This is a genomic window from Mesorhizobium sp. (assembly GCF_004962245.1).
In the GTDB taxonomy this organism is placed as follows: Bacteria; Pseudomonadota; Alphaproteobacteria; order Rhizobiales; family Rhizobiaceae; genus Mesorhizobium.
This window is the reverse complement of the sequence record NZ_SUHQ01000009.1, coordinates 1-115,343: the sequence shown is the minus strand read 5'-3', so window position 1 is coordinate 115,343 and position 115,343 is coordinate 1. Positions and strand designations below refer to the sequence as shown.

Annotated in this window: 93 protein-coding genes, 3 pseudogenes and 1 riboswitch (1 of these 97 running past the window's edge); of the genes and pseudogenes, 52 read left to right on the top strand and 44 right to left on the bottom strand. The window is 62.9% G+C overall.

Annotation, left to right across the window (positions count from 1 at the left end):
* The 4 genes from E5X88_RS11895 to E5X88_RS11880 form a co-directional block, all read left to right on the top strand.
* Nucleotides 1-1,006: the end of a sarcosine oxidase subunit alpha gene (locus tag E5X88_RS11895; RefSeq protein WP_292161456.1), read on the top strand. Its footprint begins 1,979 nt before the window's first position; the window shows 1,006 of its 2,985 coding nt (coding positions 1,980-2,985); its start codon lies beyond the left edge, outside the window; the stop codon is at nt 1,004-1,006.
* A complete protein-coding gene (locus E5X88_RS11890; protein WP_292161454.1) occupies nt 999-1,628 on the top strand; it encodes a sarcosine oxidase subunit gamma in 630 nt (209 codons plus the stop codon). The genes E5X88_RS11895 and E5X88_RS11890 overlap by 8 nt, the downstream gene beginning before the upstream one ends.
* 152 nt (nt 1,629-1,780) lie before the next feature.
* On the top strand, nt 1,781-4,150 hold the full coding sequence (locus E5X88_RS11885) for a DUF1989 domain-containing protein (RefSeq protein ID WP_292161452.1): 2,370 nt from the start codon (nt 1,781-1,783) through the stop codon (nt 4,148-4,150).
* A gap of 285 nt (nt 4,151-4,435) precedes the next feature.
* Nucleotides 4,436-6,145 (top strand): APC family permease, encoded by a 1,710-nt coding sequence (locus E5X88_RS11880; protein ID WP_292161450.1) that lies wholly within the window; start codon nt 4,436-4,438, stop codon nt 6,143-6,145.
* Between the two features lie 146 nt (nt 6,146-6,291).
* On the opposite strand, the pseudogene E5X88_RS11875 reads toward E5X88_RS11880, so the two are convergent.
* The 4 genes and pseudogenes from E5X88_RS11875 to E5X88_RS11860 form a co-directional block, all read right to left on the bottom strand.
* A pseudogene (locus E5X88_RS11875) lies at nt 6,292-6,804 on the bottom strand (aldehyde dehydrogenase family protein); the annotation flags it as partial.
* A gap of 41 nt (nt 6,805-6,845) precedes the next feature.
* Complete coding sequence (locus E5X88_RS11870) at nt 6,846-9,992, bottom strand: efflux RND transporter permease subunit (protein ID WP_292161448.1); 3,147 nt, start codon at nt 9,990-9,992, stop codon at nt 6,846-6,848.
* 251 nt (nt 9,993-10,243) lie between these two features.
* Nucleotides 10,244-11,380, bottom strand: a complete 1,137-nt coding sequence (locus E5X88_RS11865) for an efflux RND transporter periplasmic adaptor subunit (protein ID WP_292161562.1) — start codon at nt 11,378-11,380, stop codon at nt 10,244-10,246.
* An 83-nt stretch (nt 11,381-11,463) separates the two neighbouring features.
* The gene (locus tag E5X88_RS11860; protein ID WP_292161446.1) at nt 11,464-12,069 is read right to left on the bottom strand and encodes a TetR family transcriptional regulator; all 606 of its coding nucleotides are present in this window, start codon (nt 12,067-12,069) and stop codon (nt 11,464-11,466) included.
* A 185-nt stretch (nt 12,070-12,254) separates the two neighbouring features.
* Between E5X88_RS11860 and E5X88_RS11855 the strand changes: the two genes are divergently transcribed.
* Both E5X88_RS11855 and E5X88_RS11850 read left to right on the top strand, forming a co-directional pair.
* The gene (locus tag E5X88_RS11855; RefSeq protein ID WP_292161444.1) at nt 12,255-12,608 is read left to right on the top strand and encodes a VOC family protein; all 354 of its coding nucleotides are present in this window, start codon (nt 12,255-12,257) and stop codon (nt 12,606-12,608) included.
* Between the two features lie 90 nt (nt 12,609-12,698).
* Nucleotides 12,699-13,595: a PhzF family phenazine biosynthesis protein gene (locus E5X88_RS11850; protein ID WP_292161442.1), complete on the top strand. Its 897-nt coding sequence runs from the start codon at nt 12,699-12,701 to the stop codon at nt 13,593-13,595.
* A 136-nt stretch (nt 13,596-13,731) separates the two neighbouring features.
* Here the strand turns inward: E5X88_RS11850 and E5X88_RS11845 are convergent, their stop codons facing one another.
* Entirely contained in the window at nt 13,732-14,250 is a 519-nt protein-coding gene (locus tag E5X88_RS11845; RefSeq protein ID WP_292161441.1) for a DUF417 family protein, read from the bottom strand.
* A 130-nt stretch (nt 14,251-14,380) separates the two neighbouring features.
* A complete protein-coding gene (locus E5X88_RS11840) occupies nt 14,381-14,809 on the bottom strand; it encodes a nuclear transport factor 2 family protein (protein ID WP_292161439.1) in 429 nt (142 codons plus the stop codon).
* 214 nt (nt 14,810-15,023) lie between these two features.
* Here E5X88_RS11840 and E5X88_RS11835 point away from each other — a divergent pair.
* Nucleotides 15,024-15,162: pseudogene (locus E5X88_RS11835) on the top strand (IS5/IS1182 family transposase); the annotation flags it as partial.
* A gap of 10 nt (nt 15,163-15,172) precedes the next feature.
* On the opposite strand, the gene E5X88_RS11830 reads toward E5X88_RS11835, so the two are convergent.
* From E5X88_RS11830 to E5X88_RS11820, 3 genes are all read right to left on the bottom strand, one after another.
* Nucleotides 15,173-16,813 (bottom strand): acyl-CoA synthetase, encoded by a 1,641-nt coding sequence (locus E5X88_RS11830; protein WP_292161437.1) that lies wholly within the window; start codon nt 16,811-16,813, stop codon nt 15,173-15,175.
* Nucleotides 16,814-17,018: 205 nt separating this feature from the next.
* Nucleotides 17,019-17,348, bottom strand: a complete 330-nt coding sequence (locus tag E5X88_RS11825) for a type II toxin-antitoxin system RelE/ParE family toxin (RefSeq protein WP_292161435.1) — start codon at nt 17,346-17,348, stop codon at nt 17,019-17,021.
* Between the two features lie 2 nt (nt 17,349-17,350).
* The gene (locus E5X88_RS11820) at nt 17,351-17,596 is read right to left on the bottom strand and encodes a type II toxin-antitoxin system ParD family antitoxin (protein ID WP_292161433.1); all 246 of its coding nucleotides are present in this window, start codon (nt 17,594-17,596) and stop codon (nt 17,351-17,353) included.
* 187 nt (nt 17,597-17,783) lie between these two features.
* On the opposite strand from E5X88_RS11820, the gene E5X88_RS11815 reads away from it, so the two are divergent.
* Nucleotides 17,784-18,749 carry a sugar-binding transcriptional regulator gene (locus tag E5X88_RS11815; protein WP_292161431.1) on the top strand — a complete coding sequence of 322 codons (966 nt, stop codon included), beginning with the start codon at nt 17,784-17,786 and terminating at the stop codon, nt 18,747-18,749.
* A gap of 83 nt (nt 18,750-18,832) precedes the next feature.
* Complete coding sequence (locus E5X88_RS11810) at nt 18,833-20,887, top strand: bifunctional aldolase/short-chain dehydrogenase (protein ID WP_292161429.1); 2,055 nt, start codon at nt 18,833-18,835, stop codon at nt 20,885-20,887.
* Nucleotides 20,888-20,950: 63 nt separating this feature from the next.
* On the opposite strand, the gene E5X88_RS11805 is transcribed toward E5X88_RS11810, so the two are convergent.
* The 3 genes from E5X88_RS11805 to E5X88_RS11795 form a co-directional block, all read right to left on the bottom strand.
* The gene (locus tag E5X88_RS11805; RefSeq protein ID WP_292161427.1) at nt 20,951-22,006 is read right to left on the bottom strand and encodes a substrate-binding domain-containing protein; all 1,056 of its coding nucleotides are present in this window, start codon (nt 22,004-22,006) and stop codon (nt 20,951-20,953) included.
* A 61-nt stretch (nt 22,007-22,067) separates the two neighbouring features.
* Nucleotides 22,068-23,087 carry an ABC transporter permease gene (locus E5X88_RS11800; RefSeq protein ID WP_292161425.1) on the bottom strand — a complete coding sequence of 340 codons (1,020 nt, stop codon included), beginning with the start codon at nt 23,085-23,087 and terminating at the stop codon, nt 22,068-22,070.
* A gap of 37 nt (nt 23,088-23,124) precedes the next feature.
* Nucleotides 23,125-24,651: a sugar ABC transporter ATP-binding protein gene (locus tag E5X88_RS11795; RefSeq protein ID WP_292161424.1), complete on the bottom strand. Its 1,527-nt coding sequence runs from the start codon at nt 24,649-24,651 to the stop codon at nt 23,125-23,127.
* Nucleotides 24,652-24,789: 138 nt separating this feature from the next.
* On the opposite strand from E5X88_RS11795, the gene mtnK reads away from it, so the two are divergent.
* From mtnK to E5X88_RS11780, 3 genes are all read left to right on the top strand, one after another.
* On the top strand, nt 24,790-26,061 hold the full coding sequence (gene mtnK / locus E5X88_RS11790; protein WP_292161423.1) for an S-methyl-5-thioribose kinase: 1,272 nt from the start codon (nt 24,790-24,792) through the stop codon (nt 26,059-26,061).
* Nucleotides 26,058-27,152 (top strand): S-methyl-5-thioribose-1-phosphate isomerase, encoded by a 1,095-nt coding sequence (gene mtnA / locus E5X88_RS11785; protein ID WP_292161422.1) that lies wholly within the window; start codon nt 26,058-26,060, stop codon nt 27,150-27,152. The genes mtnK and mtnA overlap by 4 nt, the downstream gene beginning before the upstream one ends.
* 331 nt (nt 27,153-27,483) lie before the next feature.
* A complete protein-coding gene (locus tag E5X88_RS11780) occupies nt 27,484-28,311 on the top strand; it encodes a phosphogluconate dehydrogenase C-terminal domain-containing protein (protein WP_292161421.1) in 828 nt (275 codons plus the stop codon).
* Nucleotides 28,312-28,394: 83 nt separating this feature from the next.
* Here E5X88_RS11780 and E5X88_RS11775 read toward each other — a convergent pair whose 3' ends face one another.
* Together E5X88_RS11775 and E5X88_RS11770 are read right to left on the bottom strand one after the other, a co-directional pair.
* The gene (locus E5X88_RS11775) at nt 28,395-29,078 is read right to left on the bottom strand and encodes a hypothetical protein (RefSeq protein ID WP_292161420.1); all 684 of its coding nucleotides are present in this window, start codon (nt 29,076-29,078) and stop codon (nt 28,395-28,397) included.
* A 63-nt stretch (nt 29,079-29,141) separates the two neighbouring features.
* Entirely contained in the window at nt 29,142-31,238 is a 2,097-nt protein-coding gene (locus tag E5X88_RS11770) for a polysaccharide biosynthesis/export family protein (RefSeq protein WP_292161418.1), read from the bottom strand.
* Between the two features lie 873 nt (nt 31,239-32,111).
* Between E5X88_RS11770 and E5X88_RS11765 the strand changes: the two genes are divergently transcribed.
* From E5X88_RS11765 to E5X88_RS11740, 6 genes are all read left to right on the top strand, one after another.
* A complete protein-coding gene (locus tag E5X88_RS11765) occupies nt 32,112-33,053 on the top strand; it encodes a D-ribose ABC transporter substrate-binding protein (RefSeq protein ID WP_292161417.1) in 942 nt (313 codons plus the stop codon).
* A gap of 96 nt (nt 33,054-33,149) precedes the next feature.
* On the top strand, nt 33,150-33,809 hold the full coding sequence (locus E5X88_RS11760; RefSeq protein WP_292161416.1) for a DUF2291 family protein: 660 nt from the start codon (nt 33,150-33,152) through the stop codon (nt 33,807-33,809).
* Nucleotides 33,806-35,359 carry a sugar ABC transporter ATP-binding protein gene (locus tag E5X88_RS11755; RefSeq protein WP_292161414.1) on the top strand — a complete coding sequence of 518 codons (1,554 nt, stop codon included), beginning with the start codon at nt 33,806-33,808 and terminating at the stop codon, nt 35,357-35,359. Before E5X88_RS11760 ends, E5X88_RS11755 begins: the two co-directional genes overlap by 4 nt.
* Entirely contained in the window at nt 35,356-36,420 is a 1,065-nt protein-coding gene (locus E5X88_RS11750; protein WP_292161413.1) for an ABC transporter permease, read from the top strand. The genes E5X88_RS11755 and E5X88_RS11750 overlap by 4 nt, the downstream gene beginning before the upstream one ends.
* On the top strand, nt 36,420-37,457 hold the full coding sequence (locus E5X88_RS11745; protein WP_292161411.1) for a Gfo/Idh/MocA family oxidoreductase: 1,038 nt from the start codon (nt 36,420-36,422) through the stop codon (nt 37,455-37,457). Before E5X88_RS11750 ends, E5X88_RS11745 begins: the two co-directional genes overlap by 1 nt.
* The gene (locus E5X88_RS11740) at nt 37,454-39,292 is read left to right on the top strand and encodes a hypothetical protein (RefSeq protein ID WP_292161410.1); all 1,839 of its coding nucleotides are present in this window, start codon (nt 37,454-37,456) and stop codon (nt 39,290-39,292) included. The genes E5X88_RS11745 and E5X88_RS11740 overlap by 4 nt, the downstream gene beginning before the upstream one ends.
* Here the strand turns inward: E5X88_RS11740 and E5X88_RS11735 are convergent, their stop codons facing one another.
* On the bottom strand, nt 39,293-40,006 hold the full coding sequence (locus tag E5X88_RS11735) for a transcriptional regulator NanR (RefSeq protein ID WP_126039242.1): 714 nt from the start codon (nt 40,004-40,006) through the stop codon (nt 39,293-39,295). It abuts the gene before it with no gap.
* 142 nt (nt 40,007-40,148) lie between these two features.
* Between E5X88_RS11735 and oiaX the strand changes: the two genes are divergently transcribed.
* From oiaX to dhaL, 5 genes are all read left to right on the top strand, one after another.
* Nucleotides 40,149-41,399: a 3-oxo-isoapionate-4-phosphate decarboxylase OiaX gene (gene oiaX / locus E5X88_RS11730; RefSeq protein ID WP_292161409.1), complete on the top strand. Its 1,251-nt coding sequence runs from the start codon at nt 40,149-40,151 to the stop codon at nt 41,397-41,399.
* Between the two features lie 13 nt (nt 41,400-41,412).
* Complete coding sequence (locus tag E5X88_RS11725; RefSeq protein ID WP_292161408.1) at nt 41,413-42,747, top strand: four-carbon acid sugar kinase family protein; 1,335 nt, start codon at nt 41,413-41,415, stop codon at nt 42,745-42,747.
* A gap of 33 nt (nt 42,748-42,780) precedes the next feature.
* Nucleotides 42,781-43,029, top strand: a riboswitch (FMN riboswitch).
* A gap of 76 nt (nt 43,030-43,105) precedes the next feature.
* On the top strand, nt 43,106-43,579 hold the full coding sequence (locus E5X88_RS11720) for a 6,7-dimethyl-8-ribityllumazine synthase (RefSeq protein ID WP_292161407.1): 474 nt from the start codon (nt 43,106-43,108) through the stop codon (nt 43,577-43,579).
* 67 nt (nt 43,580-43,646) lie between these two features.
* Nucleotides 43,647-44,654, top strand: coding sequence for a dihydroxyacetone kinase subunit DhaK (locus E5X88_RS11715; RefSeq protein ID WP_292161406.1), 1,008 nt, complete (start codon nt 43,647-43,649; stop codon nt 44,652-44,654).
* Nucleotides 44,655-44,666: 12 nt separating this feature from the next.
* Entirely contained in the window at nt 44,667-45,305 is a 639-nt protein-coding gene (gene dhaL, locus E5X88_RS11710; RefSeq protein WP_292161405.1) for a dihydroxyacetone kinase subunit DhaL, read from the top strand.
* Here the strand turns inward: dhaL and E5X88_RS11705 are convergent.
* Genes E5X88_RS11705 through E5X88_RS11695 form a run of 3 tightly spaced genes read right to left on the bottom strand, consistent with a single transcriptional unit; the run spans nt 45,302 to nt 47,309 of the window.
* Complete coding sequence (locus tag E5X88_RS11705; protein WP_292161404.1) at nt 45,302-45,745, bottom strand: RpiB/LacA/LacB family sugar-phosphate isomerase; 444 nt, start codon at nt 45,743-45,745, stop codon at nt 45,302-45,304. The two genes, dhaL and E5X88_RS11705, sit on opposite strands and share 4 nt — an antisense overlap.
* Before the next feature lie 28 nt (nt 45,746-45,773).
* Nucleotides 45,774-46,532, bottom strand: coding sequence for a triose-phosphate isomerase (locus tag E5X88_RS11700; RefSeq protein ID WP_292161403.1), 759 nt, complete (start codon nt 46,530-46,532; stop codon nt 45,774-45,776).
* 9 nt (nt 46,533-46,541) lie between these two features.
* Nucleotides 46,542-47,309 carry a DeoR/GlpR family DNA-binding transcription regulator gene (locus tag E5X88_RS11695; RefSeq protein WP_292161401.1) on the bottom strand — a complete coding sequence of 256 codons (768 nt, stop codon included), beginning with the start codon at nt 47,307-47,309 and terminating at the stop codon, nt 46,542-46,544.
* A 292-nt stretch (nt 47,310-47,601) separates the two neighbouring features.
* Between E5X88_RS11695 and fba the strand changes: the two genes are divergently transcribed.
* Complete coding sequence (gene fba / locus E5X88_RS11690; protein WP_292161399.1) at nt 47,602-48,666, top strand: class II fructose-bisphosphate aldolase; 1,065 nt, start codon at nt 47,602-47,604, stop codon at nt 48,664-48,666.
* A 43-nt stretch (nt 48,667-48,709) separates the two neighbouring features.
* Here fba and E5X88_RS11685 read toward each other — a convergent pair whose 3' ends face one another.
* The 10 genes from E5X88_RS11685 to E5X88_RS11640 all read right to left on the bottom strand — a co-directional run bounded on the left by E5X88_RS11685 (nt 48,710) and on the right by E5X88_RS11640 (nt 60,530).
* On the bottom strand, nt 48,710-49,651 hold the full coding sequence (locus E5X88_RS11685) for a TIM barrel protein (RefSeq protein WP_292161398.1): 942 nt from the start codon (nt 49,649-49,651) through the stop codon (nt 48,710-48,712).
* The gene (locus E5X88_RS11680) at nt 49,651-51,168 is read right to left on the bottom strand and encodes a glycerol-3-phosphate dehydrogenase (protein WP_292161397.1); all 1,518 of its coding nucleotides are present in this window, start codon (nt 51,166-51,168) and stop codon (nt 49,651-49,653) included. Before E5X88_RS11680 ends, E5X88_RS11685 begins: the two co-directional genes overlap by 1 nt.
* A 49-nt stretch (nt 51,169-51,217) precedes the next feature.
* Nucleotides 51,218-52,258: a 2-hydroxyacid dehydrogenase gene (locus tag E5X88_RS11675; protein ID WP_292161395.1), complete on the bottom strand. Its 1,041-nt coding sequence runs from the start codon at nt 52,256-52,258 to the stop codon at nt 51,218-51,220.
* A gap of 10 nt (nt 52,259-52,268) precedes the next feature.
* Entirely contained in the window at nt 52,269-53,822 is a 1,554-nt protein-coding gene (locus tag E5X88_RS11670) for an FGGY-family carbohydrate kinase (protein ID WP_292161394.1), read from the bottom strand.
* Nucleotides 53,822-54,946, bottom strand: coding sequence for an ABC transporter ATP-binding protein (locus tag E5X88_RS11665; RefSeq protein WP_292161393.1), 1,125 nt, complete (start codon nt 54,944-54,946; stop codon nt 53,822-53,824). The genes E5X88_RS11670 and E5X88_RS11665 overlap by 1 nt, the downstream gene beginning before the upstream one ends.
* On the bottom strand, nt 54,943-56,061 hold the full coding sequence (locus E5X88_RS11660; protein ID WP_292161392.1) for an ABC transporter ATP-binding protein: 1,119 nt from the start codon (nt 56,059-56,061) through the stop codon (nt 54,943-54,945). Before E5X88_RS11660 ends, E5X88_RS11665 begins: the two co-directional genes overlap by 4 nt.
* A 5-nt stretch (nt 56,062-56,066) precedes the next feature.
* A complete protein-coding gene (locus E5X88_RS11655; RefSeq protein ID WP_292161391.1) occupies nt 56,067-56,924 on the bottom strand; it encodes a carbohydrate ABC transporter permease in 858 nt (285 codons plus the stop codon).
* Between the two features lie 9 nt (nt 56,925-56,933).
* Nucleotides 56,934-57,857, bottom strand: coding sequence for a carbohydrate ABC transporter permease (locus E5X88_RS11650; protein ID WP_292161390.1), 924 nt, complete (start codon nt 57,855-57,857; stop codon nt 56,934-56,936).
* Between the two features lie 208 nt (nt 57,858-58,065).
* Complete coding sequence (locus E5X88_RS11645) at nt 58,066-59,511, bottom strand: extracellular solute-binding protein (RefSeq protein ID WP_292161389.1); 1,446 nt, start codon at nt 59,509-59,511, stop codon at nt 58,066-58,068.
* Between the two features lie 44 nt (nt 59,512-59,555).
* Entirely contained in the window at nt 59,556-60,530 is a 975-nt protein-coding gene (locus E5X88_RS11640) for a sugar-binding transcriptional regulator (protein ID WP_292161388.1), read from the bottom strand.
* Nucleotides 60,531-60,748: 218 nt separating this feature from the next.
* On the opposite strand from E5X88_RS11640, the gene E5X88_RS11635 reads away from it, so the two are divergent.
* The 13 genes from E5X88_RS11635 (at nt 60,749) to E5X88_RS11575 (ending at nt 80,028) form a co-directional block, all read left to right on the top strand.
* A complete protein-coding gene (locus E5X88_RS11635) occupies nt 60,749-61,786 on the top strand; it encodes a substrate-binding domain-containing protein (RefSeq protein WP_292161387.1) in 1,038 nt (345 codons plus the stop codon).
* A gap of 57 nt (nt 61,787-61,843) precedes the next feature.
* Nucleotides 61,844-63,109, top strand: a complete 1,266-nt coding sequence (locus E5X88_RS11630; RefSeq protein ID WP_292161386.1) for an ABC transporter substrate-binding protein — start codon at nt 61,844-61,846, stop codon at nt 63,107-63,109.
* 71 nt (nt 63,110-63,180) lie between these two features.
* Nucleotides 63,181-64,026 carry a carbohydrate ABC transporter permease gene (locus tag E5X88_RS11625; protein ID WP_292161385.1) on the top strand — a complete coding sequence of 282 codons (846 nt, stop codon included), beginning with the start codon at nt 63,181-63,183 and terminating at the stop codon, nt 64,024-64,026.
* On the top strand, nt 64,023-64,868 hold the full coding sequence (locus E5X88_RS11620) for a carbohydrate ABC transporter permease (protein WP_292161384.1): 846 nt from the start codon (nt 64,023-64,025) through the stop codon (nt 64,866-64,868). The genes E5X88_RS11625 and E5X88_RS11620 overlap by 4 nt, the downstream gene beginning before the upstream one ends.
* A gap of 21 nt (nt 64,869-64,889) precedes the next feature.
* Entirely contained in the window at nt 64,890-65,930 is a 1,041-nt protein-coding gene (locus tag E5X88_RS11615; protein ID WP_292161383.1) for an ABC transporter ATP-binding protein, read from the top strand.
* 54 nt (nt 65,931-65,984) lie between these two features.
* On the top strand, nt 65,985-67,265 hold the full coding sequence (locus E5X88_RS11610) for a trehalase family glycosidase (protein ID WP_292161382.1): 1,281 nt from the start codon (nt 65,985-65,987) through the stop codon (nt 67,263-67,265).
* Nucleotides 67,266-67,537: 272 nt separating this feature from the next.
* On the top strand, nt 67,538-68,938 hold the full coding sequence (locus tag E5X88_RS11605; protein WP_292161381.1) for an SWIM zinc finger family protein: 1,401 nt from the start codon (nt 67,538-67,540) through the stop codon (nt 68,936-68,938).
* Nucleotides 68,935-70,299, top strand: coding sequence for a DUF5691 domain-containing protein (locus tag E5X88_RS11600; protein WP_292161380.1), 1,365 nt, complete (start codon nt 68,935-68,937; stop codon nt 70,297-70,299). The genes E5X88_RS11605 and E5X88_RS11600 overlap by 4 nt, the downstream gene beginning before the upstream one ends.
* 18 nt (nt 70,300-70,317) lie before the next feature.
* Nucleotides 70,318-71,397, top strand: coding sequence for an AAA family ATPase (locus E5X88_RS11595; RefSeq protein ID WP_292161379.1), 1,080 nt, complete (start codon nt 70,318-70,320; stop codon nt 71,395-71,397).
* 4 nt (nt 71,398-71,401) lie between these two features.
* Nucleotides 71,402-73,639 (top strand): DUF5682 family protein, encoded by a 2,238-nt coding sequence (locus E5X88_RS11590; protein ID WP_292161378.1) that lies wholly within the window; start codon nt 71,402-71,404, stop codon nt 73,637-73,639.
* 2 nt (nt 73,640-73,641) lie between these two features.
* Nucleotides 73,642-74,892 carry a VWA domain-containing protein gene (locus tag E5X88_RS11585; RefSeq protein WP_292161561.1) on the top strand — a complete coding sequence of 417 codons (1,251 nt, stop codon included), beginning with the start codon at nt 73,642-73,644 and terminating at the stop codon, nt 74,890-74,892.
* 192 nt (nt 74,893-75,084) lie between these two features.
* On the top strand, nt 75,085-76,527 hold the full coding sequence (locus tag E5X88_RS11580) for an FAD-binding oxidoreductase (RefSeq protein ID WP_292161377.1): 1,443 nt from the start codon (nt 75,085-75,087) through the stop codon (nt 76,525-76,527).
* A gap of 30 nt (nt 76,528-76,557) precedes the next feature.
* Complete coding sequence (locus E5X88_RS11575; protein ID WP_292161376.1) at nt 76,558-80,028, top strand: indolepyruvate ferredoxin oxidoreductase family protein; 3,471 nt, start codon at nt 76,558-76,560, stop codon at nt 80,026-80,028.
* Between the two features lie 22 nt (nt 80,029-80,050).
* Here E5X88_RS11575 and E5X88_RS11570 read toward each other — a convergent pair whose 3' ends face one another.
* The 5 genes from E5X88_RS11570 to E5X88_RS11550 all read right to left on the bottom strand — a co-directional run bounded on the left by E5X88_RS11570 (nt 80,051) and on the right by E5X88_RS11550 (nt 85,456).
* On the bottom strand, nt 80,051-82,210 hold the full coding sequence (locus E5X88_RS11570) for an acetate--CoA ligase family protein (RefSeq protein ID WP_292161375.1): 2,160 nt from the start codon (nt 82,208-82,210) through the stop codon (nt 80,051-80,053).
* Between the two features lie 3 nt (nt 82,211-82,213).
* The gene (locus tag E5X88_RS11565; protein ID WP_292161374.1) at nt 82,214-83,035 is read right to left on the bottom strand and encodes an enoyl-CoA hydratase/isomerase family protein; all 822 of its coding nucleotides are present in this window, start codon (nt 83,033-83,035) and stop codon (nt 82,214-82,216) included.
* Nucleotides 83,036-83,109: 74 nt separating this feature from the next.
* Entirely contained in the window at nt 83,110-84,042 is a 933-nt protein-coding gene (locus E5X88_RS11560; RefSeq protein ID WP_292161373.1) for a pseudouridine-5'-phosphate glycosidase, read from the bottom strand.
* Nucleotides 84,043-84,069: 27 nt separating this feature from the next.
* Entirely contained in the window at nt 84,070-85,179 is a 1,110-nt protein-coding gene (locus E5X88_RS11555) for a carbohydrate kinase (protein WP_292161372.1), read from the bottom strand.
* A 67-nt stretch (nt 85,180-85,246) separates the two neighbouring features.
* The gene (locus tag E5X88_RS11550; protein ID WP_292161371.1) at nt 85,247-85,456 is read right to left on the bottom strand and encodes a hypothetical protein; all 210 of its coding nucleotides are present in this window, start codon (nt 85,454-85,456) and stop codon (nt 85,247-85,249) included.
* Here E5X88_RS11550 and E5X88_RS11545 point away from each other — a divergent pair.
* From E5X88_RS11545 to E5X88_RS11525, 5 genes are all read left to right on the top strand, one after another.
* On the top strand, nt 85,455-86,420 hold the full coding sequence (locus E5X88_RS11545; protein WP_292161370.1) for a 2OG-Fe(II) oxygenase family protein: 966 nt from the start codon (nt 85,455-85,457) through the stop codon (nt 86,418-86,420). The genes E5X88_RS11550 and E5X88_RS11545 overlap by 2 nt on opposite strands.
* 102 nt (nt 86,421-86,522) lie before the next feature.
* Nucleotides 86,523-87,560, top strand: a complete 1,038-nt coding sequence (locus tag E5X88_RS11540; protein ID WP_292161369.1) for an ABC transporter substrate-binding protein — start codon at nt 86,523-86,525, stop codon at nt 87,558-87,560.
* A 93-nt stretch (nt 87,561-87,653) separates the two neighbouring features.
* Nucleotides 87,654-88,715 carry an ABC transporter ATP-binding protein gene (locus E5X88_RS11535; protein WP_292161368.1) on the top strand — a complete coding sequence of 354 codons (1,062 nt, stop codon included), beginning with the start codon at nt 87,654-87,656 and terminating at the stop codon, nt 88,713-88,715.
* Complete coding sequence (locus E5X88_RS11530) at nt 88,712-89,578, top strand: ABC transporter permease (RefSeq protein WP_292161367.1); 867 nt, start codon at nt 88,712-88,714, stop codon at nt 89,576-89,578. The genes E5X88_RS11535 and E5X88_RS11530 overlap by 4 nt, the downstream gene beginning before the upstream one ends.
* Entirely contained in the window at nt 89,575-90,357 is a 783-nt protein-coding gene (locus E5X88_RS11525; protein ID WP_292161366.1) for an ABC transporter permease, read from the top strand. Before E5X88_RS11530 ends, E5X88_RS11525 begins: the two co-directional genes overlap by 4 nt.
* A gap of 4 nt (nt 90,358-90,361) precedes the next feature.
* On the opposite strand, the gene E5X88_RS11520 is transcribed toward E5X88_RS11525, so the two are convergent.
* From E5X88_RS11520 to E5X88_RS11470, 11 genes are all read right to left on the bottom strand, one after another.
* The gene (locus E5X88_RS11520) at nt 90,362-91,876 is read right to left on the bottom strand and encodes an SRPBCC family protein (protein WP_292161365.1); all 1,515 of its coding nucleotides are present in this window, start codon (nt 91,874-91,876) and stop codon (nt 90,362-90,364) included.
* Nucleotides 91,877-91,886: 10 nt separating this feature from the next.
* Nucleotides 91,887-92,324, bottom strand: a complete 438-nt coding sequence (locus E5X88_RS11515; RefSeq protein ID WP_292161560.1) for an SRPBCC family protein — start codon at nt 92,322-92,324, stop codon at nt 91,887-91,889.
* 77 nt (nt 92,325-92,401) lie between these two features.
* A complete protein-coding gene (locus E5X88_RS11510) occupies nt 92,402-94,588 on the bottom strand; it encodes a flotillin domain-containing protein (RefSeq protein ID WP_292161364.1) in 2,187 nt (728 codons plus the stop codon).
* A 76-nt stretch (nt 94,589-94,664) separates the two neighbouring features.
* Nucleotides 94,665-96,893, bottom strand: a complete 2,229-nt coding sequence (locus tag E5X88_RS11505) for an ABC transporter permease (RefSeq protein WP_292161362.1) — start codon at nt 96,891-96,893, stop codon at nt 94,665-94,667.
* Nucleotides 96,886-97,671, bottom strand: a complete 786-nt coding sequence (locus E5X88_RS11500; RefSeq protein WP_292161361.1) for an ABC transporter ATP-binding protein — start codon at nt 97,669-97,671, stop codon at nt 96,886-96,888. Before E5X88_RS11500 ends, E5X88_RS11505 begins: the two co-directional genes overlap by 8 nt.
* A gap of 26 nt (nt 97,672-97,697) precedes the next feature.
* Nucleotides 97,698-98,945 (bottom strand): ABC transporter substrate-binding protein, encoded by a 1,248-nt coding sequence (locus tag E5X88_RS11495; protein ID WP_292161360.1) that lies wholly within the window; start codon nt 98,943-98,945, stop codon nt 97,698-97,700.
* 52 nt (nt 98,946-98,997) lie between these two features.
* Entirely contained in the window at nt 98,998-100,026 is a 1,029-nt protein-coding gene (locus E5X88_RS11490; protein ID WP_292161359.1) for a branched-chain amino acid ABC transporter permease, read from the bottom strand.
* Nucleotides 100,023-101,024 carry a branched-chain amino acid ABC transporter permease gene (locus E5X88_RS11485; RefSeq protein ID WP_292161559.1) on the bottom strand — a complete coding sequence of 334 codons (1,002 nt, stop codon included), beginning with the start codon at nt 101,022-101,024 and terminating at the stop codon, nt 100,023-100,025. The genes E5X88_RS11490 and E5X88_RS11485 overlap by 4 nt, the downstream gene beginning before the upstream one ends.
* Nucleotides 101,025-101,068: 44 nt before the next feature.
* Complete coding sequence (locus E5X88_RS11480) at nt 101,069-102,409, bottom strand: amidohydrolase family protein (RefSeq protein ID WP_292161357.1); 1,341 nt, start codon at nt 102,407-102,409, stop codon at nt 101,069-101,071.
* A 54-nt stretch (nt 102,410-102,463) separates the two neighbouring features.
* Nucleotides 102,464-103,243 carry an alpha/beta fold hydrolase gene (locus E5X88_RS11475; protein ID WP_292161356.1) on the bottom strand — a complete coding sequence of 260 codons (780 nt, stop codon included), beginning with the start codon at nt 103,241-103,243 and terminating at the stop codon, nt 102,464-102,466.
* A complete protein-coding gene (locus E5X88_RS11470) occupies nt 103,240-104,118 on the bottom strand; it encodes a fumarylacetoacetate hydrolase family protein (RefSeq protein ID WP_292161355.1) in 879 nt (292 codons plus the stop codon). The genes E5X88_RS11475 and E5X88_RS11470 overlap by 4 nt, the downstream gene beginning before the upstream one ends.
* A 204-nt stretch (nt 104,119-104,322) precedes the next feature.
* Between E5X88_RS11470 and E5X88_RS11465 the strand changes: the two genes are divergently transcribed.
* The 10 genes and pseudogenes from E5X88_RS11465 to E5X88_RS11420 all read left to right on the top strand — a co-directional run.
* Nucleotides 104,323-104,994: an FCD domain-containing protein gene (locus E5X88_RS11465; protein ID WP_292161354.1), complete on the top strand. Its 672-nt coding sequence runs from the start codon at nt 104,323-104,325 to the stop codon at nt 104,992-104,994.
* A gap of 236 nt (nt 104,995-105,230) precedes the next feature.
* Nucleotides 105,231-106,154: an N-acetylmuramic acid 6-phosphate etherase gene (murQ, locus tag E5X88_RS11460; protein ID WP_292161353.1), complete on the top strand. Its 924-nt coding sequence runs from the start codon at nt 105,231-105,233 to the stop codon at nt 106,152-106,154.
* Nucleotides 106,155-106,209: 55 nt separating this feature from the next.
* Nucleotides 106,210-106,409: pseudogene (locus E5X88_RS11455) on the top strand (esterase); the annotation flags it as partial.
* Nucleotides 106,410-106,513: 104 nt separating this feature from the next.
* The gene (locus E5X88_RS11450) at nt 106,514-107,629 is read left to right on the top strand and encodes an anhydro-N-acetylmuramic acid kinase (RefSeq protein ID WP_292161352.1); all 1,116 of its coding nucleotides are present in this window, start codon (nt 106,514-106,516) and stop codon (nt 107,627-107,629) included.
* Between the two features lie 525 nt (nt 107,630-108,154).
* On the top strand, nt 108,155-109,099 hold the full coding sequence (locus E5X88_RS11445) for a MurR/RpiR family transcriptional regulator (protein WP_292161351.1): 945 nt from the start codon (nt 108,155-108,157) through the stop codon (nt 109,097-109,099).
* A 252-nt stretch (nt 109,100-109,351) separates the two neighbouring features.
* Entirely contained in the window at nt 109,352-110,656 is a 1,305-nt protein-coding gene (locus E5X88_RS11440; RefSeq protein ID WP_292161350.1) for an ABC transporter substrate-binding protein, read from the top strand.
* Between the two features lie 115 nt (nt 110,657-110,771).
* Nucleotides 110,772-112,667 (top strand): ABC transporter permease subunit, encoded by a 1,896-nt coding sequence (locus E5X88_RS11435; RefSeq protein WP_292161349.1) that lies wholly within the window; start codon nt 110,772-110,774, stop codon nt 112,665-112,667.
* 14 nt (nt 112,668-112,681) lie between these two features.
* The gene (locus tag E5X88_RS11430) at nt 112,682-113,731 is read left to right on the top strand and encodes an ABC transporter ATP-binding protein (protein WP_292161348.1); all 1,050 of its coding nucleotides are present in this window, start codon (nt 112,682-112,684) and stop codon (nt 113,729-113,731) included.
* Nucleotides 113,721-114,878 (top strand): amidohydrolase/deacetylase family metallohydrolase, encoded by a 1,158-nt coding sequence (locus tag E5X88_RS11425; RefSeq protein ID WP_292161347.1) that lies wholly within the window; start codon nt 113,721-113,723, stop codon nt 114,876-114,878. The genes E5X88_RS11430 and E5X88_RS11425 overlap by 11 nt, the downstream gene beginning before the upstream one ends.
* A 13-nt stretch (nt 114,879-114,891) precedes the next feature.
* Nucleotides 114,892-115,343 (top strand): aldehyde dehydrogenase family protein (locus E5X88_RS11420; RefSeq protein ID WP_292161346.1); only part of this gene is annotated, 452 nt, incomplete at its 3' end.

Below are 115,343 nucleotides of genomic sequence, written 5' to 3'. Positions count from 1 at the left end.
ACTCGGCAAGATCGACGTGCACGGCCCCGATGCCGGTGCCTTCCTTGATCGCGTCTACATCAACACCTTCTCAAATCTCGCCGTGGGCAAGGCGCGCTACGGGCTGATGCTGCGCGAGGACGGCATGGTCTATGACGACGGCACCACGTCGCGGCTGGCCGAGGATCATTATTTCCTGACCACCACCACCGCCAAGGCCGGGCCGGTGATGCAGCACCTCGAATTCTGCCGGCAGGTGCTGTTTCCCGAACTCGACGTTCAACTGACGTCGGTCTCCGACCAGTGGGCGCAATTCTCGGTCGCCGGGCCGAAGACCCGTGACCTGCTTCGAAAAATCGTCGATCCGGCCGAGGATTTGTCGAACGAGGGGTTTCCGTTCATGGGCGCGCGGGAAGTATCCCTTCGCGGCGGCATCAAGGCACGGCTGTTCCGCATCTCGTTTTCGGGCGAGATGGCCTTCGAGATCTCCGTTCCGGCCCGCTACGGCGACGCGCTGGTGCGCAACCTGATGCTGGCCGGCAAACGATTCGGTGTGACGCCCTACGGCACCGAAGCGCTCGGCGTCATGCGCATCGAAAAGGGCCATGTCGCTGGACCGGAGCTGAACGGCACGACGACGGCCGCCGATCTCGGCCTGGCCAAGATGATGTCGACCAAGAAGGATTTCATCGGCCGCGCCATGGCCGGACGCGAGGCGCTTGCGGCAGCTGATCGGCAGGTCGTGGTCGGCATCAAGCCGACCGACAAGATGCGCCGCTTGCGCTCGGGCGCGCATGTCATTCCGAAGGGCGAGATACCGGGTCCCGACAACGACCAGGGCTATGTCGCCTCGGTCTGCTTCTCGCCGACGCTCGACCAGTGGATCGGGCTTGCGCTTGTCGAGCGTGGCCGCGAGCGCATCGGCGAGATCGTCCACGCGCACGATCCGCTGCGCGGCGAAGACTATGACGTTGAACTGTGCAATTCCGTCTTCTACGACCCGGATGGAGGGCGCCAGCGTGGCTGAATTTTCCTGGGTTTCGCGCAGTCCGCTGCAGCACGCGCTTGTTGCGGGCGCCTATGGTGCGCGTGACGTCGAGCCTGGCGTTTCGCTCACTGAAGTTCGCAATTTCGAGTTGATCCAGATTATGGCGCGGCGCGGCAGATGGGCTGATTTGGCTAGCGCGGCTAAGACCCGTTTCGGCGTGGCGGCCCCGGACGTGCCAAAGGCGATCCAGTCGCCCGATGCCGCGCTGATCTGGTCGGGACCGGACCAGTTCCTCGTCCTGTCAAAAGGCGGCAAGCACACGTTTGCACCGTTGAGCCAGGCGTTTTCGCAATCGGCCTCGCTGTCCGACCAGTCGCATGCGCGCGCCCTGATCGGCGTCTCGGGCGCGAAGGCGCGCACCATGCTGGCAAAATTGTCGTCGATCGACCTGCATCCGACGGTGTTCCCGATCGGCGCCGCTGCCGCCACCTCGATTGATCACACCAGCGTCAATCTCTGGCGCGGCAATGACCGGCCGGATGGGCAGGCTGTGTTCAACCTTCTGGTGTTCGCGACCTTCGCGGAAAGCCTGTGGCACACGATACTCGACGCAGCCGCCGAATACGGCGTTTCGATCGCGTATGCAGAGGAGTTGGCGTAGCGTTTGTTCCGCGCCACCCCTCCCTTTTCCCACAAAGGGGAGGAGGGAAAGCCGCGCAGCTTCACCTTGCCAAATCCAGCCTTGCTGCCTATTCTTCCCGCTAAAATAATTTCACGTACAGGCAAACTTGTTTCTTCAGACACAGGGTCGAGATGAGCCAGTCGCCCTACCCCGCCGTCGCCGCCGGACCACCCCGGCCGAGCCTGATCCTGCGGCCCGGCCAGATCGCGCTACCGGCCGCGATGGAGCGCTACCATGTGCAAGGCAATGGCGCGGTACTCATCGATGTCGAGGCCGGCGACACGATCAGCGTGCGCAACGTCGAAGGCGGGCAGGCCTGCGAACTCCTGGCATGGGACAAGAGCGGCACGACCGATCCTGGCATTTTCGGTGAGAAATCGAACAGCAACGCCGCCGGTATCAAGGCACTGCTGGCCGATGGCGACGACAGCCTCGCCGCGCTGCGCCATGGGCTGCAGCGCCGCCAGGTGCAGCTCGCCCAGCCTAAGGCGGTGCGCGTCTTCGGCGGCTCCACCCCGGCCGGCACCGAACAGGGTTTTACCGTCGCCCGCGACGGCTCGATGGTCGTTGCCGCTCCGGGCGGTCCGATGCTGGTCGACGGCCACGACACGGCGACGCCGCTCAGCGTCATCGTCCGCCGCGCCACCATCCGCCCTGCGGCGAAGTCGCGGCTGGCCGACCCGCTTGCCGAGCCGGTGCTCGATCTGCGCGTCCGTTCGGCGACCGCTGAATCTTATTTCGTCAGGGCAGGCGACTATCTGCAGATCATCGATGTCGACGGGCGCCAGTGCACCGATTTCCAGTGTTTTTCGGCACGCAAGCTGGACAAGGGACGCGATCATCCGCTCGACGTGACGACGACCCGCACGCTGATGGGTTCGAGCTATCCGATGCCCGGCCTGCATTCGAAATACTACGACCAGGACATGGAGCCGCTGGTCGAGGTGGTGCAGGATACATGCGGCCGGCACGATGCGTTCGCGCTCGCCTGCGCGGCCAAATATTACGACGACATCGGCTATCCCGGCCACCCCAACTGCTCGGAGAATTTCAACCGCGCGCTTGCGGACAAGGGCGTAAATCCCCGCGCCGGCTGGATGGCGATCAACTTCTTCTTCAACACGGCGATCGACGCGCATGGCGTCATGGTTTCCGACGAGCCATGGTCGCGGCCGGGCGACTATGTCCTGCTGCGGGCGCTCACCGACATCGTCTGCGTCTCGTCCGCCTGCCCCGACGACACGACGCCGGCCAATGGCTGGAACCTGACCGACATCCATGTGCGGACCTATTCCGGCCAGCACAAATTCTCGCGAGCGATCGCCAGACGCACAACGCCCGATTCGGAACCGAAAATGACCCGCGAGACCGCCTTTCATTCGAGCTTTGCCAAGCACACCCGAAATTTCGTCGAGTACAGGGGCTATTGGCTGGCCAATGCCTTCGCCAAGGAAGGCGCGATCGACGAATATTGGGCGTGCCGGCGGGATGCCGTGATCATGGATCTGTCGCCGCTGCGCAAGTTCGAGGTCACCGGCCCGGATTCCGAAGCGCTGCTGCAATACACGCTGACCCGCGACGTCAAGAAGCTCGGCATCGGCCAGGTCGTCTATACCGCCATGTGCTACGAGCATGGCGGTATGATCGACGACGGCACGCTGCTCAGGCTCGGCAAGGACAATTTCCGCTGGGTCGGCGGCGACGACCTGTCCGGCGAATGGCTGCGCGAGACGGCAACAAAACTCGGCCTCAACGTGCTGGTGCGCTCGTCCACCGACCAGATGCACAATGTCGCCGTACAAGGACCGAAGAGCCGGGATATCCTTAAGGAGATCATCTGGACCTCGCCGCTGCAGCCGTCGATCGAGGAGCTCGAATGGTTCCGCTTTGCGGTGGCGCGCATCGGCGGCGGCAATGGCATTCCGGTCGTCGTCTCGCGCACCGGCTATACCGGCGAGCTCGGCTACGAGATCTGGTGCCATCCGCGCGACGCCGAAAAGGTGTTCGACGCCATCTGGGAGGCCGGCCAGCCGCACGGTCTGAAGCCGATGGGACTGCAAGCGCTGGACATGGTGCGCATCGAGGCCGGGCTGATCTTTGCTGGCTATGAATTTTCCGACCAGACCGATCCCTTCGAGGCGGGTATCGGCTTCACCGTGCCGCTGAAGACCAAGACTGACGATTTCATCGGCCGCGAGGCCCTGATAAGGCGCAAGGAAAACCCGCAGAAGAAACTGGTCGGCCTCGACATCGACGCCAATGTCGCCGTCGGGCACGGCGATTGCGTCCATGTCGGCCGCGCACAGATCGGCGAGGTCACTTCCGCCATGCGTTCACCGCTGCTGAACAAGAACATCGCATTGGCAAGGCTCGACGTCACCCATGCCGCCATCGGCACCGAGGTAGAGATCGGCAAGCTTGACGGGCACAGCAAGCGGCTGCCGGCACGCGTCGTGCCCTTCGCCCACTACGACCCGCAAAAGACCAGACCGCGCTCCTGACGGCCGATTTCAAGGATCGCGAACGGCGCAGGCCAAGCCGTAAAAGTCGATCCCCTCGCCCTGGAATCAGCTGCGGCGAGTGCTGTTGGCGCGTGCTCCGCACACCGATGTGCACAGCTTCACAAAAAGCTTGACGTGGAAGCGTGTCGAGTCAATCTTCACTGCTAAGAAAAAAAAACAACTGAGCGGAAACACCGACGTCATTCAACGCATGCGTCGGCGACGACGCCTTGCGAGATCGCGGCTGTCGCCGATGGGGAACATCAAAATGGGGAATGCACGCATATGAGCACGATAACCACTGTCCTGGAGCAGCCTGCCGAAGGGCAGTTGCAGCGGAACATCAACTGGCGCGGCGCCTTCTGGGTGGCAAGCGGCGTTCCCGCCCTTGTCCTGTTTTCGATCGGCGGCATTGCCGGCACGACCGGAACGCTGGCCTTCGTGATCTGGACCGCGTCCATGATCATGGGCTTCCTGCAATCCTTCACCTATGCGGAGATCGCCGGCCTGTTCCCGAACAAGTCCGGCGGCGCCTCGGTCTACGGCGCCACCGCATGGCTGCGTTATTCCAAGTTCATCGCGCCGCTCTCGGTCTGGTGCAACTGGTTCGCCTGGTCACCGGTGCTGTCGCTCGGCTGTTCGATCGCCGCCGCCTACATCCTCAACGCACTGGCGCCGGTGCCGCTGTTTAGCGACACCTCGCCGGAAGTCGCCGCCTATATGACGGCCCATGCCGGAACCAGTGCCGCCGACGCGATCACGGCCGTGACCGCGGCCGCCACGCCGGCGATCCGCAACTGGACGCTCTACGGTCACACGCTGGGTCCGGTCTCCTTCACCTTCAACGCAACCTTCTTCATCGGCGCGGCGCTGATGCTGATCATCTTCTCCATCCAGCATCGCGGCATCCTGGGCACGGCGAATGTGCAGAAGTATATCGGCCTGTTCGTCATCATTCCGATGCTGATCGTCGGCGTCGTGCCGATCGTCACCGGCCAGATCAACTGGGCCAACTTTTCGCCGCTGGTGCCGCTGGCAGCCGCCTACGCGCCCGAGCCCGGCGCGTGGAACATCGCCGGCTGGACGCTCGTGCTTGGCGGCATGTTCATCGCCGCCTGGTCGACCTACGGCTTCGAGACCGCCGTTTGCTACACCTCAGAATTCAAGAATCCCGGCACCGACACATTCAAGGCGATCTTCTATTCCGGCCTGCTTTGCATGCTGCTGTTCATCCTGGTGCCGTTCACCTTCCAGGGCGTGCTCGGCTTGAACGGCATGCTGGCCACCCCGATCGTCGACGGTTCCGGTGTTGCCGATGCCTTGGCCGGCATGGTCGGCGGCGGACAGTTGATCCACAGCCTGCTGGTGATGCTGATGATCCTGGCACTGGTGCTGTGCATCATGACGGCGATGGCGGGTTCCTCGCGCACGCTCTATCAGGGCTCCGTCGATGGCTGGCTGCCGCGCTATCTCAGCCACGTCAACGAGCACGGCGCGCCGACGCGGGCCATGTGGACCGACCTGATCTTCAACGTGATCGTGCTGGCCATCGCCTCGGCCGACGCGACGAGCTTCTTCTTCATCCTCGCCGTGTCGAACTGCGGCTACATCATCTTCAACTTCCTCAATCTCAATGCCGGCTGGATCCACCGCATCGACAACGGCCATATCGCGCGGCCGTGGAAAGCGCCGAGCTGGCTGCTCGGCGTCGGCGCGATCTTTGCCTATGTCAACATGATCTTCATGGGCGCCGGCGCCAAGGTCTGGAACCCGATGGCGCTGTGGGCCGGGCTGATCACCGCTGCCCTGATCATCCCGGTGTTCTGCTTCCGGCATTACATCCAGGACGGCGGCAAGTTTCCCGACCATATGATGGCCGATCTCGGCATGAAGTCGACCGATCTTACGGTCCGCAAGGCGGGCATCCTGCCCTACCTGACGCTGATCGCAGGCGTGGTGGTGATGCTGCTGGCCAACTGGCTGTTCGTCATCTGATATCAGCCTCAAGGGGATCGAGCGCGCGATGCGCGCTCGATCCCTACATATTTGTTCTTGCTTTGTGCCGGCAGTTATGCTAGGCGCCCATGACTCGCCGTCGAGGCGGGTTTTTCGTTTCGGGGGCCTATTCGGCAGGCCGCCCAATCGATCTTGATAAACACGCCCTTGGTCTGAGATACTCGTCGAGGTGCTCGGCACCGCCCTCGCGTCCGTAGCCGCTCATCTTGTAGCCGCCGAAGGGCATGGCCGGATCGATGGCGTGATAGGTGTTCACCCAAACCGAGCCGGCGCGGATTTTCCTGGAAAGCTGATGTGCCGTGGCGACATTGCGGGTGAAGACCCTGGCCGCGAGACCATAAGGCGTGTTGTTGGCCCGCTCGACCGCCTCGTCGAGCGTATCGAAGGGCAATGCCGAAATGACCGGCCCGAAGATCTCCTCGCGTGCGATCTTCATGTCGTCCGAAACGCCGGCAAAAGACGGTCGGCGCGACGAAATTGCCGGCGGCCAACGCACCCTCCATCAGGCGTGTACCACCGGTAACGAGGGTCGCGCCCTCCGCAGTGCCGGCTTCGAGATACGGGGTGACCCGTTGCAGCTGCTTCTCCGAGACGAGCGGGCCAATCTCTGTTGCCGGGTCGATGCCATCGCCGATCTGAGACCCTTGGCATAGGCCGGACGTCACATCTGCCAACAACTCTATTCGGCCGCCAGGGGCAGACGCGGCCTGTCGTCGTTATCTGCCAGCTCCGGCTCGACCGCCTGCTCAGCGTCCCCTGCCTTCTTGCGCTCCCTGCCGAAGAACAGGGAATAGCCTGCCGGAAGGACGAGAATGGTGAGGACCGTGGCGACGAGGATGCCGCCCATCATGGCATAGGCGAGCGGACCCCAGAAGACGCCGCGCGAAATCGGGATCAGCGCCAGGACCGCCGTCAGCGCCGTCAGCATGATCGGCCGGAAACGGCGGACCGCCGAGCCGATGATCGCCTCCGAGCGCTCCATGCCGGTCGCGATATCCTGGTCGATCTGGTCGACCAGGATGATCGAGTTGCGCATGATGATGCCGAGCAGCGCGATGACGCCGAGGATGGCGACGAAGCCGAACGGTGCGCCGCTGATCAAAAGTGCCGCCGCCGCGCCGATGATGCCGAGCGGACCGGTCGCCAGCACCAGCATCGCCTTGCCGAAATGCTGCAGCTGGATCATCAGCAGCACGACGATGACGGCCAGCATGATTGGAGCTTTTGCAGCAATGGAGGCCTGGCTTTCGGCCGAATCCTCGGCACCGCCCTGGATCTCAATGTTGTAGCCGGGCGCCAGACCGTCGCGCAGGCCCTGCATCTCGCTGTACATCTTCATGACGACGTCATTCGACTGCACGCCATCCGGCAGCGTGGCGCGCACGCTGATGGTCGGCAGACGGTCGCGTCGCCATTCGACGCCCTGCTCCATCACAGGTACGACCTTAGCGACCTGCGACAGCGGCACGAAGCCGCCGAAATCCGTCGGGATATAGACGGAGTCGACCGCCGACAGCAGGCGACGGCTCGCCTCCGGTTCGCGGGCGACGATCGAAACGGTCTCCTCGCCGTCGCGGAAATCGTCGAGCGGCGCTCCCGACATGGTTGCCTGCAGAATCTGACGGATGCGCTGCGAGGTGACGCCGAGCGCACGGGCGCGATCCTGGTCGATCACCAGCTTCATCTCCGGCACGGGCTCCAGCCAGTCGTCGTGGACGGCGCCGAGCAGCGGATTTGCCTGGAACTTCGCCTTCACCTCGTCGGCGATGCGGCGCACCTCCTGGCGATCCGGGCCCATGACGCGCATCTGCACCGGCCAGCCCGTGGGCGGCCCAAGGAACAGGCGGTCGACCTTGGCGCGGATCGACGGGAAATCCTCGGCCAGAATGGTGCGCAGCTTGACGATCAGCCGCTCGCGGGCTGGTTCGTCATTGGCCATCACCAGAAGCTGGGCGAAGTTCGGATTGCTAAGCTGCTGGTCGAGCGGCAGGAAGAAGCGCGGCGCGCCCTCGCCGATATAGGTGGCGATGAAGCGCTTGTCCTTGTCGTCCATCATCCTGGTTTCGAGCGCCTTGGCCTGCGTCTCGACTTCCTTGATGCTGGTGCCTTCCGGCAGCCAGAGGTCGACGAGGATTTCGGGACGCGACGACTGCGGGAAGAAGTTCTGCGGGATGAACTGGAACGCCCACAGGCTGGTTGCGAAGGTCACCAGCGTCATCACCAGCACGATGATGCGGTGGCGTACGGACCAGCCGACGGTGGCGCGAAGCCGGTGGTAGAAGCGCGTGTCGAAGACATCGTGATGGCTGCCGGCATGTTTTCGCTGCTTGAGGATCATGTGACCGAGCCATGGGGTGAAATAGACCGCCACGAACCAGGACACGACCAGCGCGATGCCGACGACGTAGAACAGCGTGCGCACATATTCACCGGCCGTCGAGGCCGCGAAGCCGACCGGGATGAAGCCGGCGGTGGTGATCAGCGTGCCGGTCAGCATCGGGAAGGCCGTCGAGGTATAAGCGAAGCTCGCCGCCTCGATCTTGACCAGTCCTTCCTCGAGCTTGCGCTCCATCATTTCGACGACGATCATCGCGTCGTCGACGAGCAGGCCGAGCGCAATGATCAGCGCGCCGAGTGAGATGCGCTGCAGATCGATGCCGATCTCGTACATGATGGCGAAGGTGGCGGCCAGAACGAGCGGGATGGTGATCGCGATCACCAGGCCCGAACGCCAGCCGATCGTCAGGAACGAGACGACAAGCACGATCAGCAGCGCCTCGCCAAGCGCTTCCATGAACTCAGTCACCGCATCCCTGACCACTTCCGGCTGGTCGGAAATCTGATCGACCGAAACGCCGTAGGGCAGCGCCTCTTCGAAACGGTGATAGGTCGCCTCGACGTCCTTGCCGACATCGGCGACGTTGAAGCCCTTGGCCATGACGACACCGACCTGGACGCTGTCGTGGCCGTTGAAGCGATATTTGCGCTGATAGGGGTCTTCGAGGCCGGAGGTCACGGTGGCGATATCGCCGAGGCGCGTCACCTGGCTGCCGGCGCGCAGACGAAGCTCGCGAATGTCGGCCACCTTCGTCACGTCGCCTTCGACCGAGATGCGCACCGAACGCTGGCCAGTATCGACCGAGCCCGCCGGATCGACATTGTTCTGACCCCTGATCGCGTTCTGCAGATCGGTGAGCGTCAGTCCGCGCTGGGCAAGCGCCTTGGACGAAACGTCGATATAGATCTTCTCCGGCTGGTCGCCGATGATCACGGCCTTCTCGACGCCGGGCGTCGTCAGCAGCATGTCGCGCGCCTGGATGGCGAATTTCTTCAGCTCGGGATAGCTGTAGCCGTCGCCGCTGATCGAATGCAAGGTGATGAAGGTGTCGCCGAACTCATCGTTGAAATAGGGCCCGAGCAGCCCCTGAGGCAGCTCGTTCGAGATATCACCGACCTTCTTGCGCACCTGGTAGAAGGCATCCGCGACCTCAGCGGGATTGGTGTCGCCTTTCACCTGCAAGGTGATGATAGCGCTGCCGGCGCGCGTGTAGGAACGGACGAAATCGAGATGGGGCGTTTCCTGCAGCTTGCGCTCGATCTTGTTGACGACCTGGTCCTCCATCTCCTGGATCGAGGCCCCCGGCCAGACCGCCTGGACGACCATGACACGGAAGGTGAAATCCGGGTCTTCCTTCTGGCCCATGCGCATCAGGCCGAGCGCACCGGCTATGAGGATCAGGCCGAACAGGAACCGCGCGATGCTCGGGTGCCCGATCGCCCAGCGCGAAAGATTGAAGGGCCGCTTTTCATTGGTTTCGGTGGTCATAGCGCCAGTCCATTTGTCTGATCGTCAGCGCACGCACGTGGCATGCCCACGGAACTTCTAATGCTGGCTTCCGGGCGGCGAGGCTTTCCGAGCGGAGAAACACTCATCGCGGTGGGACGCGAGGATCGATGTGGGGGGTTACATCGACCTGACGTCTCGACAATCGGGCACCTGCCGCCCGGAAACCATGACCTGCTTGACCTCGCGGCTTGCGCCGATGCGATGAAAAGCCGGTTTTATTCGCTTGACCGTCAACGCACGCGCTTGGCGGCGTCGCCATCATCGTCCGCCGATGCGGACTGCACAGCATCGCCGGTCAGCTTGACCTTCAGGTTCTCGGTCATGAATTGCGTGCCGGCGGCAACGACGACGTCGCCGGATTTCAATCCTTCGGCAACATGCACGCCGTCGGCGGTGAACTCAGCAACCTTGATCGGACGCGCATGGACGGTCTCGCCGTTGCGGTCCACGGTCCAGACGATCTGCTGGCCATCCTTTTGCGCCAGCGCACTCAACGGGATCGATACGCTTTGCGGACTGTTGTTGGCCGCCGAAGCTTCAATGGTCGCGGTCATGCCGAGAAGCACGCGCGGATCGTTGGGCAGGCTGACGCGAACGGCAAAGGTACGCGACTGCTGATCGGCGCTGCCGGCGACTTCACGGACTTTGCCGTCGAGCGTCAGCGCATCATCGGACCAGAAGCCTGCCTTGACGTCCTTGCCCGGCTTGAACTGGGCGATATCCGTTTCCGGAACGGCGATCAGCACTTCCTTTTCGCCATCGACGGCAACGGTCACGACCGGCGTGCCGGAGCCGACCACCTGACCGACGTCGGCGGTGACTGATGTGACGATGCCGTTCCTGTCCGCCTTGAGGTCGGTGTAGAGGACCTGGTTCTTCGCCTGGTCCAGCGATGAGCGGGCGGAATTCCGGGTGGCGACGGCCTGATCGTAACTGAGCGTCGCCTGTTCGAGCTGCGATTTCGACGCGAAGTGCTTGGCAAACAACTGTTCGGCGCGACGGCGGGCAAGGTCAGTGGTCTCGACCTGCCGCTCGGCAGCCTCGAGTGCCGCCTCGGCGCTCTTGACCGAAAGGTCGTAGTCGGCCGGATCGATGCGGGCCAGGACATCGCCGGGCTTCACGCGCTCGCCGATGTCGACCAGGCGCTCGGTGATCTTGCCGTTGATGCGGAACCCGAGATTCATCTCAGTGCGGGCGCGCACCGATCCGGAATAGGAAAGCTGACGGGTATCGTTTGCCTTGGCGATCTCGACGACCTTGACTGGCCGGACGATGTCTTTGACTTCCACTTTTTCCTGCGAGCAGCCGGCGAGCCCGAGCGCCGCGACAACGACCAGAGCCGGACCAACGGCCGGCAGCCTGTTCATGATGGATTTGGACAAAGACACTTGCGTACTCCCGAACTGGAGATGAACTGTCGACCTCGACGCCCGGCGGACGCCGCCGGTTATTACTTCAAGGCCCTGATCGCAAATTCGATAAGCTCGTCCGGCATCGCCCGGTTCTGTTTGGCGAGACACTGGGCGACCATCTGCGGGTGACAGAGGGTGATGATGGCGGCGCCGAAACACCGCGAAGCGACTTCCGGATCCTGGTCGGCAAACTCGCCGGTTGCGATCCCCTCGCTGATCACCTCCGCCACCAGGCTGCGGATCCTGTCGATATGCTTCTCGATGACGTGCCAATCGCGTTCGATGGCGACGACGACCATTTCGTGCACCTTCTCCTGGTCGAGCATGGTGTCGCGGGTCCACTGATGATGCGTCTGCACGTAGCGGCGAAGCTTTTCGGTGGCGGTTCCGGGACCATGGCAGGCGTCGTAGGTCAGTTGGTAGCAGGTGGCGAGCATGCGGCCGCAAACGGCCTGGTGGATCTCGACCTTGGACGCGAAGAAACGGTAGATGTTGGCCGTCGACATGCCGAGGTCGCGCGCTATGTCGGCGACATTGGTCTTGCCGTAGCCGTAATGGCGGAACAGACGCTCCGCGCAATCGAGGATGCGCGCTACATTCTCCTGCCGGGCCGAGTCGGCTACCGTATCGAGGACATCATGCATGGCGTTTCATTAGCTCATTACGATTGACGAATTTTGAATTTCGTCAGTCGTAAGTCGAAATCAGCATCCTGTCAACATGTGATATGTCTTCTCGGGCGACTGGTGACATCTGTTGACACCATTTGGCGTGATCGGCGTACGAAGCCGCCTTGCGGCGGGCAGTGCATAGGGAAGGAGATCATGGGATGACCGTACTGCGCATCGTCACGAATATCGCAACAGACAGCATTCCGGATGTTCGGAAGTTCTATTCCGACCTGTTTGGGCTCGATGCCGTCATGGACCACGGGTGGCTCGTCACGCTGGCGTCCGGCGAAACAACAATCCCCCAGATCGGCATCGCAAGCGAGGGCGGCTCAGGCACGCCCGTGCCCGATCTGTCGATCGAAGTCGACGACGTGGACGAGGTTTATCTTCGCGCAAACGAGATCGGTTGCAGAGTGGTCTACGATTTGACCGACGAACCGTGGGGCGTAAGACGTTTCTTCATCGCCGACCCGACCGGCAAGCTGCTCAACGTGCTCTCGCACCTTCGCTAGAAATTGCCTGCGATGCCAGACATTTGCGACCTTCCAAACTTTCAGGCGAACGACTGAAACGGGCCCAAATTGTGGTCATCGGAGGAAACCATGAGCAGAACAATCCCATTTCATTTCGTCGATGTCTTCGCGGTAGAGCCGCTGACGGGCAATTCACTTGCGGTGGTCGACGGCGGTGCCGAGCTGGCGCTCGAGCTCATGCAAAACATTGCACGTGAGTTCAACCAGTCCGAGACCACCTTTGTGCTACCTGCGACCCGGGCGGACGCCGACTGGAAGTTGCGTTCTTTCACGCCGAAAGGCGCAGAGGTTTTCGGTGCAGGCGGCCACAACACGTTAGGGGCTTGGTGGTGGCTCGCTGCTGCGGGACGGCTCGATCTGGGCGATGGCCCAACATGGTTTCACCAACAGATCGGCGATCTGGTATATCCATTGGCCATCTGGCAAAGCCAAGGGCAACTCGAAAAGATCATTATGCAGCAAGAGGCCCCAGTGGCCGGCCGGCAGCTCTCAAACCTGGGCGCTCTTGCCAAGGCACTCGGCCTTGATACCGAAGAAATAGCGGCGGACGTCGTACCTTGCCAGGTGGTCTCGACTGGTGCTGCCCATCTCTTGGTGCCAATCCGCGATCGCGAAGCAGTCGACCGGATTTCGCCTGATGCCAAACAGCTTTTCGACCTGCTCAACGAGGTCGGCGGGGAAGGCTGCTACGTCTTCTCGCTCGATCCACTACAGCCCGGAACCACAGCGTATGCGCGCTTTTTCAACCCGACCGTTGGCATTTCTGAAGATCCGGCAACCGGTACGGCGGCTGGTCCGCTCGCCGCACATCTCGTTGCACACGGTCTTGCACAGCCCGGCGCAATCAAGGTGGAGCAAGGCACGGCTCTCGGACGTACCAGCATCATTGAGGTAGATGTCGATGGCGGCTCAGTGAGCGTTTCTGGGCGCGGCATTGTGGTGGCGAGCGGGGCATTTTCGATCTAGTCGAAGGTTGCAGATCCGGCGGCCGCGCAGGCAGCGAACCTGTGCTCGTCCCACAAGGTCGCAGTAGGTGGAGCCTCGTTATTTGGCGCGGCTATGCCAATAATGTGGTCTGCCGCTCGCGTTCGACTGGATTCGCTCAGGTAGCCGATTTGTTTAACCTGTTCAGGCTTTCGCCCAGTATGACAAGCGCGATGCCGAGCAGCGCAATGTCCTTGATCAGGAACTGACCGGCCGGACCGAGCGCAGGAAAGCCCAGCGTAGGCTCCCAGATCGGCAGGGCAAACATGATCGAACAGGTGACCAGGAAAATCAGGGCGGCCAACGCCCCGCCGGCCACACCGGCGCGCGCCGACCAGGGAGAGGCAATCAGGAGAAGCGCGGTCGCGATCTCGACGACGCCAAGCACATAAGAAGCACCGGCTTCACCAAATACCGGATACATCCAGGCGAGCCAAGGCGTGCCGCCGATCAGCGGCCTCAACGCCTCGATCTCAACAGCCGTGAACTTCATTCCGCCGATCATGAGAAGCGGCAGTATGACCCCGGTCAGGGCGACGATCCGTCCGGCTTTCCTGACCGCGGCGGCGTTTCGCGCCCATGGCCGAGGAAGGGTCTCGTCTTGACCTTCAGGCTCTGATGTTCTGAGAACCGGCATGAGTTTTCTCCTCCATCCGCCAATTGCACTACCCGCGTCGTAAATTGCGCCGATCTTGTCCTTAGCGGCATGATCTTATCCCTTGAACCCTAGCGGCTGGCCAATCGCCGCCGCTGTCACGGCCGTTCGATCACCCCGATGCGCTGCTCAGTCCGGCTTTGTAAGGGTACGAATGATGCTCGTGAGCGATAGTCCAAAGGTCACCTTCCTTGCGTAGCCCGACGGTAAGCCGGAGGCGGGTTGCCGGGTCCTTTTCAAGCTCTTCCCTGGTGCCGCACCGCAGCAATGCAGTTGCAAAAGCAACCCGGTCGCCCGCAGTGACATCCAGCCGCTCGATCGCGAAAACGCCGCCCTGCTTGAAGTGCTCGAAGAACGGACCCCAGCTATCCCGGTAGGCCTCAATTCCAGTGAGTTCGTTCGGAGGTGGAGCATCGAACATCAGAAAGTCCGTCGCATGATCCGCAAGGATTTTCTCCAGGTCTTGCTGCTGCACGGCGTTCGCCCAACGCTCGATTAGCGCCTGGATGTGTGCCTCGGGGTCGCGCTCCGTGTTCTCCACTAGAGTTCTCCTCCCGCTAGATATTCTTCCGTCGAGTTTGGTTCTGTATCGAGGACGATCGGGAGGCGCTCGATCCGACACTGAGTGGTCTTTTTTGCTCCGTTCAGCCGATCCGGCTGCTGCGAGGGCATGTGCTTGGAGTGTCGGCTGGGTGAAGCGTTCAACTTCACGTAGGTCGCGAGATCAAACGGGCGCACGACGAATTCGGCCCTGACCCGAGCGGCTGATTGCAGACACCGGCTACGGCTCCGCAGAGATGCTGAACTGGCTGGTGCATGAGCACGGAGTCGAGCCGCATATTCCGGTGTTCGACAAGTCCAAACGCAAGGGACGGCACCTTCTCGCGCGAGGATTCCGCCTGGGCTAGGCTTCCTTCGCCGTCTCTCTCAGCCTGAATTTCTGGATCTTGCCGGTCGAGGTCTTCGGTATTTCGGCGAAGATCACCGCTTTCGGTACCTTGAATCGGGCGAGCAGCGCGCGGCAGTGGTCGACGATCTCGGCCTCGGTCGCCGTCTTGCCCGGCTTCAGTTCGACATAGGCGACCGGCACTTCGCCCCATTTGTTGTCGGGCCTGGCGACGACGCCGCAGGAGGCGACGGCCGGATGCTTGTAGAGCGCTTCCTCGACCTCGATCGAGGAGATATTCTCGCCGCCGGAAATGATGATGTCCTTGGAGCGGTCCTTGAGCTGGATGTAGCCGTCGGCATGCATGACGCCGAGGTCGCCCGAATGGAACCAGCCGCCGGCGAAGGCCTCGTCGCTCGCCTTGCGGTTCTTCAGATAGCCTTTCATGACGATGTTGCCGCGGAACATGACCTCGCCGAGCGTCTCGCCGTCGGCCGGTGTCTCCTCCATCCTCTCGGGGTCCATCACCGTCAGATCTTCGAGCGCGGCATAGCGCACGCCTTGCCTGGCCTTCCTCGCTGCCCTGAGACCCTTTTCGAGCCCATCCCACTCGCCACGCCATTCGTTGACCACCGCCGGGCCATAGGTCTCAGTCAGGCCATAGAGGTGGGTGACGGCAAAGCCCGCATCGGCCATGCCCGACAGCACGGCTTCTGGCGGCGGCGCCGCGGCCGTGTTGAAGGTGACCGTCTGTGGAAATTGCCTCTTGTCCTCATCCCTGGCGTTGATCAGCACCGACATCACCACAGGTGCGCCGCACAGATGGGTGACGCCGTGGTCGGCGATGGCGTCGTAGATCGGCTTTGGCCGCACCCAGCGCAGGCAGACATGGGTGCCGGCTTGCACGGCCAGCGTCCAGGGAAAGCACCAGCCATTGCAGTGGAACATCGGCAGCGTCCAAAGATAGACCGCGTGCTTGCCCATGCCGGCATGGATGGTGTTGGCGTAGGCCATCAGCGCCGCACCGCGATGGTGATAGACGACGCCCTTGGGGTTGCCGGTGGTGCCGGACGTATAGTTGAGCGAGATGGCGTCCCATTCGTCGTCGGGCATCGACCAGGCGAAATCCTCATCGCCGCCCGCGACAAAGTCCTCGTAGTCGAGGGTGCCGATCCGCTCGCCTTTCGGATAGGGAGCATCGGTGGCGTATTCGGGATCGTCATAGTCGACGACCAGCGGCTTCACCTTGGCCAGCGCCAGCGCCTCGCTGGCGACATTTGCGAATTCGCGATCGACGACAAGCACCTTGGTTTCGGCATGGTCGAGCTGGAAGGCGATGACTGCGGCATCAAGGCGGGTGTTGAGCGAATGCAGCACCGCCTTGGTCATCGGCACGCCGAAATGCGCTTCGAGCATTGGCGGCGTGTTGGACAGCATGACGGTGACCGTGTCGCCCTTGCCGATGCCGCGCCTGGAGAGCGCCGAGGCAAGCTTCAGCGACCGCCGCCAGAAATCGCGATAGGTCGTGCGCTGGCGGCCATGGATGATGGCGACATGATCGGGAAAGGTCTTTGCCGCCCGCTCCAGATAGGTGAGCGGCGTCAGCGGCTGGTGATTAGCCGGATTCCTGTCGAGGTCCTGTTCGTAGGGATTGCCCATCCCGTCCTCCCTAATGTCGTAATCGAGAACTTCTAATCACAGGGTCTTGAGCGCGCCGTGGGATTCATGCACCAAGGTGCTGGTTCGTTGCCACTGTCTTTCGCGGTCAGTCGCGCGCATTGTGCAGCAAATCCCCGAGCATGCCCTCGACGGCAATGTTGCTGAAGGATCTCATCGAGGCCGCCTCAGCTTCCACTGCCGCCCGTTACGCGAGACGCCCCTCCCCACCCTCACCTTCTGGCCATAAAGCATCGATGTCCCGATGCCCTTCGATGATGTTCGCCACCTCGAAGCAATCTCCATTACAGCGAAAGAAGATGACGTATCCCCTGAAAGCGAAACTTCGGACGTCCGGCCGGAGATCGGGACGAGCACGACCGATCGTCGCCAGCAGGCTCGCCAGATCACGGCATTTCTGGCGCAGAGCATCCACAAAACGCCGGCCAAGCACCAGGCTGCCGCTTTCGCGAGTGATGTATTCAAAGATATTGATCAAATCTGTCTGCACCGACGGCAACATGCGCAGCCGTGGCACGCCTAGAAGCCTTCCTTTGCGAGCTGCTCAGCCTTGGCTTCCATGGCCGCCTCGATATCCTGCTCGGTCGCTTCGCCGTCGTCAGCAAACGACTTGTCCAGCATGGCGCGCAGCGCCCTTAGCTTTTCCTCGCGTTCTTCGACCAGCCGCAGGCCCTCGCGCACGACTTCGCTGGCAGAGCCGTAGCGGCCGCGCTTCACAATGTTGGACACAAATATCTCCCAGCGGTCTCCCAATGATACGTTCATTCTCGAACCTCCTGTTTTGTCACATATAATATGGCAATAACAAGAAATGCGCAATTACTGACATTATCAGTGCTCATCGCTCAAATTCCTGCGTCCTATCAACAGGCGCTCCTCGAAAGGCGATCGGACTCCTCCGCCCAATTTGACTTTTGTCGAGAGCCGTGAATAATGTCAGCGAGGAGATGGCATGGCGATCCGACCGGCAGAACAGCTTATTCACAAGGCCGCCTGGCTCTACTATGCCCACGGCCTGCGCCAGGACCAGGTTGCCAGCCAGCTTAAGATTTCCCGAGCCTCGGTCGCCATGTATCTGCGCAAGGCGCGCGAGACCGGTATCGTCAACATCTCGACCTCGACGCAGCTTTTCACCGACGACGTCATGGCGCGCAAGCTCGAAGACGCGTTGAAGCTCGAAACCGTCTGGATCGCGCCGGAAAACGGCCTTGTCGCCGATCCCTCGACAGACATTGCGGTGCTGGCGGCGAGCGTTTTTCTCGAGCTGGTCAAGAAGGGCGACCGCATCGGCGTCGCCTGGGGGCGGACCGTCTACACGATCGCCGACATCATGTCCTATGCCGACCTGCAGGATGTTACCGTGGTGCAGCTCTGCGGCAATCTCGGAGCCCCCTATTCCTACCGGCCCGACCAATGCACCATGGAAATCGCGCGCCGGCTCAACGCCAAGGGGCTCAACTTCTATGCGCCGCTGGTGCTGACGACGGAAGAACTGGCGCGCAGCCTGCGTGCCGAGCCGGTGATCCGCGAGCAGTTGTCGGGCATCAGTGAATGCGACCTGGCGCTGTATTCGGTCGGCACCGTCGACGCCGACAGCCATGTCGTCAAATGCGGCGCGCTGACGACGAGCGAGATGGATGTTCTGCGCCGTGCCGGCGCTGCCGGCGTCATCGCCGGGCAGATCATCGACGCGCAAGGCAAGGCGCTCGACTGCAGCTACAACCGGCGGATCATTTCGGCGGAGCTGTCATCGCTGCGCAAGATCGAAAAGCGTCTCGTGGTGGTGCAGGAGGACAGCAAGTTCGAACCGCTGGTGGCGGCGATCGCAGGTGGGCTGTGCACGCATCTCGTGGTCGGCGCGCGGATGGCGCGGCGGCTGCTCGACCATGCCGGGCCGGCAGCGGAAAAGCTCGCCTAGAGAACACAATTACCGCTGCGCCCTGTCATCAAGGCGTCGCGGCATTCCTGTTTCACAACAAAAGCAAATCGGACGAAACGAACATGAAGAACCTGTGGAATGACGGCGACGCGGAGAAGCTGGTTGCCGACTATGCAAAGAAGGGTGTGGCCCGCGACCTGGCGCTGCGCGTCTATACGACCAGGCTTCTGGGTGGCGAACCGCGGCTTGTCCTGCATGGCGGCGGCAACACATCCTGCAAGACGAAAGCTGTCGACCTCGTCGGCGACGAATGGGACGTGCTCTGCGTCAAGGGCAGTGGCTGGGACATGGGCGTCATCGAGCCGCAAGGCCTGCCGGCGGTCAAGCTCGGCGCCCTGTTGAAGGCGCGGTCGCTGACGAGACTCTCCGATGAGGACATGGTCGCCCTGCAGCGGGTGAACCTCATCGACCCGTCTTCACCCAATCCTTCGGTCGAGACGCTGCTGCACGCCTTCCTGCCGCATAAATTCGTCGACCATACGCACTCGACCGCCATTCTGGCCATTGTCGACCAGGACGACAGCGAGGCGCTGAGCGAGAAGGTCTTCGGCAGCAAGATGGGGTTCGTGCCCTACATCATGCCGGGCTTCGACCTGGCGAAGGCGGCGGCCGATGTCTTCGAGGCCGACCCCACGGTCGAAGGCCTGATCCTCGACAAGCATGGCATCTTCACCTTTGGCGACGATGCCAAACAGGCCTACGATCGGATGATCCATTATGTGAACGTCGCCGAGGATTTCATCGCCAGCCACGGCAAGCCGCGCACCGAGAAAGCAGCCTTGCCGGCCAGACTGGCCAAGCCTGCGGAGATCGCGCCGATGTTGCGCGGCGCGGTGGCAGTGGCGCGCGGCGAAGGCCGCTTCGACCGCATGATCAGCGATTTCCGAACGTCGGACACGATCGTCGATTTCATCAATTCGGCAAAGATTGCCGACTATGCCGGGCGCGGCGTGTCGACGCCCGACCTGTCGATCCGCATCAAGACCGGACCGATGGCGCTGCCGGCGCCCGACGCGGATGAAATCGGCGGCTACAAATCCGTCATCCGCAGCCACGTCGAACAATTCGCCAAGGACTATCGCGCCTATTTCGAAAGCAATGACGCACTTGACGACGTGAAGCGCACGATGCTCGACCAGATGCCGCGGCTGACGCTGGTGCCGGGCCTCGGCATGTTCGGCCATGGCCGAACGCTGAAGGATGCGAAGATCGCCTCCGATGTCGGTGAAATGTGGATCGAGGCGGTGCGCGGCGCCGAGGCAGTCGGCGATTTCCGCCCGCTGTCCAAAGCCGACCTGTTCCCACTCGAATACTGGTCGCTGGAACAGGCCAAGCTCGCCTCCAACAAGCCGAAGCCGCTGACCGGCCAGGTGGTGCTGGTCACCGGCGGCGCCGGTGCGATCGGTACCGCCACGGCAAAGCTGTTCGTCGACAATGGCGCTCATGCCGTCGTCGTCGATCTTGATGCGTCAAGGGCTGCCGAGGCGGCAAAAAAGGCCGGCAACAGTTCGATCGGCATCGGTGCCGACATCACCGATCCAGCGCAGATGCGCGCTGCGTTCGACAAGGCGGTCGCCGTCTACGGCGGCCTCGACATCCTCGTCTCGAATGCCGGTGCGGCCTGGGAAGGCAGGATCGGCGAGCTCGACGACGCCACCTTGCGCAAGAGCTTCGAGCTCAATTTCTTCGCCCACCAGTCGGCGGCGCAGAACGCGGTGCGCATCATGCTCGAACAGGGCACAGGCGGCGTGCTCCTGTTCAACACCTCCAAGCAGGCGATCAATCCGGGGCCGAAGTTCGGCGCCTATGGCATCCCGAAAGCGGCGACGCTGTTCCTGTCCAGGCAATATGCCCTCGACTACGGCGCCCATGGCATCCGTTCGAACGCCGTCAACGCCGACCGCATCCGTTCCGGGCTGTTGACCGACGCCATGATCGCCAGCCGTTCGGGGGCGCGCGGCGTATCGGAGAAGGAATACATGTCCGGCAACCTGCTCGGGCAGGAAGTGACGGCCGAAGACGTCGCCCAGGCCTTCCTGCATCAGGCGCTGGCCGAGCGGACCACCGCCGATGTGACGACGGTGGACGGCGGCAACATCGCGGCGGCGTTGAGGTAAGTACGGTCCAGACGCGAAAAGAGCGGCCCGAAAGCCGCTCTTCCTTGCGCCTGCGAAGGAACCTTACTTCGCGTTCGGGTTCGGCATCCAGGCCCGCATCGCGACATCGGCATGGGCGAACTGTGGCAGCTTGGCCGACAGATCTTCCATATTCTTGATGTCCTTGTCGATGAGGTCCTTCTGGGTGATCAGCGTCGGCGGCACGATGACGTTGTGGCCGGGGTCTTCGCCGGCCAAGAGCTGCGCCAGCGCGCGCACCGAGACCTGGCCGACGACAGCCGGGTTGGTGGCGGCCGTTGCCGCCCAGGCGCTGTCGGGCTCGCGCATCGCGGCGATGTCGGAGGTCGAGATGTCAGCCGAATAGATCTTGATGTCCTTGTTGAATCCCGCCTCGTCGACGGCGATCTTCACCCCTTTGGCGAATTCGTCATAAGGCGCGAACATCACCTTGATGTCGGGGTTTGCCGACAGCACCGAGCGAGCCTGGTTGGCGACGGAATTGGCGATTGGATTGTCGAGCGTGCCGAACATCGCCGCTTCGTTGATGCCGGCATATTTCTTCTTGAAGTCGACCCAGGTCTCGTTGCGGCGGTCGAGCGGCGCGATGCCGGCGACATAGACGTAGCCGGCCTTCCAGCTCTCGCCATTGTCCTTGACCGCCTGTTCGAGCGCGAGGCGTGCAAGGTCGCGGTCGGACTGTTCGATCTGCGGTATTTTGGGGTTTTCGACGTTGACGTCGAAGGCGACGACCTTGATGCCGGCGTCGACCGCGCGCTGGGCGGCTTCCTTCATTGATTCCGTCAATCCGTGCTGGATGATGATGCCCTGGACACCAAGCGCGATGGCCTGGTCGACCATGTCTGCCTGGAGGGCGGCGTCCTGACGGCTGTCGAGAACACGCAGATCGACACCGAGCGCCTTGGCCTGCGCTTCGACGCCGGACAGATAGGCCTGGAAGAAGTCACCGGTCGAGAGATAGCGCACGAGCGCGATCTTGACGGCGCCGGGCTTGTCGAACGGCGCCGGCTTGTCCTGCGCCATCGCCGGGACCTGCATCAGCAGCGCGGCGCCGGCAAGCCCGAGTGCTGCCTTCCCCAAAAGTCTTCTTGTGATCTTCATATTGTTTCCTCCACTTGTTGAACTCAAATTTCAGCCGGTCGAAATCCTATCTGTCGAAATCCTATCTCTGGCCCCTGCCGGAAAGGGCGAAGGTGAAGACAAGGGCAACCACGAGAACCACGCCCTTGATGAAATCCTGCGTGTAGTAGGGCGCGTTCATCATCGTCAGGCCCTGCAGCAGCACGCCGACAAACACCGCGCCGACGGCCGTGCCGAAGGCGTTCGGCTTGGCGGCGCCGAGGACCGCGTAGCCGATGAGCGCCGCAGCCACTGCGTCGAGCAGGAGATTATTACCCGAGGCGATGTCGCCGCGTCCAAGCCGGGCCGCGAGCAAAATGCCGCCGATCGAGGCAAAAACTCCTGAAATAACGTAGGCCCAGATTTTGTATGCCTTGACAGGCGCGCCGGCGAGCTCGGCAGCCCGTTCGTTGCTGCCGACCGCATACATCATGCGTCCGAAACGGGTGTATTCGAGAAAGAACCAGATCAGCACCGCCAGCACGAGCAGGACGACGACCGACACAGGAATGAGATTGGGGACGAAGAAATCGAAGCGGTGACGGCCGAGCGCCAGGAAGGCGGCGCCGAACGTGCCGTTGGCGACCGAGCCGTCGGGCATCGTCATGCCGGTGGCGATCGAGCGGCCTTCGGTCGGAATGCGCTGCAAGCCGACGAGCAGGAACATCATGCCGAGCGTCGCCAGAAGGTCCGGCACGCGCATATAGACGATCAGCCAGCCATTGATGAGGCCGACGACGGCACCGATCAGGAGACAGGCGACGACCGCGACGACGGCGTTCTGCTCCAGCACCACCATGACATAGGCAGCCGCCATCATGGCGCTGGTGGCGACGGAGCCGATCGACAGGTCAAAGCCGCCGACGACCAGGGTGGCGGTGACGCCGAGCGCCAGCACGCCGGTGATGGCAACCGACTGGAAGATGAAAACCGCACTCTGCGGCGAGACGAAGCCGTCGGCGGCGATGGCGAAATAGCCGATCAACCCGAACAGCAGGACGATGAAGCCATAGCGGATGGCATGGTCACGCGGCGCTGCCATCCTTACCCAACCCGAACTCATGCCTGCTCCATTCCACGTCCCATTGTCTGCCCCGCCTTCACGCCGCGCTGTGCAACGGCCCGCCCGCCACCTCGGCCAGCAGGCGCTCGAGATCGATGTCGGCGTTGCGATGTTCGCCGACGATTGTCTGCTCCGACATCACCAGGATGCGGTCGGCCGTCTCCAGCGCCTCGTCCAGTTCGGTGACGAACAGCAGCGTCGCACGGCCGTTCGCGCTCGCCCGCAGCTTGGCCGCGATATCGCGCCTGGCCGAAATGTCGACGCCCTGGAACGGCTCGTCCAGAATGAACAGTTTTGCGGCCTGCGACATCCAGCGGGCGACCATCACCTTCTGCTGATTGCCGCCGGAGAGGGCCGACATTTCGTCCTTCTCCGAGCGGCAGACGATGCCCAGCTCCTGGATCTGCCGGCGGGCGGTGGCGCGCTCGAGGCGACGCTTGAGAACGCCGAGACGCGACATCCGCTTGTGGAACGGCAGGCTGATGTTTTCCTGAATATTGAAGTCGCCGACGATCCCGCTATCAGCCCGGTCCTTGGCGACGAGAAACACGCCGGCGGCGATCGCCTCGCCCGTCGACCCCGGCGCGTAGGGTTTTCCGTTCAGCACCATGGTCCCGGACAGCGGCTTGCGCACACCAAACAGCGTCTCGGCGAGCGCCGTCTTGCCGACGCCGACGAGGCCGGTGACGGCAACGACCTCGCCGTCGCCGAGCATCAGCGAGATCGGCCGGGCGCCTTCTGCAATGCGCAACCCGTCGATCGTCAGGACAGGTTTGGCGGAATTCCTGGCGACGATCCGGTCGAGGTGGATCTTGCGGCCGAGCATGGCGTTGACCGCGCCTTCATAGTCGAGCGGCTTGCGGTCGAAGACGCCTGAGATGACGCCGTCGCGCATCGAGACGATCCGGTCGGCAAGCCTCCTAATGTCGGACATGCGGTGCGAGATGTAGAGGATCGCGACGCCCTGCTCGCGAAGCCTGTCGAGCAGCGCGAAAAGCCGGTCAGCCTCGGCGCTGGACAAAGAGGAGGTCGGCTCGTCGAGGATTAGCACTTTCGGCTGGTGCGCCATGGCGCGGGCTATCGCCACCATCTGGCGGTCGGCCAGCGAGAGATCGCTGATCCGGGCTTTCAGGTCGATGGCCAGCCCCATGCGATCGGCAACCGCCTTTGCCTCGCTGCGGACCCGGCCTGGATTGAACAGCGTCGGCGCGCCCCTGCCGCTCAACCTGTCGAGCGTCAAATTGGTGGCGACGTCGAGGTCGGCCACGACACCGTCATTGATGTTCTGATGGACGGTGACGACGCCGGCGCGGATCGCCTCCGCCGGCGTGTTTGGCGCAAACTCCTGGGGCGCGAAGTCTTGGCCGACAAGCTGCATCGTACCGCCGCCGCGCTCGTAGACGCCGCTGATGATCTTGACGAGGGTGGATTTGCCGGCGCCGTTGGCGCCCATCAGCACGGTTACTTCGCCGGCATGCAAATCGAGCGAGACGCCGCCCAGCACCTCGATATGGCCAAAGGATTTCCTCAGGCCGTCCACGCGGAACACGGCATCATTGCCCATTCGTTCCTCCCTGGCCGTGACGCTATGAGCTACGTCAGCAATTGTCAATACGATTGACAATTGCCAGAGGGCTTCCTAGCTTGGCCCAACCGCCACGGCTCCATTATGATCGGCAGCGTATAAGACGGGAGGGTGAGGATGACTGGGAAATTGCCGTTCGAAGCACTGTCGGTCGAGACGTTGGCGGCACGCCTCGGCGCCAACGAGGCGCTGTGTTCGCGTATCGGCAAGGACACAAGCCGCTGGAAGGTCCGCGAGGTCGGCGACGGCAATCTGAACCTGGTCTTCATCGTCGAGGGCGCCACGGGTACCGCCATCGTCAAGCAGGCCCTGCCCTATGTTCGCCTGGTCGGCGACAGCTGGCCGCTGCCGCTGAAGCGCTCCTTCTTCGAGTATCACGCGCTGATACGTCAGGAGGCACGGGCGCCCGGTTCGGTGCCGGCGATCTATCACTTCGACGAAGGCCAGGCGCTCATCATTATGGAGTATCTGTCGCCGCATATCATCCTGCGGCGCGCGCTGATCGAAGGCCGCCAGCTCCCCAACATCGCCAAAGACATAGGCCTGTTCATGGCTCGCACCCTGTTCCGCGGCTCCGATCTGCATATGGCGACCAAGGACCGCAAGGCCGATCTGGCGCTGTTCGCCGACAATGTCGAGCTTTGCGACATCACCGAGAACCTGGTTTTCTCCGACCCGTATTTCGATGCCAAGATGAACCGGCATACGAGCCCGCAGCTCGATCGCACCGTCGCGGAGTTGCGCGCCGACCGTGACCTCAAGGTCGAGGCGCAGCGGCTGAAGCACATCTTCGCGGCCAATGCGGAGACGCTGCTGCACGGCGACCTGCATTCCGGCTCGATCATGGTCACCGACTCAGAAACGCGGATGATCGATCCCGAATTCGCCTTCTACGGCCCGATCGCCTTCGACGTCGGCATGCTGCTCGCCAATTTCTGGATGGCGTTCTTCTCGCAGCGCGGACATGAGCAGAACGGAATGCGCGACGCCATGCGCGCCTATCTGCTCGATGTGACGGTCGAGACATGGTCGGTGTTCCGCACCGAGTTCTCGCATCTGTGGCGAACCGAGCGCACCGGCATGCTCTACCAGAAGAGCCTGTTCGAGGATCAGGGCGACAGGCTTGGCGCCGAGCAGGCGCTCGACCACATGCTGCATTCGATCTGGACCGACATGTTGGGTTTTGCCGGCGTCGAGGTTCACCGGCGCATTCTGGGCCTCGCCCACAACGCCGATTTCGAGACCATTGCCGACGAGGATTTGCGCGCCACATGTGAGGCAAAGGCGTTGAAATTCGGCCGCCACATCGCCGTCAACCGGCGCCAGATTCACAGCATCGACGAGGTCAACACGCTGGCCGCGCTGATCGAACGGGAGAGCAGCATTTGAACGTCGGCGACCGCCACTATCGCACCATCTGGCTGAGCGACGACGGGCGTTCGGTGGAGATCATCGACCAGCGCTGGCTGCCGCATGATTTCCGCGTGGAAAAGGTCGATACCGTGGCCGGCATCGCAACGGCGATCCGCGACATGTGGGTGCGCGGCGCGCCGCTGATCGGCGTCACCGCCGCTTACGGCGTCGCCATGCAAATGGCCGACGACCCTTCGGATGCAGCGCTCGACGGCGTCTGGGAGATCTTGCACGAAACGCGCCCGACCGCGATCAATCTGCGCTGGGCGCTCGATGAAATGCGAAACGTCCTGCGGCCGCTTCCGCCTGGGCAACGCACTGACGCCGCCTACCGGCGCGCCGGCGAAATCGCCGATGAGGATGTTGGCCTCAACCGCGCCATCGGCGTCAATGGGCTGAAAATCATCAAGGAGATCGCGGCGTGCAAGCAGCCGGGGGAGCCGGTCAACATTCTGACCCACTGCAACGCCGGCTGGCTGGCCACCGTCGACTACGGCACCGCCACCGCGCCGATCTATCTGGCTGTTGAAGCCGGCATTCCCGTTCACGTCTATGTCGACGAAACGCGCCCGCGCAACCAGGGCGCCCAGTTGACCGCATGGGAGATGGCCGGCCACGGCGTGCCGCACACGCTGATCGTCGACAATGCCGGCGGCCATCTGATGCAGCGTGGCCAGATCGACATGGTCATCGTCGGCACCGACCGCACCACCGCCGACGGCGACGTCTGCAACAAGATCGGCACCTATCTGAAGGCTCTGGCCGCCGCCGACAACGACGTGCCGTTCTATGTCGCGCTGCCCTCGCCGACCATCGACTGGACGGTGGGTGACGGTCTGGCCGAAATCCCGATCGAACAGCGCTCCAGCGACGAGGTCTCGCTGGTCTGGGGCAAGACAGCGAATGGCGAGATTGCGCAGGTCCGCATTTCGCCGGAGACGACGCCCGCGGCAAATCCAGCCTTCGACGTAACGCCGGCGCGGCTGGTCACCGGATTGATCACCGAGCGCGGCGTCGCCAAGGCGTCGCGCGACGGCCTGAAAGCGATGTTTCCCGGACGCGGCTGACCCAGCTCCTACGGATACGACTGAAGCGGTGGCAGCAGACAACCGCCTAAACATCAAGACTGCTGTCTCGCCGGTGCCCGGAAAGACCGCTCTCGCGGGCAATGCAGAAGAGCTGCGTCTACAAGACTCGGGCATTCTGACGTCGATCCCCCCTCATGATCCGCCAAGGCCGCTACCAGCTGGTGCGGGCAGCCGCGCGACCGCCAATGGAATTGGCCTTCTTGAACTGGTCCATTCCAATTCGGATTGCCAAGCTATGGTAGTGTGATTATACCAGTTACTAAGGTGACGATCGGCAGAGCCATCGTTCGAGATCAGGAGTGACGACTAGATGACAACGATTGCGCTGTTTGGTGCCGGCGGGAAAATGGGCTACCGGCTGTCAACCAATTTTCGCGGCTCTCCCTACGCGATACGCCATGTCGAGGTCAGCGACGCCGGCCGCGAGCGGCTGAAGACGGGGCTGGGCATCGACGCGGTCAGCGCCGATGAAGCCCTGAATGGCGCCGAAGTGGTGATCCTGGCGGTTCCCGACACGCATATCGGCAAGGTGGCGGCCAGCATAGAGGGCAAGCTTGCTTCCGGCACCATGGTGATCGTGCTCGACGCCGCAGCGCCTTTTGCCGGTCATTTGCCGAAGCGGCCGGACCTGACCTATTTCGTCACGCATCCCTGCCATCCGCCGATCTTCAACGACGAGACCGACATGGCGGCCAAGAAGGATTATTTCGGCGGCGTCAAGGCCAAGCAGCACATGGTCAGCGCGCTGATGCAAGGGCCGGAGGAAGACTTCGCCAAGGGCGAAGCGATCGCCAAGATCATCTGGGCCCCGGTCATGCGGTCGCATCGCGTCACGGTCGAGCAGATGGCGCTGCTCGAGCCGGGCCTTTCGGAGACTGTCTGCGCTTCGCTGCTCGTCGTCATGAAGGAAGCGGTCGACGAAGTCGTCGCGCGCGGGGTTGATCAGCAGGCCGCTCTCGATTTCCTGCTTGGCCACATGAACGTGCTCGGCGCCGTCATCTTCGGTGAAACCAAGGGCGTGTTCTCCGACGCCTGCAACAAGGCCATCGAGTTCGGCAAGCCGGTGCTGATGCGCGACGACTGGAAGCGGGTCTTCGAGCCGGAAGAGATCGCGGCGAGCATCCGGCGTATTACCTGAGGCCGAAGTAACTGAAACTCATGGAGGCATTTTGAGCCGTCCGCCCGGGCGGCTTTTCATTGATTGATTTGCATCCTCGCGCCCTATGTCACCGCGGTGACCCTACCTGCCGCATCGAGGCGACAGCCGACTCGTGCCTGCCGAACCTCGATGCCGCCTTGTCTTGCGTAGTGTATGCGCACCTCGATCCGCGCCATGAGTGCGCCCCGACGTTGCTGGCGCAACGGACCTGCGCTTACCGCGTGAACACGTACGGCGCCAAGGGGCGTCGCAGCCGACGCGATCGCCGTGCGGCAGGCGCGCACCACAGCAGGTGGGGTACCGGGTTTCGCTTTCAGCGGCGCCAGAAACCCCAACGGGTAGCCTTTGGTGATCGGCGCCAACTCCTTGCGACCATTTTCGGAAGGCCAGAGGACGCGTGGCAGGACGGCGGATAGCCTCGCGGCCTTGGCCTTAGCAATGGCTGGTGTGATGCCGGCACTGCCGCTCGCGGCTTGCCCAGAGCCTACGGCCGAATCGCCGAGGTTGCCGCTAACGCCAAGTCCGGCGCCGAGTGATCCGCTGCCCGCGCTGACCGATCCGCCAAGGCTTGCTCCCCCTACTCCGCCGATGCTCGCGCCACCCGCCACAGAGGCGCCTGTCGAGCCGACGCTCGCACCAGCACTGACCCCGACACCGCCAACGTTACCGCCAAGCCCCACGTCAAGAGCCGAGGCAGGGCCAATTGCGATCGCGATCGTCAATGCGGCTGCGACGTATTTGTTCATTACCATACTCCTCCTGCGGCATGTATTTCGGCCCACGGAAATGCCCTCCGCGATCAGCCTTCACTAGCGAGAGCCGTGCTTGGGCGGTCGCGTCGGGAGCAATGCGTCGGGAAGCGCGATGGTCGCCACCAGAACAGGTCGCGATGGCCTTTTGATCTTGACTTTGTGGTTTTCCCGCAACCCCGGTTGGCGGGCTGGCTGTGCCCCCGAGCGTACAGACACATCTGCACGAGAAGTTGCAGTGGCAGGTGCTTTCGGAGCGCGCTTCCTACGCTCAGTGCGACGCTCACCTTGGGCCTTGACAGTGTCAATTGTCTTACGCGCAGCGCTGAGGTCGCGGGCTAGACCGATGGCCTTGTTGCGCTCTTGCTCCAACGCCGCGCTCAGCTCTATCAAGACGCGGCTCACTTCCTGCTTTGCCGCGTCGCGTTCTCGGCGAGCACCGTCGAGATCACGTGCGGCTGAATCTGCCCGTTCGCGTTCTAGTTCGAGGGCGTCGCCAGCTCGCTTTAAAGCCGCCTCGGCCAACTGTCGGCCTTTGATGGCGTTGGTCTGCGCGACCGCAGCCAGATCTGCGCTTGTCTTAAGAGCGTCGATAGTTTGGCGCGCCGCGGTGAGTTCGCGTTCGAAGCGCTCAGCCTTGCGCCGCTCCTCATCAAGCGCTCGCTGCGCCTCAGCCAGAGAGGCCTCCATAGAGTGACGCGCTCCAAGCATGGCGGCCTTCTCGCGATCCGCGAGAATGGCATTGGCCTTTAAGCCTTTGGCTTCGCGTTGCGCCACTTCCAGATCGAGCGCGAGCTCTTCGGCTCTTCGCCGCTGCTGTTTTAGGGCTTGTCCTTGTTCAGCCATCATGCCGGCTACCGCACGTGCCCGCGCGCTGGCGTCGCGTGCGCCGCGCTGCATCGCGCCCAGTTCCGCTCGCGCCGCCGCCAATTCGCGGCCCAAAACCGCCTCATGGTCGCCGCGAGCCGGCTGCACGCTCTTCTTGAGCGCGTCGACTTCCCTCAGCGCCGCAAAGAGTTTCTGTTCCAGTGCGCCGCGGTCAGTCCGCACCGCATCAAGCGCTCGCTGCGCCTCAGCCAGAGAGGCCTCCATAGAGTGACGCGCTTCAAGCATGGCGGCCTTCTCGCGATCCGCGAGAATGGCTTTGGCCTTTAAGCCTTTGGCTTCGCGTTGCGCCACTTCCAGATCGAGCGCGAGCTCTTCGGCTCTTCGCCGCTGCTGTTTTAGGGCTTGTCCTTGTTCTGCCATCATGTCGGCTACCGCACGTGCCTGCGCGCTGGCGTCGCGTGCGCCGCGCTGCATCGCGCCCAATTCCGCTCGCGCCGCCGCCAATTCGCGGCCCAAAACCGCCTCATGGTCGCCGCGAGCCGGCTGCACGCTCTTCTTGAGCGCGTCGACTTCCCTCAGCGCCGCAAAGAGTTTCTGTTCCAGTGCGCCGCGGTCAGTCCGCACCGCATCGAGTTCCTGCACCAAGGCGGCAGTCCGTTGACGCGCCGTCGCAAGGTTCTGATCGTTTCGAACGGCATCGTTGCGAGCAGTCTGGCGAGCCGCAAGTGCTTCCCCGCGAGCCGCCGCAATTTGCATACGAGCGGCCGACAGCTCGCTCTTCAGCCGTTCCCCTTCCAGAGCTTGCTGTTGCTCCGCTGCAGGCTCCCAAGGTGTGTGGGAACCGCGCACGCTCTGTTGCGCCTCGACCTGGCCCGTCTCGACACTGGCGCGTTCCGAAGCCACGGCCGACGAGCTGTCGTCGTCGGCTGCGTCTGCCGGCGGTTCGGGCACTTTTTGTTTGCCTGGGTGTTCCACCGAACCTGTGATGTCCGAGGGCGGATTTGGTATCAGTTTGACGGTTGTATCCGCCCGTTCTTGACGGCCGCTCCTGGCTTGCAAGCGATCGGAAATCAGCGTTGCCAGTTCCTCCTCACGCAGACCTGCGGCGGCAATGGTCCCGATCATTGGAAGGTCAAGCGTGCCAGCCGAGTCGATGGTGAAAGTATGGTTGAGCTGCAACGCTTCCAAAACGCCATCGCGCAAGGCAGTCCATCGCCAAACACGCAGTTCGATCGTGTCTAGTGGGGCAAGTTTTTCGTCAGTCCTCGGCCGACCGTTTGCCGGAGATTCCAGCAGCAAGATGAGACAGAACGAAATGAGGCATAGCATGGCGCTGCACCTCCTACCGCACATGCCACGAAATGAAGTTAAATGCCGTCGGTCAGCAAAGGTTAGCGCGAGGCTGCAGGATGTCGGCTTGGAATTCTGCACATGATTCATAACTGAACCTCACCGGCAACGCGATCCTTCCCGCGAACGGATTCATAAGAAACCCGGGCGCACGCCGGGCCGCGAAAAAAGCCACAACCAAAGCGGAATACTAACAAAGCCTGTGCGTAGCGCTGAGCACCGAATAAAGCTTAGGGGTATCTCCTCTTTACTTACTTATTACGCTCTCACCCGCGTATTATACCCCTTACGGTGGTGGTTATGCGGCTTGGTCTTGGTGGGTGACTCTCTGACGGTCGCTGGCCTTAGAATGATCACGTAGCCATCCGGTCTCGAGGCTGGACAAGGTTTTTACGGAAAATGATGGCCGCCGATGCAGGAGCCGCCGCAACATTTCCCATGTCATCAACAGGTCACCCGGCGCAGGACATCCGCTGCGTATTGCAAGTCGGCCGATGAACTCGCCCCAACCACCAGCGCGTCAACATCCATGACCAGCCACGTGAAGGTGAAGGCAGATATCCGGTGACGCCGAGATTGCTGCTCATCAGATACATATCATCTGAATTTGTGGTTGACTCATTATACCAGTTGGCTTAGCTGTTGGAATGGCTTTGGCCAGCCGAGGCCGGGCTGAAAATTGGGTAGGTGGCAGGTGAAGGGGCTGCCTGAGGACGGAATCGAACAGGATGATCCGCCCAGATGAGCCGGCAAATGACCGATCCGCGACACCGGACGCGATCCGCCTGACGACTGGGATGCATTTCAGCCTGGGCCGCGGAGGCGCAGGCTTCTTTCAAACGGGAGGACTTCATGAAACTCACTCGCAGAATGACGCTTGCGGCTTTTGCCGGCATGCTGGCGCTTGGCACCGCCGTACCTGCCTATGCGGCCGATCTCATTGCCATCATCACGCCCTCGCACGACAATCCGTTCTTCAAGGCGGAAGCCGTCGGCGCGGAAGCCAAGGCCAAGGAACTCGGCTATGAAACGCTGGTGCTGGTCCATGACGACGACGCCAACAAGCAGTCCGAACTGATCGACACAGCGATCGGCCGCGGCGCCAAGGCGATCATCCTCGACAATGCCGGCGCCGATGCCACCGTCGCCGCCGTGCAGAAGGCCAAGGACGCGGGCGTTCCGTCCTTCCTGATCGATCGCGAGATCAACGCCACCGGCGTCGCCGTCGCGCAGATCGTCTCCAACAACTACCAGGGCGCCCAGCTCGGCGCGCAGGAATTCGTCAAGCTGATGGGCGAGAAAGGCAATTTCGTCGAGCTGGTCGGCAAGGAATCCGACACCAATGCCGGCATTCGATCGAAGGGCTATCACGACGTCATCGACGACTATCCGGACCTGAAGATGGTGGCGCAGCAGTCGGCCAACTGGAGCCAGACCGAGGCCTATGCCAAGATGGAATCGATCCTTCAGGCCAATCCCGACATCAAGGGCGTGATCTCCGGCAACGACACGATGGCGATGGGCGCCTATGCGGCGCTTGCTGCCGCCGGCCGCAAGGACGTCATCGTCGTCGGTTTCGACGGATCGAACGACGTGCGCGACTCGATCGCCTCGGGCGGCATCAAGGCGACTGTCCTGCAGCCTGCCTTTGCGCAAGCGCAGATGGCCGTCGAGCAGGCCAACGACCTCATCAAGAACAACAAGTCTCCGGCTGAAGAAAAGCAGCTGATGGACTGCGTCCTGATCGATGGCGACAATGCCGCCAAGCTGGAAACCTTCGCGCTCACCAACTGAGCCGGCGTGACATCAATCGCAAGGGACGAATCTCCGGTTCGTCCCTTGCATCATTTTCTCTGAGTGACTGCTGAGCGCCATGCCGAACAAACCGACATGCTGAACAAGTTGACGTGGCCGATCCCTGCCGTGCCGATCCTTGCCGCGATGGTCGGCATCGGCCTGACCGCCTGCAAGATTCTGCCGACACCGTCAGAGGAAAATGGCGGCAATGCGTCGGCCTTCAATGCGGACAAGATGGTCGGGGATATCTGGACGGCGAAGGTCGTGGCCTATCTCCAGCAGAAGGCCGGGCCATTTCCCGAGGTTCACGCCCTGGCGAAAGCCGATCCTGCCGCCGCCGGCGCCAAATACGGCAATCCGAAGAAGCAGGCGAATTCGCCCTGGACCTTCGCGGTTCGCCTGGAAGGCAAGGTGGTCGCGGCGAATACACAGTCACGCGCGGCGACGATGGACGTCGACGCCGACGGTGACGGCAAGGCGGATGCGCGGGTGCAGATCGGACCCGCGATGCGTGGCACCGCGCTCCGCGACAGCCTCGATTTCATCCAGTTCAACGATTTCACCAATCAGATTGACTTCGCCCAGTTCGGCAAGGCGTTCAACACCTATGCCGACAAGACAGTGCTTTCCAAGCTGCCGCGTGAAGGGCTGGAGGGCCGGAGCGTCAGGGTTGTCGGCGCCTATGCTGTGGGAAGCGGTCAGGACTTGCCGCTGGTGACGCCGGCAGAGGCAGAGATCGGGCCAAAGCCATGACCGCCGCCATCGATCACGACGTCATTCTGAAGCTGGAAGACGTCTCGAAGGTCTATTCTGGCACCGTCGCGGTCAAGCGCGCGAATTTCGAGGTGCGCAAGGGCGCGGTCAACGTGCTGGTCGGCGAAAACGGCGCCGGCAAATCGACGCTGATGAAGATCATCGCCGGCGTCGAACAGCCGACGCTCGGCCGCATTCTCCTGGAAGGCGAGGAGGTTTCCTTCTCGTCGTCCGGCGACGCCGTGAACCGCGGCATCGGCATGGTGTTCCAGGAGCTGAACCTGTTCGGCAACCTGACCGTCGCCGAAAACATTTTCGCCACGCGCGAGATCACCAACCGGTTCCGCAAGATCGACAGCCAAGAACAGGAGCGCCGCGCGGCGGAATTCCTGGAGCGGCTGGAAGCCGGCATCCGGCCCGACATGCTGGTCGAGGACCTGCGTATCGGCCAGCAGCAGCTTGTCGAGATCGCCAAGGCGGTTTCGCTCGATGCGCGCATCCTGATCATGGACGAACCGACCTCGGCGCTGAGTGCGGCGGAAGTCGAGATCCTGTTCAAGGTGATTGCCGACCTCAAGGCGCGCGGCGTGGCAATCGTCTACATTTCGCACCGGCTCGAGGAGCTGATCCGTATCGGCGACTACATCACCGTGCTGCGTGACGGGCGGATCACCGGCCAGGAGGAGATGAAAAACGTCGGCACGCAGTGGATCGTGCGGCAGATGATCGGTTCTGACGCCAAGGACTTCGCCAAGGCCGACGGCCATGTCCCGGGCGAAGAGATATTCCGCGCCGAGGACATCTGCCTACCGCGCGTGACCGGCGGACTTGCGGTCGATCATGTCTCGCTGTCGCTACGCGCCGGCGAGATCCTCGGCATATACGGCCTGATGGGTGCCGGGCGCAGCGAGCTGTTCGACTGCATCATGGGGCGCCACGGCCATGCGACAGGAACGATCTTCATCGGCGGCAAGAAGGTCAGAGAACGCGACACGACGCGGCGAATCCGGCGCGGGCTGGCGCTGATCCCCGAGGACCGCCAGCGCGAGGGCCTGGTGTCGATCCTCTCCGTCGCCAGCAATCTGACGCTGGCAAGCCTGTCGCGGTTTGTCCGCCTTTTCCATATCCGCGGCGCCAAGGAAAATCAGGCGGTGACGCAGATGGTGCGGGAACTGGCGATCAAAGTCGCCGATCCGGCGCAGGAGGTGTCGTCGCTGTCGGGCGGCAACCAGCAGAAGGTGGTGATCGGCAAGGCGCTGCTCACCGGACCCAAGGTGCTGTTGATGGACGAGCCGAGCCGCGGCATCGACGTCGGCGCCAAGGCCGATGTCTTCCGCACGATGCGCAAACTGTCCCGCGACGGACTGGGCATTCTTTTCGCCACCTCCGATCTCGACGAGGTGATGGCGCTGTCCGAAAGGATCGCGGTGATGAGCAATGGAAAACTGACCGGCATGTTCGATCGCGCCGAGGCGACGGAGGCGGCACTCGTCGCCGCATCGGCGCTTGGCCACGGACCGGTCCCGCTCACGGAGAACCCTCGCCCATGACTGACATCCCGGCCAAGGCGGCTGTTGCCTCCGCCTCGAACGGCTCCGTCCTGCTGACGCTGATGAAGGCGAGGACGTTCATCGCGCTGATCGCCGTCCTGATCTTCTTTTCGATCGCGGCGCCCAATTTTCTGTCGGCTGCCAATCTGATACTGATGTCGAAGCACGTGGCGCTGAACGCCTTCCTGGCCATGGGCATGACCTTCGTCATCATCACCGGAGGAATCGATCTTTCGGTCGGTTCGATCGTCGGCCTGTGCGGCATGGTGGCCGGCTACCTCGTGCTCAACGGCATCGACCTGCAGATCGGCTACACGATCTATTTCAACGTCCTCGAGATCGCACTGATCACGCTGGCGGTCGGCATATTGATCGGCGCCGTCAACGGATTGCTGATCACCAGGCTGAATGTCGCGCCGTTCATCGCCACGCTCGGCGTGCTCTATGTCGCGCGCGGCCTGGCGCTCCTGTCGTCCGATGGCCGCACCTTCCCGAACCTCGTCGGCAAACTCGATCTGGGCACGACGGGGTTCGGCTTCCTCGGCGCCGGCCGGCTGCTCGGCCTGCCGGTCTCGATATGGATCTTGCTCGTCGTTGCGCTGGGGGCGGCCTATCTGGCCAAATACACCCCGCTCGGCCGGCACATCTTCGCCGTCGGCGGCAACGAACGGGCGGCTCGGATTTCGGGCGTCAGGGTCAACATGGTGAGGATGTTCGTCTACATGTTCTCCGGCTTCTGCGCGGCGATCGTCGGCCTGATCATCTCGTCCGAACTGATGGCCTCGCATCCGGCGACCGGCGAAAGCTTCGAGCTCAACGCCATTGCGGCGGCGGTGCTCGGCGGCACCTCGATGTCGGGTGGCCGCGGCACGATCGGCGGCACCATTGTCGGCGCCTTCGTCATCGGCATTCTCTCCGACGGGCTGGTGATGATGGGCGTAAGCTCGTTCTGGCAAATGGTGATCAAGGGCCTCGTCATCATCCTCGCCGTCGTCGTCGACCAGGCGCAGCGCCGGCTGCAGAGCCGGGTGACGCTGATGCAGATGGCAAAGGCAGGCTGATGGCGGCGGAACTGCGTGGAGCGCTGATCGGCTGCGGCTTCTTTGCCGTCAACCAGATGCACGCCTGGCGCGACATCGCAGGTGCTACGATCGTCGCCATTTGCGACCGCGATCCGGAACGGCTCAAAATTGTCGGTGACCAGTTCGGCATCGCGCGGCGCTATGCCGATGCGGCAGCACTTTTTGCCGGCGAAAGCCTCGATTTCGTCGATATCGCCACCACCGCGCCGAGCCATCGTCCGCTTGTCGAGATGGCGGCGCGGCATCGCGTTCCGGCAATCTGCCAAAAGCCGTTCGCGCCGACCCTTGCCGACGCCAAGGCCATGGTGAAGGCCTGCACCGACGCCGGCGTACCGTTGATGGTGCATGAAAATTTTCGCTGGCAGTCGCCGATCCGGGCGGTGCGCGCCGTGCTCGACAGCGGCGACATCGGCACACCCTTCTTCGGACGCATCTCGTTCCGTTCGGCCTATGACGTGTTTTCCGGCCAGCCCTATCTGGCGACGGGAAAGCGCTTCATCATCGAGGACCTCGGCATCCATAGTCTCGACATTGCCCGCTTTCTGCTGGGCGACGTTTCGGCTATTACTACACGAACCGCTCGCATCAACCCTGACATCGCCGGCGAGGACGTTGCAACCATGCTGATAGACCACAAGAACGGCACAATTTCTGTGGTCGATTGCAGCTATGCGACCAAGCTTGCCACCGAGCCCTTTCCGGAAACTCTGGTCGAGATCGACGGCAGTGACGGCACGATCCGGCTCGAGCAGGGATATCGCCTTACCGTCACCAGTAAGAGCGGCACGAGGATCAGCGACGTCTCGCCCCCCCTGCTGTCCTGGGCGTCGCGGCCATGGCACAACATCCAGGAAAGCGTCGTCGCCATTCAAATGCATTGGGTCGACTGCCTGGCGAACGGGACCGAGCCTGCAACCTCGGGTGCGGACAATCTCAAGACCTTGGCGCTGGTTGAAGCCGCCTATGCGGGTGCTGCGAGCCGGGAGCCAGTGCAGCTCGAAGCCTTGCTGAGATGACAGCCGACGCCTTCCTCCTCTATGGCACGCCCGCGGTCGAGCCCGAACCGGTCAGGCTGCGCGCCGGCGCACTCACCGCGGAATTCGTCAACGGCAATCTGCGCACCATCCGCCATGGCGGCATCGAAGTGCTGCGCGCCATCTCCTATCTCGTCAGGGATCGCGACTGGGGCACCTACGAGCCGGCCCTCACGGACCTGACTGTCGACCAAGGTGCCGAGACTTTCTCCATCAGCTATTCGGCAAATTGTGTCGGACCAGAGGGAGGCCGGCTCGACTTTCGCGCGACGATCAAGGGTTCCGCCGACGGCCAGCTGGTGTTCGACGTGAGCGCCCTGCCCGAAAGCGATTTCGAGACCAATCGCTGCGGTTTCTGCATCCTGCATCCGATCGCCGGCCTGGCCGGCAGCCCTGTGACGATCGAGCACACCGACGGCAGCGTGGTGGAAACAAGGCTTCCGCATCTGATCGACCCTTGGCAGCCTTTCAAGGATTTGCGGGCGATCACCCATGAGGTCCGGCCCGGCGTCGCCGCCGAATGCCGGATGGAAGGCGACGCGTTCGAGATGGAGGACCAGCGCAATTGGTCGGACGCGTCCTACAAGACCTATGTCCGGCCGCTTGCACTGCCGTGGCCCTATGTGCTGCCTGCCGGCCAAGCCAACCGCCAGACGATCAGCCTGCACATCTCCGGCGAGGTGAAGGCGCCGGCTGCCGCGGCAGCCGCCGAACCTATCCGCGTCGAGCTCGGCGAAGCCGGTGCTAGGTTGCCGGATATCGGCGTGGTCATCTACCCGGATGAGGTCGAGACGGCGCTTGCAAACCTGCCGATGCTGTCCACGCTCGGCCCGCAGCAGCTGATGTTCCACTACGATCCGACGCGCGGCCACGGCCTCGACGCCCTGCGTTCCTATGCCCGGCTTGCCGCAGCCTACCCGGCCGAGACGACCCTCGAATGCGTCGTCTCCGGCACAGGCGATCTCGATGCCGAGCTTTCCGGTGTCGCCGGCATGGTGCGTCAGGCCGGGCTGAAGCTTTCGGCCGTAGCCGTTTCGCCTTCGGTCGACCGGCAATCGACGCCGCCGGGCAGCACATGGCCTGAATGCCCGCCGCTCGAAGACGTCTATGCCGCGGCGCGGCGCGCCTTTCCCGATATCCGCCTCGGCGGCGGCATGTTCAGCTATTTCACCGAACTCAACCGCAAGCGCGTTCCCGCCGACCTGCTCGATTTCGTCACCCACTGCACCTGCCCGATCGTGCACGCCGCCGACGATCTCAGCGTCATGCAATCGCTGGAAGCGCTGCCCTTCATCACCGCCTCGGTACGGGCGATCTTCGGGGCAAAACCCTACCGGATCGGCCCATCGACCATCGCCATGCGGCAGAATCCCTATGGCGGTGCGACCAAGGCCAATCCGCACAATCAGCGCATCGCCATGGCCGATCGGGATCCCCGCCATGCCGGCCTGTTCGCGGCAGCATGGACGATCGGCTATGCCGCGCGCGTCGCGCCGGCAGGGCTGGAGATGCTCACGCTTTCCAGCTTCACCGGACCGTTCGGCGTGCTGGCGTCGTCAGGCGAACCGACCGAAGAAGGTACATCCCGGCCGATTTTCCATGCCGTGAAGGGGCTTTGCGAACTGGCCGGCCACCGGCATGTGGCGGCGAGCACAACCGACGAAGCGCGGTTGGCCGCAGTGGCCGCCCGTTCTCCCTCGGGCAAGACTGTCGTGTGGCTGGCGAACCTGACAGCGAGCGACGTGCCGGTTGATATTTCCGGTTTCGACCGACGCCAGCTGGTGATGACCCCTTACGCGATCACCCGGATCGGGTAATCAGTCGCCGGAATTCATCACATAGAGCGCGCGCGAGCGTTCGAGGTGCTTGATCATCGCCTTTTCGGCACCCTCCGCATCCTTCTGCTCGATGCGCCCGATGATCTCTTCGTGCTCGGTCAATGTGAACTTTTCCTTGCCGGTCCAGATCAGCATTTCGGTGTGGTATTCCTTCAGCCAGCCAAGCATCGCCTCGCTGACCGCAACATAGATCGGGTTGCCGGATATTGCCGCGATCTGGGTATGAAACTTCATGTCGGCGGATATGAAGGCTTCGGAATTTCCGCGAAAGCTCCGTTGTTCGGCAACAGTCGCCCGCAACCGCTGCACGTCCTCCGCGGTGGCTTTTTCAGCGGCTTCCCTGACCATGCCGCGCTCGAAGAAGATGCGCGCGTTCTTGAGGTGCTCCAGCGTGTCCTTCGACGACGACAGGATGATCTTGGCGGCGCCGTCGACCTGTTTGATGATCGACTTGGCGGTCAGCTGCAGCACCTTCGCCCGCTCGCCATGCGAGATCGCGACGAGCCCCATATTGCTCAACGCCTGCATCGCCTCGCGGATCGCCGGCCTGCCGACCTCGAAGCGCTCCATCAGTTCGCGCTCCGACGGCATGTCGTCGCCCGGCAGCAATTCACCGCTGGTGATCAAGCGCTTCAGTCTCAAAAAAACTTCGTCGGAAAGCTTGCGCCGGACGATCGGCTCCGAACGGTTCATCGTCGCGAATCACTCCCTTGACCGGTGTCTATTTAGCATTGTCACCACGATTCCCAGAATGCCTGCTCGAGCAGGATATCGCTTGCAATACTTATGTACTCATTATACCAGACTTCAAAGATCAGGGAACTTTTTTCGAACTATGATCACCCTCACCTATCGCATCGAGACCTCGGCGAGCATCGAGGCGCTGGCGGCCAAGATCGCAAGCGACCAGTCGACAGGAACCTTCGTCGCGCTGGCTGGCGAGACCGAAGAGCTCAAGGTCCGGGTGGCGGCGCGCGTCCTGGCGATACGGCGTCTGCCGGACGCCGATCGCCCGTCCCTTCCCGAAGCCGGCGACGGGCCTTTCAAGCGCGCGGATGTCGACATCGCGTTTCCGCCCGATGCCATCGGCACCGACCTTTCGGCGTTGATGACCATTGCCATCGGCGGCGCCTTTTCGATCAAGGGCCTGTCCGGCATTCGCATCGTCGATATGAAGCTGCCGGAGGAATACAGGGGCGCGCACCCAGGTCCGCAGTTCGGCGTCGCCGGCAGCCGCCGACTGACCGGTGTCGAGGGCCGTCCGATCATCGGAACGATCGTCAAACCGTCGCTGGGGCTTCGCCCGTACGAGACAGCCGCAATGGTGGGTGAGCTGATCGCCGCCGGCGTCGATTTCATCAAGGATGACGAGAAGCTGATGAGCCCGGCCTATTCACCGCTGCCGGAGCGGGTGAAGGCGATCATGCCGCTCGTGCTCGACCATGAGCAGAAGACCGGCAAGAAGGTGATGTATGCCTTCGGCATCTCGCATGCCGACCCTGACGAGATGATGAGCAACCATGATCTGGTAGCGAAGGCCGGTGGCAATTGCGCGGTGGTCAATATCAACTCTGTCGGCTTCGGCGGCATGGCTTTCCTCAGAAAGCGTTCCAGCCTGGTGCTGCACGCCCACCGCAACGGCTGGGACATTCTCACCCGCCACCCCGGCCTCGGCATGGACTTCAAGGTCTGGCAGCAATTCTGGCGTCTGCTCGGCGTCGACCAGTTCCAGATCAACGGCATTGCCTCGAAATATTGGGAGCCGGACTGGTCCTTCGTCGAATCCTTCAAGGCGGTGACCACGCCGATCTTCTCGCCTGACGATTGCGCATTGCCGGTCGCCGGCTCCGGCCAGTGGGGCGGACAGGCGCCCGAAACCTTTGAGCGAACCGGCCGAACGGTCGATCTTCTCTATCTCTGCGGCGGCGGCATCGTCAGCCATCCAGACGGGCCGGGTGCCGGCGTCCGCGCGGTGCAGCAGGCCTGGCAGGCGGCGGTCGATGGCATACCGCTGGCGGAGTTCGCCCTGAGCCACGCCGAATTGGCACGGTCGATCGAAAAGTTCGGCGACGGTAAAGCGGCCTGAGCAAAGCGACACCATGCAAAACCTGCTCCTCAGCTACTATGGCGATGATCTCACCGGCTCGACCGACGTCATGGAAGCGCTCGAGCTTGGCGGCGTGCCGACCGTGCTGTTCATGCACCAGCCGGACGAGGCCCTGCTTTCGCAGTTCAGACATTGCCGGGCCATGGGCCTGGCCGGCACCAGCCGCAGCGAGACGCCGCAGTGGATGGACACGCATCTGCGGGACGCCTTCGCCTGGTTGAAGACACTGGACGCCGAGATCTGCCATTACAAGGTCTGCTCGACCTTCGATTCCAGCCCGACGATCGGCAGCATCGGCCGGGCTATCGAGATCGGCCGCGCGGTTTTCGGCCAAGACAGCGTGCCGCTGGTGGTCGGCGCGCCGCAGCTCAAGCGCTACACCGCCTTCGGCCATCTGTTCGCGGCCTACCGCGAAAAATATTACCGTATCGATCGCCATCCGGTGATGAGCCGTCACCCGACCACGCCGATGGATGAATCCGACCTGCTGATCCATCTGTCGCGCCAGACCGATCTCACCTTAGCGCTGATCGATCTGGCGACGCTGCAGTCGGCATCGCGGTCGGAAGCGTTCGATCGCCTGATCGAAGATGGCAGCGACATCTTGCTTGTCGATGTCGACAGCCGCGAAACTCAGGCACTGGCCGGCAAGGAGATATGGCGCGTCCACAAGCCCGGCGGCACGTTCGTCGTCGGCTCGTCGGGCATCGAATATGCGTTGCTGGCCGAATGGGCCTCGAACCATATCGTCAGTGCCGAGCCCAGCTTCTCGCCGCCGGGCACGGCCGACCGGATCGCGGTGGTGTCAGGGAGTTGCTCGCCGACAACGGAACGACAGATCAGGCATGCTTTGACGGCCGGTTTCGACGGGGTCGAGGTCGATCCTGTCGAACTGGTCTCGGGGGAGTCCGACAAGGCGATCGCGCGCGCCGCGGCGGCCGGTCGCGCCAGTCTGGAAGCCGGGCGCAGCGTCATCCTCTACACCGCGCTTGGCCCGACAGCGGATCGTGGCGCCGAGATCGATCGCCAGGAAGGCGCCCGCCACAAGCTTGGCCGTGGCCTCGGCGAACTTCTTCGCGTGCTGACGATCGAACAGAAACTACCGCGCGTGATCATCGCCGGCGGCGATACGTCCAGTCACGCGCTCGGCCAGATGGAGGTCGATGCGCTGACGGTGCGGATGCCGCTGCCCGCCTCGCCGGGCTCTCCGCTTTGCGTCGCCCACTCGCGCATCAAGGCAATCGACGGACTGGAGGTCGCGCTGAAGGGCGGGCAGGTCGGAACCGATCGCTATTTCTGCGCTATCCGCGATGGGCTCGGTGGTTGACAGCATCGCCCTCCCCTTCCATACAAGCGCTGTCAATGTTCTCAGGGCGGGGTGAAAGTCCCCACCGGCGGTAAGGGTCTCGGCCCAAGCCCGCGAGCGCTTTCCAGTCACCGCATCGGCCCGAAAATCAGAATTGATTTTCGGAAAGCCCGATGCGGAGATTCAAAGTGCTGGAGCGTCCTTTGCGCGTCCAAAAGGACGCGCGGCGCTCTAGTGGAAAGGTCAGCAGATCCGGTGTGATTCCGGAGCCGACGGTCACAGTCCGGATGGAAGAGAACGAACGTAAGACGGTCCGCTTTCGCGGTTCGGATTCCGTATCGTGCGTCCTGATTCTGGTTCGAAACGGAAGGATGGACCCATGAATCAGCATTCCCACAAAGATTATGAAACGATCCGCGTTGCCGTCATTCGCGCACGCTGGCACGCCGACATCGTCGACCAGTGTGTTGAGGCGTTCGAGGCGGAACTGGCGGTGCTCGGGAAGAAACGCTTTGCCGTCGATGTCTTCGACGTGCCGGGTGCCTATGAGATTCCCCTGCATGCAAAGTCGCTTGCAGAGACCGGTCGCTATGCAGCGATCCTCGGAGCGGCGTTCGTCGTCAATGGCGGCATCTACCGGCATGAATTCGTGGCGAGCGCGGTCATCGACGGCATGATGAACGTACAACTGTCCACCGGCGTGCCGGTGCTCTCAGCGGTGCTCACCCCGCACAACTACCATGACAGCGCGGACCATCACCGCTTCTTCTTCGAGCACTTCAAGGTCAAGGGCAAAGAGGCAGCCAATGCCTGCATACAGATCCTGGCCGCGCGGGAACAAATCATGGCATGAATGCCGGGTGGAAATCCCGATAACACGCTGTACTATCTGCGGAAATAGTGAAATCGGGAGGATGCCGGTGCCGACCAAGAAGATCATCAACGATGGCAACAGCACCGTCGACGAGATGCTGGAAGGCATCCTGGCCGCGCATCCCCGCCACCTCAAAAGCGTCGTGGGAAGTCCGCGCTCCATCATCGCCTGCGATAGACCGCGCCAAGGCAAGGTCGGTCTCGTCATCGGCGGCGGCTCGGGCCATGAGCCGACTTTCCTCGGTTTTGTCGGCAAGGGACTGGCCGACGCGGCGGCGATCGGCAACGTCTTCGCCTCGCCGCCGCCGGACCCGATCCTCGAATGCGCCAAGGCGGTCAGCGGCGGCGCCGGCGTGCTGTTCATGTATGGCAACTATGCCGGCGATGTGATGAATTTCGATATGGCCGCAGAGATGGCGGCGATGGATGACATCGAGGTGCGCACCGTGCTGACCACCGACGACGTCGCCTCGGCGCCGCGTGACCAGAGGCAAAAGCGGCGCGGCGTTGCCGGCAATTTCTTCATCTTCAAGGCCGCTGGTGCCGCCTGTGACCGGATGCTCTCATTCGATGAATGCGAGCGCATCGCCAGGAAGGCCAACGATCACACCTTCACGATGGGTGTGGCGCTGTCGCCCTGTTCGCTGCCGCAGACCCGCCGGCCGAATTTCGAGATCGGACCGGACGAGATGGAGATCGGCATGGGTATCCATGGCGAGCCCGGCATCGCACGTGGAAAGCTGAAGACGGCCGACGAGATCACCGATGAGATGCTGGACAAGATCCTCGACGAGATGGCGCCGGCGCGCGGCGACAAGGTCGCCGTGCTCGTCAATTCGCTCGGCTCGACGCCGCTGATGGAACTCTACATCATGAACCGGCGGGTCAAGCGCCGGCTCGATGACATCGGCGTTGCCGTCCACGCAACATGGGTCGGCAACTACTGCACTTCGCTCGAAATGGCCGGCGCCTCCGTGACGCTGATGCATCTCGACGACGAATTGCAGACCATGCTCGACCATCCTTGCGACTGCGCCATGTTCCGCGCCGGCTGAAAGCAGCATTCCATGACATCCATCGACGCAGCCGATCTGAAAAGAATGTTCGACGCGATCGCGATGGCGATCGAAGCCGACAAGGACAGGCTCTGCCAACTTGACGGCGTCATCGGCGATGCCGATCATGGCATCGCCATGGCGCTCGGCTTCGGTGCGGTGCGCGATGCGTTGGCGCCGCTGGACCTTGCTGCGATCGAGCCGACGGCTCTCCTCAACACCGCGGCGAAATCGTTCCTCAACGCTGTCGGTGCCTCGTCAGGTCCGCTTTACGCGACGGCCTTCATGCGCGGTGCGGTCGCCGTCAAGGGCAAGGCGAACTTGGCGGGTGCCGATGTCATCGCCCTGTTCCAGGCGATGGCACAAGGCATCCAGGATCGCGGCAAGGCCGAGATCGGCGAAAAGACGATGGTCGATGCCTGGCTGCCGGCGGCGCAGGCCGCCGCCGCTACGCATGCCGCCGGCAAGACCCTGTCCGAAAGCCTCGCAGCCGCCGTTGAAGCGGCCGAACGGGGCGCCGAGGCGACCAAGGACATGGTCGCCGCCAAAGGCCGCTCGTCGCGGCTTGGCGAGCGGTCGCTCGGGCACATGGACCCTGGCGCCGCGTCGGCGGTCACCGTCATCAGCGCCATACGTAAAAGCTTGGCTTAACCCAGCTTCGCAGTATCGAGCCTGTCGATCGCCTGGACATTGCCGGCCGAAGGTCCGTTTTCGTCGAACTCCGATGCGAGCCAGGCGTCGACGATCGACTTGGCCAGTTCCGGGCCGATGACGCGGGCGCCCATGGTGATGATCTGGGCATTGTTGGATTTGGCCGCGCGCTCGGCGGAGTAAGTGTCGTGGGTGAGTGCCGCGCGAATGCCGGGCACCTTGTTGGCCGAGATGGAAACGCCGATGCCGGTGCCGCAAAACAGGATGCCGCGATCATTCTCGCCGTCGACGATGGTCTGGGCAAGCTTCTGCGACAGGTCGGCATAGTAGCCTGCCTGACTGAGGTCGCTGACAGTGAGGCCGGGCTTGGTGGCCAGGTGGGCGGCGATGACGTCGAGCAGCGGCTTGCCGGCGCTGTCGGCTCCAATGGCTATTTTCATGATCGTGTCCTTTCCCTGTTCGATTGATTCATATCGCCGCCGAAGCGCGTTTGAGGATGTCGATATAGCCTTCCGCCTGCCAGGCCGAACGACCGATGAACAGTCCGTCGACATGGGGCTGGCCAATCAGTTCGGCGGCGTTCTGCGGGTTGACGCTGCCGCCATAGAGCACCGGCGGCACGACCGGCAGGAGGTCGCCGGCGATTTTCTTGATCAGCGCCTGCTGCCGGTCGGCATAGTCCGAGCTTGCCGGAATGCCCTTGTCGCCGATCGCCCAGACCGGTTCGTAAGCAAACAGGATCGTCGCCGACTTCGCTCCACCTTCGAGATATTGCAGCGCGCCGTGCACCTGCAAGGCCAGCACCGCATCGGCCTGGCCACTGTTGCGTTGCGCCAATGTCTCGCCGACGCAGATGAGCGGCACCAGCCCGTGCTTTATCGCCGCAGCAGCCTTGAGGCCGACCGCTTGGTCGGTCTCGCCGAAATGCTCGCGTCGTTCGCTATGGCCGAGTTCGACGAGATCGAGTCCGCAATCCGTCAGCATCACGGGCGAAATCTCCCCGGTCCAGGCTCCAGCGTCGGCCCAATGCATGTTCTGGGCACCGACCTTGACCCGCGTCGATGCCAACGCTTTCTTGACCTCGCGGACCGCCGTGAAAGGCGGGATGACGAAGGGCTGGATGCGGTCGTCGAAACCGGGGACGAACCCTGCCAGGGCCTTGGCGAAGTCGATCGCCTCGGCAAGCGTCTTGTTCATTTTCCAACTTGTGCCGACCCAGTAAACCACGCGTCCTCCTCAATCCTTCTCGACTATTGTTAGCGAAACACCGGCGCCATCGAGCGCCTCGCGCATGGGCGGTTCCAGTTCGCGACCGGTGAAGACGGTATCGAACGCCTCGAGATCGGTCAGGAAATGCAAGGCCGTGCGGCCGAACTTGCCATGATCGACCAGCAGATATTTGCGGGCGGCCGCGGCCATCATCAACCGCTTGGTGTGGACCACTTCCTGGTCTTGGTGGAAAGCGGAAACGCCGTGGATGGCAGACGACGACAGGAAGGCCACATCGGCGCGCAACGATCTCAGCGTGTCCTCGGCAAGCAGGCCGAAGAAGCCGTGGAATTTCTTGCTGTACTGGCCACCGAGCGCGATCAGGGTAATGCCCCCAACGCCGGCCAGATCCTGGATGACGGCCAGATTGTTCGAGATCACCGTCAGCGGGCGCAGGTCGGCGAGGTGCCGTGCAATGCCGCCCGCCGTCGAGCCGTCGTCGATTATTACCGTCTGGCCCGGTTCAATCATCGCCACGGCGGCAGCCGCCAGGCGCTGTTTCTCCTCGCCGGCCTGTTTCTGACGGTAGCGGAAATCGCTCTCGAAAAGGCCGCTCGGCTGGATCGAGGCGCCGCCGCGCACCTTGCGCAGGAAGCCGCTTTGCTCGAGCTCGTCGAGGTCGCGATGGACGGTCATCTTCGACACGCCGAAGCGCGAGGCAAGGTCATCGACACTGGCCGTGCCAGTGTCCATCAGAAAATCCATGATGCCTTGCCGCCGGCCGTCGCTTTTCATGCCTAACCAATTCCGCGAGTTCTGGCCCGCCTCCGATTCCGTCGTGAGCAAGCGGGCGAACTGCTGCCATTATAACAGAGAAAATCGCACGATAATCAAATTCCTTGTGATAATGTTGCATTTGATTGGGATATTATCCGCTTCTGATTGCCGTCCTGTAACAAGAATTGCTCCCGGCGCCATGGCTAAAGGTTGCGGTTCGCTGGAAATCCGGCCAGAAGCGTCAGCGGGCTGAACGATGAGCGGACAGCCCGCAACCACAGGCTTGAAACCAGATACGGGAGACTATTGGGTGGCTCGCATCACATTGAGACAATTGCTCGACCATGCCGCCGAACACGGCTATGGCGTGCCTGCCTTCAACATGAACAATATGGAACAGGGCCTCGCTATCATGGAGGCTGCCGAGGAGACCAAATCGCCTGTCATCCTGCAGGCGAGCCGCGGCGCCCGCGCCTATGCCAACGACGTCGTGCTGGCCAAGCTGATCGACGCGCTGGTTGAAATCCATCCCGATATCCCCGTCTGCATGCATCTCGACCACGGCAACAACGAAGCCACCTGCGTGACCGCGATCCAGTACGGCTTCACCTCGGTGATGATGGACGGGTCGCTGAAGGAGGACGGCAAGTCGCCGGCCGACTACGATTATAATTCCGGAATCACGCGCCGCGTCGTCGACATGGCGCATTGGGGTGGCGTGTCGGTGGAAGGAGAGATCGGCGTTCTTGGATCGCTCGAGATGGGCGGCGGCGAACAGGAGGACGGCCACGGCGTCGAGGGCACCGTCAGCCACGACCAGTTGTTGACCGATCCGGAACAGGCGGTGCAGTTCGTCAAGGACACGCATGTCGATGCGCTGGCCGTCGCGATGGGCACCAGCCACGGCGCCTACAAGTTCTCGCGCAAGCCGGACGGCGCGGTGCTGGCTATGAACGTGATCGAGGAGATCCACCGCCGCCTGCCGAACATGCACCTCGTCATGCACGGCTCGTCCTCGGTACCGGAAGAGTTGCAGGAGATCATCAACAAATATGGCGGCCAGATGAAGCCGACATGGGGCGTGCCGGTCGAGGAGATCCAGCGCGGCATCAAGCACGGCGTGCGCAAGATCAACATCGACACCGACAACCGCATGGCGTTGACCGGCGCGATCCGCAAGGTGCTGACCGAGAACCCGAGCGAATTCGACCCACGCAAATACCTGACACCGGCCATGGCCGCCATGAGGAAGCTGTGCAAGGAACGCTTCGAGCAGTTCGGCACCGCCGGCAACGCTCCGAGGATCAAGCCGCTGCCGGTCTCCGAAATGGCCAAGCGCTACAAATCGGGCAGTCTCGACCCGAAATTCGGCTGACGTATTCTGGTTCCGAGCAGGAGCCGCATCGGCTCCTGCTCATCTATCCGGCTCGTGGCAAGAGTGCCGCCCTACCGGTCTCGATAAACGGCGCCCAGTAGTCGACCGACTCGCGGATCATCGCGACGACCTGGTGGTCGACCGGTTCGCGCTCGCGAAACGACAGTTCGAGGCAGATCTCGTTGTCGATGCCGCCGCCACGGCGAACCGTCTCCAGGAATTTCTCTGGCGTGATGCGGCCGTCCTTGTTGTAGGCGGCGATGAACGGCCAATGGCCGCCCTTGTTCATCGACGATTGCTTGATGTGGATGATCGGTGACACGCCGGGAAAGGCTTCGGCCCAGGCATAGGGGTCGATGTCGTCCGGATTGATCGAGGTTACGTCGCCATGGTCGATGTCGACCATCATCTTCATGGGAATGGCCATGCCGGCCGCGTCGATCTCGTTCTGCAGGACCCGGCAGCTCTCGATCGTGTGGCCGAATTCGCGCCCGACCGACATCGGTTCCCAGAACAGGTAGCTCAAACCGGCCGCCTTGGCGTGCTCGGCGACCTCCCCCCAGCATTCCAGCGCGATATCAAAAAGCCGCGCGCGACGCTCCGGATCGTCAAAATCCCTGTGCGTCAAGATCGCGAACTGGGTGCCCATGCCGCTGGCGCCGAGCTCGGCCGAAATGTCGGCGAAGGTCTTGAACCAGTCGACATAGTAGCGGCGCACGTCGGCGTCCGGATGGCCAAAATGGTTGAGCCGCCCGTAGGGGCCGGTCATTCCGGATGTCACGCGCACGCCGGTGCGGTCGAGTGCCGTGCGGAACAGTCGAATGAATTTCGAGATCGTCGCCGCCGGCCAGCCGGGATTGACGAATTCATGCGTGAGCTGCACGTCCCGGATGCCGATGTCGTAGGCGATCGCATCGATCAGATCGTTCGGTTCGGCGAAACGGTTGACCAGCGGGTTGGTGTTGAGGGAAAGCGTGAAAGTCATCAACCTGCCTTTGCCAGTCGAGCCGAGCACCAGTCCTCGAAACTGGCTCTTTCCGCGGCGGCCAGATGCAGGCCATGCTTGGTGCGCCGTTCGAGAATATCGGCTGATGTCAGCGCCCATTCGTGCTCGAACAAATAATTGGCTTCGCGTTCGAAAAAATCCTTGCCGAAGCACCGCCCCAGATCGGCAAGCGCCGTGGCCGCGCCGACCAGAACGCGCGTCCTTGTGCCGTAGAGACGCCCATAGTGCTTGAGCAGAGGCGTCGGCATCCAGGGATATTCGCGGCCGAGGTCGCCGAGAAACTGTTCGAAGTCAGCGTTGGCGATATCGCCACCCGGCAAATACCCTTTCGATGTCCATGGCTTGCCCATTTTCGGAAAGAACGGGGCGACCTGGTCGAGCGCGTGCTCGGCCAGCTTGCGAAAGGTGGTGATCTTGCCGCCGAAGACGGAGAGCAGCGGCGCCTGCCCGGCCGATGCGTCGAGTTCGAAAATGTAGTCGCGGGTCACCGCGCTCGGATTGTCGGCGTTGTCATCATAGAGCGGCCTGACGCCGGAAAACGAGTAGACGACATCGCTGCGGGCAAGTTCGCGCTTGAAGTAGCGGTTGACGACCTTGATCAGGTAATCGATCTCGCTGGTATCGGCCGCTACGTCTTCCGGCCGCCCGCCATAGGGAATGTCGGTGGTGCCGATGAGGGCCAGATCGTTCTGGTAGGGGTTGATGAAGATCACGCGCTTGTCGCTGTTCTGGATGAGATAGGCCTGCCGCCCTTCCCAGAATTTAGGCACGACGATGTGGCTGCCCTTGACCAGGCGGACGTTCCGCTTGGAATTCTGGCCGGCCACCCGATTGATGATGTCGTTGACCCAGGGACCGGCAGCATTGATCAGCGCTCGCGCCCGAACCGTGGTCCTGACGCCGGTTCGGCCGTCGCGCATCTCCACCGACCACAGGTCGTTTTCGCGGCGGGCGGCAGTGCAGGCGGTCCGGGTGAAGACCTTGGCACCGCGCTCCGCGGCGTCGAGCGCATTGAGGATGACAAGACGGGCATCGTCGACCCAGCAATCGGAATATTCGAAACCGCGCTTGAAGGCGTCCTTGATCGGCGCGCCTTCGGGCGCGGTGCGCAGGTTGAGCGTGCGGGTGGCCGGCAGCCGCTTGCGGCCGCCGAGATGATCGTAGAGGAACAGGCCGAGCCGGACCAGCCAGGCAGGCCGGTCGTCAGGGCTGTGCGGCAGCACGAAGCGCATCGGCCAGATGATATGCGGCGCGGATTCGAGCAGCACTTCACGCTCGATCAGCGCCTCGCGCACCAGCCGGAATTCGTAATATTCGAGATAGCGCAGGCCACCATGGACGAGCTTTCCCGATCGCGAACTGGTGCCTTCGGCCAGATCGTCCTTCTCGCAAAGGATGACGGAAAGACCACGGCCGGCTGCGTCGCGCGCGATGCCGGCGCCGTTGACGCCACCGCCGATGACGAAGAGATCGACGATTTCGGCGGCGCCACTCATCTCGCCGGGTCCTCAGTGCCTGGATTGTGCTTCATGGCTGCCGCGACCTTCAGCATGGATTGACCGGCGGGAGCCCGGCTATGAAGCGGCGCACCTCATCGGCTGCCTGCTCGGCCGCATAGGTCACCGTGCGCACTGACGCGCCTGCGATATGGGGTGTCAGCGTGACGTTCGGAAGCTGCAGCAGCGGCCAATCGGCAGGCACCGGCTCGACCGCGAACGTCTCCAGCATCGCGCTGCCGATATGTCCCGAGACGAGCGCATCGTAAAGCGCGTCGTAGTCGACCAGCGGCCCGCGCGCGGTGTTGACAAGGGTCACTCCCGGTTTCATTTGCGCGATGGTGTCCTTGCCGATCATACCGCGGGTTTCCTCGGTCACCCGGGGATGAAGCGTGATCACGTCGGAGCGGGACAGAAGCTCGTCCAGCGCGACCAGTTCGACGCCGCCATTGCGGTCGTCGGCGCTCAGTTGCACGTAGGGATCGGTGACCAGGATGCGGCAGCCGAAGGCGCGCAACAAGCGGACAACTTTGGTGCCGATGTTGCCATAGCCGATGACGCCGACGGTCATTTCGTTGAGCTCGCGGCCGGTGCGGTCGGCCCGGTAGAGATCACCGCGCCATTCTCCCTTGCGCAGGGCTTCGTGCCCGACCCGGATCAGCCGCGTCTCGGCGAGGATGGCGCCGATGGCGAACTCGGCCACGGCGCTCGCATTGCGGCCCGGCACGTTGACCACGGTGATGCCATGGGTTCTGGCGGCAGCCATGTCGATGTTGATCGGGCCGCCGCGCGACACCGCAACCAGCTTGAGCGCGGGCATGCGCTGCATCATGGTCTCGGAGAGCGGCGCAAGCTGGGTGACGAAGATCTCGGCGTCGCCGATGAAATCGACCACCTCGTCCGGATCGCCAAAATATTCCTTGACCTTATCGAGGCCCAGCGCCGCATTGCCGAATTCCATCGGCTCGTCGGGCCATGCGGTCTCAAGTGTGCGGATGTCGAGATTGTCGCCGCAGGCCATCTCGATTTTCTCGCGAAACACCTCGGGAAGCATGAAGCGGTCGCCAATGATTGCAATCTTCTTATGCATGCTCGACTTCTCAGTTTGCCTTGGATGCGGCCATCGAACGCCAGACCGGCCGCAGCGCCTCATGCGCCAATGTGTAGGACGGAACCGTCCGCTCATAGATCGCGGCAAGTTTTCGGTCGCTCGGTTCCGCCGCGCCAAGCAACGGCGTGACCCATTCGCCGACGCATGCGTCCATCGATTTGTATTGACCGACGCAGACCGCAGCGATCATCGCGGCGCCTGCCGCACCGGCCTCCTCGCGTTCACTGGTGCGAATGTCGGCGCCGACGACGGCACCCAGGATCTTGCGCAGAGCCGGGCTTCTGGCCGCACCGCCGGTCAGCCGGATTTCGCTCGGCAACGGGCCCATGGCGGCATAGCAATCGCGCGCCGCGAAGGCCAGCCCCTCGAAAACAGCGCGGACCATATCAGCATAGCCGTGCCGCGACGAAATGCCGACGAAACCAGCCCTGGCATTGGCATCGACGAACGGCCCCCGCTCGCCGGCCTCCGACACATAGGGTTGATAAAGCAACGAGGCTGGCTCCGATGACGATATCCATTCATCGACCAGCGAAATCATCTCGCCATTCGTACGGGTGATGCCTTGCGAAGCGAGAATGCCGGAGGCCAGGCTAAGGACCCAGTCGATGTTGAGCGTCGCTGCCATGTTCGACTGCATCTGCGCAAAGACGCCGGGCGCCGGCATCGTCATCGTGTAGCCGGTCGCCGCCTCGTTGAGCAGCACCTCGTCCGGCGTCTGTGCAAGCCGCATATGCATGCCGGTGGAGCCGATGATGGAGCAGCCGGGCTTGCGCTCGCGATCGAGCAGGCCGGCGCCGAGCGCGGTGCAGACCACGTCGACATAGGCCAGCACGACCGGGGTGCCGGAAAGCAGCCCGGTCGCTTCGGCAGCCGCTGCCGACAGGCCCGCGCTATGCCTGGTACCGTCGACGATCGGCGGCAGCAAATGCCTGAGGTCAGCAACGCCGAGCACCTCAAGCACATCGTCGCAATAACCACGGGTGCGGAAGTCGCCGAAGGTGAAGGTGCCCTCGGACGGGTCGGTGGCGCGTTCGCCGGTCAGCCTGAAATAGAGCCAGTCCTTGCAATGGAATGCCGTCGCTGCGCCAGCAAGCATGTCAGGCGCGTTACGCTTCATGAAGGCAAGTTGCGATCCCTGCTGGCAGGCGGCGAGCCCACTGCCAGTCTTTTCGAAGCGAAGCCGGTCATCAGGCAGCGCGCGGATCTCCTCAACGATCGCGGCAGCGCGCGCGTCGAGCCACAGCCAGCCTTTGGCGACCGGTTCACCGTCTTTGTCGATCAGCCAAGTGCCGTCACCCTGCCCGGTCACGGCGATCGCGATGGTCCGGCTGGCGAGATCCGGCACCTTGTCGGCAAGTTGGCGCAGTGTGGTCGCGGTATTGACCCAGGTGCGCGCCAGATCCTGCTCGGCGCCGCCGCCAGGCAACGTCTCATACCGGTTCGGCACCGCCGTGGCCGCGAGCTGTCGGCCCGCCGTGTCGAAAGCGACAGACTTGATGACAGACGTGCCGGCGTCGATGCCGATCAGCACATCCCGCATCAGGCGAGCTCCATGCCGTGCGAAATGGCCATGCCGCTGGACTGATCGAAAACGTGCAGGTTTTTTGGATCGATGCTGATATTGATCGGCGCGCCAAGCTCCAGCCGGGTCCGGTCATGTTCGACAAGGACGAGCGAGCCGCCGGCGAAATCCGCTGCTATATGCGTCTGGTCGCCGAGCCACTGGTTGGCCGAAACTGTGGCCGGCACGCCGTCCTTCGAGCGGCGGACCGCATAGGGCCTGATGCCGATGACGACCCGCTCCCGTTTGAGTAGTTCGTCGCGAACCAAGCCGCTGAACGCGTCCTTGTCATAATCGAGTGAAAGTCCGTCGGGCAGCCGCAGATTGATCTTGTCGGCAGCCGTGCCGACATAGGCCTCGAAGACATTCATCGGCGGCTCGCCGACGAAGGTGCCGGTGAACAGGTTGGCCGGCCGCTGCTTGATCATGTCTGATGTATCGAACTGCTGCAGCACACCGCCTTCCATCACCGCAATCCGGTCGGCAAGCGCATTTGCCTCGGTCTGGTCGTGGGTAACCAGGATCGCCGTCAGGCCGCGCTCCTTGATGAAGTGCTTGATGCGACCGCGCAGCACAGCACGAAGCTGCGGCTCGAGCTGGCCCATCGGTTCGTCCAGCAAATGCAGATCGGCCTCGCGGATCAGCGCCCGGCCGAGGCTGGCGCGCTGCTGCTGGCCGCCGGAGATGGAGCTCGGATAGCGCTCCAGTATGTCCTCGATCTCAAGCAGCTTGGCGATGCTGGCAACCTTCGCGTCGACCTCGCTCCTCGGGAGCTTGGCCGCCTTCAGCGCGAACGCCATGTTCTCGCGCACGGTCAGTGGCGGATAAAGCGAATAACCCTCGAACGCCATCGCCACATTGCGCTTGACCGGCGGCAGCGTGTGCACCTTGCGGCCCGTAACCGAGATGGTGCCGCGCGAGACCTCCTCGAACCCGGCGATCATACGCAATGTCGAGGTCTTGCCGCAGCCGGAAGACCCAAGAAGAGCGACGATCTCGCCCCTGCCGATTTCCATAGTCAGATTCTGGACGGCGTGCACGCCCCGGTCGATCGGGCCGTAGAACTTGTCGACGCCGGAAATGGTGAGTGCGCTCTGGCTCATGCCGCTTCTCCGCTGCGCAAATTGACGACGTTCTTTGAGCCGATGCGGTCGCCGCTTGCACGATCGAACAGCAGGGCGCTTTTGCCGTCGACGGCGATATAGGCCCTGCCCTCGGTTTGACCCGGTGTTCCGGCCGGCCGGGAGACCAGGATTTCGCGGCCGCGCACAGTGCGCACCAGCGTAACGATCTTTTCGTTGAGCGGCGTTTCCGCCTCGACGGTCACCGGAATGGCGGCCGGCGTGCCTTCATCGACGAAGGCCAGTGCTTCGGGCCGCAGACCGATCACGCAGTCGCGGCCGACCGCCGTCTCGTAGCTGCCCGCCAGATGGACCTGGACATTCGACAGGCCGATATAGATGCCCTTGGCATCGCGCGACGGCTTGACGTCGAGCAGGTTGATGGTCGGGTCGCCGAACAGCCGCGCGATCTCGATGTTCGCCGGCTCGCGGTAGATCTGCTCAGGCGTACCGAGCTGCTTGATGACACCTTGCGACATCACTGCGATGCGGTCGCCAAGTGCCATGGCCTCCTTGTAGTCCTGAGTAACATAGACGACAGTCGCGCCGCGATCGGCCAGAAGCCTCGGCAGTTCGAGGCGCATTTCGAAGCGCAGTTTGGCATCAACGTTGCGCAAGGGATCGTCGAGCAGGAGCACCGGCGGCGAGCCGACCAGAGCGCGGGCGAGCGCGGTGCGCTGTTTCTGGCCATTGGACAAAGCACGTGGCTTGTGGCTGAGCACGTGGCCGATCTTGAGCAACTTGGCGACGCTCTCGACGCCGGCTTTTATCGCACTTTGCGACGAGCGGCTGGCTTCCAGCGGTGTCGCAATGTTGTCGAAGGCGGTCATATGCGGAAACAGCGCGAAATTCTGGAACGCCATGCCGACGCCGCGGAACTCGGCATCGACATCGGTCATGTCCTCGCCGCCGATGAGTATATTTCCCTCATCGGGGTCGATGACGCCGGCGACGAGACGCAGTAGCACCGTCTTGCCGGCGCCGGACGGCCCGAACAGAACGAGGGTTTCGCCATCGGCGACGGTCAGCGACAGATTGTCCAGAACGGTCTGGCTCTTGTAGCGCTTGACGACATTTCGAAGTTCGAGGCTGGCCATGAAAACTATCCCTTTACCGCGCCGAGAGACAGGCCTTCGACGAGATAGCGCTGCGCATACAGGGCGAGCGCCAGCGTCGGTGTGATCGAAAGCACGATCGCTGCCGAGATCTGGCCGTACTGGATACCGGAGGAGGTGATGAAGGCCAGTGCACCGACCGTCACCGGCTGTTTGTCGGCCGAGGCGAGCACGAGCGCGAAGACGAAATTGTTCCAGGCGAAGATGAAGGCGAGTAGGCCGGCAGCCGCAATGCCCGGGCCGGCGAGCGGCAGCGCGATCTTGCGGAAGGTGGCGAACCAGGAATGGCCGGCGATGCGATAGGCGTATTCGATGTCGGCCGGGATGTCCTCGAAATAGCCCCGCACGATCCACAGGATCAGCGGCAGACAGATCAGCTGATAGACCCAGATCAGCCCGATATAGGTGTTGGACAATCCAAGCTTCTGGAAATAGAGGGTCAGCGGCAGGAGCACCAGCAGCGCTGGCGCAAACCTGAACGACAGCAGCGTAAATGCGATGTCCTCCGAGCCGCGAAACTTGTGCCGTGCAAAGGCGTACGCCGCTGGAACACCGAGCAGCAGCGCGACCGCGACCGAGGTGACCGACAGGAACACTGAATTCCAGAGGTTGCGCATGAAGGCGATATCGAGCGTGCCGGCTGCCGTGGTCAGCTTTCCAGTGATGAGCGCGGTGTAGTTGGCCAGCGTCGGCTTGAAGACAAGCTGCGGCGGAATCCGCAGGATGGTCTCGTTGGTCTGGAACGACATCATGAAGATCCAGACGATCGGAAACATAAAGAAGATCACGACCAGCGTCAGTGCAACGCCACGCAGGATGCGTTCGAGAAGGGAGGTGTGTTCCATCTCAGCCTCCTATGCCTGGCCGCGGGCGCGTTCACGCAGGCGCAGCCAGTTCTTGATGAAAATGTTGGAGAGGAAGTATGTGATCGCCCACAGGATGATCATCAGCGCCGCCGAGCGGCCGACATTGGTCGACTGGAAGAAGTTGAGGTAGGCCTCGACCTGGAAGACGGTCAGCGTGTCGCCCGGACCGCCCTGGGTCATGGCATAGATGATGTCGAACTGCTGGATGGAATCAAGCAGGCGGAACAGCGTCGCGGTCAGGATATAGGGGGTCAGCATCGGCAAGGTGATGCGGAAGAACACGAAACTCCTCGGCACGCCGTCAAGGGCTGCCGCCTCGAAGGGCTGCGTCGGCAGGCTGCGCAGGCCGGCAAGCAGCAGGATCATGATGAAGGGCGTGTAGACCCAGATGTCGACAAGGACCACCGTGAAAAGTGCCGTCGACGGAGACGAAGCCCAGCGGAAATCCTGCAGTCCGATCAGGCTGGCGAGATAGCTCAGCACGCCGAAGCCGGGATTGGTCATCAGCTTCCACATCAGCGCTGCCAGCGCCGGCGCCGTCATCAGTGGCATCAACAGCATGATCGATATGAAGTTGTTCAGCGTCGAGCGCTTCTGCAGCAGCATGGCGATGCCGAGACCGAGAAGCAGTTCGAGCAGGACGGTGATGCCCGCATAGAGCAGCGATATTTCGAGCGTGTTCCAGAACTTTGGGTCGGTGAAAAAGGAGATGTAATTGTCGCCCCAGTTGAACTGCCGCGCCCAGGGCTGGCTCAGCCGATAGCGCTGGAACGAGTAGACGACCGATGTGAAGAACGGGATCAGGATGCCGATACAAACGAGCAAGGCCGGCAGGCTGAGTACATAAGGCAGCACCCGCTTGCTGATCCTGAAGCCGGAAGGCCTGTTTCTTTGCATTGTCGCTGCAGTCATCGTGGCTCACCCGTCATCTCAGTTGTTTCGCCCTGCCGGCCGCCCAGGGAGCAAGGCGGCCGGTCGGGCGAGTGGCGGCACCGCCAGTGTTTGAACATCGGATTTTCCCAAAACCGGTTCCCACTTTTGGGTCCCATGCTCCAGGTGCCGCTTCGCACAGGTTGAAGGTCTGGCTGGCCGGCAAAAGCGGCCAGCCAGACCTTAGGGCTTAGCCGAGACCAGCTTCCTTGAGCTGCCCGTCTATGCTCGCGGCGAGCTTGTCGAGGCCTTCGTCGACCGGCACCTCCTTGGCCACCATCTTCTGCAGTGTCGCAGCCCATTCGGTGGTCAGGTCGAAGAACAGCGGCTGCGGGGTGAATTTGATGCTGGCGCCCGGCGCCGAGACATCGAACATCTCGACATAGCCCGGATAGCTCTTGTTGAGCTTCTCGCGGAACATCTCGTCCTTCCAGACCGACTGGCGGACCGGATTGACGAAGTCCATCTTGGTCGCGCCGAACAGCGCATGCTCGGGCCCGGATGCCCACTGCATGAAGTACCAGGTGGCGTCCTTGTCCTTCGAGAAATTGGACATGGACAGCGACCAGATCCAGATGTTGGGCGTCGGCGCCTTGGCCGCCGGATTGGCCTTGAAGGCGGAAAAGGCGAGCTTGCCGGCCATCTTGTTGTCGCCGCCATTCATGAAGTAGCCGAGGATGTCGGCGTCGAAGATCATCGCCGAGGCGCCGGCGCCAAGATCGGTGCCGACCTGATACCAGGTGTAGGTCGACCAGTCCTTGGGGCCGCTCTCCTGGATCATCTGAACCCACTGCTTGTGGAAGGCCTTGGATTCGGCGGTGTTCATCGCGGCCGACAATTTGCCGTCGGCCGAGACGTTGAGGTCCTTCTGATCAAAATTGGCGTAAGCCGAGAGGAAGCCGGGATGGATCGTCGCCCAGGAACGCGAGCCGCGGACGCCGATGCCGTAAACACCGCCACCGACATCCTTGGTGAGCTTGGCCGCCGCGGCGACCATCTCGTCCATATTGCCGGGAACGCTGACGCCAGCCTTGTCGAACATGCCCTTGTTGTAGGTGATGTTGTTCTGTTCGAAACCCCACGGAATGCACCACTGCTTGGCGTCGTCGGAGCCGAGCACTCCGCCAGGCTGGCCGTTCCAGGCGCAGGACTTCCTGACACCGGGCAGGAAGTCGTCCCAGGCATAGTTCGGGTTGGTCTTGGCCGGATCCTGGATCCACTCGTTGAGGTCGGTGATCCAGCCGGCTGGGCCGTATGTCCAGGTCATGTAGGCGCCGGTCATGAAGGCATCATATTCGGGCGAGCTGGCCGATAGCGCAGCGGTGACCTTGTCGAAATAGACGTCTTCTGGAAACACGTCATAGACGACTTCCATACCGGTCAACTTCTTGAAGTTCTCGAGGTTGGCGATCATCGCATCCGCATAAGGGTGCTTGTTGAGCAAGAGCTTGATGGTCTTGCCCTTGTGCGCCTGCCAGTCGAAGTCCGCCGCGAGCGCGCGGGTCTGTCCCAGATTGAGCAGCGTACCGGCCGTGCCGGCGGCAAGGCCCATAGCGCCAAGGCCCTTGATCAGCCCACGGCGATCGACTTGTCCGCGCAGGAACGCATCGATCAGGTCTTTCTCTTTCTCATTCATCTGTCTTCTCCTCCACAGGGTAGTTTCAATCGAATGGTTGCCGGCTACCCGACCAGCGTCTGCTCCACGAGTGATCGCGCCGTCCGCTCGTCGGTGACCAAGCCCTTGAGATAGCGGCCCTCCAACACCGATTTGATGGCACGAACCTTCACCTTGCCGCCGGCAACGGCAACAATCCTGCGATTGCTGATGTCTTCGCGCGCCAGCGCCAGCGCCCGGTTGGAAAGGGTCGTCTCGACCGCGTTTCCAGCGTCGTCGAAGAAATGACCGAGCAGTTCGCCGACGCCGCCCTTGCGGCGGATCTCCTCCATCTCGCCCTTCTCGATCATGCCGGTGGCGACCAGCGACGCCTCGCGCTCGGCGGTGCCGATACCGGCAATGAGCAGGTTGGCGGCCTTGCCGAGATCGAAGACCTCGCTGATGCCTTTCTGCCCGAGCAGCACGGTTCGATCCTCGACCGTGTTGGCGAACATCGGCACCGGCATCACATAAGCTTCCGCGCCTGTCCGTTCGGCCAAGCGATGAATGACGTCGTGGGGATTGGCCGAGAACTTGCGCGTCAGACCACCGAGCAGAGAGACGAAGCGGGTCTTTTCGGCCGATATGCGCGGCAGATATTCCACGCAGGCGGCCAGCGTGCGGCCATGACCGACGCCGATCAGCGTGTCCTCGCCACGTTCGATCTCGCGTTTGAGAAATTGCGCGCCGGCGATGCCGAGCGCCTTGAGCGGCAGGTCTTCCCCGTCAAAATCGGGAACGACCTCGCAGTAATCGAGGCCGTAGCGGCTGGACAACTCGTCTTCGAGCGCCACGCACTCCGACACTTCGCCGTCGATATAGACTTTGACCAGCCCCTCCTGATTGGCCTTGGTGATGAGGCGATGCGCCTTGAGGCTGGTCAGCCCCAGCCGCTTGGCGACCTCCGACTGGGTCAACCCGCCGGCATAATGAAGCCAGGCGGCACGTGTAGCCATGCTGGTTTCATCGTCGCGCAGAAGGCCGTTTCCGAAGCCAACCATTTCCGCCCTTTGATATTTTTATCAGTTGTTGCAAAATTTTTCACAAGGCATCGCCAGAGTCAAGCGTCGCATCGTTCAAATCACGCTAAGGGAGCAAAACAGGCTTTAGTCCGCTCTGGAGCCATCGCTATCTTGCTAACTCGGTTTGAGATTTAAAACGTTTGCAATCCGACAAAAACTCATTACAAACGTTTCAAACACTTCGATCTGGAGGAACAGTGCCGGCTCGCGTCACTACGCTCAAGGAACTTGCAGCGCAGCTCGACCTGTCGATCACCACGGTGTCGCGGGCGCTTGCCGGCCATCAGCAGATCGCCTTGAAGACACGTGAGCGCGTCACTGAAGCCGCGCGCCAGGCCGGCTACGTGCCCAACACGGCGGCCCGCACGCTGGTCTCCGGCCGCAGCGGTTTTGTCGGCATGGTGCTGCCGATCCGCGGCCCCAATCTGGTCGATTCCTTCCTCGGCGAATTCGTCACCGGGCTTGGCGAAGGGCTGGTTTCGCATGGCACCGACTTGATTCTCGCCGCCGTGGCGCAAGGCCAGTCGGAACTTTCCGTGCTTCGTCATGTTGTCGAATCCGGACGCGCTGATGGCGTCGTCGTCACCCGCATCGCCGAGGTCGACGAACGGCTCGCCTATCTGCGCCAACGCAATTTCCCGTTCGTCGCCCATGGCCGGCTGCTCGACATCGACTTTGCCTACAACTGGCTCGACACCGATGGCGCACACGCCTTCGGCGAAGCCTTCGACATGCTCTACGATCTCGGGCACCGCCATTTCGGCCTGGTGACGATTGCCGAGCCGATGACGTTTCGGCATCTGCGACAAGACGGGCTCGCCGCAGCAATCGCCCGCCGAGGCGATCCGTCGGTCAGGCTCGATGTGGCGATGGCACCGCGCTTCGATCGTGGCGCCCGCATCCAGGCCATTAACCGGCTGCTGCATGGTGCCGAGCGGCCGACGGCCATCGTCGCGCTGTTCGACGAACTGGCGCTCAGCGTGATGGAAGAGGCCGCCCGCGCCGGCCTGACCATCCCTCGCGACCTTTCCGTCATCGGCTTCGACAACATCGCCGCCTCGGCCTATGCGCCGCCAGGCCTCACCACATTCGATGCCTCGATCCGCCAATGCGCGCGCGAGATCGGCGAGATGCTGCTGACCGTCATCGGCGACAGGTCCGCCGCGCCGCTGACGCGGCTAATCCGGCCGACATTGGTTTCGCGGGCGAGTCATGGCCCGGCACCCACAGGATAGACACCCACAGGAAAAAACTGACGCCGGGGCGGCGCACAACCAGGGAGGAAGACCACGATGAATGCGTTGAAGACATTGGCCGGCGCCGCACTCGCGCTGTCGATCGCGATCGGCGGCGCGCAGGCCCAGGTGCTGTTCTGGTCGACGCAGGCGCGGCCTGTGGAAGAGACCCAGAAAATGCGCAGCGAGGTGCTGAAGGCGTTTAACGGCCAGGTCGACTACCAAGTCGCCGAGGATGGGCCCTGGCTCACCCGCCTCCAAGCCGAACTGCAGGCCGGCTCCGGCACCATCGGCGTGCTCGGCGGCCTGCACGGAGACTTCTCCACGGTCGGTGCCGACCTTGTCGATCTGTCCGGCGTCGACGTCGGCGGCGTCAAGCTCAACGAAGCCTATAAGAAGCTCGGCACGCTCGGCACGGGCGAACAGAAATACCTGCCGTGGATGCAGGCCACCTTCCTGATGGCGGCCAACAAGCAGGCGCTGCAATATCTTCCGGCAGGCGTCGATCTCAACACCATCACCTATGACCAGCTGATCGAATGGTCGAAGAACATCGCCGAAAACACCGGCTCGCCGAAATTCGGCTTTCCGGCCGGACCGAAGGGGCTGAAGCACCGTTTCTTCGAAGGTTTTCTCTACCCATCCTACACCGGCTCGATGGTGACCAAGTTCCGCTCGGCGGAGGCCGAGACCGCGTGGAACAAGTTCAAGGAATTGTGGCAGTTTACCAACCCGAATTCGACCAACTATGCCTTCATGCAGGAGCCACTGCTGACCGGCGAAGTGTGGGTGGCGTTCGACCACGTGGCGCGACTTGCCGACGCGTTCAACCAGAAGCCCGACGAGTTCGTCGCCTTCCCGGCGCCAGCCGGCCCGGCGGGTCGCGGCTACATGCCGGTGGTCGCCGGCGTCGCCATCCCCAAGACGTCGCCGGACATGGACAAGGCCAAGGCGCTGGTCGCCTACATGCTTAAGCCGGAAACGCAGATCGCGACGCTCAAGGCCACCAACTTCTTCCCCGTGGTCGACGTCAAGCTGCCCGACGACATGCCGGCCTCGGTGAAGGCCTTCGGCCCGACGATCACCACTATGACCGGTGCGCCGGATGCGCTGCCGGCGTTGCTGCCGATGGGTCTTGGCGATCTCGGCGGCAAGTTCAACCAGGTCTATGTCGACAGTTTTGAGCGCATCGTGCTCGGCGGCCAGGATGTGCATGGCGTGCTCGAGGAACAGGCGGCGGCGCTCAAGGCCCTCATCGACAAGGCCAAGGCGTCATGCTGGGCGCCCGACAAGCCGTCAGAAGGCGCCTGCCCGGTCGACTAGAATCCTCCCGAGGGGGCGTCCGGGGTTTGTTGCGCCCCGGGCGCCCGCTGCACCACGCCAAAGGACATGCCATGCATGGCAAGGCCCTGCCCTATCTGCTGCTGATGCCGGCGACGCTGTTCCTCTGCGTCTTCTTCCTCTATCCGTTCGCACTGGTCGCCTTCGAGGCCTTCACCCGCGACGGCGGCTTCACGCTGGATAACTTTCGCACCATGGCCGGCAACTGGAAGTTCCCGGTCGCCTTCTGGAACACCACCCTGCTCGCCGCCATCGTGGTGCCGATCCAACTGGTCACGGCGCTGTTGATGGCCACGGTGGTGTCCAGGCTCGAAACCGGGCGAGGTGCGGCGCTCTACATCTTCGCCATTCCGCTCGGCATCTCCGATCTCGCCGCCGGACTGATCTGGCTCGCCATTTTCGACCAGTCCGGCTTCCTCAACACGCTGCTGTCCAACCTCGGCCTCGTCGACAGGCCTGTCATGTTCCTCGGCTACCAGAGCAAGCTGACCATCTTCATCGCCGTGGTGCTGGCCGAGATCTGGCGCGCGACCGCGATCATGATGGTCATCCTGGTCGCCGGCATGGGGCTCATCCCACGGGAATATCACGAGGCGGCCGAGGTCTTTGGTGCGAGTCCATGGAAGCGCTTCGTCAAGATCACGCTGCCCTTGCTGCGCCCCAGCCTGCAGACGGCGATCATCCTGCGCGTCATTCTCGCCTTCGAGGTTTTCGCCGTGGTGGCGGCGCTCGGTGGCACCAATTTGCCGGTGCTGATGGGCGAGACTTACAACTGGCAGTTCTCGTTGCAAGACCGCAACGTTGCCGCCGCCTTCGCCCTGCTTATCCTCGCCATCTCAGTCGGCCTCACGCTGTTCTTCCTGCGGGCGCTGCGTGTGCCCAAGGAGGCGCGCATATGAGCGCCGTTGCCGAGGCACCGGTCGTCGCAACCGCCGATGCGCGCAAGGCCGGCAGCTGGCTGCTGGTCGCCACCGTCATCCTGCTCTCGGTGTGGGTGCTGCTGCCGATCTATCTCCTGATCGTCAATGCCTTGTCGTCGCCGGAAGAGGTCACTGCCTTTCCCAAACGCTTCTTCCCTTCCTTCGATTTCGGCAGCCTGTCTTTCTTCATCAATTTCGCCGGCGTCGGCAGGGCGCTGTGGAACTCGGTTCTCGTCGCCACGCTGACGATGATCCTCTCGATCGGGTTCGGCGCGCCTGCCGGCTACGCGCTGTCGCGCTTCGATTTTCCGGGCAAGGGCACGTTCCGCTTCCTGGTGTTGATGACGCGCGCCTTTCCGCTGCCGCTGCTGGCGCTGCCACTAGCGGTGATGTTCATCCGCACCGGCCTCGACGACACCGCGATCGGCCTGGCGCTGGTCCACACCACGCTGGCGCTGCCCTTCGCGGTGCTGATCACCTTCTCGCTGTTCTCAGGCATTCCGGTGGAGCTCGAGGAGGCGGCGTGGACGCTCGGCTGCACCCGCCTGCAGGCCTTTCGCAAGGTCATCCTGCCGCTGGCACTGCCCGGCATCGCGGCCTCCGCGATCTTTGCCTTCACCATCTCCTGGAACGAGGTGTTTGCCGCCGCCGTGCTCACCATCGAGAACCGGACGCTGACCGCCTTCCTGCTGCAAAGCCTCGGCGAGTCGCCGCTCTATCTCAAATTTGCCGGCGGGGCGGCACTGGTCATCCCGGCGCTGATCTTCATCTTCGCCGTGCGCAAATACCTGTTCGCCATGTGGGGGATCGCCAACCGATGACGCGCGACAGGGAGAAAGCCCATGGCTGAGATCGCCATAAAACAAGTGGCCAAACGCTTCGGCGGCTTCACCGCGTTGCATTCGATCGACCTCACAATCGCCGACCAGGAATTCATGGTGCTGCTCGGCGCCTCGGGTTGCGGCAAGACGACATTGCTCAGGATCGTCGCCGGATTGGAAACGCCGAGCCAGGGCGAAGTCTGGATCGGCGGCCGTCGCGTCGATCATCTGCCGCCGCGCGACCGCGGCATCGCCATGGTGTTCCAGAACTATGCCGTCTTTCCGCATCTGACCGTGTTCGAGAACATCGCCTTCGGCCTGCGCATGAAGAAATTGCCGCAGCAAGAGGTCGAACGCCGCGTCAACCGCACCGCAGAACTCATGCATATCGAGCAGTTGCTGAAACGCTATTCGGGCCAGCTTTCCGGCGGCCAGCGCCAGCGTGTGGCGGTGGCCCGCGCGCTTGCCATGGAGCCCGACGTCATCCTGATGGACGAGCCGCTGTCCAACCTGGACGCGCTGCTCAGGCTCGAAATGCGCGCCGAACTCAAGGGCGTGCTCGCCGCGTCCAAGACCACTACCATCTACGTCACTCACGACCAGGTCGAGGCGATGAGCCTCGCCGACCGCATCGCCGTCATGCATCAGGGCCACATTGTCCAGGCCGCCTCGCCTGTCGAGGTCTATCGCAACCCGGCCGCACGCTTCGTCGGCTCCTTCATCGGCAATCCGCCGATGAATTTCATCCCCGCGACGAAGACTGCGAACGGAAGCTGGACCGTCGCCGGCCTGACGCTGCCCGGCCCAAAATCGGACAAGCACAAAATTGACTTCGCCATTCGCCCCGAAGATGTCGACGCAGGTAACGAGGGGCTGCATGCCACCGTGCGCGTCATCGAGCCGCTCGGTCCGCACACGCTGGTCACCTGCGATGTCGAGGGCGGGCTGTTTCGCGCCATCCTCGAATCGAACGCCACGATCGCCGTCGGCGACCGCCTGCGACTAGCACCCAAAGCCGATCGCATCCGCTGGTTCGATCCTGAAACCACCAACGCCCTTTGATCCCGCCCTTCGATCCCGCCAACGCCCTTCAATCCCGAAAGGTCGAACGCTTCAATGATCTCTCTTGCCGTCGACGAAACCATCGCCCGTGCCGTCGAGGTACTCAGGGAAAACGACCACGGCGACTACACCATCCCAACCAAGGGCCTCTATCCGTTCCAGTGGAATTGGGACTCCTGCCTGACCGCGCTCGGTCTTGCCCACTACGACGAGGCGCGCGCCTGGACCGAGATCGATACGCTGTTCGCCCATCAGTGGCCTGACGGCATGGTGCCGCATATCGTCTTCCATGTCCTGAACGACAGCTACTTCCCCGGGCCGGAGGTGTGGCGAACCAACCGCCCGACTGCCACCTCTGGCATCACCCAGCCGGCGGTGGCAGGCTTTGCCGTGCGCCGCCTGTTCGACCGGGCCAAGGACAAGACGCTGGCGGCCGAGCGCGCCCGCGCGCTGCTGCCGAAGATCGACGCCTGGCACCGCTGGTTCTACGAAAACCGCGATCCAAGGGGCGAAGGATTGGTCGCGGTCATTCATCCGTGGGAGTCCGGCCGCGACAACTCGATCGACTGGGACGAGGCCTTCGAGCGCGTGCCGACCGAAGGCGTCGAGCCCTACATGCGCCGCGACATCCTGCATGCCGACCCGGCGCATCGGCCGACCAAGGCGCAATACGACCGCTACCTCTGGCTGGTGCAGCATTTTCGCGCACTGGGGTGGAACAATGCGAAGCTGCACGATGCCTCACCCTTCCAGATCGTCGATCCCGGCTTCAACGCCATCCTGATCCGCTCTGCGGCCGACCTTGCCGATCTCGCCGAGACGCTTGGCGAAACAGGGATCGCAAAAGCCAATCGCGCCCGCGCCGAAAAGGGGCTTTCGGCAATGGAGCGGCTGTGGAGCGATGCGCACGGCCAATATCTCTGCCTCGACCGCGTCATCGGCAAGCTGGTCGATAGCGCTTCGGTGGGCGGCATCCTGCCCGTTTTCTCGGCCATCCCGAAACCCCGTGCCGCGGCAATCGCCGCCACCATCGAGGGCATCGCCGGCAAGGCACGCTACATCGTCCCCTCGCACGATCTCGACGATTCCCGCTTCGACGCCAAACGCTACTGGCGCGGTCCGGTCTGGCTTGTGGTCAACTACATGATCGCCGACGGCCTTGCCGCCGCCGGCCATGGCAAAGTTGCCCAACGGATCACGAAATCCAGCCTTGACCTGATCGCCGAGAGCGGTTTTGCCGAATATTACGACCCGCTCAACGGCGAACCGCTCGGCGGCGACCGTTTCACCTGGACCGCAGCAATGGTGATCGAGTTCCTGAAGGGCAAAGGCTGAAGCCCCTTTTGCTTCAGGCGACCCAACTGCATGGGCCATCAGAGCCTGCTCCCGTCCACTGAGCGCGTAACTGGGCTGCCGACGCCAAACGCCGCGTTTGCTGGAGTGCTGTGGCTACCTAATGGTGAGATCGCTTGCGGATCAGGCGGATTCGCGCACATAAAGACAGGGGCCGAGAAGTATCGATCTCACTTTGCCAGAGCCACAATATTTCTTCACAAACGGCTGTCTATCCTGGCGACAGGCATGGTTCGAGTCACGAGAGGCGCGGCTTGGAATTCGATTTGAAAACCATCGAGGCGCTTGCTCCCGATCAGGCGTCGCTGAGCGCCGCCTCCAAACTGACCAAGCGATCGAACTGGCCGCGGCTCGAAAAGAATGAGCAGCGGGCGCTCATCTGGGGTGAATGCCAGGGCTCCGGCTCCAATCCCTATCGGGTGGTGGTCGACACTGGCGATCACGGCTACAAATGCACCTGCCCGTCGCGAAAATTCCCGTGCAAGCACACGCTGGCCCTGATGTGGATTGCCGCCACCGCGCCAGCCAGTTTTGCCGCGGCCGAGTCCACTCCGGATTGGGTGAATGACTGGCTGGGCAGGCGGCGAAAGGCGACGCCACAGCCGGCGGCGCCGGCACCCGGTGCGGCAGCCAAGAGCATTGACGAAGCCTCCCGACCGGACGAGAGCGCCGCCGTTGAAGACGTTGCGGCGATGGAGCGTCGCGAGGCGGCGCAGCGCAAACGGGCGCAAGACACACGCACCGCGGTGTCGGCAGCGCTCGATGAACTCGACCAATGGATTGCCGATCAGTTGCGGCTTGGTCTTTCCGGATTTGTCGACGCCAGCAGCGAGCGTTGCCGCCGGATTGCCGCGCGGCTGGTCGACATGAAGGCAACCGCGCTTGCCGGTCGCATCGACGAGATCCCATCGCGGCTGATGGCGCTGCGCAGCGAAGAAAGACCGGATGCGGCGATCCGGGAACTCGGCAAGCTTGTGCTGCTGGCCAAAGCCTGGCGGTCAGCGCCAGACGACCCCGAGTTGAAGCGCCTCATATCGACGTCTGAAACCCGCGAACAGGTTTTGGCCAATCCCGATGCAAGACAAGTCGAAAGCCTCTGGGAAGTCCTGGGCGAGAAGATCGAAAGCCGCCGCGACGGTCTCGTCAGTCATTCGACCTGGCTGCTCGATCTGAAGAACACTACCCCGCAATTTGCTGTGCTGCTCGATTATTTTCCGGCTTCTGCTGGACGCCGGTCCAACGCTTTTGCTCCGGGCGATCGTTTCGGTGCCCGGCTGGTCTTCTATCCATCGCGCAAGCCGCTGCGCGCCCTGGTGGCGGAACGCATGGGTGAAGTGATGTCCAGCGCGTGGCCTGATTTCACCTTTGGCGCTGCAAGGGACCCACTCGCCGCACATGCTTCTTATCAGGACGCCGCGCCCTGGACTACCGATTGTCCTCTCATGCTGCCGCCTGGCGCGATCCTGGTCGACGACCGGGACACGGCCTGGTGGCAGGCCGCGGATGATCCGCAAGGGATCGCCTTGCCGATCGCCGGCGCTGTCAATGAAACATTGCTCGGCCTCGACCTTGCGGCCACGGCAGCGCTCTGGGATGGCGCCCGGCTTGACCTTCTGGCGGCGCAAAGCGGGTTCGGGAGGCTTGACCTGTCGTGAACGAGGGCGAGCAAACAGGCCTGGCGACAATACGCGATTGCTGGATCACCGGCGGAGCCACTTTCGATCTGGCTCCGTCCGCCTGGAAGGCAATGGCCAGCGGTGCAAGTCCCGACGAGCAGGAGCGCCGGCTCCTGGCAATCGCAGCACAGGCGCTCGACGTCGCTCTGCGGCCTGCGGCGCCGAAGACACTCAGGCGTCGGCCGCCGCTGCCCAGGCTTGCGCTCCCAATGCTGCCGGAGCGGTTGCGGCCGCTTTTGCGGGCCGCCCTAAAACAAGCTGCCGACGCAAGGCGCAAAACGCGCGTGGTGACACTTGTCGCCAGCCGCGGCTTCGTGCTCCACCCCATGGACTGGATGCCCTCGGATCAGAACAGCCCGGACGTCTACGCTCCCTGGATTGATTGGCAAGCTAGTGTGGATGGGGAACGACATGCCCCGCAAGACCGACCGACGGCTGAAAATTGGGATGAGTTCTATCCCGCCGCGCGACGCATCGCGCTGGCCGATATGCGCCGCCACGAACCGGCTGCAGCCCGAATGCTGATGGAGACCAAGGCGCCGGGCGAACCAGCAGAGGTCCGGCTTGCGCTAATAGAACTCATGCGCTTCGGCTTGAGTTCTGAGGATGCGCCGTTCCTGAAGAGCCTTTCCACCGATCGCTCCGGCAAGGTGCGCGAATTGGCAGGCCGGCTGCTGGCAAGGCTAGGGGAGCACGGCCGCCCGAGCGATGGCGGACCGGATGATCCCGTGGCCGAACTCGCCGCCTTCATCAGCGAAGGTAAATCCGGCTTCATCCGCCGCCGCAGCGTCTACACGCCGGCGAAATTGAAATCGCCGGCGCAGGAAAACCGTCGCGCCGAATTGTTCGAGACCGACAACAATGCCGATGTCCTCGTCGCCCGCATGGTTGCTGCTTCAGGCAGTGATGCTGCGGTGACGCATATGGCGGACACACTGGTCGCAGCTGGTGGAAAACCGGCACTGTTCGTACTGCATCTGATGTCGCGCCTGGACAGCCGCAGGAAACGGGCTCTCGTCCGGCTGATCCTCAAGCAGGCAAATTACCTTGGCGCGCTCAATCTGGCGGAAGGCATCGATGCCGGCTGGGTGGAGTGGGACGACCTTTCGAGTGGATCGGCTCTTCCGGCGTTGCGTTCCGCCGTTGCAGGAAACGACGACGCCATGCGCCGGGGCGCCGACGATATACTGGAAACGATCGGCTTCCTTGCCACAGCGACCACTGCAACAAAATTGATCGACGAGGTCGTCGCAGCCGGCATGCCGCCCGCGGCCCAATCACTCAGTGTCCTGCGTCTCAACGCAGCGCTGGCCGAACATCAGTCAAGAACCGACACATGATCAATCCGGAGAATTCATATGAACGCTGCCATCCGTCTCCCGGTCGAGCGGGCCTATGCCTCTGAATTGCAGGCGCTGGCGCGCGGTGACGACAGGCAAAAGCCTGCCGGCTGGAGCCTCTCACCACAGGCTGTGCTGACCTATCTTCTGGGCGGGAAGGCCGGTGACGGCACGCCGATAACGCCAAAATATGTCGGTCGCCGCCGACTGATGGAGACCGCGGTGGCAACGCTCGCCACCGACCGCGCGCTGTTGCTGCTCGGTGTTCCCGGAACGGCCAAGTCCTGGGTGTCTGAACATCTCGCCGCCGCCATCATGGGTGACTCGACGCTGATCGTGCAGTGCACGGCCGGCACCGACGAGAATCAGATCCGCTATGGCTGGAACTATGCGCAACTTCTGGCAAAGGGCCCGAGCCAGGAAGCATTGGTGCCGACACCGCTGTATCGCGCCATGCAGACCGGCAAGCTCTGCCGGCTCGAGGAACTGACGCGCATGGGCTCGGACGTGCAGGACACGCTGATCACCGTGCTTTCCGAAAAGATGATGCCGATCCCGGAATTGAACACATCGATTTATGCCCAACGCGGCTTCAACATTATCGCCACGGCTAACAACCGGGACAAAGGTGTGAATGAGCTCTCCTCGGCGCTCAAGCGTCGCTTCAACGTTGTGGTGCTGCCATTGCCGGAAGACATGGCGGAAGAGGTGGCGATCGTCTCCAAACGGGTCGATGAGATGGCCGGTGGGCTCGATTTGCCGGTGCCGAAAAATGTCGGAGAGGAGATCGCCCGCGTGCTGACCATCTTCCGCGAGCTGCGCTCCGGCGCCACCGCCGACGGCAAGGTGACGTTGAAGACGCCTTCGGGCTCGCTGTCGACCGCCGAGGCGATCGCGACGATGGTCGGCGGCCTCAGCCAGGCGACATGGTTCGACAGCGGCAAGCTCGGCGCTGAAGGTCTCGCCGCCAGCCTTGTCGGCGCGATCGTGAAAGATCCGGTCCAGGATAAGGTGGTGCTGGAGGAGTATCTGGAAACGGTGCTCAAAAAGCGGCCCGACTATGCCGGCTATTATGCGGCGCTGAACGCAGCGATCTGAGGCCATGGGCGACGTCGCCTATTTCGGCATCCGCCATCACGGGCCGGGCTCCGCCGACAGCCTCGTGCAGGCGCTGCAAGACTTGCAGCCGGTCGCCGTGCTGATCGAGGGGCCGACCGATGCCTCCGCGCTGCTACCGATGCTGGCACGCCCGGAAATGCAGCCGCCGGTGGCGTTGCTTTGCTATCCGGAGGAGGATCCGGCTTCGACGAGCTTCTGGCCCTTCGCCGAGTTCTCGCCCGAATACCAGGCAGTCCTTTGGGCCGTGGACAACAAGGCGGCGTTGCGCTTCATCGACCTGCCATCGTCGGCGCGGTTCGCCGCACCGGTGACGGACGGCGCCGACATGACCGAGCCCAAGGACGAAACCAGCGAGGATGACGAGAAGGCACCGCATCGGCGTGATCCGATAGGCACGCTGGCGCGCGCCGCCGGCTATGAGGATGGCGAAAGCTGGTGGTCGGACATGATCGAGCAGAATCCGCAACCAGGCCCGATATTCGCGGCCATCTCTGATGCGATGACGACGCTGAGGGATGGTGAAGTCTCGATCGCGCAGTTCGAGGCGCAGCGCGAAGCACATATGCGGCTCGAGATCGCCGCGGCGCGGAAGGAATTCGACGGGCCGATCGCTGTCGTCTGCGGCGCATGGCATGTGCCGGCGTTGCAAGCGGCGCACACACAGAAAAGCGATCAGACCCTGATCAAGGGAATTGCCCGGCGCAAGAACACGACGACATGGGCGCCGTGGACGGGGCCGCGTCTGGCGTTGGGCTACGGATATGGCGCGGGGGTCGTCGCGCCCGGCTGGTGCAAGCATCTTTGGCGCACCCGCGGCCGGCGTGACGCAGCAACCTTGTGGCTTGCCATGATCGCGGCGGTGCTGCGGGAGAAGGGGCACTTGATCTCGACCGCTTCGCTGATCGAAGCGGAGCGGCTCGCCCGGACGCTCGCCGCGATCCGCGAGCGGCCGAAACCAGGGTTCGAGGAATTGCGCGACGCCGCGATTGCGGCCCTGTTCAATGGCGAAGCGTTGCTGTGGGCTCTGGTCGAGGCCGAGCTGCTTCTGGGTGCGGACGTCGGCGAAATTCCCCCCGACACGCCGTTGGCGCCATTGATCGAGGATCTGCAACGCAACCAGAAGACGGCGCGGCTGAAGCCTGAGGCGCTGGAGCGGGAACTGTCCGTCGATTTGCGAAGCGATAGCGGGCTGTTTCGCTCGACATTGTTGCATCGGCTGAGCGTGCTTGGCGTGCATTGGGGCAAGTTGACGGACAGCGGTCGCAGCCGTGGCACCTTCCGCGAGCGGTGGACCCTGGCCTGGGAGCCGGAATATTCCGTTCGTCTGGTCGAGAACCTGATTTACGGACCGACCATCGAAAAGGCAGCCAATGGCCGCCTGATTCAGATGATCGAAGCGGCGGGCGGCCTCGACACGCTTGCGGCATTGGTCCAGAGCGCCATCACGGCAAGCTTGTCGGAAGCATCGACTGCCGGCCTTGCGGCGTTGGAGGCGCGAGCGGCGCGCAGCAGCGAATGCCTGGAGATTCTGGCGTCGGTGCCGCCGCTCGCCGACATCATCCGCTACGGCGAGGCCCGCAAAACGGAGACGAACCGGCTGTCCGGTCTCATGGAGCGGCTTATCGTCGAAGGTGCGATCGCGCTCCCCTATGCTGCACGCGATCTGGATGAGCAGGCCGCCGCGACGCTGGTTGGCGCGATGCGCAAGGCCGATGAGGCGATCAGGCTGGTCGAGCCCGGGGACGACGTGCTGGACGGATGGCGCAATGGGCTGGCTGCCATGCTGGAGGGGTCGCGGTCGACGGCACTACTGGCCGGATGCGCCGCACAGCTGCTCTACGAGGCCGGCCGGCTTTCGGCCGAGGACGCTGCCGGACTGCTCGAGCGACGCCTGTCACCAGGGACCCCTGTCTCTGAAGCGGCAGGGTTTTTCGAGGGCTTCTTCAGCACCGCCGGTCAGCGGCTCATCTATGACGAAGGTCTGCGCGGCGCGGTTGATGCGTGGCTGAAGTCCCTCGACGAGGACGCCTTCATCGCGCATCTGCCGCTGCTGCGCCGCGTCTTCTCCAATCTGGACAGCATGGAGCGCCGCCGGCTGATCGAAGCGGTCCTCGGCCGCGCCGCGCGGCTGCCGGCCGGCCTGATGCCGGCGCCCGATGGCGGCGAGGCCTGGCGCCGGCACCTGGAGCGGCTTGGACCCTTGCTCAAGAGCGAGACATGACGATGGACGACGAGGCACAGGCGACCGAAACCGGCGCACCATCGCCCGATGGCGGAAGCGAGCGCCGCTGGCGGCTGGCGATCGGCGCCGATGACGAGACCTCTGCCGCACTTTCCAGCGACGACAAACGGCTTTCGGCGGCTCTCGATGCACTCTACGGCGACGGCGCCAACGCCGCTGCCGATCCGCGCAAGCGGCGCGGCGGACTCGGCCGATCGGCGCCGCGCGTTGCACAATGGATGGGCGACATTCGCTCCTTCTTTCCCGCGCAAGTCGTCCAGATCGTCCAGAAGGACGCTTTCGAGCGGCTCGACCTGAAGCAGATGCTGATGGAGCCGGAGTTCCTGAAGGCGATCGAGGCGGACGTCAATCTGGTCGCCGATCTGGTTTCGCTGCGCTCGGTGATGCCTGCCAAGACCAAGGACATCGCCCGCACGATCATTGCCGATATCGTCGCCAAGCTGATGCAGAGGCTGGAGCAGAAGACCGCCGAGGCGATACGCGGCGCGCTCGACCGATCGAGGCGCACCAACCGCCCGCGTTCGCGCGATATCGACTGGCAACGCACCATCTCGGCGAATCTTCGCCACTACCAACCCGAACACAAGGCGATCGTGCCGGAGAAGCTGGTTGGTTTCATGCACAAGCAGCGCCGGCTTGTCGATCTTGATGAAGTCGTTCTCTGCGTCGACCAGTCCGGCTCGATGGCGAGCTCGGTGATCTACGCCTCGATCTTCGCGGCGGTCATGGCCTCGCTGCCGGTTGTGCGCACCAAGCTCGTCTGTTTCGATACCGCCATCGTCGACCTTACCGAGGAACTCAGCGATCCCGTCGAAGTGTTGTTCGGCGTGCAGCTTGGCGGCGGCACCGACATCAACCAGGCCGTCGCCTACTGCGCCGAGCGTATCGAGCGGCCAACCAAGTCGCATCTGGTGCTGATCACCGACCTCTACGAGGGCGGCAACGGCCAGGAACTGCTGCGGCGGCTGGCAGCGCTGGTTCGATCCGGCGTCAATGTCGTGGTGCTTCTGGCGCTAACCGATCAGGGACGGCCCGGCTACGATCCAGCGATGGCAGGTTCGGTCGCAGCACTTGGCATTCCGGTCTTCGCCTGCACGCCGGATCTGTTTCCGGACATGATGGCGGCGGCACTGCGCCGGGAAGATATCGGCGCCTGGGCGGCGGGGGCCGACGTCAAGCTGATTCGCGCCGACGCCGAGGCGCCGAGTCACTCAATGCCAACTCCCATATAGGTTTGACAAATAACAGCCCGTGCCTATGGTCGGCCTGTTACAGGAGCTGCACATGGCGAAGACAACCGACTGCATTTTTGGCGGGTTTTCGGCACGCTTGCTTGGCAGCGAAAATCGGCTCCGACCGCAGCCTTCGCCGAGCGTTCTTCCGGCCGCATCGACGCGCCCGGCCCATTCACGCCTTTGAGCCACATGTCCCAGAAATTTGCCGAGCTTATGTCGCGGCTGGAAAAGCGGCTGGACAGGTCCGCGATCGTTACGGCCGACGAGGCCGGACCACGCTATCGGGAAGACCCCGACGGCAAAGCCGGCGCGCCGCCGGAGTTCGTGTTGCGTCCGCGCGCGGCCGGCGAAGTGTCGGACATATTGCGCCTGTGCAACGAGGTTGGGCAGAGGCTTGTCGTTCAGGGCGGCCGGACAGGTCTTGCCGGTGCGGCTCGCATCCAGCCCGGCGAGGCAGTGCTGTCGCTGGAACGCATGACGGCGGTCGCGGAGCCCGATCGGGAGGCGGCGACGATCATCGCCGAGGCCGGCGCGCCTTTGCAGAGGGTGCAGGACGCGGCGGACGCTGCCGGCTTGCTGTTCGGCGTCGACATCGGCGCGCGCGGCACATCCACCGTCGGCGGCAATATCGCCACCAATGCCGGCGGCATCCGTGTGCTGCGCTACGGCATGTACCGCGCGCAGGTGCTCGGCCTGGAAGCGGTGCTTGCTGACGGCAGCATCCTGACGTCGCTCAAGGGCTTGCCCAAGGACAATTCCGGCTATGACCTCAACCAGCTTTTCATCGGCAGCGAAGGCACACTCGGCGTCGTCACGCGCGCCTGCCTGCGGCTGCACCCGAAGCCGGCCACAGAGGTCAATGCCTTCTGTGCGCTTGCATCGCTCGACCTGGCCATCGCGCTGCTCGGGCTACTCAAACAGAAGCTCGGGCCTCTGCTCTCGGCCTATGAGGTGAATTTTGCGCCGCTCTACGGCGCCATGATCGCCGGCATGGACGCGCCGGCGCCGCTGCCCGCCGGCTCGCCCGTCTATGTGCTCGCCGAGATACAGGGCAACGAGCCCGACCGCGACGGCGACCGTTTTGCCGCAGTGCTGATGCAGGCGGTCGAGGACGGCGTGATCGACGATGTGGTCGTCTCGCAGTCGCCGCGCGAATTCCGCGCGCTCTGGGCGGTGCGGGAGGATGCCAACCGTTTCCTGTTTTCGATGAAAGGCCTGATCGGCGTCGATATTAGCATCCCGCTGGCGAAGATGGGAGCTTTCCTGCAGGAGGCGGAAGCCGCGATCAAGGCCGTCGACCCCGGCGCGAACATCTATGTCTTCGGCCATCTCGGCGACGGCAATCTGCACTATCAGGTTGGCACTGTGCATCCAGCCGCAGCCTATGACATCGTCTATCGCAGCGTGGCCGCGGCCGGCGGCGGCGTCTCGGCCGAGCATGGCATCGGCCTCGACAAGAAGGAATGGTTGCAGCTGGTGCGCAGCGATGCCGAGATCGTCGCCATGCGGCGCTTGAAAGCTGCGTTCGACCCCAACAACATCCTCAATGCCGGGCGGGTCTTCGACCTCGCGCCAGCGGATAGCGCATCGGCCCGAAAATCGGAATCGATTTTCGGAAAGCACGATGCGTAGATACAGAATATTGCGCGACGGAGTGCTCCTATGACGGCTGCCGCTCTCCCGAAAGCCGGACAGGCGAATGCGGTTCCGGCCAGCCTCGACGATCGCTATGTTCTGGAACGTGGCCGCATCCTGGTCTCGGGCACGCAGGCGCTGGTGCGGCTGCCGCTTGTACAGCGCCAGCGCGACCTTGCCGCCGGCCTCAACACGGCCGGCTACGTCTCCGGCTATCGCGGCTCGCCGCTGGCCGGCTTCGACCGCGAGATGCAGCGGGCCGGCAAATATCTGAGAGCCAACCACGTCGTCTTCCATCCCGGCCTAAACGAAGACATGGCCGCGACCGCGGTGTGGGGTACGCAGCAGACCGGCATGTTTGTCGGCTCGCGCTACGACGGCGTGTTTTCCATGTGGTACGGCAAGGGTCCCGGCGTCGACCGGACGATGGACGTCATCCGCCACGCCAATGCCGTGGGCACCAATCGCCATGGCGGCGTGCTGCTTCTGGTCGGCGACGATCACGGCGCTGTCTCCTCGACGCTGCCGCACCAGAGCGAGCACAATCTGATCTCGGCCATGGTGCCGCTGCTATCGCCAGGGGGCGTCGGCGAATATATCGACTATGGCCTGCTCGGCTGGGCGATGAGCCGCTATTCCGGTGCCTGGATCGGCTTCAAATGCCAGACCGAGATCGTCGAATGCACGGCGACCGTCGATGTCGACCCAACGCGGCTCAGCATCGTCATGCCGGAGCTGGCGCTGCCCGCCGACGGCCTGTCGCTGCGCTGGCCTGATGGTCCGCATGCGATGGAGCGCCGTATCGAGCACAAGATGACGGCCGTGCATGCCTTCGCCCGTGCCAACGGCATCGACCGCATCATGCATGGCGGCGGCAAGGCGCGGCTCGGTATCGTCTCGACCGGCAAGTCATGGCTGGACCTGCTTGGCGCGCTGTCGGCACTCGGCATCGACGAGCGGCGCGCAGCCGAGCTCGGCATCCGGCTGTACAAAGTCGGCATGGTCTGGCCGCTCGAGCCGCAAGGCCTCAAAGCTTTCGCCGAAGGGTTGGAGGAAATCTTCGTCGTCGAGGAGAAGCGACCGGTGATCGAGGACCAGATCAAGGCGCTGCTGTTCAACGCGCCCAATCGTCCGCGCGTCTTCGGCAAGACAGACGAGCGCGGCGCGCCGCTGCTGCCTTCGATCGGCGAGATTAGCGCCGCCTCGGTCGCCCGCGCCATCGTCTCGCGGCTCCGCGCGCCGGACGCAGAGCTTGGCCGGCGCATCAAGACGATCGAGGCCGTCGCGGCGTCGGCACCCGGCGAGGTGATCGCGCTGAAGCGTGATCCTTATTTCTGTTCCGGCTGCCCGCACTCGATCTCCACCGTGGTGCCCCACGGCAGCCGCGCCTCGACCGGCATCGGGTGCCACATGATGGTCATCGGCATGGAGCGCGAGACCTCCACCTTTACCCAGATGGGCGGCGAAGGTGCCTCGTGGATCGGCCTGTCGCCGTTCACCGACGAGAAGCATATTTTCGTCAATATGGGCGACGGCACCTATTTCCATTCCGGACTGCTGGCCATCCGCGCGGCCATCGCCGCCAAGGTCAGTGCCACCTACAAGATCCTCTATAACGATGCCGTTGCGATGACCGGCGGCCAGCGCCATGACGGCGAGGTTTCCGTGCCGTCCATCGTCGAGCAGACATTGGCGGAAGGGACCAAACGTGTCGTCGTCGTGTCCGAAAAGCCGGAGGCCTGGGCGGGCGTCCTGCCGCGGTCCGTGACCATCCACCATCGCGACGAGCTCGACGCCGTGCAGCGCGAACTCAGAGAGATCGAGGGCGTGACTGTGCTGGTGTTCGACCAGGTCTGCGCCGCCGAAAAACGCCGCCGGCGCAAGCGCGGCGCCTATCCGGTCTCGCCAAGACGCGCCTTCATCAACGAACTGGTCTGCGAAGGCTGCGGCGATTGCTCCGCCGTCTCCAACTGCATTTCGATCGAGCCTGTGGAAACCGAATTCGGCCGCAAGCGCAGGATCAACCAGTCGAGCTGCAACACCGACCTGTCCTGCATCAAGGGCTTTTGCCCAAGCTTCGTGACAGTGGAAGGCGGCACGATCCGCAAGCCGAAGGCGCGTACGATAGTGGCTGGCTCCGACGAGCTGCCGGTGCCGAAGCTGCCAGCGCTCGAGCGCCCCTACAACGTGCTGCTGGCCGGCATTGGCGGCACCGGCGTCATCACGGTCAGCGCTATCCTGTCGCAGGCTGCGCATCTCGACGGGCTTGGCCTGCTGACGCTCGACCAGACCGGGTTGGCGCAAAAGAACGGCGCCGTGGTCTCGCATATCAGGCTGGCGCGCAATCCAGAATTGCTCAACACGGTCAGGATCGGCCCCGGCGAAGCCGACCTTGTGCTTGGCTTCGACATCGTCGTGTCGGCGGCGGCGACATCGCTTGCGACCTTCGCGCATGGCCGCACAAGAGCCGTGCTCGACGATCATTTCGCGCCGACCGCGTCCTTCGTGCAGAACACCGCGATCGACTTCCGCCAGGAAGCGACGCTGAAGCAATTGCACCGGGCGGCCGGCGAAGAGCCAATCACCTTGATCCCGGCGACCAGGCTCGGCCTCGCGCTGATGGGCGACGCGATTGCCGCCAACATGTTCCTGCTCGGCAATGCCTGGCAGCGCGGACTGGTGCCGATCAGCCTTCAGTCGATCGACAGGGCGATCGAAATGAACGGCGCCGGCATCGCCATGAACCGCGCCGCCTTCGGCTGGGGCCGCCGCGCGGCGATCGACCTTGCGGCGGTGCTGGACGCTGCGCAGACAGGCGGCGCCGAGACGCCGAAACCGGAGACGCTCGACGCCATGGTTGCGCGCCGGATGGCATTCCTGAGCGACTACCAGAACGCCGCTTATGCGAACCGCTACCGCAAGCTGGTCGACACCGCGCGCGCGGCCGAAGCCAGGGTCTCGGCCGGCGCCGGGGACTTTACCAAGGCCGTGGCTGTCGGTGCCTTCAAGCTGATGGCCTACAAGGACGAATATGAAGTGGCGCGACTGCATCGCGACCAATCATTCAGGAAAAAACTGGCCGAACAGTTCGAGGGCGATTTCAGGATCAGGCACCATCTCGCACCACCGATGATCTCGCGCATCGACCCGCGCACCGGCCATCCCGGCAAGATCGCCTTCGGCGCCTGGATCAATCCCGTCTTCGCGATGTTGGCGCGATTGAAGGGCCTGCGTGGAACACGTTTCGATCCATTCGGGCACACCGGAGAGCGGCGGATGGAACGGCGCCTGGTTGCCGATTATGAAAGGCTGATCTCAGATCTTTCGGCGCGGCTGACGCAGGGCAATCATGCCGTCGCGACCGAGCTTGCCCGATTGCCGGAAGAGGTGCGCGGCTTCGGCCACGTCAAGATGGCGGCGGTCGAACGCTTCGAGAAGAAGAAGGCGACGCTGCTGGAGAGACTGGGCAAGGAAAGTCGCCTGGAAACAGCGGCTTAGCGGTTGCATCTCAGAAGCAGATTCAAGGCGCCGCGGCACCCTTTGGGCGTCCAGCGGTGGCGTTGGCCGCAATCACCAGCGCATCGAGAACGCAGGCGCCGTTTTCGAACACGACGACCGGATTGAGGTCGACGGCCTCGATCAGATAGCCGTAGCGGCCGGCGAAATTCGACAGCGCGACAATCGTCTCGACGAGCGCTTGCCGGTCGGCTGGTGGCGCGCCGCGATAACCTTTGAGCAGAGCGGCCAATCGCGTCCGGTCGATCAGCGCCTCGGCGGCGTCGCGGTCGACCGGCAAGAGGTCGAAAGCGGCGTCCTTGACCAGTTCGACCAGAACGCCGCCGACACCGACGACGATCCCCAGGCCAAACGGCTCATGCCGGACCAGGCCGACCAGTGCTTCGACGCCGCGCCCAGCCATCTCCTGCACCACCACGCCGCGCAGTTCGGCATCCGGCGCGTAAGCGCGAGCACTTTGCATGATCGCCGTGAAGGCTTCGGCCGCTTGGGCGGCATTGGCTATGCCGAGCCGCACGCCGCCGGCTTCGGTCTTGTGAGGGATGTCGGGCGATTCGATCTTGAGCACGACCGGAAAACCGATCGCCTCGGCCGCCTCGACTGCCTCTTGCGCGGCAACGGCCAGACGCTCGCGCGTCACTCTCAGACCGTTCTCGCCAAGCCATTGCTTGGCCTCCCGTTCGGTCAATTTCCCACCGGTGGCGAGGCGCTTTGCCCACGGATCATTTTCGCTGGCCGGTTCGATTGCCGGGACGTTCGGTATCGTGGCGCCGGTGGCATCCAGCAGCCGCCGTACGGCACAGAGCCCAGCGCGCGTGCCGTTGAGCACCGGCACGCCGGCAAGCCTGTCCCGTACCGAGGGATAGTGTCCGGAGGAGAGGTTGCTGATGAAAACGACCGGAACGGTCGCTTCCTTCGCGTAGGCGGTAACGGCGTCGGCAATACCGGCATATTCGGCGGCACCCGCGGTATCGAGGCCAACAGGCGCATCCTGTGCGGCGACGATCAGGCCGACGGCAGGATCCTCCGCCACGATTTCGAGCACGCCGCGATAGATCGCGCCATCGCCGAAAACGACGCCCGTGGTGTCGACCGGATTCTGCGGCGTCGCGAAAGGCGGCAGCAAGGCCTTCAGCCGCCCGATGGTGTTTTGAGAAAACTCCGGCAGGTCGACACCGACTTGCTCGGCGATGTCGGAGACATGGGCGACACCGCCGCCACTGACGCCGACAACAGCGACACCCTTGCGAATGGGCCTGGTCTTCAGCGACAGGCAAAGCGTGGCGGTCTCGACGAACTCGTCCATGTCGGCGACCTCGATCACGCCGGTGCGCCGGAAGAAGGCTTCATAGGCTTCGTTGGCCGCAGCGAGCGAACCGGTATGCGCGGCGGCGGCTTCGGCGCCCTTGCTCGACTTGCCAGCGCGCAAGGCAATCACCTTTTTGCCAGCGGCATGCGCCGCCTGCATCGCGGAGGTGAATGCGGCGGGATCACGGATCGCTTCCACGACCAGTCCAATGACGCGTGTCGCCTCGTCACCGGCGAGACAGGCGAGATAATCGGGAAAATCGGTCGCCGCGCTGTTGCCGCAGGAGACGATATGACTCAAGCCGAAGCGCCCGGAATTGGCGAGCGCGATGGCGCTGGCGCCGGAATGCGAGAGAATGGCCAGCGCGCCCTTCCTAAGGTTGGGCGATAGCGTCGAGGAATAGAGCGCCGCGCCGCTTTGCAAATTGAACAGGCCAAGACAATTCGGCCCGCAGATTGCCATGCCGTATTTTCGTGCGATCCCGACCAGCGCCTGCTGGCGCGCCTTGCCTTCCCCGTCCGTCTCGGCGAAGCCGCTGGCCAGCACGACAGCCGCCTTGATGCCAGCCTTCCCGGCGTCTTCGAGCGCGGCCAGCACGTGAGCCGCGCCGATGCCGATCACCGCCACGTCGACCGGCGCATCGAGTTGCCCGAGCGAGGGAATGGCGGGAATCCCGAACACCGTCTCGGCCTTCGGATGCACGGGGATGATGGCGCCGGAAAATCCGAACGCCTTGAGATTGCGCATGACGTAGCTCGACGACGCATCGGCGCGTTCGGTTGCGCCGATGACAGCGACCGAACGCGGCGCCATCAGCGCCCGCATCGCCTCACGCGAAGCGGCAAAGCCGGTCACGGCTCAGTCGAGGCCCTTGAAGGGGCCGTCGCGGAAAGCGAGATATTCCTTGAGGCTCATCTTGGCGAGGTTGGCCATCCATTCGCGGCCCTGTTTGGTGACATGAAGTGCCGCGATCGCCTCGATATTGTACTGGAAGGACGGCAGCAGCCCAGCCACCATCTGCTGGTTGTTGATCGAGGCCTTGGTGAATTTCAACGCCGGCACCGGCATGCGCGCCAGCTTGCGGGCAAGGTTTTCCGTCTTTTCCTTCAACTGGTCGGCCGGCACGATCCTGTTGATCAGATGCATGCGCAGCGCCTCCTCGGCGTCGACGAGATCGCCCGTATACATCAGCCAGCGCACGTCGCGGGTGGCAAGCAGCCAGGGCATCATCAGCGTCGGCGGGCCGGAATTGTGGCGCACCTCGGGCTCGCCGAATTTCGCATTGTCGGCGGCGATCGCCAGGTCGCAGCACATCATCAGCTCGAGCGCGCCGGCCAGCGCGTAACCGTTGACGGACGCGATGACCGGGATCGGCGCGCGCCAAATGTTGAGCAGCGCTTCGGCATTCTCGCCCATGTCCTCGCGCCAGAAATCGATGTCGACGTCGAAGTCGCCGCCCTGCAGATCGTAGCCGGAGGAGAAGGCGCGGCCGGCGCCGGTGATCACCAGCGCGTTGACGTCCGGATCGGCGACAGCGGCGGCGAGCGCCTTGTCGATCTCGCGGATCACCGTCTTGTCCATCGCATTGAGCTTGTCGGGACGATTGATGGTGATCGTCGCGAACTTGTCGATCGCATCCTTGTCGTAAAGGATCGTCTCGTAGCCGGACTGCGCGCTCATGCGGTTCTCCTGGGGTGCCTTCGAAAATCAGAGGGACGTGCCAGCCAAGCAAGATGCTGACTGGTTCCTCGCCCTTACGCTGCCTCGCGCTTCGATCCCGCATGCGCCACGGCGACGCGGGCGGCGAGTGCGGCGTTGTTGCGGACCAGCGCGATGTTGGCCTTCAGGCTGCGGCCTTGCGAAAGCTCGTTGATGCGGGCGAGCAGGAACGGCGTCAGATCCTTGCGTCCAATGCCACGTTTGTCGGCCTCCGCCACCGCCGCCGCGATCGTGCCGTCGATGAAGGCCGGGTCGAGCGCATCAGCCTCGGGAATTGGATTGGCGACGAGGATGCCGGTGCCCGAGCCCATCTGCTCGTGCAACAGCATAGCCTGCGCGATCTCCTGTGGCGTGTCGAGGCGATGATCGGCCTTAAGCCCGCTGGAGCGGGTGTAGAAGGCCGGGAAATCGTCGCTCTGGTACGCGATCACCGGCACGCGCTGGGTCTCCAGATATTCCAGAGTCTTGGCGATATCGAGGATCGATTTCACGCCGGCGCACACGACGGTGGTGCCGGTCTGGCCGAGTTCGGTCAGGTCGGCCGAGATATCGAAGGTGGCTTCGGCGCCGCGATGCACGCCACCGACGCCGCCGGTGGCGAAAATGCCGATGCCGGCAAGGGCGGCGATCCGCATCGTCGCCGAGACAGTGGTTCCGGCCGAGCCGCCGCGCACCATGATGGCGGCGAGGTCACGCCCGGATGCCTTGACCACGTCCTTTGCCGCCGCCAGCTTTTCCAGCTCAGTGTCGTCGAGCCCAACCTTGATCCTGCCCGCGACCACGGCGATCGGGGCCGGCACGGCGCCATTCTCGCGCACCACGGCTTCGACGCCGCGGGCGGTCTCCAGATTGGCCGGATAGGGCATGCCGTGGGTGATGATCGTCGATTCCAGCGCCACCACCGCGCTGCCCTCTCGGAGCGCTGCCGCAACCTCGTCATTCAGGTGAACAAGGGAAGAAGGTTTCATGGTCTCGCTTTCAGGGTCGTCCCGCTTTCAGGCGGGGATGCGATACATGCCGGCGGTGAGGAAGCGCGGCGACAGATCGGGATGGACGCTGGATTCGCTCTCGGTGGTCAGCGCAGCAAGCAGCGCGCCGGTGCGCGCCGCATACGGCACGGGGTCTCCGGAAAGCACCTTGTACATGGTGCCGGCGATCATCGCGTCACCGGCGCCGGTAATGTCGACGGCCCTGGCCGGAACGGAGCGCATCGTCGCCACGCCGCTCTCTGTCGCCACCGCAAATCCGTGCGCGCCCATGGTGACGATCACTTCGGCTGCGCCTGCCGCGCGCAGCGCCGCCGCTGCCTCCTTCGGCTTCAGCCGCCTGTCGGCATCAGTGATGCCGAGCATCGAATTGGCCTCGTCGTGATTGGTGAACAGAAGGTCGATGCCGGTCAAGTCCTTCGGCAGGCGCGCCGATTTCGGCGACGATACGGTGTCGACGGCGAGCTTGAAGCGCGCGCCCTGCTTGCGAGACATCAGTGCTTCGATAGTCGCTGCCGGCAGGTTGCAGTCGATGAACACCCAGGTCGCCGATGCCAGATGCGGCCAGAAGCGGTCGAGATAGGATGGCGAGAACAGGTCGAATATCTCCATATCGGCAATGCCGAGCACGAGATCGTTGTTGAGATCGAGGATGGCGGCGTACTCTGCCGTCGGCCGCTCCGTGGTGATGACGACCTGGCTGACATCGGCGCCGAGGTCGCGCAGATGCCGCACCAGCGAGCGGCCGGTTTCGTCGTCGCCGACGATCGAGACGAAGCTGACGTCGACGCCGAGGCGGACAAGGTTCTCGGCAACGTTGCGGGCGACGCCGCCGAAGCTGCGATAGCCGTCCACCGGGTTCGACGTCTTGAAGATCAGATCCTTCTTGGCGTGGTATTTGCGGTCGAGGACCGCGCCGCCGATGCAGATCATGCGCTTGGAGGCCGGCAACACATAGCCACGACCGAGAATGTAGCCCTTGTTGACCAGTTGTACGATGTGGGCCGCGACGGTCGAGCGGGCGATGCCGAGCGCTGTGGCTATGTCCTGCTGGCCGGCGAACGGATTCGCCGCGATGAGATCCAGAACCGCCTGTTCCTGTGCTCCAAGGTCGTCCATCGTCCCACCCGGCCCGTCCAAATTCGTGGCTCAATATTTTCGATATGGACAACAACAGATGATCTTGTCAACATTCGTTTGTAACGATAACGTTTCGTTCAACCGGCGTTTCCACCGTCTCTTTCGAGGCGGGGACAAGGCTCGGAGGAAGGCACAGCGATGCGCATGCAAAGTCGTCTGCCCTGCCCGCCCCTGCCGCTTCAGTATCATGAGGCGGCCATGCCTGGTTTTCGCCTTCTGTGTATAACAGCTCCAGCAGGAAGGTGATCGCGATCATGCAGCCCGCGCCTCAAGCCGAAGCATCCGATCAGGGAATCCCCGTCATCAATGTCGGACCCTTCATCCGCGGCGAGGCCGGCGCCGGCGCTGTCGTCAGGGCTATCGAGATCGCCTGCCGGGATACCGGTTTCTTCCTGGTAACCGGCCATGGCGTGTCGCCGGAAAGGACGATGCGGCTATACAATCTGGCGCGCGCCTTCTTCGATCTGCCCGAGGATTACAAGCGCAGCCATGGCCGCGGAACCGCCTTGTCCGGCGGGATGGCCTTTTCGCCGATCGCCGACGAGGCGCTGGCCGCCACCAAGGGCATCAAGACGCCCGGCGACTACAAGGAAAGCCTGAATTTCGGCCTGCGCCTCAAGGGCGACATATGGCCTGACCAGCCCGAAGGTATCGAGAGCGCCTTTCGCGACTATTTCTCCGAGATGGAGACGCTGGCGAGGCATTTGCGCCGTATCTTCTGCCAGGCGATCGGCCTCGAACCCGACTATTTCGAGCCGGCCTTCGAGAACCATCTGTCGGCGCTGCGGGTCATCAACTATCCCGAGCAAGACGTGGATCCCCTGCCCGGCCAGCTTCGCGCCGGCGTTCACACCGACTATGGCTTCATGACCATCCTGCGGTCGGAGGCCTCGTCCGGCGGCTTGCAGGTGCAGACCCGCGACGGCCGCTGGCTCGATGCGCCGTCGATCGACGGGGCCTACGTCGTCAACATCGCCGACGCCTTCATGCGCTGGAGCAATGACGAATGGGTCTCGACGCCGCATCGCGTCGCCAATCCGCCCCGCAACAAGAAAGGCAGCTCGCGCCGCCAGTCGATCCCGTTCTTCGTCAACCCCAGCAAGGAGACGCTGATCTCCTGCCTGGAGCCGTTCTGCGCGGACGGTAAGCAGGCGAAATACGAGCCGATCACTTATGGAGACTATATCGAGCTGAAGACCAGGCAGGCTTTCGGCCGCTGACCTAGGCCAGGGCGGGCAGAGACTTGCCCTCGCCAAATCCAGATGGAGGGCTTGGGCCGTCCCAAAGAACGAATTGATTCAAAATCAACAAGGGGAATTGTGATGACGAAACTGACCAGAAGACAGACGCTTGCCGGAATGGGCGCGCTCGGTGCGGCCGGGCTGATCGGAATGCCTGCCATCGCCCAGGAAAAGACGCTGATCGTGCCGACGCTCGGCGGGGTGTGGGAACAGTTCTGGCGCTCGACCATCGCACCCGCCTTCGAAAAGGCCTCCGGCGCCAAGGTGACGCTCGATGTCGGCAATGGCCGCGTTTTCGGCGCCAATCTGCGCGCCGCCGGCGTCGACAAGCCGCCCTATTCGATCATCATGACCAACGAGGTTTTCGCCTCTGGTCTGCGCAAGGAGGGCTTCTTCGAAAAGCTCGACCTGGCAAAGCTGCCGAACTACAATGACCTCTATCCGCTGGCCAAGATCGCCGATGGTTTCGGCGCGACAGGCGCCATCTCGCCGATCGGCATCGGCTACCGCACCGATCTGGTGAAGACGCCGCCCAAGGCCTGGAAGGACCTTTGGAACAACGAGGAATTCAAGGGCAGGATCGGCCTCTACAATTTCGCCAACAGCGCCGGCAAGATGGAGCTGCTGCTGGCGTCGAAGATCTTCGGCAAGGACCAGTACGATGTCGATGCCGGCTTTGACGCGCTCGCCAAGCTGGGCCAGGTGATCCAGGTCGACTTCAACCTTTCCACGGCTCTGTCCTCGGGCGAAATCGTGGTCGCGCCGTTCGATTTCGGCGAGATCGCGCGGCTGCGCAAGCAGGGCCTGCCGGTCGATTGCGTCGTTCCCGAGGAAGGCATGTTCATGTTCGACCAGACGGTCTCGATCCTGGCCAATGGGCCAGAAAAGGAGCTGGCCTATCAATATGCTGACTTCCTGCTGTCGCCGGAAACCCAGATGCTGATGGCGAAGGAATTCTTCGTGTCACCAACCAACTCGAAGGTTATCATCCCTGACGACCTCAAGGCCGATGTACCGGTCTCCGGCGAGGCGATGACCAAGATCCTCACCTGGGATTGGGATTTCGTCAACGAGAAGCAGGGCGAACTGGCCGAGCGCTGGGCCAAGACGATCCTCTAGAGATCGAGATGGCGCGTCCAACTTTCGGGCGCGCCTCCCGCCAGCCGCGCCGCACCTCCGGTGGCGGTCGATCGCCTGTGAAGTGGAGCATTCATGACCGAGGTTAGCATCGAGCGGCTGACCAAGACCTTCGGCAGCGCGCGTGCGGTCGACGGCATTTCGATCCGCATCGCCGATGGCGAGTTCATTTCGCTGCTTGGTCCGTCGGGCTGCGGCAAGACGACGACGCTGAAGATGATCGCCGGCTTCGAGGAAGCGAGCGAAGGCGCGATCCGCTTCGACGGCAAGGATGTCGTCAACGTGCCGGCCGAAAAGCGCGATATTGGCATGGTGTTCCAGAACTACGCGCTGTTTCCGCATATGACGGTGGACCAGAATCTCGCCTTCGGGCTGGAGATGCGCAAGATCGCCAAGCCCGAAATACTGAACCGCATCGCCAAGGTGCTCGACATGGTGCAGCTCGGTGGCTATTCCGACCGCTATCCGAACCAGCTTTCCGGCGGCCAGCAGCAGCGCGTGGCGCTTGCCCGCGCGCTGGTCATCGAACCGAAAATCCTGTTGCTCGACGAGCCGCTCGCCAATCTTGACGCCAAGCTGCGCGAGGAGATGCGCGTCTTCATCCGCGACCTACAACGGCGCGTCGGCATCACCACCGTCTATGTCACGCATGACCAGGCCGAGGCGATGACCATGTCCGACCGGGTCGTGGTCATGTTCGGCGGCCGCATCGCCCAGATTGGTGCGCCGTCCGACATCTATGAACGTCCGGAAAACCTCGAGGTGGCGCAATTCGTCGGCCAGGTGAACCTGGTCAAGGGCACGGTGACCGGGGCAGCCGGACCCGGCAAGAGCCGTGTCGCGTCGGTCTTTGGTGAAGTCGCCGTCGACAGCCGCACGGACCACGCGCCGGGCATTGCAGTCACGCTGTCGCTTCGCCCGGAGGCGATCGAACTCAAGCCCGCTGGCCGGGGCAGAGCGCAGGGCAAGGTTACAGCGCGCTACTATTCCGGCAGCATCATCGACTACCGCATCGCCCTCGATTCGGGCGAGACGCTGCACGTCCAGACCTTTCCGAACACAAGGATTGCCGAAGGCGACCGTGTCAGCGTGCATGCGCCGGCTGATGGGTTCTGGCTGCTCGGGGCGGCAAAATGATGCCGGCACGCCGCAAGGGCCTTGGATCGATGGTCCTGATCGCGCCAGCGGCGGTGCTGCTCGGCGTATTCCTGGTCCTGCCCTATCTCAACATCGTGGTGATGAGCTTCCGCATGCCGGGGCAAGGCACGCCCTACGGTCAGGGTTTCACCATCGGCAACTACACAAAATTCTTCGCCGACAGTTTCTACCTGCTCCAGGTCGCCAACACGCTATGGATCGGCCTGCTGACCACCGCCATCTGCCTCGCTGTCGGTTTCCCAGTCGCCTGGCAACTGGCGCGCGGCGCCATGCGCTTTCGCGCCCTGGCCTATGGGCTGGTGCTGTCGCCGCTGCTCGTCGGCATCGTCATCCGCTCCTATGGCTGGACGATTCTCCTGGGCAATGCCGGCCTCATCAACCGCTCGCTGACCGGCATGGGCCTGCTCGATCGCCCGCTGCCGCTGATGTACAATGCGCTTGGCATCGTCATCGCGCTGGTCCACGTCTTCCTGCCGTTCATGATATTGCCGATCATGGCAGCGATCCAGGGCGTCGATCCGTCGCTGGAATCGGCCGCGCGCTCGCTCGGCGCGTCGCGCTTCACGGCCTTTCGCCGCATTGTCCTGCCGCTGTGCCTGCCCGGCATCCAGGCCGGCTGCATCCTTGTCTTCGTCTTGTCGCTCAGCGCCTATGTGACGCCGTCACTGATCGGTGGTCTCAGGGTCAAGACCATGGCCGTCACCGTCGTCGACGCGCTGATCGACACATTCCAATGGCCATGGGGCTCGGCGCTGGCGCTGATGCTGTCAGTCACCGGGGCGCTCTGCGTCGTCATTTTCGCGCGGCTGACGCGCATGAAATGGAAAGCGATGGAACCATGAAGCGGCCGGTCCTCACGCTCTATTGCTTGCTTGTCTATGCTTTTCTGCTGGCGCCCATTCTCGTCGTGGTCGGCGCTTCGTTCAATGCAGGCAATTTTCTGACGTTCCCGCCGCAGGGCCTGTCGCTGCGCTGGTATGTGACCTTCTTCCATAACGACGTGTTCATGCGTGCGATCCGCACCTCGCTCTGGGTGGCCGCGGTTGCGACCGTCATTTCCGGGACCATCGGCACCATGGCAGCACTCTACTACGTCCAGCACGCCGGCCGCTGGAAGGAAGCGGTGCGCATCGCCATGCTGGCGCCACTGTTGCTGCCGGAAGTGCTGACGGCGATCGCGCTGCTGTTCTTCGTCTATGCGATCGGCATCGGCACCACGACCATGATCGGCATGATCGCCGGCCATGTGCTGATCACCCTGCCCTTCGTCTTCATCAACGTATCGGCCTCGCTGGAAAGCTTCGATCCGTCCTGGGACATGGCGGCGCGCTCGCTGGGCGCCGGCCGCCTGGCCCGCTTTCGCCGCATCATGCTGCCGCTGATCAAGCCCGGCGTCATCGGCGGCGCACTGTTTGCCTTCATCATCTCCTTCGACACCTTCACCATCTCGTTCATGCTGAAGGGGATCGGGACATCGACGCTGCCGATCCAGCTCTTCGACTATCTGCGCACCAATTTCACGCCCGAAGCGGCAGCCGTGTCGACCGTATCAATCCTGCTGACGCTGGTGGGGGTGATCGTCTCGGAGAAGGTTCTGGGGTTGCGCATCCACCGCTTCTGACGGGTTACGGCACCAGCACCAATGCGCCCGTTGTCCGCCTGGATTCGAGGTCGCGGTGAGCATCGCCGGCATTGGACAGGCTGTAGCGCGTGGGCGGTTCGATCTTGAGGACACCTTGTCGCAGCGCCGCGAAGAAACGCTCGACATGCGGCGAGAGCTTCGCCGGCGTGTCGGTGTAATGCGCGTAATTGGGACGCGATATGGTGATCGACTTGGATGCAAAGCGGCCGATGTCCCAGTTTCCGACCGGCCCGGAGGCCTGGCCGAAACTGACGAGATGGCCGCGAATGCCAAGTGCCGCCAGTGATCCGCCGAACGTGTCGTTGCCGACCGCGTCATAGACGACATCAGCTCCGGCCCCAGCGGTCAGGCGCATGACGGCCTCGGCGAAATTCTCGCGCGAATAGACGATGACATGGTGCGCGCCGAGACGTTCGACGATACGCGCCTTGTCGTCGCTCGACACCGTTGCGATGACCATCGCACCCAAATGGCCGGCCCATTGCACCAGAAGCTGACCGACGCCGCCGGCGCCGGCGTGGATGAGGACGACAGAGCCTGCCTGCACCGCATGGACGTCGTGCAGCAAAAAACTCGCACTGACGCCTTTGAGCAGACTGGCAGCCGCGGTCTCGTCGGAAATGTCGTCAGACAGGCGAACCAGCAGGTCGGGTGCCATGTTGCGCCGCTCGCAATAGGCGCCGACCGGCGGGCAGGCATAGGCAACGCGGTCGCCGGCTGAAAGGCCCGAAACCTCCGAACCAATGGCTTCGATGACGCCGGCGGCCTCCATGCCAGGCACGCCCGGCGGCCGCAAAAGGTCGAAATAGCCGGTGCGGCAATAGACGTCGATGAAATTGACGCCGATCACCGTATGACGAATTTGCACCTCGTTTGGCGCGGGCGGCGGCAGAGCGATATCCTTCAGTTGCAGCACCTCCGGCCCGCCATAGCGCTCGACCAGGATCGCCCGGGTTCTCGCTGTCTGACCCGAAGACATGGTCGAAACGACCGTCGGCAAGGCTGCCGACGGTGTAGGAGCGACGACCGGCGATCTGGCCTGGAGAGGCGAGGCTGCTGGCCTTTCACGCAGAAGGTCGCGGATGGCTTCAAAGCCAGCCTGATAAATGCCCTCGGTGACAAGCCTGACCAATTCTTCGCGGCGATGCGCGGGCGGGTTGAATTCGGAACGCCATTCCCAGAAGGTGGCGTTGCCGTCGGTCACCGGCTTCAACCGAATCGATGCGACATAGTTCATCAGCGGCAGCGGTGCTTCGAGCAGGCAATAGCTCAGCCGAAAGTCCTTGTCGGACAGCGCCAGAAGCTGTTCGCGCAGCTCGCTGCCGTCGGCCAGCCGGAAATGACGCACCGAACCGACCGCGTCGACCGGTTCGTCGCCATCGATTTCGCTGAACGCGATGGCCGGGTGCCAGCGGTCGTGGCTGTTGAAATCGCGCAGGATCGACCAGACCTGCTCGATCGGTGCGTCGATGACCGTGCTCTGGCGGACATGGACCATCGCGCAGGCGTCAGCGCCCGAAGCGCTGCTTGAGCGCGCTGAGCGCCGCCTGGAATACGCCGGTGCCGATCTGATGCATAAGCGCTGCTTCGCGTTCGGGGGCGCAGTCGAACTCCGCCTGCCACTCGGCCAGGGTCAAATTGCCGTCGGTGATCGGCGTCAGCGACAGAGTGGCGATGTAATTCTCCACCGCCATCGGGCTTTCCAGGATCGTGTAGCTGCAGGACAGGTCGTAGTCGGACAGCGCCAGCAGTCTTTCGCGAATGCGACCGCCATCCCTGAGCACGAAATTGCGGATGCAGCCGATCTGGTCGGCTTGCGCATTTTGCTCGATGCGACTCTCAGCGACGAACGGCGCCCAGCCGGGCAGTGCGTTGAAATCGCGGACCACTTTCCAGACTTCCGCCGCCGGCGCGGGAATGATCGAGGAAACATAGACCTTGGTCATTTCAGGGGCCGTCGGCATGACACATGCGGCCAAAATATCTCGATTCACCCGCGCGCCGCATGGACCGCACGATCAAGTCAGCGATCGCGATCGTCATCGTCGTCCTTGCCGATCTTGCCCTTGCCTTTCTTGTCGCGGGTCAGGCTCGAAATGTCCTTGGCGTCGCGTAGCACGTCGGTCATCCGTCCGAGCGAGCCGCCCTCTATGCCGATCTCCTTCATGAGGTTGTCGATCATCGGCGCCTGCACCCGGTAGCGCAGGGCCGAATCGATCACCTCGTCTGTGACGTTGCGGTTGCCGCCAGCTCCCCCATTGATGCCGTCGACATGCAGGATCTTGATGCCCTCGATCTTCTCCATCGGCTTGACGCTTTCGCGGATGATGCCCTCCATATGGTCCAGCAATTTGCCGCGCAGGCGCCCGGAGCGGGCCTCGTTGGAGAGCAGGTTGTCGGCCTCGTTGAGCTGGCGATGGCCGACAGCGTCGACTTCGTAGCGCTGGGCCGCGGCAAGGGCGTGGATCTTTTCGGACTCGGCCGAGGCGACGGCGGCGATCTTCTGGGCCTCGGCAAGGCTCTTGGCCGCCTTCATCTCGGCATCGGCCGCCGCGGTAATGCGCAAGGCCTCGCGCTCGGCCTCACGCGCGGCTCCGATCAGGTCGGTCAGCTTGCGGCGCTCGGCGATCTCGCGCTCGCGGGCTGTGAACGCCTGTTCCTCGGCCTGGATGGCCTTGGCGCGAACCGCTTCCGACGCCGCGATCGCCGAGGACCGCTCCTGCGTCTTCTTGGCGATGTCGATGGCCTTCTGGATTTCGGCGATCTCGATCTTCTGGTCGCGGTCGACGCCAAGCTGACGTAGGTCGCGGTCCTTGATCAGCCGGGCCTCCTCGATGCCGCGCTCGGTGGTGATGCGGGCGCGCTCGACCTCTTCGCTGGCCGATATCTCGGCCTCCTCGAAAGCCTGGCGCTTGGCGATCTGCAGCGCTTCGAGGTGGCGCTCCCTTGCGATCCTCACTTCGTCGATGGCGCGCTCCTGCCCGATGCGGGCCGTCTCGGTGGTCTGGTTCTCGACAATTTCGGCTCGGCGCCTTTCCGCCTCGGCCCTGGTGACCTCGAGCGCTTTCTCCGCCAAGGCGATCTGACGCTCGAGCTCGGCGATTTCGAGCGCCTTCTTGCGCTCGATCTCCAGTTGGCTCTGTGTGCCTTCGCGCTCGATGCGGGCCTTCTCCAAGGCAAGCTCGAGCGCGATCTGCTCGCGCTCGGTCAGTTCGCGCATTTTCATTTCCGTCTCGTCGAGCGCACGGCGCCGGGCAATCTCGCGGCGCTGCGTGTCTTCTTCGTTCTTGATGCGCTCCTCGGTGATGTTGCGCTCCTGGTTGAGGCGCGATTTCTCGACCGCCTCGCGAGAAGACAGCTGCGCCTGCTCCGATTCCTGATCGCGCAGCGCGCGCTCGATGGCGAGTTCGGAGCGCTGCGAGGCGCGGCGTATTTCGACTTCGCGTTCCTGTTCGAGGCGGGCATATTCGGTGTCGCGGTCGATCTCCAGCACCTTGCGCTGGGTGTCGAGGTTCTGGTTGCGGATATCGACCAGCGTGCGCTGCTCGATCTCGTTGCGCATCCTGCGCCGCGTCTCGATCGACTCGGTGAGCTGGGTCAGGCCTTCGGCATCGAAGGCGTTGGACGGGTCGAAGTATTCGAGGCTGGTCTGGTCGAGGTCGACGATGGCGACGCTCTCCAGTTCGAGCCCGTTGGCGGCGAGTGATTCCGAGGCGAGCTGGCGAACCTTGGCGGCGTAGTCGCCGCGCAGTTCGTGCATTTCCTCGAGCGTCATCTGGGCCGCGACCGTGCGCATGGCGCCGGCGAACTTGCCTTCCAAGAGTTCGCGCAGACTGTCGGGCTGAAGCGTGCGGCGGCCTAGCGTTTGGGCGGCGGCCGCGACCAGTTCGCGGCTCGCCCCGACACGGACGAAGAACTCAGCGATCAGGTCGACGCGCATCCGGTTCTTGGTGATCAGCGCAAAACCGTCTTCGCGGCGCACCTCGATGCGCAAGACATTCATGTTGACCGGCGTGATCTCGTGCAGGACCGGAATGACGAAGGCGCCGCCATTCACCACCACCTTCTCGCCCATGAAGCCGGTGCGCACGAAGGCCGTCTCCTTGGTCGACCGGCGATAAAGCCATCTGAGAATATAGACGGCGATCACCACGACGATCGCGGCAATAATCAGCCACAAAAGGAAAGCGCCAAAGGTCTGCGCGGCCATTCTTTCTACCCTCCCAAACAGGATGCGGTCAGCCAAAGGCGACCGGCATCAAATCCATAAACCCGCCTCGAAGCCATCACGCCCGCCTTTGCAGTTTCGGCGTGATCGCGTGAAACGCATTGACCGCGGCGTCGACGAAAGACGTGTCGTTGATGTTCGATTGAACGCGCTCGACATGGCGCAGCGCGGTCTGGCGAACAGCCTTCTCGATCGCCTCGAACAGCGCATTGTCGGCCTCCGGATCATGAAACGGCTGGCCTGGTGCGTCCAGCATCGACACGCCGCCCTCCGGCAGCAGGAACCGCACCGGACCGTTCATGGCGTTGAGCCGCGCGCCGATCCATTCACCGAAGGCGCGGTTTTCGTCGCGCGTGGTCCGCATCAGCGTGACATTGGGATTGTGGATGACGAATCTGCGGCTTTTGAATTTCTCCGGCACGCTGTCACGTGGGCCGAAATTGACCATGTCCAGCGCGCCGGTCGAGCCGACGTAGGGCAAGCCGGTGCGGATCGCCGCGCCAAAGCGGTCTTCGGTCGCCGGAAACACGCCGCCGACAATCATGTCGGCCACTTCCGTCGTGGTCAGGTCGAGGAAGGCCGAGAGCTGCCGGGAATCGCCCAGGTTTTCCATGGCGCGCCCGCCGATGCCGGTGGCATGAAAGACAAGGCAATCATAGTCCGCTTCAAGGCGCTTGCTCACCGCCTGCACAGCCGGCGTGGTGACGCCGAACATGGTGATGCCGACGGCCGGACGCGCCAACTTGCGCTTGGCTTCCCACGCCTCGGCATTGGGAAGCTGTGCGACCATACCGGCCATCGCATGCGCGGCGTTCGAAAGCACTTGTTCGGTGATCGAGTTCAACCCCTGAACGTCTGCCACCGAATGGAACATCATGATGTCGGCACCGCCGACATATTTGGCGACGTCGCCGGCGGCAACCGTCGAGACCATCAGTTTGGGGATACCGACGGGCAGCACGCGCATGCCTGATGTCGCCAGGGTGGTGCCGCCGGAACCGCCGGCCGAAATGACGCCGCCGATGCGCGGTTCGCGCTCGATCCAGCGCGCAAAGGCTTCGGCCATGGCGCTCACCGAGCCGCCGCGATCATTGGTAAAAACGGCCGACGACCCTCGCGGGTGCAGGCCGGCAATCTGCATGGCGGGAACGTCGGCGCTCGACGGCTTTCCGGACGTCGACAGGTCGACGGTGCGGACCGGCACGCCCAGCGACTTCAGGCGTTCGGCGACGAAGCGCAATTCCTTGGCCTTGGTGTCGAAAGTGCCGACGACCAGAACGGTCCTTCCGATGCGTTCGGCGAAGGGAATGGCGAAGACCTTCTTCAGGTCGTCCTGCGGCGCGGCCTTCTCGATCGCCGCTTGCCGCATGGCTGTCACCGGCACATTCCAGCGGTTCGGCAATTCGGTCACCGGACGGTAGACGCCGTCCTGCGGCATGGTGTTCTGCGAAGCACCTCGGTCGATGCGATAGACCTCGGCCAGTTGTTCTTGCGCCTGTGCCGCTGCCGCGGGCGTGACCGTGGATTCGTCGGAATGGCGGCCGACGCCGAGCAGCCGCTGCTGCAGATCGCGGTCGGCGGCAAGCGCCGTGGCATCCATGACCCGGTTGATGCGCCCGTTGACCATGATGGCGACGCGATCGGACACAGCGGTGGCGACGCCGATATTCTGTTCGATGACCAGGATCGCCATCTCGCCTTCCTCGGCCAGCGTCACCAGCATACGCTCGACTTGCTCGACGATGACGGGAGCGAGCCCCTCCGTCGGCTCGTCCATGACCAGCAGTTTGGGATCGCTTAACAGCGCGCGCGAGATCGCCAGCATCTGTTGCTCGCCGCCCGACAGCTGCGAACCGCCATTGGCCCGGCGCTCGGCGAGACGCGGAAAAATCTGGTAGACGCGCTCGACCGTCCAATTCGCATCACGGCGGTTGCCGGCCGCGAGGCGGAGATGCTCGTCGACCGTCAGGCTTGGCCAGACGCGGCGGCCCTGCGGCACATAGCCGACGCCGAGGCGATGGATCTCGTGCGGTTCGAGTGCGGAAATCTCGCGGCCGCCGACCCGGATCGACCCGGAGCGCGCGCGCTTCAGCCCGGCGATGGTGTTGCAAAGCGTCGTCTTGCCCATGCCGTTGCGGCCGACGACCGACAGCACGCCGCTGTCCAGCGTCAGCGACACGCCCTGCAGTGCATGGCTTTCGCCGTAATAGACTTGCAGATCCTCTATTCTGAGGATCGCCTTGCCGGACGAAGATGTTGGGCCGGGAGGAGCTGGGCGGTCAGCCATGCTTGCCTCCGAGATAGATTTCCTGGACCTCCGGGTCGGCTTCGATCTCCTGCGGCGTACCTTCCTTGAACAGGTGGCCATTGTGCATCATCGAAACATACTCCGAGACACGCAGCGCAACGTCGAGATCATGCTCGATGATAACATAGCCGATGTGCTTGGGCAGCCCGTTAAGGATCGCCACCAGATCGCGCCGCTCGGCCGGCGACAGCCCCGCCGCCGGTTCGTCGAACAGGATGAAGCGCGGCGCGCCGGCCAGCGCCAGTGCAATCTCCAACTGCCGCTGCTGGCCATGGCTGAGCGTCGCCACCAGAGCGTCGCGCCGGGCTTCCAGATGCACGGCGTTCAGGATCGATTCCGCCTGCACCCTGTTGACGTCGGTGGCTTTTGGCCGAAGCAACGAGAACCGCCGGCGCGATACACCCCGGCATGCCAGGAAGATGGAATCGAGGACCGACAGGCCCTTGAACAGTTGCGAAATCTGGTAGGTCCGCCTCAGGCCGCGCCGGATGCGTTCATGCGGCGGCAGGTCGGTGATGTCCTCGCCGAAAAAGCGGATGCGGCCGGCGGTCGGCAGAAAATCGCCGGTCACGGCATTGAACAGCGTGGTCTTGCCGGCTCCGTTGGAGCCGAGGACCGCGCGCCGTTCGCCGGCCGCGATCCTCATATTGATACCCGATAGCGCCACCAGCGCACCGAAATGATGCGCAACGCCGTCGAGCTCCAGCGCATAGGCGCCGGAACTCTGTAGACGGTCTGCTGCGAAGCTTTCGGTCACTGCGGGATACACTCGCAAGTCAGGCGTTACGGGCAGCTCGGGTTGTCGCGATTGACGGCGCCAAGCTTCATGAACTCGTCTTCCGGAATGCCGAGCGTCTGGTTGACCTGTGACACGACCTTGACCAGCTTGTTCAGGAGATTGCCGTCTGCCCCCTCGGTGACTTCGGTCAGGAACATGTCGGCGATCGCGTTGCGGTTCTTGTCGAGCGACACCTTGCCGGTCGGCGTGTCGAAGGACAGTTTCGAGAGTGCGTCGCGCAGCTTGGCGCCGCCGTCGGAGACGTCGCCACCGGCCTGTTCGAGGCCGAGCAGCGCCGCCTTCATGTTGACATAGTAGCCATGGGCGAAGAGCGAGGGCGATGGGAAGGCACCCGGCTGTTTCTTGTATTGCTCGACGAACTTCGTCCAGGACGGAGAGCCGTTGGTATCGGCTGTCGGGCCTGCGGCCGGCGTGCCGATCAGAACGTCGCGCAATTTACCCTTCGAGGTCAGCACGGTCTGGTCGACGGTGATGGAGCCGCCAATCAAGGGTGCCGTGCCGCCGGACTGCTGGTATTGCGTCAGGAAATTCACTGCATCGGCGCCGCCGAGCGCGACATAAATGGCGTCGACGTCGTCGGGAATGGCGGCGATGACGGAGGAATAGTCCTTGTTGCCGATCGGCACCCAGGATTTCGACGGCACCTTGCCGCCGGCCTTGCAGAATTCGGCCATGAAGCCGAAGACCTGCGTGTAGGGGAAGGAGTAGTCCTCGGCGACGGTGGCGACCTTCTTGTAGCCCTTGTCGTTGAACGCATAGGTGCCGAGGCCGGCCATCCACTGCGCGCCGTCGGTCGAGAAGCGGAAGAAGTTTTCCGCCGGATTGCGCAGCGTCGTATCCTGCGCAGCCGACGTTCCGTTGATGAAGGTCACGGTCGGCTGGGTCTTGGCATAGTCCTTGACGGCCAGACCCTCGTCACCCGAAAGCGGGCCGACCAGCACCTTGACGCCATCCTGCTCGACCAGCTTGCGTGCTGCGCGCACCGCGCTGTCGGGCGACGCGTCGGACGAACCCTTGACGATCTCGATTGTCTTGCCGGCGACCTTGCCGCCGATTTCCTCTACCGCTGTCATCGCGCCGCGCTCGCCGTCTTCGCCGAGCACCGTGAACGGTCCCTCGAAGGTCGCGAGCAGGCCGATCTTGATCGTGTCGTCGGCAGCGAGCGCTAGCGACGGCGCGGTCAGCCCGGTCGCAAGTGCCAGCGCAAGCAGTGTGCGTCGATGTATCCTCATGTTTTCCTCCCTTTGATTGACGTTTTCGCAGTGGTTCATTCCATTCCGGCCGCTAGGGGCCGGAACGCAAGGACTCCTGGGCAAGATGCGGTTTGATCCTCCCCCACAACCCAAGAATTCCATCCGGCGAGACGAAGACGATCACCAGAAACACCAGACCGATCAGCGTATTGAAACGCTCGGCTCCGACGATATCGATGGCGAAGGTCTGCATCAGGACAACGACGAGCGCGCCGAAGAAAGGGCCGATCGGATGCCGCAAACCGCCGATCACGGCGATGATCAGCACATCGATCGCCGCGTCCACGCCGATGGTGCCGGGCGAAACGCGGCCATTGAACCAGACCAGAAGCACGCCAGCCAGGCCAGCGATGATGCCGGCGAGAAACCAGGCAAAGACCTTGTGCGCGGTGACGTCATAGCCGAGCGCGCGCATCCGCCGCGGGTTGTCGCGGATCGCCTGCAAGGTCAAGCCGAAGGTGGAGCGGGCGCCGTAGAGTATGGCCGCATAGGACAGGACCGCAAAACCGAGACAGAGGTAATAGAAGGCCTTCGGATCGCGCCAGTTGACGCCCCAGAACGAGGGAGCGTGGATGCCGGCATATCCGGAATGGCCGTTGAAGATCGCGTAGTTCTGCTGGGCGAAATAGTAGGTGGCGGTGGCGATCGCCAGCGTGATCATGATGGTGTAGATGCCTTCGGTGCGCACCGAGATCCAGCCGATCAGCGCCGATGCCACAGCGGCCGCCAGCACGGCGAAGGGGGCCGCGAGCCACCATGGCCAACCAAAGCCGAGCACGTTCGAATTGTTGTTGCCGAGGATGGCGATGGCATAGGCGGCGATGCCGGCGACGGTGATCTGCGCCAGGCTGACCATGCCGCCATAACCTGCCAGCATCATGAGCGACAAAGCCAGCATGCCGAAGATCAACGAATAGCCGCCGATCTGCGTCAGGAAGAAATCCGATGCCACCAGCGGATAGAGGACCAGGGCCACGGCGAGGACGATGTGGCCCGGGCCAAGCTTTTCCAGCCATGTCTGTTGGGGCGCAGCATCTTGCGCTGCGATGGTCAGGCTCATCGCGCTTTCCCCATGATGCCTTGCGGCCGGATCGCCAGCGCCACCACCATGATGACGAAGGTGAGAACGATGCCGTAGGTCGGGAAATAGATGAGGCCGATCTGCTCGGCGAGGCCGATCAGCAGCGCGCCGATGGCAGCGCCTGATATCGAGCCCATGCCGCCGACGATGACGACGACGAGCGAGGCAAGCAGATAGCGGATGTCTTCGCCGGGCGCGACCGAAAGCGCCGACCCACCGACGACGCCGGCAAAGCCGGCAAGCCCGGCGCCGACGGCAAAGACGATGGCAAAGACCGCATGCACATTGACGCCGGAGGCCGAGAGCATGGCGCGGTCGTCGACGCCGGCGCGGATCATCATGCCGACGCGCGTCTTGTTCAGCATCAGCCAGAGGCCGACGCCGATGACGATCGCCGCCGCCAGCACGACAAGGCGGTAGAGTGGATAGGTGAGGAAAACCGATGCGCCGTTCGACCGCACCGCGGTGATCACCGGGAGCGTCAGTGCGCCATCCAGCCATTCCGGCACCGCGATCTGATAGGTGCCGCCTGCCCAGACCGCCAGCATCACGTCGGCCGCGACGATCGAGATGCCGATGCTGACCAGAGTTTGGCGCAGGTCGTCGCCCTCCAGACGGCGGAAGACGAAGACCTGCATAACGACGCCGACCGCCGCCAGAACGATGAAGCCGGCGGCGACACCCAGCAGCCAATAACCGGTGCGGTTCGCCACTTCGTAGCCGATATAGGCGCCGAGCAAATAGAGCGAGCCATGCGCAAGATTAACGTTGCGCATCAGCCCGAAGATCAGCGTAAAGCCGCTGGCGACCAGGAAATAGAGGCCGGCCAGGGTGACCCCGTTGAGGATCGCGCTGACGAACGCCTTCTTCGAGATCAGGATGGCGTTCAGCCACTCCGGCCAAACGGCGAAGACCAGCCATGCGACGAGCGCGGCGGCAAGCAGCCAGAAAAGGCCCCATGCCTGCCGGCGCGTCATGCCGCCACCCGAGAGGTCGGACGAAGATGGCCGGTCGAGGATGCTCATGCGGTCAGCCGGCGGCGCTGCTCGTTCATGCGTGGCGCCTTGTGGAACTTGCCGTCCTTCATGATGGCGAGGATGCGGTTCTTGTCCTGCAGGATGCGCACATCCGAAATCGGGTCGCCGTCGATCAAAAGGATGTCGGCGAGGTAGCCTTCCTTGATCAACCCGAGCTCGTCGCCCATGCCCATGATCTGGCCGCCATATTTGGTTGCGGCCTGGATTGCCTCCATCGGCGAGAAGCCGAGCATCTCGACGAAAGTCTGGATGTCCTTGGCGTTGGTGCCCTGCGGCGTCCAGGCAAAACCGTAGTCGCCGCCGATGCAGACGCGGATGCCGCGCCGGTGCATCTTCTTCATCGTGTCGATGCACATTTCGAGCTCGCGCTCATATTCCAGCGACAGCGGCGATCCAGGCTTGATGCCCCATTGCTCGGCATGGCGCGCGGTGTTGATCAGCCAGGCTATGCCGGGTGCCACGAAATGCTTGTCCTTGGCCGCCTCGAGCATGTCGAGCGACTCTTCGTCGGCAAACGAGGCGTGGTAGATGTTCTGGATGCCATGGCGGATGCACTGCTTGACCGAACCGGACGAGCGGGCATGGGCCGACAGCACCTTGTTGCGGCAGCGCGCCTCGGAGGCGGCCATGGCGACCTCCTCCTCCGACATCGGTGTCTCTTCGGCGCCCATGCCGGTGATGCTCTCGCCGGACAGGTTGAGCTTGATCGAATCGACGCCGTATTTGATCAGTTGGCGCACCGTGCGGCGGATCTCTTCAGGCCCCGAGACGACGATGCCAAGGTTGAGACCTTCGTGGGGAATGTGCGAGGGCGCGGAGTCGCCCAGCCCACCGACCGTGGTGATCTCCGGCCCGGCGGCGAGGTAACGCGGCCCCGGGAAACGGCCTTGATTGATGAATTTCTTGGCGACCACGTCGAGGCGCGGCTTCGCGGCCGCCGCTCCCCTGCCGGCTGTGAAGCCGGCATCGAGCACCAGTTTGGCCATCTCCATGGTGACCAGCATGTGCTCTTCGATCTCCATCATCTGGATCGGGTCGATGCCGGGCGCATTGTTCCAAGACAAATGCAGATGCGCGTCAATCATGCCCGGCATCAGCGTCGCGCCCATGCCGTCGATCGTCGTGACACCGCCGGGCGCGCCAGCGTAGGACAACGACGCGGACGAGGAGCCAAAGCGCGACGAGCCCTTGGTGATCTGCTTGATGCGATTACCTTGAACCAGCACCTCGCCGGTGTAAGGATATTCCCCGGTCGCGTCGAGCACACGCACATTGGTGAAAAGCGTGTTGCCCGAACCGTTTCCGTTCCAGCCGTCGTCTGCCATCAGAAAACCTCCCAAACTGTCGAGCGTACTGTTTTTACGCCCGAATTCCGACCCTCACCTATCAACGCGTCTCAAAAAATCGGCGAGCTTCTGGCTGCTTTCGCGGGGGCACTCCACCGTCGCCCAATGTCCGCACCGATCGAGAGACGAGAATATGGCCCCCTTGATCCTGTCGGCAAGCGCCTGGCCGACACTCATCGGGTTGACCGTGTCGGCGTCACCGGTGACCAGCAAGGTCGGCGCCGAAATCCGTCTGCTGTCGACGGCGGTCGCCTTGGCCAAGGCTTCGCAGGTGCGGGCGTAGGATTCCGGATCCTGTCTGGTGATAGATTCACGCACGAAGGCGACGGCTGCGGGCGACGTTTCCCTGGTATGCGCCGACAGCGCATTGGCGACAATCTGGTCGGCGATGTCGGCGATACCGCCGGAGCGCGCAAGCCGCGCCCGGCTGGCAAGGCCTTGCCGCGTCGCCTCCGCCGGCTCTGCCAGTGCGCCGAACAGCGCCAGCGAACTCACCAGCGGCGGTTGCGTTGCCGCAATCTGCTGGCAAACGATCGTGCCCATGGAATGGCCAACGAAATGAGCCCGCATCACGCCCATGCCAGCCATAGCGCGAATGACAGCCTCGCTCATGATCTCGATCGTCAGCGGTTCGAACGGCTTTGCCGAGCGACCGGAACCCGGCAGATCGAGCCGGATGACACGGTAGGCCGAGAGCGCCTCCATCTGCGGCTGAAACATGTTCGACGTTCCGCCGAGGCCGTGGATCATGACGACCGGGTGGCCTTCGCCGGTGACTTCCGCCACAATCTGGCCGACGGTGACAGTCGTCATTGGACCCGCTCCACGATCCGGTTCTCCAGCGTGCCGATGCCGTCGATCTCGACCCGGACAAGGTCGCCGGCCTTGAGATATTTCGGCGGATCGAAGCCGATGCCGACGCCAACCGGCGTGCCGGTGGCGATGATGTCGCCCGGCTTCAAGGTGATGCCTTGCGACAGTGTCGAGATGATCGTTGGAATATCGAAGATGAGCAGCGATATTTTGGAGTTCTGGCGAAGGTCGTCATTGACGAAACAGCGCACCGAAGCGTTTTCCAGATCGAACTCGTCCTTGGTAATCGCCCACGGCCCCATCGGGCAAAACGTATCCTGCGATTTGCCGATCAGCCATTGGCTGTATTTGCCCTGCAGGTCGCGCGCGGTGACATCGTTGACGATCGTGTAGCCCCAGACATGATCGTAAGCGTCCGCTTTCGAAATGCCGCGTCCACCTTTGCCGATGATGACGGCCAGCTCCGCCTCATAGTCGATCGCCGTCGACACGGAAGGGTCGATCAGCACGCTTGAATGCGTTGCAATGACCGATTCCGGAACTTTTGAGAAAATGATCGGGTGCTGTGGAATGGCGCCGGAACCGGCACTTGAATCGAAGCCGCTGCGCGCAAATTCATGCGCATGCTCGTAATAGTTCTTGCCGACGCAGAAAATATTGCGGGCAGGCAGCGGGATTGGCGCCTCAAGCTCGACTTGCGCGAGCGGCAGCGGCGAAAGCGTCCGCGGCATGCCGGCCCCGTTTCGCCGCAACAGCGCCAACACTCCCGACAGCGCCTGCTCGACGGGAATATCGAAAGGAGCAACCGACTGACTGTCGAGGTCGACAATTCCCACGCGACGTTCGCCTGCGATCGAAAACGTCGCGACCCTCATCCGTCTCTCCCTGAACCTTTTATGAGCCAATAACCGCTCTTTCGTTACACGCTACCGCCGATTGGTTTAGGCTGCAAGAGGTTTTGGTGAGATAATCCGATGAAAGACGATAGTTTAACGCTTGGATCTGTTCAGACGCTAGACCAACGGTGCAGAGACTGATATTATTGGTTCAATATTGGATCAGATAAAGAGCATTACCGAATGCCCAAACTCGTCGCCAACGACATCGCCGCCGTGCTCAAGAAGCGGATTTCCTCTGGGGAATGGCTTGAGGACGGCCGGATGCCGCCTGAGCGCGACCTGGCGGTCGAGTTCGGCGTGGCGCGCAACACGGTGCGTCGTGCCGTCGGTTTCCTGGAGGACGACGGAACGGTTGTGCGGCATGTCGGACGCGGCACCTTCCTGACCGCAACCAATCCGGACTCCATCGCCGCGACAGTCGCGCGGATGGAGGGCACCAGCCCTGCCGACATGATGGAGATCAGGCAGTTGCTGGAACCGGCCGCGGCAGCCTTCGCCGCGACCAACGCCAGCATGGCGGAACTGAACGCGGTCCGTGAAGCCCATCAGACCGCATGCGAAGCCGAGGACATGCCGAACTTCGAGCATTGGGACGCCGAATTCCATCACCGCGTTTTCGCATGCTGCCGCAATGATTTCCTGAAAGAGATTCACAATCTCATGCGCACGATCCGCAACCAGTCGCCCTGGTTCGAAATGAAGAAGCGCTCGTTTTCGGAGGAACGCCGGCAAACCTATTGCAGCGAGCATCAGACCATATTGGACGCATTGCTGCATCGTGACCCGGAAAGCGCCAACCAAGCGATGCTTGCCCACCTCAAAACGGTCGAACGCAACCTTCTGGGCCGGTAATTCTGAAAGCCGCGTTCCACGGCGCGAGTCCGGATTGCTTCACCACCGGCCGAAGTCGACGGGCTGAGAGACGGGGGGGTAGACTCCGGCCGGACCATGCGACAGGCAAGCTCAAGCATTTAACAAAGCAGAACCGGAATAGCCGACACGAACAATGCCAACCGCTGGCACTGGTCGACGCTTGGCGCGACATCACATTATCTACTGCCGACGGCAAGAACTTTGAAAGCAAGTGGATGAGCGAACAAGGATTGATGTTGGAGCTGGAGCGGTTGGTTTCCGAGGACCGGAACCCGAAGACGATGGATATCGACCTGCTGCCGACCATCGATATCCTGCGCAAGATCAATGACGAGGACAGCGGCGTTCCGGCGGCCATCGAGAAGGTCATCCCGGAAATCGCCGCCGCCGTAGATCGGATCGTTGGCGCTTTCCAGAAAGGTGCGCGGCTTGTCTATATGGGTGCCGGCACGAGCGGCCGGCTGGGGGTTCTCGACGCTTCGGAGTGTCCGCCGACCTTTGGCGTGCCTGAGGGAATGGTGGTGGGGCTGATCGCGGGCGGCGCTGACGCGCTGGTGCGGGCAGCGGAAGGCGCCGAGGATGATCCCAAACAGGGCATGAAGGCGCTGCTGGAGATCAAGCTGACTCCGGACGATGTGGTGGTCGGCATCGCGGTCAGCGGGCGCACGCCCTATGTCATCGGCGGCTTGACCTATGCAAGGCAGGTGGGAGCGACGACCGTGGCGCTGTCCTGCAACCCCAGATCGGTCATCGCCGGCATCGCCGACATTGCCATCTCTCCGCTTGTTGGCCCCGAGGTTCTCTCCGGTTCGACCCGGCTGAAGTCGGGAACGGCGCAAAAGCTCGTCCTCAACATGCTGACGACCGCCAGCATGATCCGGATCGGCAAGAGCTATCAGAACCTGATGGTGGACCTTAACCCCAGCAACAGGAAGCTCGTCGCCAGGGCCGTCAGGATCGTGATGCAGACGACCGGTTGCTCAGCACAACAGGCACGACATGCACTGCACCAGACCGGCAATGACGTGAAGCTGGCGATCCTGGTGACGATCACCGGCATGGGCGTGGAAGAGGCGCGCAAGGCGCTTGGCAAGGCGGGAGGGTTCCTGCGAAAGGCGATAGCCGAAAGGACGATGTGAAGCCGCATGGATACCGGGCCAATAAACAGGCCCGATACTCAAGGAGCGTCTCCACACCCATCGCTGGGAGCAGCCCTATGAGGGCTGGCCGGTAACCTGGGGACGATCGGGCATACCGGCACCGGGCTGTGGATCAACTTCGACAAAGGCAAGGCATGGACCTTGCTCACCAGCCGGATTCATCCGACACGTCATTTCAACGGCGGGATCGCAGCGCTTCGGCAATCGGTCGGCGATCTCGTGAATGGAGCCTAGAGCATGATCCCGAACCGAAGGACCGCGCCAGCGAAAAGTGGGAACCGGTTTTTGCTTCGCTGACCTCCAGTTCGGAAAAGATCATGCTCAATAAGGAATCGATCATGGAACCAATCTGGGCCGTCGGCCTGATGACCGGCACCGTCCTCGACGGCAATATCGACGTCGCGCTGATCAAGACCGACGGCGAGCGGATCGAGGATTTCGGGACCTACACGCTGGCGCCTTATCCGCAGTCGATCCGGACCTTGCTGGAGGAGACGCTGCGCCAGGCCAGGGCGTGGAATTTCACCGGACCGGAACCGGCGATCTTTCGCGAGGCCGAAGAGGCCCTGACGCGCGCCCAGTCCACAGCGGTCAAGAACCTCGTCGAAAGCTACGGGCTGACGATGGCCGATATCGGGGTCGTCGGCTTCCATGGCCAGACAGTGCTGCATCGTGCCCCGCAGGTCGGCCGGCTCGGCCAGACCCGCCAGCTTGGCGACGGTGAATTGATGCATGCCATTCTGGGGATCAAGGTTGCCTACGACTTCCGCTCGGCCGACATGCGCGCCGGCGGGCAAGGGGCGCCGCTGTCCGCCGCCTATCACGCAGCACTGCTGCGGGATGCCGATGCCAGCGGCGACACGGCGGTCCTCAATCTCGGCGGTGTCGCCAACATCACCTGGTGGGACGGCAAGGACAATGTCGTCGCTTTCGACACCGGACCGGCCAACGCGCCGCTCAACGATTTCATCAAGGCGAAGGGGCTCGGCGAAATGGACCGCGACGGCGCGCTCGCGCGGACCGGCACGGTGGACGAAGCCCGGCTCGCCAAGCTCTTGCAGCATCCCTATCTGGCCAAGCCCTATCCAAAATCACTGGACCGGTTCGATTTCGGCGCGGCCATGGCGGACGGGATGAACGCCGAGGATGGCGCAGCACTGCTGACGGCCTTCACCACCGCGGCCGTCGGCAAGGCACTCGACCTGCTGCCGCGCCGGCCGAAGCGGTTGGTGGTCAGCGGTGGCGGCCGCCACAACCCGACGATCATGGCCATGCTTGCCAGCCGTGCCGGCGTCGAAGCGGTGCCGGCGGAGGCGCTCGGCTGGAAGGGTGACGCGGTGGAGGCGGAGTGCTTCGCCTTCCTTGCGGTTCGCGTGCTCAGGGGCCTGCCGATCAGCTTCCCGACCACCACCGGTGTGCCCCAACCGATGCGCGGCGGGCGGCTTGCCGGCTAATTAGCTTCGCCAAGCGCGGAGCGGTAGGTTAGGAATCCGTGATGGGCCGGACTGATCTAAGCCCGAATCGAAGATCGCTACTGCGAAGTAGTGGAACCCGGTCTCTGCCGCACCGCCAAGGACTTTTTCTAATGGATAACCGAACTATTCCGAAATCGGATCCTGCAGGCTGAAAGAAGCGTCGCCGAAGATCCTGACGCAGCGGCCGGCCACGAGCAAGAGGCGTAAGCAATCTTGACAAACTGGTCCGATAGTCGAGCCAGGCTACGTCACTGGAAAATGCCTGTGATGCGTCACGTCGATTTGCGGTATCGAACGCAGAGGCGATGCCATAATTTGCTCGGGTCGATGGGATCCTAAATCCTCCCACTCGTCGCCGGTATGGGTGAAGTAAAATTGATGCAACGCCAACGACCTGGAAAGCACTCCGAAAGCGGGTGGTCACGATGGACGACAACGGGCGTGCCGCTGTCAGCCTTGAACACGCGCCCACATTGCGAGATCAATTCCTAAGGGAGATAGTCAATGGCTCGCAATCGGTCGCAGGAAAATCGCACGTCGCAACCTAGTGATGGTGCGATTATCCAAGGTGCCAAGCGTAATGCACAAGACATCATCGGACTTATTGTCGACCAGCAGTCACAGTTTTCCAAAACAAACCGCCGGATTGCTCATGCGATTTTGAGCGAGCCACATAGCTTTGCCGAAAAGCCCATCGAGGAACTCACCGCTTGGCTCGATGTATCGGCGCCAACCATCACCCGGTTTTCCCGGATGCTGGGGTGCGACGGTCTGAAGGATCTCAAGCTCAGGATCATGGGGTCGGTGCGCGTCGGCATCCGTTACCTCGAGCCCCAAACGCCGCCCGGATCCATTGCCGAAGTTGCGGAGCGCGTTAGCAAACGGGCACAAAAAACCATTGCGGACATGCATCATAACGTCGACCTCGAACGCGCCCAGGCGGTCGTCAACAAGATCAGCGTCTGTCACACGCTCTACGCATTCGGAAGTGGTGGTGTCTCGTCATGGCTTATCGAGGAGATCCAGAACCGCTTCTTCCGGCTGGGTATACGTGTCATTCCCTGTAACGATCACCAGATGCAATTCATGCTGGCAACAGCGGTGGAGCGCACGGACGCGGTCATCTGTTGTTCGCTCACGGGCACCAATGCCGAGCTTGAGAAGGCCGTATCCGTTGCTCGCGAGTACGGAGCGACCACGATCGCCCTGACCCCGAGCGGAACACCTCTCGCCGCCGCCGTCGACGAGCTTCTGCCGATCAACTGCCCCCCTGACGAAGACATTCTGAGCCCGGCGTCAATCCGCTACGCCTACATGATCGCGATCGATATCATCTCTTACGGCGTCGCCATCGCGCGCAAGGACGCGGGCCGGGAAAAACTTCGCCGCCTTAAGCAGCAACTGGCGATCGCACGCGATGCGGCCCAAACCCAACCTTTGTGCGACTGACTCGAGAAAATGTCTATTTTTTGTTTTTTCAATCAAAAAATAGCTTAAAAATTGATCACTCGATCAAAAATGGCTCAAAAATGATCTGGAAATGAAAATTTCGTTGGACAGCTAAAATTTTTTTGGCATAGTTCCCTGCAGCACGAGCTTAACCGGCCTTACAGTTCGCCTTCCAGGTCGGAGATACCGAAAGTTATTTGCCGGCATAGCCGGTTGGTCGAAATCAAAAGCTATAACGATTGGGGAACTGGCATGATTTCATCGCTGGAACGACACCTGCTGTCCAGAAGACAGATATTGCAAGGCGCGGCTGGATTGTCGGCCGCTGCGATGATGGGGTCACAGGCTTCCGCAGCACCCTCCGCGCCGATCAACTTCGTCGGCTGGCAATATCAGCCGCAGATTGTTGAAGAGAACGTCAAGACGTTCATGAAACTCTACGACGAGAACGTGAATTACGAACTCGTATCGGGTGACTACCACCCCTTGGCGGAAACGAAGCTCACCGGCGGTCAGCATATCGACATGCTGTATTCCGAGGAGAACTACATCGCCCGCTGGCACGCAGCCAACTGGATTCGCGACATCGAGAGCCTACCCGGCGTTGCCGATATCAAGGCCGGCATGTTTCCGGTCAGCGTGGAGTCGCTTTCGTTGCCGAACGGTGGGCCGCTGTGCGGGCTCCCCTATTACGCTGGCTACAACACCTTCCTGTACAATGAAGAGCATCTCACAAAGGCCGGGGTTCAGGCGCCGGAAACCTGGGATGCCGTTCTTGACGTCTGCCGCAAGCTCAAGAAGGATGGTATATCCGACGCGCCCTTTCATGCGATGTGGCAGCAACAATGGCCGAATATGTCCTGGTACATGTTCGCGGCGTGGTATTCTGAAGGAGCCAAGGTCTTCGACGCCGATGGAAACTTCATCGACGAGCCGGCCTTGCGCAAGATCCTCGAAATCAACCAGACTTTCTACAAGGAAAAGCTGGTTGTCGAAGATATCATGACTTTGCCCGGCGAAGGCGTGCCCAGCTATGCCTCCGGCCGCCACACGTTCATGGTCGTCCATGACTACAATCACAAGGTCGCCAACGATCCCGCCGTTTCCAAGATCGCGGGAAAGGTGCGCAACGCGATCATGCCGGGAGCGACCCGCTCGACCATGGCCTGGACGGCAGCCTATCTCATGGGCTCGCAGCCCGTCGATGAGGAACGCGTGTGGAACCTGCTCCAGTTCTTCGGCGGCAAAGCCAAGGATGGCCAGTATCATGTGATCAAACGCTGGGCACTCGAGTTCGGTCTCGGCTCGGGCTACAAGGAGGTCATGCAGGATCCCGAGATCGTCGCTAGTTTCTCGAAATGGCGCGACCTCGACATTTCGGCCAAACAGCTAGGCATGGCGACATCACGCGCGATCGGCAAGGCGATCTGGTTCCCGGAATGGGATATGTTCATGATGCAGCAGGTCCAGGAATATATCCGTTCGGGCAGCTCGACCGACCAGCTGGTGGCATCGCTTGCGGCCAAGGCTTCCGAGCTGAAGGCCCAGTATCAGTAAGGCATGCGGGGGGCAGCCGGTCACCGGGACCGGCTGCTCCGTCCGTATCAACCTCCAACGACATCGCCAGACGCGGCATCGCCGGCGATCTGGCCCAGATGATGTGCGAGGACGCATGACAACGACGCTGCTGCCGTCGCAAAGAATCGAGCCACTGGCGCACCCGCGCCGCCGCGGGATCAGCCTTCCGGCCTTTGCTTATTTCTCAGTCGCCCCGACACTGATCCTGATGGTCCTGATCGTCGGCCTGCCGCTCCTCTACAGTCTCTATTTGTCCTTCAACATTACCAATCCGATCACCAAGCGGTGGATTTTCGTTGGCTTCGCCAATTATACGAAGATCTTCCAGAATCAGGACTTCTGGTATGCGCTCGTCCGCACGCTTTATTTCTCCGCGATTGCGGTCATCGGAACGACCGTGCTCGGAACACTGATCGCACTCGTTTTAAACCAGCGATTTGCCGGCCGCGGCTTCCTGCGCAGTGTGGTCCTTGTTCCCTGGGCCATGGCGCCTGTGTCTATCGGAGTGCTGTGGTCCTTCATCTATGCCGGCAATTTCGGTCTGTTGAACGGGTTTCTCAACGACGTGGGACTCGGTTCGTGGGGACAGGCATGGTTCGGAGAAGGCTTCCGCGCCCTCAACCTCGTGGCATTGACCCAGGTCTGGAACCAGACGCCGTTGACGACGCTGATGCTCCTTTCCAGCCTGCAATCCATGCCGGGCAACCTGCATCGCGCAGCCATTCTCGACGGCGCGGGACCGGTCAAGCGCTTTTTCTCGATAACGCTGCCCTGGCTCAAGCCGACGCTGCTTTTCTCCACCATCATTTCCACCATCAATGCGTTCCTGGCCTTCGACATCATTTGGATCATGACGCGCGGTGGTCCGGGCGCGGCGACCACCACACTGTCCTGGCTTGGCTATATGCAATCCTTCCAGTTCCTGAAGTTCGGCGAAGGGGCCGCCCTTCTCTATGTGCTGACGTTTCTCAGCCTTGCATTCGCGATCGCCTATTTCGCCTTCCTAAGCCCCAGGAAAGCCAGAACGACAGTGCCGGTGACGGCCGCTCCGGGACTGCAGACAGCCAGCCGCCTGCGCGCCCCCATGGTCGTCCTGCCGGAGTGGAAGCCGAAAAGGCTGATGGGCCCGATTGCCACGCGCAACACGAGCAAGATCCTGTTCGCGCTCGCTGTCGTTGCCATTTTTATCTGGTCGTTCCTGCCTGTTGCCGCGCTGATCCTGATCAGCCTGTCGCCAGCCACCGACCTGATCCGCACGCCTCCCTCCATCGTGCCCTCAACGCTCACTTTCGAGAATTATCGGGCGGTGCTCCTGGCGCAAGGCACGACCAGCGTGCAGGCCGCACGCGTGCCGTTGTCCCTGCTCAACAGTTTCGGCATCGGCATCGTCGTCTCCGTCGCCAATGTCGCGCTCGGCACCTTGGCTGGCTACGGTTTCGCCCGGTACGCCGGGCATCGTTTCTTTGCCGTCAGTCTCTGGGCGCTTCTTCTGACGCGTATGGTTCCTGCGCTGACGCTGGTTCTGCCGTTCTTCGTCATCTTCCGGACGCTCGGGCTCATCGACACCCATCTCGGTCTGGTGATCGCATATTCGACGATCCTGATGCCGCTTGCCGCCTGGATGATGAAGACCAGTTTCGAGACGGTGCCGCTCAGCCTAGAGCGCGCGGCACAGATCGACGGTTGCAGCCGCTGGACGATGTTCCGCAAGGTTCTGGTGCCCGTGGTGCGGCCGGCTATCGTCGCGGCGCTGATCTTCTGCTTCCTGGTGTCCTGGAACGAGTTCCTCTTTGCCATGATCCTGACCTCGACTCCCAAGACGCAGACAATCCCGGTCGTCATCGCAGGCTTTCTCAACCAGGCGCGTTTCTACGAGTATGGGCCGCTTTTTGCGGCCAGCGTGCTTGCCATCCTGCCGCCCGTGGCCGTCGCCTTCTTTTTCCAACGTTACCTCGTCCAGGGTGCGCTTTCCGGCGCGGTCAAGGGCTGAAAGGAGCTTCAAGCATGGCATCGATCGAAATTGCCGGCCTCAACAAGCACTTCGGGACGATGGCTGTTTTGAAAGGGCTCGATCTCTCGATCAACGATGGCGAGTTCATCTCTTTCCTCGGACCGTCGGGATGCGGGAAATCGACTTTGCTGTTTTGCATCGCCGGCCTGGAGGATATCGACGAGGGATCCATCCGCTTCGACAACAAGGAGATTTCGGATCTGGGTCCGCGCGAACGCAACATCGCCCTGGTCTTCCAGGACTATGCGCTTTATCCGCACATGACGGTGCGCGAAAATATCGCCTTTCCATTGCGCCAGCAGAAACTGGACGAGGCGACTGTCGGCAAGCAGGTAGCCTGGGCCGCCGATGTTCTCGGCATCGAGGCGCTTCTCGACCGACCGCCTGCAGCGCTTTCCGGCGGCCAGCGCCAGCGCGTTGCCGTTGGCCGTGCAATCGTTCGAAACCCTTCTGTACTCTTGATGGACGAGCCGCTTTCCAATCTCGACGCCTCGCTGCGCGTGCGCATGCGCACCGAGATCCGGCGCCTCCAGAAGGCGCTCGGCATTACCGTCATCTTCGTCACGCACGATCAGGAGGAGGCCATGGTGCTGTCCGACCGGATCGCCGTGATGAAGGACGGCGTCGTGCAGCAGTTCGCGCCGCCGATGGAGGTCTATTCCGAGCCTGCCAACCAATTCGTTGCCGGGTTCATCGGCAGCCCGCAAATGAACTTCTTGCCCGCCAATCTGTGTGGTGGCAGTTCCGACCAGATTCTCGGCGTGCGTCCACACGACTTGAAGCCGGCGGCTCGCGGCAATGGTGGCCTGACACTATCCGGCGAGCTTATACTCATCGAGCCGGCCGGGCCTTTCCAGTTCCTCGACGTTTCGATCGCCGGCCATGTCGTCCGGGCAACCTGTAGCGACGCGTCCAGACTCTCTGCGGGCGAAAGCATCGTCCTCAACGCGCGCGCGGACACTGTTCGTTATTTCGCCGCCGAGGACGGCACCCGTATCAATCAGCAATTCCTGGAAACCGAAAGCCGACTTCATGCCCTATGACCTCGTTTTGAAAAATGGTCGCGTCATCGATCCTTCCCAGGATATTGACCGCATCACCGATGTCGCCTTTGCCGGGGGAAAGGTCGCCGCTCTTGGGGATGGTCTTTCCGGCACGGAAGAACGAAACGTCTCCGGCCTGATCGTGACACCCGGCCTGATTGATCTGCACACGCATGTTTACTGGGGCGGGACGTCACTTGGGGTCGACCCGGACGCGTTTGCCCTCAAGAGCGCCGTTTCGACCTGTGTTGATACCGGGAGTGCCGGACCAGGAAATTTCCCCGGATTTCGCAAGCATGTGATCGAGCGGAGCACGGCCCGCATTCTCGTTTATCTGCACATTTCCTTCGCCGGCATCTATGGTTTCGCAAAGAACATCATGATCGGCGAAGGCCATGACATCCGGCTTCTTGCCGGCCGTGAAGCCGTCGAGGTCATCAATGCAAACCGCGACGTTATCATCGGCGTGAAGGTTCGCATTGGCCGCCACGCCTCCGGCCCCGCCGGTATCCAACCTCTCGATGTCGCCCTGCAGGTCGCGGATGAGACGGGCCTGCCGCTGATGGCCCATATCGATGAGCCGCCGCCATCCTACGAGGCCGTCGTGTCACGGCTGCGCCGCGGCGATGTGCTGACCCATTGTTTCCGGCCCTTCCCCAATGCGCCAATCGACGGCAAAGGCAAGGTCAGGGCGGAAATCCTTCGGGCCAGGGAGCGAGGTGTTCTTTTCGACATCGGCCACGGAATGGGCTCCTTCTCCTGGAAGACAGCACGCGCAATGATAGGGGAAGGTTTCCTGCCGGATACCATCTCCTCCGATGTTCATGCGCTCTGCATCGAAGGCCCGGCCTACGATCAGGTCACGACGCTCTCGAAACTGCTGGCGCTCGGCATGTCGATGAATGACGTCATCGCAGCGTCGACCGTGAATGCAGCCAAGGCATTGCAGCGGCCCGAACTGGGAACTTTCAAAATCGGCGCCGCAGGCGATGCGAGCATCCTTGAATTGCGCCGCGGCGCGTTTTCCCTTGAGGACACGCGCGGCGAGATCGTCGTAGCGCCTGAACGCATCTTTGCCGCCGGTCTGGTCATTGCTGGCCAGGATATCGGCACCGATGATCAAACGCTCGCGGCGGCAGCCGAATAAGGGAGATCTGAAAATGGATGGTGGTTATACAACAAATGCGCCGGCCAATTTCATAGGCGGCACATGGCAGACGGAGCCGGATACGATGCCGGCGTTCAATCCCGCAACCGGAGAGACTATTGCCCAGTTGCCGCGCTCGAGCCGCGAGACCGTGCAACGGGCAGTGGCCGCCGCAAAGGCGGCAGCGCCGGCATGGGCCGATATGCCGGTTTTCAAGCGCGCCGATATCTGCGTTGCTATGGCCTCGGCAATCGACGCGGCGCGCGAGAAGATCGCGCGCATCCTCTCGGCCGAGCAAGGCAAGGTTCTTGCGGAGGCCATGGGCGAGGTCCGCAAGGCTGCCGATGGCTTCCGCCTGGCCTCGGAACTCGTCAAGCAACTCGGCGGCCAGACCCTGCCCGCCGAGGATCCGACGAAGCTAGTCATGACGATCCGCCAGCCGCGCGGGGTTTATGGGGTCATCAC

Bases quoted from the DNA above. Each gene is read 5' to 3' on its own strand.
- E5X88_RS11885 (WP_292161452.1), top strand. From the start codon at position 1,781: ATGAGCCAGTCGCCCTACCCCGCCGTCGCCGCCGGACCACCCCGGCCG.
- E5X88_RS11880 (WP_292161450.1), top strand. From the start codon at position 4,436: ATGAGCACGATAACCACTGTCCTGGAGCAGCCTGCCGAAGGGCAGTTG.
- E5X88_RS11870 (WP_292161448.1), bottom strand. From the start codon at position 9,992: ATGACCACCGAAACCAATGAAAAGCGGCCCTTCAATCTTTCGCGCTGG.
- E5X88_RS11865 (WP_292161562.1), bottom strand. From the start codon at position 11,380: ATGAACAGGCTGCCGGCCGTTGGTCCGGCTCTGGTCGTTGTCGCGGCG.
- E5X88_RS11860 (WP_292161446.1), bottom strand. From the start codon at position 12,069: ATGCATGATGTCCTCGATACGGTAGCCGACTCGGCCCGGCAGGAGAAT.
- E5X88_RS11855 (WP_292161444.1), top strand. From the start codon at position 12,255: ATGACCGTACTGCGCATCGTCACGAATATCGCAACAGACAGCATTCCG.
- E5X88_RS11850 (WP_292161442.1), top strand. From the start codon at position 12,699: ATGAGCAGAACAATCCCATTTCATTTCGTCGATGTCTTCGCGGTAGAG.
- E5X88_RS11845 (WP_292161441.1), bottom strand. From the start codon at position 14,250: ATGCCGGTTCTCAGAACATCAGAGCCTGAAGGTCAAGACGAGACCCTT.
- E5X88_RS11830 (WP_292161437.1), bottom strand. From the start codon at position 16,813: ATGGGCAATCCCTACGAACAGGACCTCGACAGGAATCCGGCTAATCAC.
- E5X88_RS11820 (WP_292161433.1), bottom strand. From the start codon at position 17,596: ATGAACGTATCATTGGGAGACCGCTGGGAGATATTTGTGTCCAACATT.
- E5X88_RS11815 (WP_292161431.1), top strand. From the start codon at position 17,784: ATGGCGATCCGACCGGCAGAACAGCTTATTCACAAGGCCGCCTGGCTC.
- E5X88_RS11810 (WP_292161429.1), top strand. From the start codon at position 18,833: ATGAAGAACCTGTGGAATGACGGCGACGCGGAGAAGCTGGTTGCCGAC.
- E5X88_RS11805 (WP_292161427.1), bottom strand. From the start codon at position 22,006: ATGAAGATCACAAGAAGACTTTTGGGGAAGGCAGCACTCGGGCTTGCC.
- E5X88_RS11800 (WP_292161425.1), bottom strand. From the start codon at position 23,087: ATGAGTTCGGGTTGGGTAAGGATGGCAGCGCCGCGTGACCATGCCATC.
- E5X88_RS11795 (WP_292161424.1), bottom strand. From the start codon at position 24,651: ATGGGCAATGATGCCGTGTTCCGCGTGGACGGCCTGAGGAAATCCTTT.
- mtnK (WP_292161423.1), top strand. From the start codon at position 24,790: ATGACTGGGAAATTGCCGTTCGAAGCACTGTCGGTCGAGACGTTGGCG.
- E5X88_RS11780 (WP_292161421.1), top strand. From the start codon at position 27,484: ATGACAACGATTGCGCTGTTTGGTGCCGGCGGGAAAATGGGCTACCGG.
- E5X88_RS11775 (WP_292161420.1), bottom strand. From the start codon at position 29,078: ATGAACAAATACGTCGCAGCCGCATTGACGATCGCGATCGCAATTGGC.
- E5X88_RS11770 (WP_292161418.1), bottom strand. From the start codon at position 31,238: ATGCTATGCCTCATTTCGTTCTGTCTCATCTTGCTGCTGGAATCTCCG.
- E5X88_RS11765 (WP_292161417.1), top strand. From the start codon at position 32,112: ATGAAACTCACTCGCAGAATGACGCTTGCGGCTTTTGCCGGCATGCTG.
- E5X88_RS11760 (WP_292161416.1), top strand. From the start codon at position 33,150: ATGCTGAACAAGTTGACGTGGCCGATCCCTGCCGTGCCGATCCTTGCC.
- E5X88_RS11755 (WP_292161414.1), top strand. From the start codon at position 33,806: ATGACCGCCGCCATCGATCACGACGTCATTCTGAAGCTGGAAGACGTC.
- E5X88_RS11750 (WP_292161413.1), top strand. From the start codon at position 35,356: ATGACTGACATCCCGGCCAAGGCGGCTGTTGCCTCCGCCTCGAACGGC.
- E5X88_RS11745 (WP_292161411.1), top strand. From the start codon at position 36,420: ATGGCGGCGGAACTGCGTGGAGCGCTGATCGGCTGCGGCTTCTTTGCC.
- E5X88_RS11740 (WP_292161410.1), top strand. From the start codon at position 37,454: ATGACAGCCGACGCCTTCCTCCTCTATGGCACGCCCGCGGTCGAGCCC.
- E5X88_RS11735 (WP_126039242.1), bottom strand. From the start codon at position 40,006: ATGAACCGTTCGGAGCCGATCGTCCGGCGCAAGCTTTCCGACGAAGTT.
- oiaX (WP_292161409.1), top strand. From the start codon at position 40,149: ATGATCACCCTCACCTATCGCATCGAGACCTCGGCGAGCATCGAGGCG.
- E5X88_RS11725 (WP_292161408.1), top strand. From the start codon at position 41,413: ATGCAAAACCTGCTCCTCAGCTACTATGGCGATGATCTCACCGGCTCG.
- E5X88_RS11720 (WP_292161407.1), top strand. From the start codon at position 43,106: ATGAATCAGCATTCCCACAAAGATTATGAAACGATCCGCGTTGCCGTC.
- dhaL (WP_292161405.1), top strand. From the start codon at position 44,667: ATGACATCCATCGACGCAGCCGATCTGAAAAGAATGTTCGACGCGATC.
- E5X88_RS11705 (WP_292161404.1), bottom strand. From the start codon at position 45,745: ATGAAAATAGCCATTGGAGCCGACAGCGCCGGCAAGCCGCTGCTCGAC.
- E5X88_RS11695 (WP_292161401.1), bottom strand. From the start codon at position 47,309: ATGAAAAGCGACGGCCGGCGGCAAGGCATCATGGATTTTCTGATGGAC.
- E5X88_RS11685 (WP_292161398.1), bottom strand. From the start codon at position 49,651: ATGACTTTCACGCTTTCCCTCAACACCAACCCGCTGGTCAACCGTTTC.
- E5X88_RS11680 (WP_292161397.1), bottom strand. From the start codon at position 51,168: ATGAGTGGCGCCGCCGAAATCGTCGATCTCTTCGTCATCGGCGGTGGC.
- E5X88_RS11675 (WP_292161395.1), bottom strand. From the start codon at position 52,258: ATGCATAAGAAGATTGCAATCATTGGCGACCGCTTCATGCTTCCCGAG.
- E5X88_RS11670 (WP_292161394.1), bottom strand. From the start codon at position 53,822: ATGCGGGATGTGCTGATCGGCATCGACGCCGGCACGTCTGTCATCAAG.
- E5X88_RS11665 (WP_292161393.1), bottom strand. From the start codon at position 54,946: ATGAGCCAGAGCGCACTCACCATTTCCGGCGTCGACAAGTTCTACGGC.
- E5X88_RS11660 (WP_292161392.1), bottom strand. From the start codon at position 56,061: ATGGCCAGCCTCGAACTTCGAAATGTCGTCAAGCGCTACAAGAGCCAG.
- E5X88_RS11655 (WP_292161391.1), bottom strand. From the start codon at position 56,924: ATGGAACACACCTCCCTTCTCGAACGCATCCTGCGTGGCGTTGCACTG.
- E5X88_RS11650 (WP_292161390.1), bottom strand. From the start codon at position 57,857: ATGACTGCAGCGACAATGCAAAGAAACAGGCCTTCCGGCTTCAGGATC.
- E5X88_RS11645 (WP_292161389.1), bottom strand. From the start codon at position 59,511: ATGAATGAGAAAGAGAAAGACCTGATCGATGCGTTCCTGCGCGGACAA.
- E5X88_RS11640 (WP_292161388.1), bottom strand. From the start codon at position 60,530: ATGGTTGGCTTCGGAAACGGCCTTCTGCGCGACGATGAAACCAGCATG.
- E5X88_RS11630 (WP_292161386.1), top strand. From the start codon at position 61,844: ATGAATGCGTTGAAGACATTGGCCGGCGCCGCACTCGCGCTGTCGATC.
- E5X88_RS11625 (WP_292161385.1), top strand. From the start codon at position 63,181: ATGCATGGCAAGGCCCTGCCCTATCTGCTGCTGATGCCGGCGACGCTG.
- E5X88_RS11620 (WP_292161384.1), top strand. From the start codon at position 64,023: ATGAGCGCCGTTGCCGAGGCACCGGTCGTCGCAACCGCCGATGCGCGC.
- E5X88_RS11615 (WP_292161383.1), top strand. From the start codon at position 64,890: ATGGCTGAGATCGCCATAAAACAAGTGGCCAAACGCTTCGGCGGCTTC.
- E5X88_RS11610 (WP_292161382.1), top strand. From the start codon at position 65,985: ATGATCTCTCTTGCCGTCGACGAAACCATCGCCCGTGCCGTCGAGGTA.
- E5X88_RS11595 (WP_292161379.1), top strand. From the start codon at position 70,318: ATGAACGCTGCCATCCGTCTCCCGGTCGAGCGGGCCTATGCCTCTGAA.
- E5X88_RS11590 (WP_292161378.1), top strand. From the start codon at position 71,402: ATGGGCGACGTCGCCTATTTCGGCATCCGCCATCACGGGCCGGGCTCC.
- E5X88_RS11585 (WP_292161561.1), top strand. From the start codon at position 73,642: ATGGACGACGAGGCACAGGCGACCGAAACCGGCGCACCATCGCCCGAT.
- E5X88_RS11580 (WP_292161377.1), top strand. From the start codon at position 75,085: ATGTCCCAGAAATTTGCCGAGCTTATGTCGCGGCTGGAAAAGCGGCTG.
- E5X88_RS11575 (WP_292161376.1), top strand. From the start codon at position 76,558: ATGACGGCTGCCGCTCTCCCGAAAGCCGGACAGGCGAATGCGGTTCCG.
- E5X88_RS11565 (WP_292161374.1), bottom strand. From the start codon at position 83,035: ATGAGCGCGCAGTCCGGCTACGAGACGATCCTTTACGACAAGGATGCG.
- E5X88_RS11560 (WP_292161373.1), bottom strand. From the start codon at position 84,042: ATGAAACCTTCTTCCCTTGTTCACCTGAATGACGAGGTTGCGGCAGCG.
- E5X88_RS11555 (WP_292161372.1), bottom strand. From the start codon at position 85,179: ATGGACGACCTTGGAGCACAGGAACAGGCGGTTCTGGATCTCATCGCG.
- E5X88_RS11545 (WP_292161370.1), top strand. From the start codon at position 85,455: ATGCAGCCCGCGCCTCAAGCCGAAGCATCCGATCAGGGAATCCCCGTC.
- E5X88_RS11550 (WP_292161371.1), bottom strand. From the start codon at position 85,456: ATGATCGCGATCACCTTCCTGCTGGAGCTGTTATACACAGAAGGCGAA.
- E5X88_RS11540 (WP_292161369.1), top strand. From the start codon at position 86,523: ATGACGAAACTGACCAGAAGACAGACGCTTGCCGGAATGGGCGCGCTC.
- E5X88_RS11535 (WP_292161368.1), top strand. From the start codon at position 87,654: ATGACCGAGGTTAGCATCGAGCGGCTGACCAAGACCTTCGGCAGCGCG.
- E5X88_RS11530 (WP_292161367.1), top strand. From the start codon at position 88,712: ATGATGCCGGCACGCCGCAAGGGCCTTGGATCGATGGTCCTGATCGCG.
- E5X88_RS11525 (WP_292161366.1), top strand. From the start codon at position 89,575: ATGAAGCGGCCGGTCCTCACGCTCTATTGCTTGCTTGTCTATGCTTTT.
- E5X88_RS11520 (WP_292161365.1), bottom strand. From the start codon at position 91,876: ATGGTCCATGTCCGCCAGAGCACGGTCATCGACGCACCGATCGAGCAG.
- E5X88_RS11515 (WP_292161560.1), bottom strand. From the start codon at position 92,324: ATGACCAAGGTCTATGTTTCCTCGATCATTCCCGCGCCGGCGGCGGAA.
- E5X88_RS11510 (WP_292161364.1), bottom strand. From the start codon at position 94,588: ATGGCCGCGCAGACCTTTGGCGCTTTCCTTTTGTGGCTGATTATTGCC.
- E5X88_RS11505 (WP_292161362.1), bottom strand. From the start codon at position 96,893: ATGGCTGACCGCCCAGCTCCTCCCGGCCCAACATCTTCGTCCGGCAAG.
- E5X88_RS11495 (WP_292161360.1), bottom strand. From the start codon at position 98,945: ATGAGGATACATCGACGCACACTGCTTGCGCTGGCACTTGCGACCGGG.
- E5X88_RS11490 (WP_292161359.1), bottom strand. From the start codon at position 100,026: ATGAGCCTGACCATCGCAGCGCAAGATGCTGCGCCCCAACAGACATGG.
- E5X88_RS11485 (WP_292161559.1), bottom strand. From the start codon at position 101,024: ATGACGCGCCGGCAGGCATGGGGCCTTTTCTGGCTGCTTGCCGCCGCG.
- E5X88_RS11480 (WP_292161357.1), bottom strand. From the start codon at position 102,409: ATGGCAGACGACGGCTGGAACGGAAACGGTTCGGGCAACACGCTTTTC.
- E5X88_RS11475 (WP_292161356.1), bottom strand. From the start codon at position 103,243: ATGACGACTGTCACCGTCGGCCAGATTGTGGCGGAAGTCACCGGCGAA.
- E5X88_RS11470 (WP_292161355.1), bottom strand. From the start codon at position 104,118: ATGAGGGTCGCGACGTTTTCGATCGCAGGCGAACGTCGCGTGGGAATT.
- E5X88_RS11465 (WP_292161354.1), top strand. From the start codon at position 104,323: ATGCCCAAACTCGTCGCCAACGACATCGCCGCCGTGCTCAAGAAGCGG.
- murQ (WP_292161353.1), top strand. From the start codon at position 105,231: ATGAGCGAACAAGGATTGATGTTGGAGCTGGAGCGGTTGGTTTCCGAG.
- E5X88_RS11450 (WP_292161352.1), top strand. From the start codon at position 106,514: ATGGAACCAATCTGGGCCGTCGGCCTGATGACCGGCACCGTCCTCGAC.
- E5X88_RS11445 (WP_292161351.1), top strand. From the start codon at position 108,155: ATGGCTCGCAATCGGTCGCAGGAAAATCGCACGTCGCAACCTAGTGAT.
- E5X88_RS11440 (WP_292161350.1), top strand. From the start codon at position 109,352: ATGATTTCATCGCTGGAACGACACCTGCTGTCCAGAAGACAGATATTG.
- E5X88_RS11435 (WP_292161349.1), top strand. From the start codon at position 110,772: ATGACAACGACGCTGCTGCCGTCGCAAAGAATCGAGCCACTGGCGCAC.
- E5X88_RS11430 (WP_292161348.1), top strand. From the start codon at position 112,682: ATGGCATCGATCGAAATTGCCGGCCTCAACAAGCACTTCGGGACGATG.
- E5X88_RS11425 (WP_292161347.1), top strand. From the start codon at position 113,721: ATGCCCTATGACCTCGTTTTGAAAAATGGTCGCGTCATCGATCCTTCC.